We start from the raw sequence: 115,343 nt of genomic DNA, 5'->3' as shown, positions 1-115,343 counted from the left end.
CTTGCCGGGCTGATATTCGGTTACGATATCGGAATCTCAGGGGTGCTGGTGGTTTCGTAGCCAATGACTTTCGCCTGGACAGCCTTCTGAAAGGCGCAGTGGTTCGCGACGTCATCGCTGCCTTCGCCAGGCAACGCAGCAGAGTCGATAGGGCCGGCGAACGCGATACGTGTGCCGTCGTCGCTCCACACCGGGGCGCCGGCACCGAAGGCCTGCGTCGTGACCTGCTCGGCTTCGCCGCCGCCGACCGGCAGAACCCAAATCTGAGGCGGCCTATCCTGGGCGCGCAGGAAGGCCAGACGCGTCCCATCCGGGCTCCACCTCGGTGAGGAGTCACCGGTTCCTCGGGTCAACCGGCGCGGTTCGCCGCCCCCGGCGGCCACGAGCCACAGCGAGCGTTCGTCGCGGTCCTCGGCGCGGTTGGTGCTCTTCAGAACATAAGCGATGCTGCCGCCATCCGGCGACAGTGCAGGCTGCTCTGGAAGCTGCGTGGCAACGAGGTCACCAATGCTTACACGTTGTTGTGCCATCGTGTGGGACTCCTGTTCAAGAGGTACGTTGTGCGGGGCCTGGCTTGGGGCGCCCCCACCAATCGGGTTCGAATGGTAGGGGCGCCCGGTCGTCTGGGAGCCTGGCGCTATGGCAGAACTACACGCGCCGGGCTGCGAATGCGCCGTTGTGGAGCAACGTGGATCGTCCGTCCGGGCCGAGTCCGAAGGCGATGTCCCAGGTGTGGTTGCCGGTGACGGAGTCATCGATTGGCAGGAAGCGGTGCTCGGCGATGGGGGCCAGCGCCGTACGGAGGATCTCGCCACCATGGTTCATTTCCAGGAACAGCCCGGCGCCGTCAGTACCTACGACGTAGCTGGTGTCGCCTTGTTCGTAACTGCCGACGTAGAGCGATGCGTCCACGGCCAGGGATGGATCAGCCACCGGTCGGGCAGGTTTGGCAACGCCGAGCCAGTCACGGAAGATCGTGGAGAAAGCAGCGTCGGCGAACGGGTATCCGCTGGATGGGTTGTTGACTACGGTTGCCACCGACACACCCAGCTCCGGGACCCAGAGCAGGGTGGATGATCCGTGTTCGGTAGTTCCGGAATGCCCGAAGATCTCGGTTCCGTCCCAGATCTTCTTGTAGGGACCGAGGCACCAGGAGTCAGCGAACACCTTGGACGGTACCGATACCTGGGGTGTTTGCATGGTGGCCACGGCCTGTTCCGAAAGCAGGGTGGTGCCGTCGGCGGCCTTGCCACCGCGAAGGAAGATCTGCCCGAACCGGGCCAGATCCCGGGCAGTCGTGGCAAGAGTACCGCCGTCCGGCCCCGAGCCCCGGTACTGGCTCCAAGGGCGGACCACCTCGGGGGTGTGGCCAACGGACGCCGGGTGGTAGGCCAGGTCCTCGAACAAGGACACTGATTCGGTCAAACCGGCGGGCCGGAGCAACCTGTCCCTCAAGGCCTCATCCCAGCATTGCCCGGTCATTCGCTCCACCAGCAGCCCGGACACCGCCGTCGAGGCGTTGCTGTATCCGTATGCGGTGCCGGGCGGGAAGGTCAACGGAATGTCACCGATGAAACTGACGTATTCGGCAACGCTGTCGTCGTTGCGGGACGTGTACACGTAGGGTCCGTTGTCCAGGCCGCTGGTCATGGACATCAGGTGCCGTGGGGTGATGGTCCGCCATTCTTCTCCGGCGGCCAGCCGAACCTCGGGGAGGTACTCGGTCACCGGGGTGTCCAGGTCGATCAGCCCTGCATCGACCAACTGCATCACGAGCACAGCGGTGTACACCTTGGTGGTGGAACCGATCTGGAAGATCGTGTTCTCTGTGACGGGAATGCCCAGCTCGGCGTTGGCAACACCGGAACTGGCCTGCCAGACCTGATCGCCCTGGGCGATGGCGATCTGCGCGCCGGTGACGTCGTATTCCGGGCGAAGGCGGTCGCACAGATCCTGCAGGTCTGAGGCGGTAAATTTGGTCATTAAATTCTCCATATCAGTAGGGAGGTCAGCGGCGGCGAGCTGTGAAAGGGCCTATGTGCAGCAGCGTGGATCGTCCGTCCGGGCCGAGCCCGAAGGCGATGGCAGGGGTCTGGTTCCCTGTGGCGGAGCCGGTTGGCAGGAATCGGTGCTCGCCGATCGGAGCCAGCGCCCGGCGCATGATCGTACCGCGCATGTTCATCTCCAGGACGAGTCCGGTCTCATTGGTACCGACGACGTAGCTGGTGTCGTGCTGTTCGTATTCGCCGATGTAGAGCGATGGGTCCACGGCCAGAGTCGGATCAGCCACGGGACGGGCCGGTTTGGAGAGGCCGAGCCAGTCAGAGAAGATCGTGGTTAAGGCGGCGTCAGCGAACGGGTAGCCGCTGGATGGGTTGTTGGCCACGGCGGCCAACGAAACACCCAGTTCCGGGCACCAGAGCAGCACGGATGCTCCGTGCTCGGTGCCTCCGGGATGCCCGAAGATGTCGATCCCGTCCCAGGTTTTCTGGTGGGGACCGAGGCACCAGGAGTCAGCGAACACCTTCGACGGTACCGAGACGTGTGGTGTTTGCATGGTGGCGACGGCCTGTTCGGAGAGCAGGGTGGTGCCGTCGGCGGCTTTGCCACCGCGCAGGAAGATCTGTCCGAACCGGGCAAGATCCCGGGCTGTGGTGGCGAGGGTTCCACCGTCCGGGCCTGAGCCCCGGTACGGACTCCAAGGGCGGACCACCTCGGGGGTGTGGCCGACGGATACCGGGTGGTAGGCCAGGTCCTCGAACAAGGACATTGACTCGGTCAAACCGGCGGGCCGGAGCAACCTGTCCCGCAGGGCCTCATCCCAGCATTGCCCGGTGATTCGCTCTACCAGCAGCCCGGACACCGTCGTCGAGGCGTTGCTGTATCCGTGCGCGGTGCCGGGTGGGAAGGTCAAGGGAATGTCGCCGATGAAACTGATGTACTCGGCAACGCTGTCGTCATTGCGGGAAGTATGCGCGTACGGTCCGTTGTCCAGGCCACTGGTCATCGACATCAGGTGGCGTGGGGTGATGGTCCGCCATTCTTCTCCGGCTGCCAATCGGACGTCGGGGAGATACTCGGTCACCGGGGTGTCCAGGTCGATCAGCCCGGCATCGACCAGCTGCATCACTAACACGGCGGTGTAGATTTTGGTGGTGGAGCCGATCTGGAAGATCGTGTGCTCGGTGACGGGAATGCCGAGCTCGGCGTTGGCCACACCGGAACTGGCCTGCACTACTTGCTCGCCCTGGGCGATGGCGATCTGCGCGCCGGTGACGTCGTGTTCCGGGCGAAGTCGGTCGCACAGGTCCTGCAGGTCCGCGGCCGTAAAGTCAATCATCAAATTCTCCAGTTCAGTTGAATACCGCAAGCTCTCGGGTATCCGAGAGCTTGCGGGGAGGTCAGCGGCGGCGAGCTGCGAATGCGCCGTTGTGCAGCAACGTGGATCGTCCGTCCGGGCCGAGCCCGAAGGCGATGTCCCAGGTGTGGTTGCCGGTGACGGAGTCATCGATTGGCAGGAAGCGGTGCTCGGCGATCGGTGCCAGGGCAGTCCGCAGGATCTCACCACCCTGGTTCATTTCCAGGAACAGCCCGGCATCGTCGGTACCGACGATGTAGCTGGTGTCGTGCTGTTCGTATTCGCCGACGTAGAGCGATGCGTCCACTGCCAGGGTGGGATCGGCCACAGGGCGGGCCGGTTTGGCAACGCCGAGCCAGTCACGGAAGATCGTGGTGAAAACGGCGTCGGCGAACGGGTAGCCGCGGTGTGGGGTGTTCACTACCGTCGCCACCGACAGATCCAGTTCCGGGACCCAGAGCAGGGTGGATGATCCGTGGGAGGTGGTTCCGGAATGCCCGAAGATCTCGGTCCCGTCCCAAGTTTTCTGGTAGGGACCGACGCACCACGAATCAGCGAACACCTTCGACGGCACCGATACCTGCGGAGTCTGCATGGTGGCCACAGCCTGTTCGGAAAGCAATGTGGTGCCGTCGGCCGCTTTGCCACCGCGAAGGAAGATCTGTCCGAACCGGGCCAGATCACGTGCAGTGGTAGCCAGCGTAGTGCCAGCCGGGCCAAGGCCCCGGTACGGGCACCAGGGGCGCGCCACTTCGGGGGTGTGACCGACGGATACCGGGTGGTAGGCCAGGTCCTCGAACAAGGACACTGATTCGGTCAAACCGGCGGGTCGGAGCAGCTTGTCGCGCAGGGCCTCATCCCAGCATTGCCCGGTCATTCGCTCCACCAGCAGCCCGGACACCGTCGTCGAGGCGTTGCTGTATCCGTACGCGCTGCCAGGTGGGAAGGTCAACGGAATGTCGCCGATGAAACTGATGTACTCGGCAGCACTGTCGTCATTGCGGGACGTGTCCGAGTATGGTCCGTTGTCCAGGCCGCTGGTCATCGACATCAGGTGCCGTGGCGTGATCTTCCGCCATTCTTCTCCGGCGGCCAACCGGACGCCGGGTAGGTACTCGGCCACCGGGGTGTCCAAGTCGATCAGCCCGGCATCGACCAACTGCATCACCAGTACGGCGGTGTACACCTTGGTGGTGGAGCCGATCTGGAAGATCGTGTTCTCTGTGACGGGAATGCCGAGCTCGGCGTTGGCAACACCGGAACTGGCCTGCCAGACCTGATCGCCCTGGGCGATGGCGATCTGCGCACCGGTGACGTCCAGTTCCGGGCGAAGGCGTTCGCACAGATCCTGCAGGTCCGCAGTAGTAAAGTTAGTCATCAAATTCTCCATATCAGCTGGCCGCAGCGGCGAGTTCTTCGGCGGACAGTGCAGCCTCGGGTATGCGATAGTTTGTGGGCGGTTCGACGTTCATCAGATGCCGGACGAAATAGTCCCATCGACGCCGCGTCACGTACTGGCGGCGGCCGTAGAAGGAGTGTTCAACTCCCGGAACGATGAGCAGGTCGAAGTCCCTGTTGGCCTCGATCAGGGCATCAACGAGCCTCATGGTCAGATGAGGAGTGACGTTGTCGTCCATGTCGCCGTGAACCAGCATGAGTTTGCCGGTGAGGTTGGCTGCGAGTTCGGTATTGGATAGCCGGGCACCAGCTTCCGGGTCATAAGGGCCATCATAGATTTCGGCCCAGCCGGCAATGTAGAACCGATTGTCGTGGTTTCCGGCTTCGGCCACTCCGACCCGGTAGAAATCAGGGAATGTCAGCAACGCGCGCGCCGTTGCGAAGCCGCCGCCGGAGAGTCCGAAGATGCCCACCCGATCCAGATCGAGCCAGGGCCGCTCGGTTCCGAGCTGTTTCAGCGCGGCGACGTGATCCTCGAGACCGCCTGCACCCCCCATGTTTCGCCAGGAGTAATCGTGAAAGGCTTTGTCCCGTCCGGGAGTGCCGCGGCCATCGATTGCGAAAACGGCGAAGCCCAGGGCAACCATGGCTTCTGATTCGCTGGCATAGCCGCCTTGGTCGAAACCTGGACGAACCCGATGGATCTGGGGGCCAGGATAGGGGTGGTCGATCACGGGGTAGCTCTTGGTGGGGTCGAATCCGTAGGGTTTGTGGAGGACACCGAAGATCTCGGTGACTCCGTCCGCGGCGAGGGCCCGGATCCGCTCGGGCGCGGTCCAGCCGGCGGCCAACAGCCGGGTGATGTCAGCTCGTTCCAGTTCCATCACAACCGTGCCGTTCCGGTCCCGCAGGGTGATCGTTGGCGGGGTGTTCACGGTTGAGGCGGAGTCTACGAACCATTGGCCGGCGGGGTCCGTCGATACCTCGTGATCCAGGTGATCGTCGGTGAGTCGGGTGAGTTCTCCGCCGTCCAGGCTGACCTTGACCAGCGTCCGGCAGTACGGATCATTCGGGACCAGCCCTGAGACAGTAAGGTACGCAACCCGTTCTGTCTCATCGACATGCAGGATCTGCTGGACCGCGAGTTCGCCTTTGGTGAGCTGCTCTACCGGTTCGCCGGTGGCGAGGTCGTACCGATAGAGGTGTCCCCACCCGTCGCGTTGTGAGTACCACAAGGCCTCCTGCCCGCCGGCCAGAACCTTCACCAACGGAGGACCGACTTGAGCGGGCTCCACCCGGGTGCTGTCTGACTCCGTGATCAGCGTGCGCAACTCGCCTGTGGCTGGGTCCAAGGCAACCAGCCGCAAGGTGAGTTGATCACGTGCGGTGTCAAGGTGGTACACAGTCGCGCCGTCCGCTGCCCACCACGCTACGGCGGTGAGAAGCGGGCTGGCGTACTCCAGATTGAAGGTCCCGGCACCTCGAACAACAGACCGGGCCGCGACGTCCAGCACCACCCACTCAGCCTGTGGCAGGGGTTCGCCGGGGAGTGCGTAGCGGTAGCTGTGCAACCGGGGACGGCTGCCATCGGCGGGCACCGACTCCACCAGATGCATCCACTCAACCGGGCGTTGGTCGATTTGATGAGTCAGAATCCGGGAGGAGTCCGGGGACCACATCAGCCGAGGACGTTCGCGCAAACCCAGTTTTGCCAGTCGGAAGCGCGATCCTATGGAGTCTGCGTCGCAGGCATAGCTCAGATCCGCTGAACCGTCGGTGGTGATGGCGGTCTCTTCGTCGGTGTCGACTGAACGGACCCACACGTTGTGATCGCGCCGGAAGGCAACCCATTTACCGTCGGGTGAGGCCACTCCAGACTCGTCCGACTGGGCGGGCCCCGTTTTCCGCGTGCACGATCCGTCCGCCGGCTGATAGCGCCAGCGGCTGTCGAATGCGCCGAATTCGATGGCGTCGTCTGTGACTTCGACGGATCGGAACGGAAGCGCATATGGCTTCACCATCTGATCGGCTGCCGCGGATAATACGGTGGCCAGGCGTTCGTGATCGAACGCCTGGGATTTGGTCGCGGTGGCAGGATCGATGAGGACGAACTCGCCGCCCCGCTCGGTATCTACCCGGTAGGTGAACCGGCCCGTGTCACCGATCCACTCTGGGGAAACCTTGGACCGCAACACCAACTCCGGACGATGGTGTCCCAACAGTCGCTCTGCCCTGTCGTAGGCCTGGACGGGCAATGAATTCTTCAGCATCATTCTCCTTCGATGAGGGGTGAGTGTACGTAATGCATGCGTAGTGAGCGATGGGATTTCACCCATGCTTCAGGAGCTAGCGGGGGTACGGTAGCCGTCCTGCTCCACTTTCGTGGTTGATCACGGCGGTGGCCGGACACGAGTCAACCTCTCACTGTGGACGTTACGCCCCGCACCTGCCGGGTGTGTTGTAGAAATGTTCAAGACTGGACGGATTTGATTGAAGAGCCGGACAACGGTGCCGTCGCGCTGATGTGGGATTGTGTTCTGAAGCACACAATCTCGGTCATCCGCCGCAGGGTTGTGTAAAGAACTTTTCCGCAGCGCTCATGTTTGCCGCCGCGTGTGGCCGCCGGTAACCCCGATGGGCCTCTCCCACTCACTATTTCCCTCTTAGGAGAGCTCAATGTCGTCATCAAAGGTGAAACACTTCACCGGTTATCGGACCCGTCTGGGTGTCATGCTGGTCAGCGCGCTGTTGCTGGCTGGCTGTAGTGGCGGTTCGTCCGCCAACGATCCAAAGGGAAGCCCGGCGGACACCCTTGTGATTGCATCGCCAGCGCCCCCGCAGGTTCTGGTCATTTCTGGCGGCTGGGATGTCCCCTTGCAAAACGCCGTGATGGACACGGTCCTGGGCCGGGATTCGGACGGCAAATTGATCCCCCGTCTCGCGGAGTCGTGGAGTGAGCCAACACCGAATACCTTGGTGTTCAAATTGCGCCAGGGCGTGGTGTTTTCCGATGGTACGCCGATGACTGCTGAGGATGTGGCGTTCTCCTTGCAGCGGCACACCGATCCGCAGGTGGCCTCGCAGGTGGCAAGTGTTGTGGCAACGGTGGTATCGGTGAAGGCTACGGCTCCGGACGAGGTCACGGTGGTCCTGAGCAAGGGAGCGCAGACCTTCCTGGCCAACGTTCCTGTGATTTGGCAGGTGCTTCCGAAGAAGCTCGCCGAAGCTCATCCGCAGGATCTGGGAACACCTGAGGTTCCCCCGATCGGAACCGGCCCGTACAAGATCACGAACTTCTCCCTGGTGGATGGGGTGAGCCTGGAACGTAACGATAAGTACTGGGGAACAAAGGCGCCGATTGCCAAGGTGAAAACCACTGCGATCACCAGCCCGGATGCACTCCGGTTGGCCGCGACCTCTGGAGACGTGGACATAACGTATGTGGGAGCTACAGATTTCCAGAACTGGGAGTCCGTAACCAACTTCGATCTACAGAAGATCCACGGCAACGGTATCGAATCACTCTGGATGAATGTGAACGATCCGCATCTTTCCGATCTGCATGTGCGGCGGGCGATCGCCCACGCCGTGGACCGTGAGGCCGTGTTGGGGTTGTCCACTGCTGGTCACGGCCAACGAGCCGATACCATCGTCCCGCTACCGCAGCTCAAGAACCTCTTCGGCGAGGACGGCTACCAGCAGGTCGTCGACGGTATACCGCACTACGACTACGATCTCGAGGCTGCAAAGGCAGAGCTGGCGAAGTCGAAATTCCCGAACGGTTTCGAGATGACTCTCAACCATGACGCCGCTGATCCGCAAATCAATTCCCTGCAGGCCATCAAGGCTGATCTGGCCAAGATCGGAATCACCATCACGCTCAATCCACTCCCGTCGGACAAGTTTTGGGCGGGGACGATGCGACACGAGGACCTCACGCTCGGCCTGTCAAGCCTTGGTTATGTCACCGCCGACGTTGGTGAGGTATTGCCTGACCAACTGGGTAGTGTCGCTGCCCAGCCCCAGGGTTTCAACTTCTCCCAGTTCGCCAGTCCGGAGATGGACGCGAAAATCGACGACGTCCTGGGAACCACCGGCGAGGCTCGCAAGGCCGCAACTGCTTCGGTGTTGGAGACCGCAGCCGATCAGGTGCCCTACATTCCGATTGCTTACCCGGACTACGCCTGGGCATTGAGCAAGAAGTTCACGGGAACGCTCACTGTCTGGACTTTGGATCCGTTCACAACGCTCCGACCCGCGGGATCCTGAGTGTTGTCTGCATCTGGCAAAGGAACGGTGGTTTAGGTGATCATCGCCAAACTGGTAGCTCGCCGCCTGGCTGCGGCAGTGGTGGTGCTGTTCGTGCTCTCAGTCATCACGTTTGCCCTGCTCGCTTTGCCCGAGGGAGGGCCGGAAAGAGCGCTGCTCGGTAACCGGCCTTCAACCCCGGAGGTATTGGAAGCGATCCGTGCCAAGTACCTGCTGGATGAGCCATTCCTCGTGCAGTATTGGAACTGGTTCACCCACGCAATCACTGGTGACTTCGGCACCTCCATCACGGCTCGCCAGCCGGTCATGACCATGATTGGTCAGCGATTTCCCATCACAGCCACGTTGGGTATCTACGCACTCGTATTAACGGTGCTCATCGGCATTCCCGCAGGACTTGCCGCCGGGCTGCGCCGCGGGAAGCTGGTGGACAAGTCCATCACCTTGGTATCGCTGGTTTTCATGTCCGCCCCGGCCTTTGCGCTGGCCCTGCTGCTCCTGTACGTGTTTGCAGTCGCCTTGAACTGGTTCCCGGTCTACGGCATTGGCGACCTCAACCACTTCACGCTGCCGGCGATCGCGCTGGCACTTGGCCAAGCCGCGATTCTGGTGCGGCAAACCCGGGCTGCAGCGCTGGACATTGGCGGCCAGGACTACATCACCTTTGCCAGAGCCAGAGGACTTGGCAGGAGCCGGATTTGGGGTCGCTACTCACTGCGAAATTCCGCGCTTCCGATCCTGACGGTGGCCGGGCTTATCGCCGCAGGCAACTTGACGGGTGCGGTGTTTGTGGAGCAGACCTTCAGCCTGCCAGGCCTCGGCTCGTTGCTGGTTCAGGCAGTGGGACAGAAGGACATCCCCTTGGTCCAGGCACTTGTCCTGCTCGGTGGGTTGGTGATGATCCTGGCGAACTTGCTGGTGGATGTGGCCTACATGATTGTTGACCCGCGCGTCAGATATGCCACGGCGGCATGAGCATGTATCAGATGCCACATCCGATCGATGCAATGACCAAAAGAACCAAACCAAGGTCCGGAGGATCCGTATGACTGTCACTGAGACACGGTCGACCGTCAGGGGTGGTCGACGCGCCAAGCTGGCGGGCGGCCGGATGGTCACAACAATAAGTCTGGCAATACTGGTGATCATCGTCCTGGTAGCCCTCACCGGCCAATGGATGGTTCCCTTCGATCCAACCGCCCAAGACGTGAAACTAGGAGCGACCTCACCCAGCAGTGCGCATTGGCTTGGCACGGACGCACTGGGCCGGGATGTGTTGTCCCGGCTGATGGTGGCAACCCGTATTGCCTTGCTTGCTCCGGTCCTCATCGCGCTGGGAACCACCATCATTGGTACCTCGCTTGGGCTTTTGGCAGGGTATCGCCGAGGCTGGCTCGATGCCGTATTGATGCGTTTGACTGACCTGATGTACGCACTGCCTGGCCTGCTTATCTTGATCGTCATCGTGGGCATTGCCGGCAGCAGTTACGCGGTGGCCATCATCGCGCTGATCGTGCTCGGATCACCTGCCGACATACGGGTGATCCGAAGCCTCGCGTTGGGGCAGCGGGAACTCGCCTACGTAGATGCGGCCCGGACATTGGGCCTAACGAACCGCCGGATCATGTTCCGGCATCTCCTGCCTAACTTGGCGCCAACAGTGACGGCCAATCTGCTACTCAGCTTCGTTTTTGCCTTGGGGGCGCTGGCGGGGCTCTCGTTCCTGGGGATCGGGCTACCGGCCGGCACCGCAGACTGGGGGCTGATGATCCAGGAAAACCTCAAACTCCTTAACGTCAACCCGTGGGCGTCAGTCGCCCCAGCGGTGCTCATCACCATCACAGCCACTGCCGCCACCGTCCTCGGTGACGCAGTCTTCGAACGGCTCAGTGCCGGAAAGTCGGTATCACCATGACGGAACTGCTTCGAGTCCAGGGATTGTCAGTGTCCTTGGGTGGTCGGCGGATCGTCGACGACATAGATCTGACGATTGCTGCCGGTGAAACAGTGGGCTTGGTGGGCGAATCCGGCAGTGGAAAGTCGCTCACTGCCCGGGCTGTGGCCGGGTTACTGCCACAACCGCTGGTTGCCGGAGGCAGCGTGCGAGTGAAGGGAACTGAACTGGTTGGTGCGCGGGAATCGGTTCTGCGCAAAGTACGTGGCCGCCAAATTGGGCTGCTGATGCAGGATCCGTTCGCCATGTTGAATCCCGTGCAGACGGCGGGCGCGCATATCGCCGAGTCGTTGCCCCATGGTCTGCGCAAAGATCGCTCGGAGGTAATTCGTCGGCTTGCTGAGGTGGGGATCACCGATCCGCTGGTGGCCAAGAAGTATCCTTTTCAGCTTTCTGGCGGAATGCGGCAGCGGGTGGCCATCGCAGCGGCGTTGGCGGGGGATCCGGAGCTGCTCATTGCGGACGAGCCGACAACAGCTCTGGATGCGACCATCCAACATGAGATTATGCAGCTGCTCAGCCGGATCCAGGCGTCCCGCGGGATGGCAGTACTGCTGATCACCCACGACCTGCGGGTGGCGTTTGCGCTGTGTGACCGTGTACAGGTGATGTACGCAGGCCGGGTCCTTGAATCCGGCAACAGCAAAGATCTCGCGTCCCGGCCCGGCCATCCGTACACCGCCAGGCTCATCGGTGCGCTCCCCGCTGTGGAGCGCACCGCCGCCAAATTGGTGGGCATCCCCGGATCCGTACCGCGGGCAGCCGATGTGGTGGACACGTGTGCGTTCGCCGATCGCTGCCAGCAGCGTAAGGACGATTGCACCACCGGCAGGCCAGGGTTGCGTGAACTGACCGATGGACACCTCACCGCGTGCCGTTACGAGTTGCTGCCACTCACGGTGACCGAGACTCCAGCCATAAGAACAGTCATCGGGCCACTCACCGTGGCCGCTGAAGAGCCACTGCTGCAGGTCACTGGCCTGCGTAAGAACTACGGACCGGTGGCGGCCCTGGACGGCGTTGACCTGGTCATCCGCCCCGGGGAGCGGATTGGTCTGGTGGGCGAGTCTGGCTCCGGGAAGACGACACTGGCCAGGTGTCTGCTGGGTCTTGTTGATCCCAGCGCGGGCCAGATTGTTCTGGACGGCATGGACATCACCAATCTCCGGACAACCACGGCAGCCGACCGTCGTCGGATGCGGACCATGGTGCAGTGCGTTTTCCAGGATCCATCGACGTCGCTGAACCCGGCGATGACTATTGGAGCCACTCTCGGGGAGGCAGCAGGGCAAGCTGCGGCGGCCGATCGTCGGACCGTCGGCGAATTGCTGCAATTAGTAGGTCTGCCAGTCAGCTACGCGAAACTGCTGCCGAACAAGTTGTCCGGCGGTGAGAAACAACGGGTTGCTATCGCCCGGGCATTGGCCGTGCGGCCTGCGCTGTTGATCTGCGACGAACCCACAGCATCCCTCGACGTTTCGGTGCAGGCCAACGTCTTGGAATTGCTGCGAACCATTAGTTCCGAATCTGGCACCGCACTGTTGTTTGTCACCCACGATCTCGCAGTCGTCCGCCAGATCACGGACCGAATTATCGTGCTCTTGCACGGGGAAATCGTGGAGACTGGAGACACGGCAGATATTCTCGATAACCCCCAACACAGCTACAGCCGTCGGTTGGTGGCTTCAGTCCCACCGGCCCCCTCGGCGCAACATGTTACTCATCTAGGAGAGGTATCCACCGAATGCACGATCTGATCATTTTGCAGGGGCAAGTGCATGACGGGTTCGGTTCGCCGCCTGTCATTGCTGATGTTGCCATCGCCGACGGACGAATCGTGGCGGTGGGCAGCGATCTTGGTCCGGGGCGGGCAACCATCGACGCTACGGGTTTGGTGGTCGCTCCCGGGTTTGTGGACGCGCACAGCCACTCCGATGGTGTGCCTTTTCTAGCGGATGCCCAGCCATTCAAGCTGTTCCAGGGAGTTACTACGGAGATCATTGGCAATTGCGGGTTCTCCCTGGGCCCCAGCAATCCGAAGGATGCAGCCGAAAGCACTGAGCCGGATGAGCAGCGGTTTCTGAGCTTTGGTGACTATCTGGATGCAGCTGCTGCGGCTGGACCCACTAACCATCTGGCCGGGCTGGTTGGCCACAACTCTGTGCGGGAGACGGTGGTTGGTGTGGAGCGGGAGCTACCGGAGGGTGCTCTTGACCGGATGTGTGAACTCCTCGAGGAAGCGTTTGAGGCTGGCGCGGTTGGTTTCTCGAGCGGACTGGAATACGTGCCTGGTGCGTACTCCGACAGTGCGGAGCTTACCGCCATAGCGAGGGTGGCCCGGCGATACGGCGGCACGTACGCCACTCACAGTCGCAGTGAGAGTGAGGGTCTGGCCGAAGCGATGGATGAAGCCATAGATGTTGCCCGCTCAGCGGGGATCCGGCTGCAGTACTCACATTGCAAGGCATCAGGCCGGGCCATGCACGGATCGTCGCAGTTGATTTTGGACAAGCTTGCTGCTGGCCGTCGAAGCGGTGTGGATGTCCTCGGCGACCAGTATCCGTACCGGGCTTTCGCTACTGGGCTTGTTGCGATGTTGCCGCCCGAGGCACTTGAAGGCGGCGTCGAGGCGATGCGCGCGAGACTAGCGGACCCAACGATCCGTGCTTCGCTGCAAGCTATCGCCGAGAACCCCGACAACGGTACCGGCGTCGGTTTGTGGCGGGAAGTACATCCGGAGGATGTACAGATATTGACCCACAGCAACCCGGAAATAGCCGGCCGACGGCTCTCTGAAGTCCTGGCTGGCCGGAAACCGTGGGATGCGTTGTGCGAGGTACTGATGGAGGATCCCAATGCCGGGACGGTCTGTCACAGCATGAACGAGGATGATGTGTTGACCATCATGGCCGATCCGTTGGTGTCCTTGGGTTCTGATAATGGTTCGCCGGTTGGGCCGAGCCACCCGCGTGCGTTCGGCACTTTCCCGACTTTTCTCGGCAACTACGTCCGTGATCGTGGTGTGGTGACGTTGCCGGAGGCGATCCGTAAGGTGAGCTCGGCAACTGCTGGCCAGTTCGGCCTCACGGATCGAGGTTGGCTCGGACGCGGGGCGGCAGCGGACGTGGTGGTCTTCGACCCAGAGACAATAGGTCACGCAGGTACCTATGAGGAACCTGATGTGCGCCCGACGGGGATGGTGCATGTGCTCTTGGATGGTGAGCCGGTGATCGTCGATGGTGAATTCACGGGAGCCCGGCGCGGCCAGATACTGAGGTCAGGCCGTCGATGAACTCGTTTGGGCAGGTCAACAATGCATCGTTGGCATCGGCAGGCATCACGGTGGGTGTTTTGCTCGATAGCTTGGGCCCGGACATGGTGCGGCCCTTGGCGTTGCCACACGGCACTTCAGTGCCGATCGGTTCGCCGTCGATTCATGACACAGACCAGACTCACGTGGAGTTGAGCGATGCTGTGTTGCTGGTGCCGGGCCGCCCGGGCGCCGACCTGCTGGAATTGGCTGTGGACGCGCACGTCGCAGCTGTGGTGGTGCGTGCCGGGGCGATTGACCCTGAGCCACTGACGGCGGCGGCCAATCGCGTTGGCATGACGCTGTTGGAGTGCAGCGAGGAACTCTCCTGGGGCCAGCTGTATGTGCTGATCGATGCGCTGCGGGCCATCAGCGATCCGGGGCTCGAACAAGATGATCGGCGGGCGGCCGACTTGTTTTCCCTGGCCAATGACATAGCTTTGCGGGCAGGTGGTGCCGTTGCTATCGAGGACCTGTCCATGCGGGTTCTGGCGTACTCGACCATTCCGGGTCAGGAAGTGGACGATCTGCGGCGGGACGGGATCCTTGGTCGCCGGGTGCCGGATCACCCGGCCAATGCTGAGGACTACGCCACAATATTGCGCGCTGAAACTGCGATTTGGAGCGTGGAACAGCCTGAGTTCCGGCCGCGTCTGGCCATCGCGGTCCGCGACGGCGGCGAAGCACTGGGCAGCATCTGGCTACTTCAGGGCGAGAAGCCGTTGTTCGGCAAAGCCTCAGAGGTGCTGGCCGAGGGCGCTCGTTTGGCTGCCCCGCACCTAACCCGACTGAAAGCCGCTGCGGACACCGACCGCCGGCAGCGGGCGGAGCGGTTGGGGCAGCTGTTCCGCGGGACCGGGTCGAATCGGCGGGTCGCCGAGTCCTTCGGGCTGCGCTTTGACGCCGCTGCGACGGTGGTGGTGATCGGCCGGGATGAGAACCTGCCAGCCCACTCGCGGGGGATGTCGGCGGAATCTGCTGCAGTGAATGTCAGCGATCTGTTGAGGATGGCGCTGTCCTCCTACCGGCTTCGGGCCGCCGCCGGATCACTCGACGGTCAGACGGTTGCTGTGATCGGCGCGGCAGCTGACTCTCCGGTGTTGCAAACGATCGTTACCACGGTGTTGGCCCGATCTGCGGAGAGCGTGGGAGGCGGTTGGCGGGCAGGTATCAGCCGCACACTGGACAGTGTGGCGGACGTCCCGGTCGGATTCACCCAGGCAAAACAGGCCCTCGACGTGGTGTCCGGGCCGTTCGGCCACGGCGAGATCGGCCAGCACCAGGAGTTGGGGGCTTCGTTGTTCCTCCTGGAAGTGTTCGAGGCCCTGCAATTCCGTTCGGCCCTGGACGCCGAACCCCTGTCAGTGGTGGCAGATCACGATAACCGGCAGGGGACCGACTACGTTAAGACGCTCCGCAGCTGGATCGCCGCGCACTACGACATCCCCCGAGGGGCGGAGGCGCTGGTGTTGCACCCCAACACCTTGCGGCACCGGCTACGCCGAATGGCCGAGGTGGTTGACATCGAAGACCCCGATGTGCGGCTGGCCTTGGCTTTGCAGTTGCGGATGCAGGAGATCAACACCAAGATGATCGGCTAACACCAACCGGAGCAACTCGTGTAGCACGAGTTCCTACTCGAGGCTCACTTTGGCTGGTGGGGTACAAAGCCATCGGTTCGTAGCTTGGATCCGGTCCTCAGTTGAAGGCCCTCTCAAGTGCTGCACGCCAGCTCACAACATTTAAAGGACGAATTTTGCACAGCATGAACCTGACACGCGCTGAAGTCCGCGGGCGCGCTGACCTGATCGCCGTCGACTCCTACGATGTCAGCCTGGACCTGACCCGGGGAGGGAAGGTTTTTGGGAGCACCACCACGGTGAAGTTCAGCGCAGAAGCTGGCTCCTCCACATTCGTCGATGCCGTGACGGCCACCGTGCACAGTGTCACCCTGAACGGCTCCAGACTTGATCCCGCCACGGTAGCGGACGGCAGGCGGATCCATCTGGCGGACCTTGCCGAACAGAACGAGCTCACCGTGGTGGCGGATGCCCTTTACATGAACACGGGCGAAGGCCTCCACCGATTCGTGGACCCGGCCGACGGCGAGGTTTATCTCTACAGCCAGTTCGCGGTTGCTGATGCGCGGAGGATGTTCGCCGTGTTCGAGCAGCCGGACCTGAAGGCCACTTTCTCCTTTACTGTCACAGCACCCTCGCATTGGGACGTAATTTCCAACTCGCCCACTCCGGCGCCTGCGGAGACCACACCCGGTGACGACGGCGGTGCACGGTCTGTCTGGTCCTTTGCGGCGACGCCCCGGCTGTCCTCCTACGTCACCGCTCTGATCGCGGGCCCTTACCAGTCCGTACGCAGCGAGCTGAAAAGTTCCGATGGCCGCACGATCCCGCTGGGCGTCTTCGCACGGAAGTCCCTGATGCAGTACTTGGACGCTGAGAACATCATTGAGGTGACCCGGCAGGGCTTCGGGTTCTTCGAGGCGCAGTTCGGCTGCCCATACCCGTTCGAGAAATACGACCAGCTTTTTGTACCGGAATTCAACATGGGTGCCATGGAAAACGCTGGCGCCGTGACCATCCAGGAAGGCTGCCTCTTCCGTAGCAAGGTCACAGAGGCCCACGTTGAGCGCCGTGCCACCATAGTGCTCCATGAGCTGGCGCACATGTGGTTCGGAGACTTGGTGACGATGCGATGGTGGAACGATTTGTGGCTCAACGAATCCTTCGCCACGTATATGTCGAACCTCGCCGCGGTGGAAGCGACCTCATTCACCAGCGCGTGGACCACGTTCGCGTCGTCGGACAAGTCCTGGGCCTACAGGCAGGACCAGTTGCCCACCACCCACCCGGTCTTCGCGGAAATCAAAGACTTCCGGGACGTGGAGTTGAACTTCGATGGCATAACCTACGCCAAGGGCGCTTCCGTCCTGCGCCAACTGGTGGCGTGGGTGGGTTCTGAGCAATTCATGGCCGGTGTGCGGGAGTACTTCGCCAAGCATTCATGGCAGAACACGGAACTGAGCGATCTCATGGCCGAGCTCGAGAAAGCCAGCGGGCGCGACTTGGACGAATGGGGACGTCAATGGCTGGAAACCGCTGGGGTGAATACGTTGACGCCGGAGCTGGAGGTCGACGGCGACGGCAGGATCACCTCGTTCACCATCGTCCAGTCCGCCGTTGAAGCGTGGCCCACCCTCAGGGCCCACCGGCTGGCAGTAGGGTTTTACAACCTCAACGGTGCCGGGAAGCTGGAGCGGGTGAACCGGGAAGAACTGGACGTGAGCGGTGAGCGTACTGACGTTCCAAGGCTCGTTGGCTTGGAGCGCCCGGACCTTATCCTGGTCAACGACGACGACCTCGCCTACGCCAAGATCCGGCTCGATGTGGAGTCGCTGACCACGGCGACGAAACACCTGAAGGACTTCAGCCAAAGCCTGCCCCGGACGCTGGTGTGGAATTCTGCGTGGGACGCTGCCCGCGACGGCGAGACGCCCGCAGGACAGTACGTGGAACTTATCATGGCCAACGTCGGCGCCGAGACGGATTCCTCGGTCATTCAGGTCCAGCTCCGCCAACTGGCGACCACGCTGAACTTCTTCGTCGCGGAAGAACATCGGGAAGCCACCGCGGTGGCGGCGGTGGATCGGCTGTGGACGCTTGCCTCCAATGTGACGGCCAGTGCCGATGCCAGGCTGCAGTTCGTGAAGTCATTCGTGCTGTTGGCCCGCAGCGAAAAACAACTGGACACAGTCGACGGCCTCTTCAAGGGCACACTAACTCTGGACCGACTGACAGTTGACCAGGACCTGCGCTGGGAGCTGCTGACATCGCTGGTGGCAGGCGGCAGAGCAGGCCGGGACTGCATCGATGCCGAGCTGGAGCGGGACAACACGGCGAACGGCCAGAATTCTGCTGCCCTCGCTACCGCGGCCATCCCCACGCCGGAAGCCAAAGCAGCGGCCTGGGACTCAATCGTGGTCAACGGCGAACTGTCCAATGCCCTGCAAGCCTCGGCTGTTACCGGCTTCATGCGCGTCCTTGACCGGTCGCTCCTGGAACCGTACGCGGAGAAGTATTTTGAGGTGATTACGGGCGTCGTTGACAACAGGACCTCAGCGCTCGCTCAGCAGATCGTCGTCGGACTCTACCCAAGCCTGCTGACCACGCAGGCGACAGTCGACCGGACGGATCGCTTCCTCGCAGAGCTTCCGCTCGAAAGTGCAGCTCTCCGGCGCATGATGCTGGAGAACCGCGACGACGTAGCCCGGGCGCTGCGGGCACGGAAACTGGTACACGTGTCAACGCCGGAGTCCCTGGACACTTCCGCTCCCCAGTCCGCCGACGGGCGCGTCAGTAACCGCTCGCAACGGCCCGATTCAGACGCCTTTAAGTCCTTTATGGCCAGCAACTGGCAGCCCACCAACCAGGAACTCCCTGCGCGTGCCGCAGTGGCCACGTACGCCCAATACCGCCGCAAGGCCATCTCCGATCAATTCAGGGGAGAACGCGTGGTTATCCCAGCCGGCACCCTAAAGGTCCGTTCCAACGATTGCGACTACCGCTTCCGGCCACATTCGGCCTTTGCACATCTCACCGGGCTGGGCCTGGACCATGAACCGGACGCCGTGTTGATCCTGGAGCCGATTGAGGACGGAAAGGGCGACGACGGCAGTCACCACACTGCCACGCTCTACTTCCGTCCGCTGGCCGGCCGGGACACAGAGCAGTTCTACTCCGACCCACGCTCCGGCGAGTTCTGGATCGGAGCCCGACCCACTCTGGCTGAGTTGGAAGCACGGCTGGGCTTGGCCACCGCCCACATCGACCAGCTCGAAACGGCCATCACCAAGAATGTGGGAAGCGCCGATCTGGGCGGTACCCCCATCAGGCTGGTTCGCAAGGTGGACGACACCATCGACGCTGTGGTCGGCACCGCTCGACGCAATGCGGCCAAAGACTCTGAGGAACCTGACCTCGCCATCCATGATGCTCTTGATGAAAAGCTCAGCGAAGCCCTCTCCGAGCTGCGCCTGCTCAAGGACACTTGGGAAATCGAGCAGATGAAACTGGCCGTCGCCGCTACCGTTGAAGGCTTCGAAGAGGCTGTTAAGGCACTGCCCCGGGCGCTCACCCATCCCCGTGGCGAACGCGTGGTGGAAGGTGCGTTCTTCGCCCGCGCCCGGGAAGCCGGCAATGAGCTCGGCTACGACACGATCGCGGCCGCGGGCGAAAACGCCACGGTGCTGCACTGGATCCGCAACACCGGCCGGATCGACGCCGGTGACCTCCTGCTGCTGGACGCCGGCGTGGAAGCAGACTCGCTGTATACCGCCGACATCACCCGCACGCTTCCTGCGAGCGGTATTTTCGGTCCGGTGCAACGCAAGGTTTATGAGGCGGTCCTGGACGCGGCCGACGCCGGGTTCGCTGCCGCCCGGCCCGGCACCCGGTTCCGAGATATCCATACGGCTGCCACCACCGTCCTTGCTGAGCGCCTGGCCGAGTGGGGACTGTTGCCCGTGAGCGTGGAGGAAGCGATTAGCCCTGAGGGCCAGCAGCACCGCCGGTGGATGCCGCACGGTACCAGCCATCATCTTGGCCTCGATGTCCATGACTGCTCCCGGGCCCGGCTCGAACTCTATTTGGACGGAATCCTCACCGAGGGCATGGTGTTCACTATCGAACCCGGCCTGTACTTCAAGGAGCAGGACCTCGGCATCCCGGCCGAATACCGCGGAATCGGTGTCCGCATCGAGGATGACATCCTGATGACCGCTGAAGGACCTGTCAATCTCAGCGCCGCCCTGCCCCGAACGGCGGACGGCGTGGAGGACTGGATGGCCCGTATCTCCAAAGGAAATGCCTGAAGAGAGTCGGTCTGCAGCACGAGTTTGACCCCTCCGCTGGGGTTCGCGTCTGAGCAGATGACCTGCGCAGTCGGGAGCAGCGGTTGGGATGTGGTGCGGGACAATGGTGGCGGGTTGAATGTTGCACATTAGGACAATCCGGCGGGTGTGGGGCTCTGGGAGCATCGGGATATGACTCTTAAGACGCAGTTATCCGAATTGTTAGACACTGTTGTTCGACCCGGTGGCCCTGGGGTTGCCGTGGGCGTGTATTCCGATGGCAAGCTCATTGAGCATGCTGAGGCGGGGCTGGCGTGTATTGAATTTGATATGCCCGTCACAGCCACCACCCGTTTTGATATTGCCTCGATGAGTAAGCATTTTGCTTCGACCGCGGTGTTGTTGTTGTGCCGGGATGGTCAGATCTCCCTCGATGACGACATTCGTACGCATTTGCCGGAGCTTAAGCTGTCCTCGAAAGTGACGGTGGGACAGTGCTTGCGTCACACAGGCGGGGTGCCGGATTACCTTTCGTTGAGCCGGGTGGCTGGGCGGACGATGACCCGGATCACTCAGAATCAGGTGCTTGCCTTCATCGCAGAACTCACGGAGCTGAACTTCGAGCCGGAGACCGACATTTCGTACTCCAATTCGGGGTATGTGCTGGTGGCCTCGCTGGTACACCGGATCACGGGGAAGTCATTCCGGGAGTTTGCTGCCGAACGGGTCTTCGAGCCCCTGGGGATGACCGAGACGTTCTTCCGTGATGACAGCCGCGAAGTGATACGGGAATTCGCATACGGCTATGAGGTCACCGATCAGGGTGTGCTCAGGGCAGATTCTGAGGAATCGCTGGTAGGCGATGGTGCCCTGGTGACCAGTATTGCTGACCTGGCGCCGTGGTTCGGTTTCCTGCAGAACGGCCGGGGGCTCGGAGTTGAGATCAGGGACGGGCTGCTGGCACAGGTGGGGCCCACTGGATCGAAACCCCGAGAGTACGCCCATGGCCTGATTCACAGCGTGATCGGCGGCGAAGCGGTGTTTGGCCACGCCGGTAGCGTGCAGGGCTATCGGTCACAGTCGCTCTTTATGCCCAGCAAGAATGTGGGTGTTGCATTGCTGAGCAACAATTCCTCAGTGGACACGGACAAGGTGGGTGCTGAGTTGCTGCTGCTGGCCGCTGGCCTGTCGGAGGAGCCGGAAGAGTTCGTGGACGGATCGGACGCTGCGGCCGGCTTGGCTGGTTACTGGCAGGACGAGGGCGCCGATGCCTTTGCCCGGATTGAGGCCGGGAATGGCCGGATCCAGCTCTCGAACGGGTATTTCGTCAGTGAGTTTGCGTTGGCGACCGATGGCACGTGGTACGGGCAAGGCAAGGCAGCCAGCATGAAGCTGCAGGGGTCGGGGGAGAGCTTGGTGTTGGGGTTGGTGTCGTCGCCGTGGATGGATCGCAGTTACCGCCGCTGCGAACCTCCCGTCCCTGATGCGTCGTTGGCGTCGGCCGTTTACCGGAGCCCGGAACTGGGGACGTTGATCACGGTGGGCGGGAACGCGGTGGCTGAGATCGGGTTGGATCTTGTCGCTTCGGTTGAGCCTGGACCGGATGGTACGTTCTCCGCGGCGGGTGTGGTCCTTCGACCTGATGGTGAGGACCTGTTGGTGAGCAGCCACGGGGTTCGTCGGGTTCGGTTCCAGCGGCAGAGCGAGGATACGGTGCCGGTTGGTGTGCCGGCGGGCTTGAATGTGCGCGACTGACATCGGCCTGCCAGAGAGTTGATCGGTAGTAGAAAGCACCCGGATGGACACGTTGTCCATCCGGGTGCTGTTCTTTGCTGCCCCGGGTCGATACTGCGCCAGGGATCGGCGTCGACCTGGCGCATTTGGTGGTTACGCCTCGCGCGGGCTGGGATACGTTGTAGAAATGTTCAAGGCTGGACAGCTTTGATTGAAGAGCCGGACAACGGTGCCGTCGCGCTGATGTGGGATTGTGTTCTGAAGCACACGATCTCGGTCATCCGCCGCAGGATTGTGCAGAGAACTTTTCCGCAGCGTTGATGTTTGCCGCCGCGTGTGGCCGCCGGTAACCCCGATGGGCCTCTCCCAACCACTTTTCCTCTTAGGAGAGCTCAATGTCGTCATCAAGTGTGAAGCACTTCAGCGGTCATCGGACCCGTCTGGGTGTTGTCCTGGTCAGCGCGCTGTTGCTGGCTGGTTGTAGTGGCGGTTCGTCCACCAGTGATCAAAAGGAAAGTCCGGCGGACACCGTCGTGGTTGCCTTGTACAGTGCCCCGCAGGTTCTGGTCATTTCTGGCGGCTGGGAGCTCTCCCTGCAAAACGCGGTGATGGACACGGTGCTGGGCCGGGATTCGGACGGCAAATTGATCCCCCGTCTCGCGGAGTCGTGGAGTGAGCCAACACCGAATACCTTGGTGTTCAAATTGCGCCAGGGCGTGGTGTTTTCCGATGGTACGCCGATGACCGCTGAGGATGTGGCGTTCTCGTTGCAGCGGCACACCGATCCGCAGGTGGCCTCGCAGGTGGCAAGTGTCGTGGCAACGGTGGAGTCGGTGAAAGCTACTGCCGCGGATGAGGTCACGGTGGTCCTGAGCAAGGGAGCGCAGACCTTCCTGGCCAACGTTCCTGTGATTTGGCAGGTTCTTCCGAAGAAGCTGGCCGAAGCTCATCCGCAGGACTTGGGAACCCCTGAGGTCCCTCCGATCGGAACCGGCCCGTATAAGATCACGAACTTCTCCTTGGTGGACGGGTTGAGCCTGGAACGGAACGATAAGTACTGGGGGACAAAGGCGCCGATCGCCAAGGTGAAAACCGCTGCGATCACCAGCCCGGATGCTCTACGGCTGGCCGCGACCTCTGGGGACGTGGACTTTGTGCCCGTGCTGGCTACGGACTTCAAGAATTGGGAGTCCGTGAGCAACTTCGATCTGCAGAAGATCCACAGCAACGGCATTGAGTTCCTCTGGATGAATGTGAACGATCCGTACCTTTCCGATCTGCATGTCCGGCGGGCGATCGCCCACGCCGTGGACCGTGAGGCCGTGCTGGGGTTGTCCACTGATGGTCACGGCCAACGAGCCGATACCATCGTCCCGCTACCGCAGCTGACGAACCTCTACGGCGAGGACGGATACCAGCAGGTCGTCGACGGTATACCGCACTACGATTACGATCTCGAGGCTGCAAAGGCAGAGCTGGCGAAGTCGAAATTCCCGAACGGTTTCGAGATGACACTGAACCACAACGCCGCTGATCCGCAAATGAATTCCCTGCAGGCCATCAAGGCCGACCTGGCCAAGATCGGAATCAACCTCACCCTCAATCCCGTTCCGGCGGACAAGTTTTGGGCGTCAACGATGCGACACGAGGACCTCACCCTCGGCCTGTCAAGCCTTGGCTACGTCACCGCCGACGTTGGTGAGGTACTGCCTGACCTCCTCGGTAGCGTCGCCGCCCAGCCTCAGGGCTTCAACTTCTCCCAGTTCGCCAACCCGGAGATGGACGCGAAAATCGACGACGTCCTGGGAACCGCCGGCGAGGCACGCAAGGCCGCAACTGCTTCGGTGATGGAGACCGCCGCCGATCAGGTGCCCTACATCCCGATTGCCTACCCGGACTACGCCTATGCAGTGAGTAAGAAGTTCACCGGACAACAGAACGTCTGGACCTTGGATCCGTTCACAACGCTCAGGCCTGCGGGATCCTGAGTGTTCTCTACCGGAGCCCGGAACCGGGGACATGATCACGGTTGCTGGGAGCGCTACGGCTGAGATCGATAGGATCTCGTCGCCTCTGTTGAGCCAGGACCGGCTGGTACGTTCTCCTCGGCGATCATCGGTGGGAAGGACATTAGACCTTCCTACCCCGATGCTGTTGTCAGCAGTGCGGCTATCCCGCTAGAGCGTGTCTTCCAATTGGCGGCGTGGCTGGGTCGCCCCTTGGAGCGCGCCCTGCCGGTAGTGACTACGAGAGATACTCCGTGTCTCAGACCACAGAACCGCAGATGCTGGTCCGGTGGAGCCATGGTTGGGAATTCCCGAATAGGCCACAGGCACAATCAATTCAGAGAATTGCGATAGGAAGCCCGGGTGGCCGGGAGGGCGCTTGGCTCGGCAAATGTTGGTGACATCGTATCCTGCTGATTTTGATCTGGTTCGTTTCAGGGGACGAAAGTGTCCCCACGAATCGGTGGAATTCAGCCAATCAACCGGACCAGTTTTATACAAGGATGGTGGCAGCACTTGTCCTTGATGACTCGACCAGAAGGTGGTTCTTGTGCCGAAGCACGAAAATAGAGGTTTGCAGACAGGCCGTGCCGGTGCATCCCGCAACGGCAGTGCTCCTGAAAGCCATGACCTCGTCATAGTAGGTGGGCGGGTGATCGACCCGGAGACGGGTCTGGATGGTATCCGGAACATTGGCATTACCAACGGATCCATCGTCTCCGTCACACACGATGATCTTCAGGGCGCGGTGACCATTGACGCTGCAGGATTGGTCGTAGCGCCGGGATGGATCGACCTGCACAGTCACGCTCAATCAGTTGCCGGTGGCCGGCTGCAGGCGAGGGATGGCGTCACCACCGCACTGGACCTTGAAGGTGGCTTCCTCGGCGTTGCGGCTCACTATGAGCGTGCCGCTACTGAAGGGCGGGCCATCAACTACGGCTTCTCAACCTCATGGCAGGCAGCGAGGATGGTGGATGTGGGCGGCCTGGCTACGGCCGATTTGGTCGACTCCATGGCCTATTTCGGAGATCCCGCCTGGAAAGTCAGCGCCACCAAACGTCAGATCACTGCCATGGTGGCGCGGCTCGGCCAGGATATCGATGATGGCGCCATTGGACTCGGACTGCTCATGGGGTATGCCCCCCGCGTCGAACCGTCGGAGTACCTCACCATGGCTCAGCTCGCGGCCGACACTGACACCGGCACGTTTACGCATGCTCGTGACCTCGTCGAGGACGTCCCGGACACTGTGATTGATGGTGCCGAAGAAATTGTGAACGCAGCTCAGGAGACAGGCGCCCGGTCCCACTACTGTCACGTAAACAGTACGTCGGCGTGGCATGTCGACCGCGTGCACGACTTGGTACAGCGCGCTCAAACCGAGATAACGACGGAAGCATATCCGTACGGTGCCGCCTCAACGTCGATCAGCGCCGATTTCCTTTCCCCTGACCGTCTGCACGAGCGAGGGCTTACGCCGCAATCGATCGTGTACACGCCAACTGGTCAACGGGTCGCCGACAATGCCATGTTGGCCGAACTCCAGCGGAAGGATCCTGGCGCCGTCGCGATTGTCCACTTTCTCAATGAAGCCGATCCTGTGGAACAGGCGATTCTGGACCGTGCGCTGCTCTTTCCGGGGACCGTAGTAGGTTCGGACGCCATGCCGCTCATCTGGCCGCAGGAGCGATACGACCCGTACGCCTGGCCGCCGGCAGATGTCACCCACCACCCCAGAGGGGCGGGCAGCTTCTCACGGTTCCTTCGACGGTATATGCGGGAGCTGGGCGCCATCTCCCTGTCCGAGGCAGTAAGTCGCTGCGCGCTGGGCCCTGCAAAGGTGCTCGAATCGTTCGTCCCGGCAATGCGTCGCAAGGGACGCGTCCAGCCGGGTTGCGATGCTGACCTGGTGGTATTCAATCCGGAGACTGTCACTGACCGGGCGACCTATGCCACAGGCACTCTTCCCTCCACGGGATACGCCTACGTCTTGGTGGGTGGCCAGGTCCTGGTAGACCACGACCAGTTGCGCCTTGACGTTCTTCCGGGCCGCCCGGTGAAGTCCCACACCGACCAATAGGCCGAAAGGAGCGCGCTAGTCCAGGACGTTGGTCTTCGCGAGCAAGCGGAGTTGCACCATGGCTTCGAATCGATCATCAGGCGACGACAGATCTATCTGGCCCACTTCGGCCACCCGCTTCAGGCGATAACGGAATGTGTTCGTGTGGACGAAGGCAGCTTCTGCAGCTTCTGCGCCGTTGCCGAAGGCATTCAGCCAGCAGTCAAGTGTCTCCAGGAGACGCCCATTGTGTTCCTTGTCGTAGTCGCGGAGCCTGGCCATCGGACCACTGAGCTGGTCCCCACGTGCGAGCACCATATCGCCGAGCTCCAAGATGAGTTCACCGATCTGGACTTCGGAAATTGCCGCGACGGCCCCCGGAACTCCTAGGTCGAGCATCACTCGAGGTGATCTGTCGGCTCCCATACGCGACTGAATGATGTGACTGCTGTCCTTGGCGACAATGCCCACTCCGGCCACGGCCGAGACTTTGGAGCCAAGGCGCCCGAAGAAACTCGCCATCATTCGTTTGGCGCGATGCTCCCCATCGCTGACACTGGATACAAAGGGCAGCAGCCCATAGGCGACGTCCCCGATCAGGGCCACGGCCGACCGCGGTGCGACTGCTCCGAGATGGATCGCCAGAGCATCCGCCAATCGTTGCCGCTCTGCGATGACCCGGGATTCGGAGACAGGATCCTCGGCGTCAAAGTCGTAAGGCAGAAGGCCCAGGGCGACCACCGCAACCGCATGCCCAAAGAGACCCAACCGGCCCAGGGCTTCCGGGGAACCCGGTCCCCCTTCAATGGCAGTTGCAACCAGGTCGGTCCGCAGACGGCGCTCGACGTCGGCGCCGGCACGCAGGCGCAGCATGTGAAGCGCGACGAGTTTTGCAGCATCAAGGAAAGCCTGCGTCCGTCCCTCGTTCAAACGCTCCGGGACGGCCGCCCAAGTCGAGCCCAGGATCTCATCCCCGGCTCGTACGGCGACCGCCACGCGGAGCATGACTTTCTCCTCGAAGTCCAGCGACTCAGGCTGGGAGTAGATTTCACCCTTGCTCCTGTAGAGGGCGGTGATCATTCCGGTACTTTCCAGTACCTTCGTCACGCGTTGGGGGACTCTGCGACCCAATATCGTTTCCACACAAGAGGCATCTGCGACGATTTGTCCTGCCGAAAAGGCTAGGACATTGAAATTTCGATCCTCTATTGTCACAGTCGCATCCACCAGGGCCGCGATGGCATTAGCCAACGTAAGCAGATCCCCCGACGGCGTACCGCCCAGCGTGCTTGCCGCCTCGTCACCGACATCATTCTCACCCAGGACATTGCGGAGCATGGCTGCAAGTTGCGACGCATCTTGCACGGAACCGTAGTGGTTGACCAGGTACACCCTGGGGTGTCCGCCTAGTTTGTTGATGTTGAAAAGGGCATTCCGACGGACAAGGTCCGGCCGCGCACATCGCTTGAGACGCCGGCAATGTGGCTGTGCATCGTCCTGCTGTCCGGGGGTCCCCAAAATCCTACGCAGGCCCCTGGCAACTGGCCTTCGCTGAAGGCCCCGGCGACGTAATTGCCAGAAGTCGTAAGAGCCTGGAGCATCTCGGGGCCAATGAGTGATGCCCCACCTCCGGATTGCCGGATGGCATCAAAGATTGCGGCGCAGTCACGAAATTCCGCGTGCGTGGTGAGCTGCCGGATCTCGACGCCGGAGCGTGCTGAAGCCGCGACGCTCTGGCGCAACGCATCCTGGCTCAGGTCCTCGCGAAAATCACTGTTGGACCGAACCATTTCCTTAAGACCCACTCTTTGTACCAGGCTCGATAAGCCTCGTGACGAGGGCCGTCAGCAACGCCGCTCGAAGGGGGATTTCAGCGACAAGGACATGTTCGTTCTCCGCGTGGGCCCCGCCACCGACAGCTCCCAGTCCGTCAAGGGTGGGGACGCCGATACCGGCAGTGAAGTTGCCATCCGAGCACCCGCCAACCTCAGCACTCGTGAGAGGTTCCAAGCCGAGTGCGGTTGCCGCTTCCTGTGCCAGTGCAAAGAGTTTCGCACTGGCAGCAGCCTCCATCGGTGGGCGATCCGGGCCCCCGTTGACGTGTACCAGGGCTCCGGGCAGCACTGGCGTGAGCGCCCGGAGTTCCCGGTCCACTCTTTCCTGTTCCGCGGCCGACCACGCTCTGACGTCCACAGCTACGTTCGCCGCTGCAGGAACAGTGTTCGTGGTTGTACCGCCACTCCCGGCCGTTGGCACCACGCTGGTTCCCAGCTCAACCGATCCGAGCGCGGCAATGCGGGTTACTTGGTGCGCCAATTCGACGACGGCATTAACGCCCAGGTGCGGTTCCAGCCCGGCGTGCGCGGCACGGCCCGTCACGGAAACTTCGTAGATGGATGCACCCTTGCGCGCACTCTTCAGCGCTCCATTGTCGGCCGAGGCTTCAAGGACCAACGTTGCCAGTGTCCCTCTGGCGGTATCTTCGATCAGCCGCCGGGAACTGCCGGACCCGATTTCTTCGTCTCCGGTGATGAGAATGGCTACAGGGACTTCAGCCCCCAGAGCGGCTGCAGCGTGCAGGGCCATCACAACGCCTACTTTCATGTCAAAGCACCCGGGCCCCCGCAGGGTCCCATCGTTCAGCGAGAACGGAATCGAATCCAAGGTGCCAATCGGCCACACAGTGTCATAGTGGCCGAGCATGAGAACTTTGGGCAGATCATCAGAGAGCATCCACCGGAGGTGCGTGCGACCATCGATCACGATCCGCTCGGCCTCCACGCCCAGGATCCGGTGACCCAGATTTGCCACAGCTTCGGCCGCTGCAGCAGTGGCAGCAAGGTCCTCGGAGGGCGATTCGCACTCAACAAGTGTGCGAATGTCTTCCAGCATTTGCGGAAGTCGTCGGGTGAAATCTGCTACGAGTTCTGCGGTCATGGTGGCTCTCCTCGGTGTGTCGTGGCTAGTGGAACGGCACCAGGGCAGGCCCGCTGTGGTGCTTGCACTGAGAGCGGGATTGGCATGCCGAACGTTCCCGTGTCGCGGGCCGTCTCCTCCTACCGATAAGCATGTTCCTTTTGGAGGCGCCTCCGTTCGTCTTTTTGTGACAACCTGAGGGTTCGCGTTCGTCCCTTGGGACGAGAACGGTGTCGTTTGAATTGACAGAGGTATGCCGTGAGTCGTCCCCGTGCCGGGAGCCAAAAGTGCCACCGTCTACTACGATTCGCTCGTAGAGCCATGCCGCGATGGCCTGGGTCAGTTGCCGGGGTTTGGCATCCTTCAAGGCTGCGGCATCAAAGGGGAGTGGCGGCTGGTTCCCGTTGACCAGGATCCGGCGGAAGCCATGCTCCCGTGTCTGGGCAGTTGCGTCCAGGAATTGCAGTTCGTTCAGGATCTGCAAATCGAAGGTCAACGCGCCCTTGGTGCCGTACACCTCAATTCTGAGCCGGGATGTGGGCTTCATGCAGCGCGGGGCAACTCCAAAGGAAACCCTGAAAGTTTCCGCTCGCTCAAGCAGGCAATTCAAGCCGGAAGCCGCAACTTCCGCAGCGGAGAATCTCGTCCGGTGGAACCGGGTTCTTCGACATGACGGCTACCTTGCCTGCCTGAGTTCTGGACGTGACCGATTGATGGACAGGTAGAGTCTGCCCTCGTGATCTAGCGCCTTTCGGATTACGGATCACCCCTCAAAGTCCACTTCTTATGGACTAGCGGCATCCTTCGCGCCCACGCTGATCGAGCAGTCACGGCTAGGACAGGCATACAGCAGTGGGAGAGAGGCAAGGAAAGACGCCGACGGCGGGTGGATAAGTTCGCCGTCCTGGCCCGGTGCGCTGGCGGAGTTTGCCTCCAAGCTGTCCGCGCGGTGACCGTGGCAGAAGACGTAAAAGGGTGTGTCTCGGGCGAGGTCCGTTCAGACCCCATTGACCTCCGGTGATTCAGAACAATAGCCTCACAGAGAAGTACTCGGGTTCCCGGTTGGTTGAGCGGGCTGCCGCTGTTTTCACTGCGTTGGGTGCTTCGCTGAGACTGCGTGAGTGCACGATGAGATCAGGCATTTCAAGAACGTGCAGCTCAAACCATTGGTCCGCAGCCCATGTCACTGTCGCCGTAAGCAGGACTGCTTTGGGCGGCTTCTTTGGCCCGTCAACTTCACCCTTGGGACCCGGTCTTGCTGACGTCATGAGATGCTCCCCGCAGCCTGCGGAGCGCTGAACCGAGCGTCGGTGACATGGCAGCCCATAGGCCCTCCCTCGCGCTCAGTTTGGGATGCCGACTACTTGACCTAAAGCAGCATATCCAATGTTAGATAGAACACGTCAATGAGACCAGTGGCGTCTTGTCTCCATCTCCCAGTAGCGCTGGATATCGCTGACATCCCGAGTTGAGCAGTCCTGTAGTCTTGGTGGACAATCCCTTCGCTGATGCAGACTGGCGGCTCCTTTGGATGGCCGGAGGCCGCTGCAATCATCGACAACCAAATACCCCTCTTCTTGAGCGAATGCGTCGTCTTCGACGATGATTCCGCCGACGGGCTCAGCCACATGACGGTCTATGGCCTCTACATCAGTTGGTGCCTCACCGGGAACAAGACTCCGTTGCCAGGCCAGGAATTTTGCAACGCGTTGCGGCTCCACGGTCTGCAGTCAGAAGCCCGCTATGGAGTCGAACACTACCGGGGTCTCCGCATGGCCGATTCCATATCCCAAGACGAGACCGTCCAAAGCGCCGCTTCCGTCCGCAAATATTCAGCAGGCGAGATCCACAGCGACGCCACAGATCTCCGTACCTTCGTGACATCCCTCAACTAAGGCGCCACCGGCCCACTCCACACGAAAGAAGAAGCCATGTCCCTCATCCTTGTTACCGGTTCGATGACCTCCGGCTCGGCCACTGAGGCGGCAGCTTCATCGCTCGCTCAGGCGTACTCGGGGCGGCCGCCCACACTGTAGGTGAGGCCAACGATGCCGGTACCGAAAACGCGGGACTCGATCAGGTCGAGTGCGAAGTCGAGACCGCGCTCGGGGAGCAGACGTTCGCCTTCGCCAATGATCACCGGGAACTGGATCAAGTTCAGCTCGTCGACCAGCTCGTTCTCGAGCAACCACCGCGCGAGTGCCGCGCTGCCCACCACGAGGAGTTCACCGCCGGGCTGCGCCTTGAGTTCGCGTACGCGAGCCGTGATATCGCCGGAGATGACAGTGGTCGGCTCCCACGTCGGTTCAGTCACGGTGGTGGAGACGAGGTATTTCGGTTTCGAGCTGATCGCCTCGCCGAAGCCGCCGTCGTCGCTGCGGGCACCCCAATATTTCTCGAACAGACCGTATGTCTTCCGGCCGAGCAGGAAGGCGTCCGGACGTTGCCAGGTGTCGAGGATGTACTGAACGGCCTCACCGTCGTTGAGCGGGAGTGCCCACCCGCCGCGTGTGAAGCCGGGGTCCATCTCCTGGTTGTTGCCGCCGTTCGCCTGAGCGACGCCGTCAAGGGTGACTTGCAGGCTGATGGTGAGTTTCATGATTGGTTCCCTTCTTTCATTAGTGAGGCGAAATGGTCCTTGCCGGTTGCGACAGCGCCCGTAAGCCGGTGAGCCGGCTGGCCGCGCCCCTCGCGGGCGGGCCCACCACCAATCTAAGTCGGTCTATCTCAGGGCCCAGCCGGATTCGATGGCCGTGTCGGTCTCTGGTTCCGGCCAGTGCCCTAACGTCCTGATGAGTGCCAAGCCGTGGGAGTCAACGGTCATCAATTAGCTCTCGACGACCTACCGGCGTTCGGTGAGGTGGATCGTGACGTCATCGCCGTCTGTTTTACCGATCCTGCGGCGGATCGCGTCGGCCACGGGGAGCTTGTGTGTCCCGTCGCCCAATGCCATGAACGCGCTCTGGAATGGTTGGCCATCGATGGTTCCGGCGACTTTCACCAGGCCGCGGGTTCCGAAGATGCTGGCCGAGCCCGGAAGCTGGACGCAGGTCCATGTATCGCCGTCACGGACCTTGCCAAGGGTGGCGGTGAAGGTGATGTCGAGCGGGCCGGGAGTCATGCCTTGTTTCTCCGTTCCGGTGTTATGTAGGAGGGTACACGGGAATCACCATGTGTTCAGGACCCTAGGAGTAGCGCCCGCAAAGGCGTCCTCCAGAACGACGGGTGCCTACTTCCACGGCTTCGTCGCTGCTGCCGACGATGGTGGTGGTGCGCTTGAGCCTTCGCAAGGCGACGGCGCAATCGTTGCGGATGCCCGTGGACGTGGTGATCATCGCGGCCGCGAACCCGGTGACGCCGTTCAGGAACTCTTTGCGGTACGCGGCGTCGGCGATCAGGTTAGGCAGGCGCTTGAAGTCTTCGTGTTTGGTGGGGACTAGTCCGGGTTGGTCGTGATCGAGGCGGTGGACGTACAGTGGTGTCACCCTTTCTGCGGGGTCGTTATCTTGCCAAACCTGGGGCATATGGTGTGAACCCTGCACGTACGGTCACCGCACGAGGCCCCATTACGGCGATGTCCTCCCACAGCACCAGGAACGAGCCCCTGTGTCGCCAGCGCAGCAGCTGTGCCACCGGCCATGGTTGCGTCAGTTCCTGCCGTTCGTAGCCCAGGAACGACGACGCCGTCCTTGGACTTACCACGATTCCCACCAGGCGGGCGTGGCTGAGGAGTTGCGTCGGTGCCGAATCCAGGGCGAAGCGGAAGTCGGAGACTTCGCCCAAGCGCACGCCGTCGTTGTCCAGCACATCACAGCCGAGCACGTCAGTCAGGATCATGGCGACCTCCCGGAATCCGCCCGATCACGTGGTTCCTGAGCCATCGTTCCACCCATGAGGCGTCGAGTGAATCGGAACGGACGCCGAGGGTCACAACCGTATCGACGCCGGCAACGGCAGTCCACGGAATTCGGATCAGCCTGCTCGACGGCGGCCTGCCGCCGAAGATTCGGGTCCCCAGGACGGGGCCGGTCAGCAGGGCGGTAATGTGCGGTGCTTCAGTGCCAGTTGGGATTGGTTCGTCAGGTATGGGGCCGCTCAACTCGACGTCGTCCACGGTAGTGACGGGGACGCCGTCGACGTCCAGCATTTGCCGGTCCAGCAGATGGAGTTGGGCATCGAGCACCAAGCCGGCCACGCGTGGAGCGGGCCGGAGTTCGTGCGCCGGGATCTGCCGTATTTTCGGTTTCTTCATGCCCCTGCTCCTGTCGCAATCATCAGCGGAATGGCGGCGAGTGAGGCGACCAGGATGATCACAAGGTAGATCAACCCGGCCACGTTGACGGCACGGTTGTTGACATGTTTGCCCATGTACTGGGGATCGTTGGCAACGATCAGGATCGGCAAATATGTCAGGGGGAGCGCGATCGCCGAGAAAACCACGGAGTATTCGGTCACCAGGATGGGATCCACGCCTGTGGCCAGGACTGCAACCCCGGCCAGCAGGACCACGATCATGGCCATGTGGAACCGGGCCGCCTGCGCGGGGCGCCGGAACTTGCCCCATGACCAGCCGAAGTATTGTGCCAGCGTGTATCCGCTGGAGAGTGTCGTCTCCAGCGCCGCGCCGAATGTCGCGGCCACGATGCCCAGAATCAGCACGGCCAGGGCTAGCTGTCCTCCGGCTTGGGCTACGGGCAGCGCGACTTGCGACAGTGTGGTGACGCTGATCCCGGCGGGCAGAAGAACGACGGCGGCGCACGCGGCGATCGCGATGGACAGGAACCCGCCCAGCGGGAAGCCCAGGAGGACGTTGATGCGGGACTGGACGAGGTCTTTGGCGCTCCAGCGCTCCTCGACGGCACCGGAGGAGAAAAAGAACACCTCGTAGGGTGTCATCGCTGCGCCGAAGAGAGCAATGGCGAAGTACCAGTAGACTCCGGCGCTCTCCTCCTGGGGGACCGACGGGGTGAACGCCTGGCTGACCAGAACACCCCAGTCCGGCTTCAGGAGAAAGAGGGCCACGGCGAACACCACCAACGACAGCCCAACGAGACCGGTGACGTTCTCCATGATGCTGAACTTCACACGCCAGATCACCAACCAGACGGCCAGCAAAGCGAACGGGACCCATAGCATGTAAGCCACTCCGCTTGCCAGCTGGAGGGCGAGTGCGATGCCGCCGATCTCGGCGGTAACGGTCATGAGGTTGATCAGGAACGACGCGCCAAGGTTGGCAAGACCGGCCCGTGGACCCATACGCTCACGAATGACCTCGAACGTTGCCCGCCCGGAAACCGCCGCCACCCGGCCGGACATGTTCGCAAACAGGCAAATCCCCACCACACCAACCACAACCACCCATGACAAGGACAGCCCAAACCTGGAGCCAACCACGGCGTTGGTCACCAAATCCCCGATGTCGACGAAGCCCCCGATCGCCGTCAGGATGCCGAGTGCAACACCGAGGAGCCGTTTCATTGGATGCCGGCCCGGGTCATGAGGGCGTCCAACTGATCCGTGGCGCCGCGAAGTTCATCGAGAACACCAGGTAGTTGCCCTGTTTGCCCGTTGCCGGATTCCCCGGTCGGGGCCGTGAGGGCATCGCGGGCGTGGAGTATCGTCCGGGAGACAGTGGTGAAAGTTGCCACGGTGCTATCGCGAAGTGATTGCTCATCTTCGGTGGCCACCGTCAAGCCTTCGACGTCGTCGATGGCGGATTGGACTTCGCGAAGCATGTCGTCCGCCACTGTGGTGCCGGCCGCCGCCGTCGTGCGTTCTCTGCTGCGGAGGTCCACCGCGAGGGTGGTGGCGCGCAAGGCTGCGGAAACTGATTTCGCCGGCCCTTCCAAGGACTCAGCTGTTGGGCTTGTCGAGCATCCGGACAGGACGCCGGCCAGGAAGGTCACAGCCAAGACAGCTCCGGTGACACGTCCTGGAGGCCGGTTCACAGCGACCGCACTACCGGGCAACCGGCCAATGCGGCGAGTCCGGCCTAGCGGCCATAGCCGCCCCTCCCGGTAACGGCTTCCGATTCCGGGCCAGAGCGCCGAGGCAAGGCCACGCACTGAACGGATCAGCATCGCTTTCCCATCGATGAAGCAGAGTAGAGACCGCACTAATGGTAAGAATACTGATAAATTGGCTGCCCACAAGGGTCGCTGGATGCCCGGCCCGGTCCAGTGGCCAACAACGGCTAAGCCCGCCTCGTTCGGTTTGCCGTTACGGGGTTCATTACGGTGCGAAAGGGATGCAAATGTCCACGATGACTCGGGTGTTCGACGCGACCGTCGAGCACGTCTGGAACGTCGTTGCTGATGGCTGGCTGTACTCCGGCTGGGTGGTCGGCGCCTCAAGGATCCGCGCTGTTGATGACCAATGGCCGCACGTCGACGCCATGCTCCATCACTCTGTGGGCGCTTGGCCGTTGCTGATCGACGACTCAACCCGTGTCACGGGCATGGAACGTGGGCGAAAACTCGAACTCCTCGCCAGAGGCTGGCCCTTGGGGGAAGCCAAAGTACTCGTAACGTTGGAAGACCTTGGGCCAAATCGCTGCCGCGTCTCCATCCAAGAAGACGCAGTCCGAGGACCCGGAAAACTCATTCCAAAGGTTCTCCGGGACCCCGTGATTGATGCCCGAAACCGGGAGACTCTCAAGCGCTTGGAACTGATGGCCAAAGGTGGGGCAGGGCGGTAGAACGAGCCGCCTTCCCTCCTGCCCAAGACCGGGTTCAACTGTGGACGGCCCGGCCCGCAGCGGCCGCAGAAACCGACCACCACCCCCTGGCTTTGACCGGGCCCTGACCAGCGGCCGGGTCGCCCACGGATAGGTGGCCTCGTTGGCAAGGGGCCAACACTTCCTATACCTTCAACAGTAAGGTCACTTATCTTTTCAAGCGTATGGTGGAAGTACAGGGTGGCTTGGGCGTCGCCTCCGTACAACAGAGAGGGTCGTGAACGCTTGCACAACGGGTCGGACGTAAGGACATGCGTCGTCAGCGCAACTGGATCAGGAGATCTCCCGGACAGCCAGGCCTGCAAGATAACGTGAGGCATTCCGGTGGCGGCATGGACGATGAACCACAGTTGATACTGCTGCAGCTGAGCGGGTTGCTTTCCGCGGCGGCCGCACTGGTTGAGGAGGAGTGGGCCAAAGGCCTGGCCGGCTTGGGTATAAGCGTGGCATCCGTGGCCATCCTTGAAGCCCTCACTGTCTCTGGGCGTACAACCCCAACGGCGCTTGCGCGGCGTATGCGCATTCGAGCCGATTCCCTCAGCTCACTGCTGGGTAAACTCGAAAAGGGCGGCTATGTACGCCGCCACGTGAGGGAATCCGCAGGGGCCAGCGCCACTGTCGTCATTACAGGCTCAGGGCTGACGCTGGTGCAGACGACCCGGCAGCTGGAGAGCGCCATTTTGGCGCGAGTGACCGCAAACGCCTCTGCACTACGTGAGGATCTTCAAGCAATAGTGAGCGCACTTGGCTGAGGCCACACTTTTGAGTGCCAGCTCAGGCCGTATGCGGCATGTCGTCTTGATCGGACTCAGGCAGCCCGAGGGCAGCAACTTCCGTGGAATCGGCCCACAGGGCCGTGTTGGTGACAGCGAAGTCCCGGGCGGCGGGGCCGACCATGACAAGACCGCGGTAGATGTGGACGCCGTTGTGCCTGACGCGCTTGCAGCCAGCGACCTGAAGACCTGTCTCAAATGCGCTGTCAGGGATGGGTATTTTGCGGCCTAAGGCGCACCAGCTGAGGTACAACCCATACAGTGTGTCGAGATCAAGGCCTTCGTCGGTATCATCCTCAAAGGCCACGGTTTCCCTCAGGAAATTGCCGATTTGGGTGCTGTTCATGATTGATGCCTCGTCCGTGCGAAGAACTGAGCGCCGGCTGCATCAGCGAGTGTCCCTGCTACCCACACTACAGCCCGCGGGGTTACTTCATAAGGTGCCGCAGCCGCTCATGGTCGGGGGAGAGTAGCGGCGTCGTTGCGTTCGTGAAATGTAGTGCGGATGTTCCTGAGGGCCGGATCACACTGAAGAAGATCCGGCGTATGGCAGTGGGACTGTTCGGATGAGCGCCCAGGCTCAAGTGATGTTGGGGAAGCATTCAGCTTGCCTATTTGTTGGTCGTGGCGTCGCCTTGTGTGTCGCGTATTTCCTCGCCACGACGGATATCCGCCTCTTCCTTTTCCTGGAGCTTGTCGCTCTTCTTGGTGTCGCGGGGTGGAAGCTGGATGGTTTCTTCGGCTTTAATGCCTCCTTGCAACTGGCGGCCGCGTTCCATTTCGGCGTCAAATTCCGCGCCGAACAGCAGTGACATGTTGAGGATCCAGAGCCACAGCAGCATGATGATGACGCCCGCCAAAGCACCGTAGGTCTTGTTGTAGTTGCTGAAGTTTGCAACGTAGAAGCCGAAGCCCAGTGATGCGAGGGCGAAAATCACCAAGGCGATAAGGGAACCCACGCTCATCCAGCGGAATTTGGGCTGTTTGACGTTGGGAGTGAAGTAGTACAGGACCGCAATAATGGCGATTACGACGACCATGAGGACCGGCCATTTGGCAATGTTCCAGACAGTCAGGAACGTCTCGGACAACCCGATGGCACCTCCGATGGCCTCTGCCACGGGACCGCTCAGGACCAGCATCGCCGCGACCAGGGCAGCACCCGCAACCGCCACAACGGTGACCGCAAGCATGGTGCCACGCAGTTTGATGAACCCGCGTCCCTCGTCCACTTCGTAGACGCGGTTCATGGCTCGGCTGAACGCGGTGACGTAGCCGGAAGCCGACCAGAGGGCAACGACAATGCCAAGGACCAAAGCGAATCCGGCCGCGTTGGACTTTGTCAGCTCCTCGATGGGCTGCCGCAGGGTGTCAACGCCTGGTCCTGGAGCGAACTCTTGGACGATATCCAGCAGTGCAGACGTTGTCTTCCCTGCATCCCCAAAGACTCCCAGTAGGGAAACCAGTGCTAGGAGTGCCGGGAAGAGGGCCAGTACACCGTAGTAGGTGAGGCCGGCTGCCGCATCGGGACATTGGTCTTTGGTGAATTCCCGCAGAGTCCGTTTCGCAATGTACATCCAGGTGGGTTTGGCAAGGTCGTTCGGGCTGTCTGGCTTACGGGGGTCCTCCGGGGAGGGTGCGGTCTTGGCCTTGGCTGCGCTGGTTTGGGCTGAATCGTGAATAGTCATAGGGCACTCGTTCGTGGGTGGTCGGGGGAATACCCCGACCTCGGTGGCATGCTTGCATTTGCCATTCGGAAGGTGATTCTCTGCCTACGGGTTGCTGACGTTGTCCTTGGCCGTCTCAGCCCGTTCTTGGACGTCAGAGGCTGCCGTCTGGCTCTCCTCCTTGATGTTTGTCGCTGCCTCGGTTGCAGTGTCCTTCACGTTCTGTATCGCATCCTGTGCAGGCGCTTTCAGGTGATCGGCCATTTCCTGGGCAGCGTGGCTCAGTTCCTCCGTGAGTGGTTGGGCTGCTTCCTTGACGGCTCGTGCAGCTTCGCGCTCCTTTTCCGAGGCGGGAAACAGGGATGAGACCAAAAGGCCTGCGCCGAAAGCGATCAGTCCTGCTGCGATCGGGCTGCCCTGAGTCTTTCGGGTGATGACCTGGGGCGTGTCACCGATCTCCGAAACGACGCCGGACACAGTGTCCTGCGCGTGTTGGGCGGCGTCGCCGGCACGCTCCTGGACATCATCGCTGGCGCCAAACACGGCGGTCTTGATTTTGTCTACCCGGCGGTTCACGATGTGTGACGGCGTGACCTTGTCCGCGACCGCATCAACGTTGGTGCTCAGCCGTCGGCGGGTTTCTTCGATATCGGCGCGAAGGGCGTCGGGGTTCTGCGTCATCGTGTCTCCTCAGTGTTCGGTTTCAAAGCCGGGGGTATTTCCTTGACCGTCTCAGCTGTCCGGGGCAGGCCCTTGATGGTGTTCAGTTCCTTGCGGCCGAGCGTGGCCAGGACGGCAGCGGCGATTCCCCAGATGACCGCGACAATAACCGCGGACCATCCGAGTCCAATAAGCTGGCCCACCGCCCACCAGAGGGCAATGGACAGGAACAGCACGGTGATGTGGCCGGCGTATGCGGCTCCGCCCAGCATTCCCGCGCCCTTGCCTGCCTTGGTGGCGGACTCCTTGAGTTCCGCTTTGGCCAACTCCACTTCCTGGCGCATCAACGTGGAAACGTCCCGCGTCAGGTCGCCCAACAGCTCGCCAAGGGGCAGCGTCTCTGCCTTCACATGGGCATCTGTGGGCGGCAGGTCGGTGGAACTGCTCATTGGTGTCCTCCGTAATGGGGGTCTTTCTGTTCAAGGGATCCTGCCAAGGGGTCGCCTTGGGTATTTATTCCACCGGCCTCGGTTTCCGGATACGGCAGCGTCGACCCGTCGATTCCGCCAGTAGTTCCTGCGTCGTAGCCGTTGCTGGCCGCGCCGCCGGGTGCAGTGATGTACGAAGCCGTTGTGGCGTCCGGTCCAGGCAGCTCAACTGCAGGCGGGGGAACGGTTGAACCCGCGGCGGGCTTGTAGGTTGAGCCTGTCGCAGCGGCCCCGTCGGGGGATCCGTTTCCTGTCATGCCCCGCCCCAGACGGCCCGCAAGTACGCCGGCCCCGGCAGCCAACAGCAGGAAGGTTCCCGGCTTGCGGCGTGCGAAGCCCTTAAGTTCATCCAGAAGCGATCCTGGATCCCGTCCGTCGAGCCACTGGGCAACCGAGGAAGAACGCTGGGCGGCCTGTTGGACCAAGTCGGTGGCGACTCCACCGTTCTCCGTGGAGTTGGCCATGGTGGACAACTCGTCGGAAATTGACCGTAAACCCTCGGCAACCCGCTGCTGCTGGGCCCGAGCTTGATCGGACAGCTCGCCCTTGGTCTGCGTGAGCAGCTGGCGGGCGTTCACCTTGACCTCGTGGGCCACATTGTCGGCCTCGGACTTGGCTGCGTCGACGACTCCGCTCGCGGCGTCGCCTACGGCACCGGCTACTCCGGCGGCTTCCTGCTTGGCAGTCTCGACCGTTCCGGCATCAGCAGTTCCAGTTCCTGAATTGGTAGTTGTGGGTCGGACCGTTTCAAATTCACCGGGCGGCGCGTCCAGGTAGCTGCCGGTGAACGGTTGAGTCCCTGCGTGGGCCCCAACCCTTGGTGTCGCGAAGCTTCCGTCCTGCGGAGATTGGCTCTCAGTCATTGTCGCTCTCTTTTCCACGGTTGGCAGGCTGCGGACAGCAGCCGGAACAGGAAGTACTGCCACTTATCAATGCGCGTTGACCCCACAGAACATGCCGGGGGTTCAAAGTTGGTGCTGGTTCTGGAGCCCGGCCGAATTAGCCTCCCTGCGTGGGACGCGGCTAAACGGGAGGGATGAAAGGATGGGCGGCCTGTCACGGGCATAAGCCCTCTGGCCTTCAGAAGGGGTGAGCGCGTGGCCTGACTCTCTGAAAGCTAAGCATACTTATCATCTGCGATCAAGAGGCACACGTGGCTTACCCGATGTCTCAGCGAAATTCTTGTGGTGCCCGAACTGGGAATGCCGGGACGTGCTGACCAAGTCCGGCCCGGGGCAAACAGATTCAGCCTCTCGCCAAAGTAAGGCCTCAGTTTCCGGCAGGGGGTATTGACCTGCGGAAACTCCCCGTTGGGTCATGATCGGCGAGTCCTGGCAGCTCAGGGCGGTAAGGGGTTAACTCGCGGTCGATGGCGCCGAGTGTTCTCTCTCGGTGGTTGCAGCGGCCCCTGACAGGATGTCGGCCAGTTCCACGGGTTTGCTCAGCATGGGGAAATGGCCCGTTTCGATCTCGATGACCGGTATGCCGGCCGTTCGGGCTTTTTCGGCAGCGCTGGTCATGGGGTCTGCGCCGCCGTGGGATGTGCACGCGATGAAAATTCGGGGGATTCTCTGAGCAGCCGCGTTGGAAACTTTGGCATGTTCCCGGTAGGTTCCGATGGGGTGCGCTCCGCGCTTGGCGAGGACTTCACGGATGGCGTCAGGGTCAATCCCGTCACCGAAGGGGCCAAGATCGCCAAGCTTGGGCAGTGGGACTGGCGGCATGCGCCATCCATCGCCGGTGGTTGCCGCCGCGTCCTGCAAAGCTGTTTTCACTTCGGCTGGTAAGTAATCGAACATCGAGCGCCCGTTCTCGGGCATGAGGGCATCGAGGTAGACCAGGGCAGCGATCCGGTGCGGCACGCATTCGGCTGCCCCGCCAACCACGAGTCCGCCGTAACTGAAGCCAACCAGCAGAACTCTGTCATGGAGGGTTTGGACCAGATGCCGGACCTCAGCGATGTGCGTCGAGAGCGAGATGCCGGGTCCGCCGTCGTTCGTCCTCTCGCCGGTTCCAGAGAGCGTCGGCGAATAAACGCGGTGGCCCCGACGCCGCAGTTCTGCGGCCTCGGCATCCCATAGCCATCCGCCGGTTCCCGCTCCGTGGACAAGTATGAAGGTGGCCATGACGTGTGCTCCCTTGCCTGCTAAGGATGAGACTACTCAGCCGACGGCGCACCGACAACGAAAAACTTTCCTTGGCTGCCGGCTTCCAGGAGCGTGCAGGATTGGGGTCGCGACCAGCACAACGATCGCGCTCCTTAACTGCTTCCAGGTGCCAACGTGCCCCACTGTCTGGAAGGAGTTCGGTGGCGTAAATGCTGGCCGGTGCTTGCCTGCGGTGAAGACAGGGCGCGCTAGTGGCGGCGCGGTCTTCAGTTAGTCCAGGGTTGAGGGCTTCGGTGGACTATGGCTTGAGCAGGACTTTGGTGTAACCGTCGATCCGCTTGTCGAACTTTTCGTAGGCACCGACGGCGTCCTGGAGAGGTACTTCGTGGGAAACGATCCACGACGGGCTGGATTTGCCGCGGATGATCAGGTCACGGAGTTCCCGGTTGTACTTTTTGACCGGGCATTGGCCGCCGGCGAGACTGATGCCTTTGGTGAACATTTCTCCGTAGTTGAAGGCGTATCTGCCTTCCTTGGCCAGTTCAGTGGTGGCACCAGGATCCTCCGGGACGTAGACCCCAACTACTCCGATGTGTCCGGTGGCGCGCACGACTTTGACCAGGTTGTCCAGGACCATTTCGGGATGTTCCTGGCCGGTGTGGTCGTGGGCTTGGTATCCGACTGCTTCGATGCCGCAGTCGGCACCGAACCCGTCCGTTGCTTCTGTGATGGCTTCGGTGGGGTCAGTGTCGGCAAAGTTGATCGCTGTGGCGCCGATCTCCGTTGCCAGGGCGAGGCGGTCCTTTTCCTTGTCGACGACGAATACCTGGGAGGCGCCTTTGAGGAAGGCACTGTGGGCCGCCATCAAGCCGACCGGCCCGGCGCCGAACACAGCGACGGACTTGCCCGGGCCCACCATTGCCATTTCGGCGCCGTGGTAGCCGGTCGGAAAAACGTCAGAGAGCATAGTGAAGTCGTTCTCGTGGTCCGTTCCTCCAGGCAGTTCGAGTAGGTTGAAGTCGGCCCAGGGGACCCGTAGCAGTTCTGCCTGCCCACCCCAGTAAGGCCCCATTTTCGGGTATCCGTACCCGGCGCCGGGCTGGCCGGAGGGGTTGGCGCGCAAGCACGCAGACGTGAAGCCGTTGTTGCAGTTCCTGCAGGTTCCGCAGGCCAGGTTGAACGGTACTGATACGCGGTCGCCTACCTTGATGCGGTTGACTCCAGGCCCGATTTCCTCAACGATTCCCATGTTTTCGTGACCGAGCACCATGCCGGCGGCGAGGTCCGCCCGACCTTCGTAGGGGTGCAAGTCCGAGCCACAGATGTTGGCCGTGGTGATGCGGATGATCGCATCAAGCGGCTCCTCGATTCTCGGATCGGTGACGTCTTCCACGGACAGTTCATAGGGGGCTTCAAAAACTACTGCTTTCATGACTCTTCCTGCTCCTTACCTTGGGCTTTGGTGTTCGTGCAGGTGTGCGGCCGATGCCGCTGGCCGGCATTCATGGCGTGGGGTTGCCGCCATTGACATTCAGGGTCTCGCCCACCACATAGCTGGATTCGGGTGAGGCGAGGAAGACGTAGGCGGGAGCGAGTTCGGCTGGTTGCCCGGCGCGGCCCAGGGGAGTGGAATGCCCGAATTCCGGCAGCGCCTCTTTGGGCTGGCCGCTGCTGACCTGCAGCGGGGTCCAGATCGGACCTGGCGCCACGGCGTTGACACGGATTCCTTGCGGTGCCAGTTGTTGGGCCAGACCTTTGGTGAAGTTGTTGATGCTGGCCTTGGTGGTGGCATAGTCCACCAGGGTCGGTGACGGGCTATAGGCCTGGATGGATGTGGTGTTGATGATGGCGGAACCGGCGGGCAGATGGGGGAGTGCGGCTTTGGTCAGCCAGAACATTGCGTACACGTTGGTTTTCAGGGTGTGGTCGAATTGCTCATCGGTGATGTCGGCAAGGTTCTCCTGTGCCACCTGCTTGCCCGCGTTGTTGACGAGGATGTCGATTCCGCCCAGAACTTCGACGGCGGTGTCCACCACCTCCCTGCACACGGCCGGGTCCTTGAGATCACCCGGCACTTTCACCGCCTTGCGGCCGGCGGCCTCGATGATGCCGGCAATTCGGGCGGCGTCCACTTCTTCCTCGGGAAGGTAGGAAAGCACGACGTCGGCCCCCTCTCGGGCGAAGGCGATGGCCGTTGCTGCACCGATTCCCGAATCCGCTCCGGTGACGATCGCCTTTCGACCTTCCAGCCGGCCGGACCCCCGGTAGCTGTCTTCGCCGAGGTCCGCTCTGGGTTTCAGTTCTGCGTCGAGGCCGGGCTCGGGCTGGTGCTGTTTGGGTGGGGAAATCTGTTCGTAGGCGGTGACCGGGTTTCGGAAGGTGTATTGGTCCGTCATGGTGGTCCTCCTGTGGGAAGGGTGGTTTCTTGCCGAGATATTGAATCTGTGCCGCGTTCCATGCGTCGACATGGCTGATGTTGCGTGGATCAGGACGACGGAACGGCTGTTGCCTCCGGTGCCTAAGCGGCCAGCCTACCTAAATAATAAGCATCCTGTCTTTCTTGGCTCGAAGCCACGTCCCACTCCGGCCTTATCGATGGCTACCAGGGCGGTTGGATGCCGGGTTCATCCTTGCCAGAAATAATAAGCATGCTTATGGTTGTGATTCCGGGATGGCCAGCAGTGGATTTCCATCCCCAAGGACGCAGTTCGAACAACGTGAGGAATCGCAATGTACCTGCACACCCAACTTCTCATCAACGAAATTGCTGCTGACGAGCCCGATCCCGCAGCCGCCAACGCACTCCAGGAAGGCCTGGGCGGGCAGTTCGGAGAGATGCGCACCATGATGCAGTACCTCTTCCAAAGCATGAATTTCCGCGGCGACCCTGCGTCCAAGCCGTACAAGGACCTCCTTCAAGGCATCGGTACGGAAGAGATCAGCCACGTAGAGCTCATCGGAACCACCATTTCCCAGCTCCTCGATGGGTCGCCGCGCTACCAGGGCAAGAAGTCCGATCCTGTGGACCAGCCGGGCGCAGGAGGAGCAACTCCCCTGAAGATCGCACTGGACACCAGCAACATCCACCACTATCTGGTGGGCGCCCAAGGTGCCTTGCCGGTGGACGCCGCGGGTAACCCGTGGAGCGGATCCTACGTGTACAACAGCGGAAACCTGGTGTTGGACCTGCTCTACAACCTGATGCTGGAATCCACCGGCCGGCTCCAGAAGTGTCGTATCTACGAGATGACGGACAACAAGACGGCGCGCTCCACTATCGCCTACTTGATCGTCCGCGACCAGGCCCACGAAAATGCCTACGCCAAGGCTCTGGAGAGCCTCGGTGTGAACTGGGGGAAAGTCCTTCCCATCCCGAAGACCAACGCGGAGCACTTTCCGGAAGTGAAGAAGCTCCTGGACCTGGGACTTCAGAGCATCCAGTACACCTTCAGTGCTGACAACCTCAGCGAAGCGGGCAAGCTCTACCGTGGGGCTTCACCATCCAACGACGGCACCGAGCTCAGCACCCAGCAGCAGCCTGACGGATTCCCCATGACCATCTCACCGGAACGCAAGGAAGAATTCGCGCCCGGCCTGGACTCGGCACTCATGGCCCTGATCCAGGCCACGGCCGAGCAGGAGCTCAAGGACGCCGACAGCCCCGGCGAAGCGAAGGCGTCTCCAACCAAGCGGTCCACTTCCAAGGCTGCAAGTGCGAAGGCCAAGAAGTAGTGCAGGCGGGATCATCATCACCAGGTTTCATGGGTGGCGTTTGATGAGATAGTGCGCTGGTCCTCTGACAAACGTCGCGCAGTTGCGTCCTCCACCGAGGAGTCAGCTGCCCTGGTCGGGTGGCCTGATGGGTCGTTGCATTTCCACGTTGAGTCGGTCCGCGAGTTTGTCTGTCCAGTTGGCAGGGACATTGATGAGCGCTGATAAGAAGCAATTCAGACACCTTGTAGTAGGGCTATCGTTCCCTGTTCGCGGTAAGGTCGCGGGGTCTTGCGCGTCTGGTCCGAATGCCAAAAACCAGGCCGTGCACAAGTGCAGACGCGCTGTCCTTTGCTGAATGTTTTCAGCGTGGCTTGGTTGATCTCTTTAGACCCAGGGGAACATAATCGCCCACCAGGCTGCGCTGCTGTAGCCGTCCTTGGGTTCTGCTTTCGGCGCGCGCGTGGTCTCATTCTTTGTTTCGGCCGTCTTCGGCTGAGGCGTCCTCCGGAGGTTCAGCTTTTTGGTGGCGACGTAGAGCCCTGTCACCATGGCGGCAAAACCGGAGAGCCCGACGAGGATATTGGCCGCGGGGTCTTGCAGGCCGACGCCCAGGAAGAGGATTACGAAACCAGCAAGCGTGATGAGGACGCCGCCGACGATAGTGCGGACCGATGTGGTGGGGGCGGGTTCTGGTTCCATTGCTTTGGCGAACCCGGGATCGTCCTGCTTGAATTGCTGCTCGAGTTGTTCGAGCATCTTCTGTTCGTGGTCGGTGAGCGCCATCAGTGGCTCCGGCCTGATCCAAATGTCGGGGCAGTTGACGTGCGCCCGCGGGGGCCGACATGTTCTGCGGGAAGCGTGCGTTTGGCGTTTCTGTCTGAATGGCTGATTGCCATTGGGTCTTCTCTCTTGTTCATCCAGAGGGCGGTTGAGGGCAGCTGTCGCTAGCGCGATTGATGTTTTGGGGCTCCGCCCCGGTCGGGGAAGGATTATTTACTCCAGGTAGGTGGAGGTCCTGTCCCCGACCGGGGTAGGGAGCCGTGGGGAGACTGTGTGCTATTGGGTTTCTCGCCCGTAGCTCTCCAGGAGGCGGAGCCATATTTCGCTCACCGTGGGATATGCGGGGACAGCGTGCCAGAGTCTGTCCAAGGGAACCTCGGCGACGATTGCGATGGTTGCAGCGTGCAGCAGTTCGCTGACGTCGGGGCCTACGAAGGTGACTCCCAGGACGACTTTCCGTGCTTCATCGACCACCATCCGGGCGGTGCCTTTGTAGCCTTCGGCATGCAGGCCGGCGCCGGCCACGTTCCCTATTTCGTAGTCGACAACACGGATGTCGTAACCGGCCTTTGCGGCGGCATGGGCGGTCAGTCCAACGGAGGCAATCTCGGGATCTGTGAAAGTGACCTGTGGTACTGCTGCGTGGTCGGCTGTTGCAACGTGCCGGCCCCACGGGGCGACATCCACTGCCGCTCCCGTTGCCCTGGCAACGATGACGTCGCCGACGGCCCGTGCCTGGTACTTGCCCTGGTGGGTGAGCAGTGCCCGGTTCGTTACATCGCCTGCGGCGTAGAGCCAGCTATAGCCCGGAACCCGCAAGGTGTCGTCCGTCTCGATCCATTCGCCGGGGGTGAGCCCTACGCTGCCAAGCCCGGCGTCGCCGGTGTTGGGTGTGCGGCCGGTTGCGATGAGCACTTCTTGTGCCGTGATGGTTTGACCGTCGCTGGTTTCGACCGTGACGGCGTTCCCGTCGCGGTGGACGCTGGTGGTTTTAGTGTCCAGGAGCAGGTTGACGCCTTGTTCGCGGAGGGCGGCGCCGACTTGCTCACCGGCGAACGGTTCCATGGTGGTCAGGAGACCGCTGCGGGAAATCAAGGTCACTGCCGTCCCGAATCCGGCAAACGCTGCCGCCATCTCGGTGGCGACGACGCCTCCGCCGATGATAGCGAGGCTTTCAGGGATTGTCTTGATGCTGGTGGCTTCCCTGCTTGTCCAAGGTTGCGCATCAGCCAGCCCTTCGATGTCGGGCACATGGGCGCCTGAGCCGGTTGCTACTGCCACGGCATGCCGGGCGGTGATTTCCCGGGTTGACCCGTCTGCGGCGGTGACAGTGACCCGCTTTGTTCCGGTGATTCGGCCGTGGCCCCGGATCAGGCCGATCCCGGCGCTGTCGAGCCATTGGACTTGCCCGGCGTCGGACCAATTACTGGTGTAGTAGTCGCGTCGTGCGAGAACCGCTTCAATGTTGAGCTGCCCGGTGACTGCCTCGGCGGCACCCGGGAGTTGGCGGGCTGCGCGAAGGGCCTGGGTGGAGCGGAGCAGGACTTTGGAGGGCATGCATGCCCAGTAAGAGCATTCTCCGCCGACGAGTTCGTTTTCCACGATGACGGCTGTGAGGCCGCCTTGGACGGCTCGGTCGGCGATGTTTTCTCCGACGGCGCCGCCGCCGAGGATGATCAGGTCATACTCTGCGGATGCGTGGTCGCTCATCGTCCGGGTGCCCTGGTGAGGACTTCCTGAAGGAACCAGCCGTTGCCGTCCGGGTCGCTGAAGGATGCAAAGGAGCCGTAGTCGGCCCTGTCCGGGGACGGGCCACTGATGCGGTTCCGTCCGCCGGGTTGGTGGAAGAGCCCGTCGGCGTCATGCCAGACTTCGCTGATGTCGATCCCGCGACGGTGCAGCTCCGACTGTGCGGCGACGATGTCCTTGACGATGAGGTGGAGGTTCTGGACCGATCCGGGTGCAGATTCCGTGACGCCCTTGCCGAAGATGATGGACATTTCCGAACCGGGCGGGGTGAGCTGGATGATTCTGAAGTTCTCGCTGATGTTGAAGTCCGCGTCCACGCGGAAACCAGCTTTCTCGTAGAATTCCTTGGCCCGGTCGACGTCCGTGACGGGAAGGACGAGGACTTCAAGTTTCAGTTCCAGGGTGCTGGTTTCCTTGGGCTTCTCTTCTGCCGCTAGGGCCAGGTTGTAGCCGTCATTGGCCAGTGCTTGGCTCATGTGGTCGGCGTACCAGGTGGGCCACTCGACGTCGTGGACACCGCCGAGGACGGTGGCCTCGTAGACGCCGTGATCGGTCGCGGCTTGGTCGAGGGCGTTTTTCAGGATTTCGGTGGTGGGGACAGACATTGTGTTGCTCCTTGTTGGGGTTTGGATGGTGGGGCTGGCGGTCAGTTGGCGGGGCGGAGATCCTGGAGATCCAGGAGGATTGCGGCGAAGTTGTGCAGGCCGTTGTTGTCCTTATCGCGCAGGAGTACACGGCGGCGGGTGGGGGCGGTCAGTCCCCGGAAGCCTTTGTGCTCGGAGGTGTAATGGGCTACTTCGGCCCAGCCGTTGACTTCGACGTCGTAGTCCATCCGACGCTGTTCGCCCGTCTCAGAGTCGAAATAGTACGTCTGGACCTTGCTGTGGCTGTGGATGGAGTCCGGGAAGGTCACTTCGAGCCGGCGCCATGTCTCTCCGTCTTCGGACCAGGGATCGATTTCGCGTGTCGTCACTCCGGGGAGGGTGAAGAGCGCGGGTTCGGCCAGGTACGTCCATGTTGCGTAGGAGATGAAGTAGCCCATTTGGGTCGGTGACCACTGTGTGTCTCCGAGGTAGCCGGCCATGCTGCGGCGGGGTGCCGAAAGGCTGTCCACCACTTCGCCCGTTTCGTCGGTGATGGTCACAAGGTCTTGGGCAGCGTCGAAGTGCAGGGTTCGGCCCGGCCCGAAGGGGGTGATGCTGATGCGCTGCCGGGTGAGGTCCGCTGTGACGGTCACGTCTCCGAGCAGGCCCGGCTGGCCCTTGAAAGGCCAGAAAACGCCGTGGACGCGGACCTTCGCTGAGACGCTGCGGACGCCGTCCCAGGAAGGAGCGGTGTTCCGCTTGGTGTGGATGAATTCGATGAGGTCGTTCATGATCTTCTTCTTTCGAGTTTGTTCGGGGATTGAAAGCGGAACGGGGTGGGTTAGTTGTGGTCGAGCTCCGAGAAGAGGCCGGTGAATGTTCCGCCAGCTTCGGTGAGCTTTTGGAAGAACGCCACTGCTTGGGCGGTGGTAACGGCGTGGGAAGCTGCCGCGTAGTCGGTGAAGTAGAGGTCAAAGGTCCGGTAGGCCGGTGTTGGCGTGGTGTCCTCCTTGGGCCAGACTTTTGCCGATTCGGTTCGTACCAGGCCGGGGAGCTCGTTCGCCAGGCCCAGCAGCGCAGGCACGTGGTGTTCGAATGCCTCGGGTGCTTCCGGGTTGTCGATGATGAGTGTGATTTTCGTCTGCACTGCTTCGTCCTTCTGTTGGGATTGGTCGGTGCTAGTTCTTCTGGAGGAAGGTGAGAACCTCAGCAGCAAACTCTTGGGGGTACTGGAAGAGGAATCCGTGGTTGGCGTTCGCGTAGATGGTGAGTTCAGAATTCGGGATTGCGTCGGCCAGCAGATAGGAGTTGGGGGTGGGCACCATGATGTCGTTGTCCCCGTTGGCTACCAGGGTGGGTGCCTGGATCGAGGCCAGCCGGTCCAGCTTGGCCGGATTCGGGATGCCCCATTCGATGATGGCGGCGGATTGGATGTCCCGGGCTGCCAGGGAGACATCCGCGTCCCTGTCCTCAGCGCGGGTGAAGATGCGGCCGACGAATTCTTCGCCTTTCTTCCTGCTTTCGGGAGAGGGATTGAAGAAGAGATAGTGGATGTCTTCGGCGTCCTGAACGTCTTTCATTGCGTGGGCGTGTGGTTCATCTGCCCAACCGTGCATGTTTTCTCCGCCTTCAGGGCCGGTTCCGGCGAGAACGATTCGGCGGACCAGGTCCGGGCGTTGCAGGGCGACCTCCTGGGCCACGAACCCGCCGATGGAGAAGCCAAAGAGGTCCACTTCGTCCAGGCCGAGAGCGTCAATGAAGGTCAGGGCATCGTGGCCGAAGTCCTTGAAAGTTGCCGGGGTCGTGCCGGTTGAGAGGGCTATTCCGCTGGCGTCGAACAGGATGACCTCCCGTTCGGCGGCGATCGCGTCAACGAGCGCAGGGTCCCAGTTATCGAGATTCCCTCGAAAGTGCTGGAAAAAGACGATGGGCGTGGTGCCAGCTTGGCCGAATCGGCGGTAGGCGTACGTGGTGCCGTTGGCTCCTGCGATAAAGAGATTCGGGGCAGTGTATTGGGACATTGAACAGCCTTTCAAATGCATAGTAGACCGGTCGTCTACCTTTGGTGATAGAAAGGGCGATGCCTTGGAGGGGCCGGCGATCAGGCCAAGACGTCGGAATAGACGGTTTCCAAGAACCCGTCGAGAGGCGCCCGTGAACGTGTGAGCTTGGAACGGGCGACGGCGCCTTCGAAACCAGCAATGATGAAGCCGGCGAGCCGCCGCGGGTCGCTGTGGTTGGAGATCTCATCTTCGGTTTGCGCCTGGGCAATGGCCTTCGCAAGCTTGTCGGTCCAGAGCTCGAGCGAGCGTTCGACCGCTGCGGCGACAGTTGCACTTTGGGAGGGCATCTCGGTTGAGAAGTTGCCCAGCAGGCAGCCCCGCTGGAAGTCGTCCAGCTCTGCCATCGAGGTGATGAAGGCCAAATGAGACTTGATGCGAGACATCGGGGAGGGTGAACCCTTATCGAGCAGTTCGTAGTTGATCGATGTTTCGTAGAGCTTCACCGTTTCGGCGGCGAGGGCTTCCTTGCTTTCAAAGAAATGATAAAAGGAGCCCTTGGGGACACCGGCCGCCCGGGTGATGTCCGATACCCCGGTCGCCGAGTAACCATTCGCGTGAAAGAGATCAAGTGCCGTGCTGGCGATTCGATCCTTGGTGCCCGTGCTCATCTTTGATCCTTTGGTCGGGGTGATATCTAAAGAATAGACCGGTCGTCTAGTTAAAGCAAGAGCTCAGTTGAGATTCAATTGGACGTGCTCCAGTGACTCGGTGAGTTGACCAAGTGTGAGTTCACTCGACTTCGCTGCGTTCGCCCAGGGGGCGTAGGGCTCTCACTGTCGCCCCGAACCCGTCGCTGGGTTGCCGAGCATCGTCTGCACGGTCCGCCTATGCCGGACAGCAAAACGGGGCGGTTCCAAGCTCCAGCGGACCTGTTGACAGGATCGAAGTAACGCGGGTAACCTAAGTCACATGCCCGGCAAGTAACGCGCGTTACCAACGTAGTGTTCAACCCTGGCGGACCAGACAAGAAGGTTTGGCACGGACCCAGATCAGCGACGATTACCGGAGCATTCGATGGCGAAAAGCACCACCCCTGAGAACCCAGTTGCTGTAAAGCAGCGGGGCGTCACCATGAGAGACGTCGCCAAGCACGCCGGCGTTTCCCGGACTGCTGTTTCGTTCGTGCTGAGCAACCGGGAAAATGCGAGTATTTCCGAGGAAACCCGCACCCGGATCAACGACGCCGTGCAGGAATTGGGCTACCGCCCCAATGCCGGCGCCCGTGCGTTGGCATCCCGACGCAGTGACTGGTACGGGATCGTGACGGAGATCGTCACGGCACCGTTCGCCGTCGACATCATCAAAGGCGCCCAGGACCAAGCCTGGCTGGACCGCCGGTTCCTGCTCATCGCGCCCTCCGACCAGGCCGATGCCGTAGGACCCAACCAGGGCCTGGAAGATGCTGCAACTGAAAAACTCCTGGAACAACGAGTGGAAGGACTTCTCTACGCAGCCACCTTTCACCGGGGCGTCCACGTTCCAGAGAGTGCCAATGAGGTACCCACCGTTCTGATCAACTGCTTCGACGCGGATGGGAAGCTGCCCTCGATCGTCCCTGACGAGAGAGGGGGTGGCCGGGTGGCGGTGGAACATCTGCTCAACGCCGGCCACACTCGGATTGGCGTCATTAACCTTGACCCTAATATCCCTGCAGCAGTGGGGCGTTTGAAGGGTGCCCGCGAAGCACTTGCCGACGCCGGACTGGAGCTTGATCCGGAACTGGTGGTGTCCGGATATGCAACGGCAGACGGCGGCTACGAAGCCGCGTGCCAGATCCTGGATCGCTACCCGGAAAAGGACAGGCCAACAGCGCTGTTCTGCCTCAATGACCGTATGGCAATGGGCGCTTATGACGCCATTAAGGAACGGGGCCTGACCATCCCCGGAGACATCGCCGTGATCGGCTTCGACAACCAGGAACTCATTGCGGCCTATTTGCGGCCGAAATTGACCACGGTTGCGTTGCCATTCGAGAAAATGGGCGCCCTGGGCGTCCAGACACTCGCAGCTCTTACAGCAGGACAGCCGATCCTTGCCGACCAGCAATTGGTCGACTGTCCGCTGCTAGAACGCTCTTCGGTCTGACCGCGAAATCAACCTCGAAGAGCAAACCCTTACCCACCCCTTCACCTAGCGGATGAAGATAGGAAAGAGATAACCATCATGACACAACCCCGATACTTCCGTGCTGCCCGGATAACTGCGGCAAGCCTCGCAGTGGGCGCGATGCTGCTCACCGGTTGCACAGCCAACGTCGCCAAGACAAGCGACTCCGACGCCGGAGCGAACGCCAGCGCGTTCCTCACCATTCCGCGTGAGGACATGGGCACGTTCGTGCAGAACTTCAACCCGTTCGCTCCCACGGTGAACCCGATGGTTCAGCAGTCCATTTACGAATCCCTCCTGATCTTCAATCCGGCCAAGGGAGACACGGTGCCGTGGCTCGCCACCGAATGGAAGGCAGCCGAGGACGGCAAGTCGGTCACTTTCACCCTCCGTGATGGTGTGAAGTGGTCCGACGGGCAGCCTTTCGTGGCTGACGATGTTGCCTACACGTTCGAACTTCAGAAGAAGATCAAGGGCGGCTTCGAGTACCTGGACACCGTCACCGCCGCGGGCAATCAGGTCACGTTCAACTTCAACAGGCCGTGGTCACCGGCCCTTTACGACGTCGGCCAACTCAGCATCCTGCCCAAACACATCTGGTCGGCTTTGCCGGACCCGGAAAAGGATGCGAATGCCAAGCCGGTGGGTACCGGACCGTACACCGAGGTTGATACTTTCCAGGCCCAGTCCTTCGTGCTGAAGAAGAACCCGAATTACTGGCAGCCTGAGAAGCAGAAGATCGCCGGCATCAAGATGCTCGCTTTCGCAGGAAACGACGGCGCCAACCTCGCCGCGGCGAACGGCGACGTGGACTGGGCCCCGCAGTACATCCCGAACATCGAAAAGACCTTCGTTTCCAAAGACAAGGAACACCGTCAGTATTGGTTCCCTGCCACGGGTGCCATGATCAACTGGCAGCTCAACACCACCAAAGCGCCGTTCAACGAGGTTGATGTCCGCAAAGCACTGAGCATGGCCGTGGACCGCGATCAAGTCACCAAGATCGGCATGAGCGGCTACGCCAAGCCTGCCGACTGCACCGGACTCTCCGGCAACTACGAGACCTGGAAGAACACCCAGGTCAAGGACAACTGCACGTGGACCAACCACGATGTCCAGAAGGCCAACGAGCTGCTGGACAAGGCGGGCTACCCCAAGGGAGCTGACGGGAAGCGCACGCTCAAGGACGGCAAGCCTTTCGAATTCAAGATCTCCGTGGGCGCCACGTCCTCCGACTGGCTGTCCGTGGCCAACGTCATCTCGCAGAACCTGGCCGAGGTGGGCGTTACTGCCAAGGTGGAGTCTCCTGACTGGGCCGCAGTGGTGGCCGGCTACGAGACCGGCGACTTTGACTCCGGGATCGTCTGGAGCGCCAACGACCCCAGCCCGTACAAGTACTTCAACACCTCCATGGGTACAGGCACTGTAAAACCCGTTGGCACCAAGACGTTCGATAACTACCACCGGTTCGGCGACACCACGGCTGATGCCCTGCTGGCCGACTTTGCCGCGGAGTCAGACGAGTCCAAACAAAAGGACCTCGCAAACAAACTGCAGGAAGAGTACAACGACGTCGCACCCCTGGTGCCGCTGTTCTCCGGCCCTGAATGGGGCGCCTTCAACGACACCCGCTTCACAGGTTGGCCCACCGAGGCCAACCCTTACGCCACCCTCTCGGTCCGGTCACCAACCACGGTGCTGGTTCTGACCACGCTGGAACCGCGCAAGTAGTCCCCACCGCCGCCCTAACCTCGCTGCGCTTCGGCCAGGGAACCCGGGCGGCGTGGGCCCACCCACCGCCGCCCTAACCTCGCTGCGCTTCGGCCAGGGAACCCGGGCGGCGTGGGCCCACCCACCGATATGGGCCCTGCCAGCCCTCACCGCACGCCCGGCAGAACTCCGGCTCACCGGTCGACGCTGCCGGGCGTGCAACCACACTTTCCGCAATTCCCGAATGGAGGGAAACCGTGCGCTTCATCCTGCGCCGCCTGGGTTTCTACCTGATCGCCTTCTGGGCATCCATCACCCTGAATTTCCTGCTCCCGCGATTCATGCCGGGAGACCCTGTGTCCCGCATGTTTGCCCGCTCCCAGGACCGAATGCAGCCCGAACAGATCGAGGCCCTGCGCAAGCTGCTGGGTGTTGATGATCGGCCGATTTGGGAGCAGTACATCGACTACATGCACAACATCTTCACGGGGCAGATGGGTGTTTCCATCTCCCGTTTCCCCACCCCGGTCACCGAGGTCATATCGTCCCAAATCGGCTGGACACTCCTGCTGGGCGGAACCGCGCTGGTGATCGCCGCCGTCGTGGGTAACCTGCTGGGCATCCTGGCCGCTTGGCGGAGAGGCGGCGCGATCGACTCCGCGCTTCCGCCCGTGCTGGTGTTCATTGGTTCGTTCCCGTACTTCTGGCTTGCGATGGGTGCGCTGTACCTGTTCGGGGTGGTGCTGGGTTGGTTCCCGATCCGCCATGCCTTCACCGACGGTTTGGAGCCGGCGTTCACCTGGGAGTTCATCGGCGACGTCGGTGCCCACCTGGTGCTGCCTGCGCTGACGATCGTGCTGGTTTCCATCGGCGGCTGGATGCTCGGTATGCGGAACACCATGATCGCGACGAATTCCGAGGACTACATCACCATGGCCGAAGCCAAGGGACTCCGCCCGGGCCGCATCATGCTCCGCTACGCAGCACGCAACGCCATGCTCCCGTCGGTGACGAGTTTTGGCATGGGACTGGGATTCGTGGTGGGTGGCGCGCTGCTTACGGAGGTGGTGTTTGCGTACCCCGGCGTCGGCTACCAGCTCCTCAACGCCGTCCAGGGCCTGGACTACCCGCTGATGCAGGGCCTGTTCCTGACCATCACCGCTGCTGTTCTGCTGGCCAACTTCCTGGTGGACATCCTGTACGTCCGCCTCGACCCGCGCGTGCGCAGCAACTAGAGGACTGACCATGACAACCGCACTTCTGAAGCAGCCAACTCCAACACCGGCTGTCCGCAAGCCCAACCGCAGCTTCATCCACGGCCTGATCAGCAACAAGAAGGCGCTGACAGGCATGGCCGTAATGGTCATCTTCATTGCACTGGCCTTGCTGGCGCCGGTGTTGTTTCCGGGCGATCCCTCAAGGATCACCGCCATGGCTTCCCTTGAACCATCGGCCGAGCACTGGCTGGGCACCACCGCCAAAGGACAGGACGTGCTCGCGCTGACCGTCCACGGCTCACGGAGCTCCTTGTTCGTGGGACTGACCGTGGGCCTGGCGTCCACCTTCATCGGCATCCTGGTGGGCCTGGCCTCCGCGTACTTCGGAAAATTCATTGACGAAGCACTCTCCCTGGTCACCAACGTTTTCCTTCTCCTGCCAGGCCTCCCATTGCTGGTCATCCTGGCCGCCTTCCTTCCGCCGGGCCTGGGGACAGTGATCCTGGTTCTTGTGGTTACCGGCTGGGCCGGGTCAGCCCGCGTCCTGCGCTCACAAGCACTATCCATCCGCTCCAAGGACTTTGTAGCTGCGGCCGTCGTGTCCGGCGAACGTGCAGGCCGGATCATGTTCCGCGAGATCCTGCCCAACATGGCCTCGATCGTCATGGGCACCCTGCTGGCCTGCGTGATCTACGGCATCGGTGCCCAAGCGGGCCTGGAGTTCCTTGGCCTGGGCGATGTCAGCACGGTCTCCTGGGGCAACAACCTCTTCTGGGCCGGCAACGAAGGCGCGCTGCTCACGGGCAGTTGGTGGGTCTTCGTACCCTCAGGCGTGTGTATCGCGCTGGTCGCGTTCGCCCTTGCCCTGATCAACTACGCCGTGGACGAAGTCACTAATCCGCGGCTGCGAAAGATCAAGACTCCGAAAGACACCGAAATGAGCGCCGCCAAATGACCATCTCCCAAGTTTCCTTCGGCTCCCACGAACCTGTCCTCGACGTCAAGGACCTCACGGTCAAGTACATCGGCGACACCCGCTCTACCACCGCCGTGGACCGCGTGTCCTTCAGCATCGGCACCGGTGAGGTGTTCGGTCTCGCGGGGGAGTCCGGCTGTGGCAAGTCCACCATCGCCAACTCGATCATGAGGCTCCTGAAGGATCCCGCAAAGATCGCCGGTGCCAGCATTTCCTTCGGTGGCAAGGACGTCCTTGCCATGAGCCCTGAAGAACTACGGCGCTTCCGCTGGCAGGACGTGGCCATGGTGTTCCAGTCGGCCATGAACTCCCTCAATCCGGTGCTGACCATCGGCGAACAGATCGCGGACATCTTCACCACCCACGCCGGTTACTCCCGCAAGGAATCGCTGCGCCGTGCCGGTGAACTGCTGGAGCTCGTGAGGATCGACCCCGCTCGACTCAAGTCCTATCCGCACCAGCTCTCCGGCGGAATGCGTCAACGTGCCGTCATTGCCATGGCCGTGGCGCTCAAGCCGTCACTGTTGATCCTGGACGAACCCACCACCGCACTGGACGTGGTGGTGCAGCAGGAAATCATGGCGCAGATCAAAGAACTGCAACGCGAACTCGGCTTCTCCGTCCTTTTCATCACGCACGATATGTCCCTCATGGTGGAGCTTTCACACCGCATGGCCGTGATGTACGGCGGCCGGATCGTAGAGACCGCAAAAGCACAGGACGTCTACGCCAACCCCCGCCACCCCTACACCCAGGCGCTCATGGGAGCCTTCCCGCCACTCACCGGGCCTCGGGTTCCCCTCACAGGACTGCCCGACGGCGTCAAGTTCCGGAACATCCCGGACCTCACCGAGGTGGTACCCGGCCATTTTGTGGCTCCGTTTGGTCCCAACGCTTCGGTGATTGATTCAGCAAACCTGGAAGGAGCTGCGCGATGAGCCACTCCCTGATGACCCCCTCGGCTGTGTCCAAAAGCCGCATCCCTGCCCTGGAGATTCGCGGCCTGGGAAAGACTTTCCCGATTGGCGGTTTGTTCTCCCGCGATTCTGTCCGCGCCCTGCACGGGATCGATCTGACGATCGGCAGGGGTGAGATTGTGGCGCTCGTGGGGGAGTCCGGTTCCGGCAAGAGCACTCTGGCCCGCTGTGTGGCGCGGCTCGAGAAGCCGAGCTCGGGCGAGGTCCTCATGGACGGCGTCGACGTCCTCAAGCGGGACCGGTTCCAAGCGTCGCGGGCGTTCCGGTCGCAACTGCAGATGGTGTTCCAAGACCCCTTCGGCTCCTTGAACCCGGCCCACAGGATCGAGCATTTCCTGCGGCGTTCCCGGGCGATCCACGGCAAAGGCGGCGGTTCCGAGGAGCAGACCCAGCGGCGACTCGAAGAACTCATGACCACTGTTGGCCTGGAAGCTGACATGTTGAACTCATACCCGCACGAGCTCTCGGGCGGCCAGCGCCAACGCGTAGCGATAGCCCGGGCCCTGGCCGTTGAACCACAGGTCATCCTGGCCGACGAGCCTACGTCCATGCTGGACGTCTCTGTTCGGATCGGCGTGCTGAACCTGATGCGCATGCTCCGCGACGAGCAAGGCATCTCCATGCTCTACATCACCCATGACCTGGCGTCCGCCCGTTACCTGGCGGACCGGACGGCGGTCATGTTCGCCGGTGAGCTCGTTGAAGAGGGCGAATCCTTGGACCTGTTGGCCAACCCTGCGCACCCCTACACGCAACTCCTGGTCTCGGCCGTCCCGGATCCGGCCCGGGCAGGCTCCTACGATCCCGTTCGCCGGGCCGAATTGCGGCAGGCGGTCATGGCCTCGACACACTGTGTGTTCGACGGCGACCCGAACCAGGCCTGCTCGGCCGAAGAACCCGTCCGCCATCAGGTGGGGGACCCCGCAAACCGTCACTGGGTGCGCTGCCACCTCTACCGCCCGTGGGCCGCTGCCGGTGGCCATGCCCTGGCGAGTGAACCTACCCCAACCGGCCACCCGGCGTCGAACGCTCAAGAAGAGGCTTCCGCATGACTGAACTGACCCACCCACTCGCCACCATTCCACGGGACGAGTTGCTGTCCCGCGCCGAGGCAGACCCCCTGCGCCCACGATTCCACTTCGTGTCACCGGCTGGATGGCTCAACGACCCCAATGGCGTCAGTCAATGGAACGGGACGTACCACCTCTTCTACCAGTACAACCCGGAGGGTGCTTTCCACCATCGCATCCAGTGGGGCCATGCCACCAGCACCGACCTCGTCACCTGGACAGACCAGCCCGTTGCCTTGGAACCTTCCGTAGGACCGGACGCCGAGGGCTGCTGGTCGGGGGTGTTGGTGAACGACGGAGGTACTCCCACCTTGGTGTATTCGGGACGGTTTGAAGGCCAGGAACTGCCCTGCGTCGCGGTCGGATCCCCGGATCTGCTGAACTGGACCAAAGACCCCGGGAACCCGGTGATTGCCGCACCGCCGGTTGGAGTCAAGACCACTGCGTACCGCGACCACTGTGTATGGCGTGAAGGAGCCAAGTGGCGACAGCTGGTGGGCTCAGGCATTCGCCACCGCGGTGGGACGGCGTTTTTGTATGAGTCTTCGGACCTGCGTTCCTGGGACTACATCGGACCCTTGTTCATCGGCGATGCCTCGCAGGGTGATCCTGCGGACACCGATTGGACCGGGACCATGTGGGAATGCGTGGACCTGTTCCGGGTGGGTCAGGGATCGCTGGGGTCTGCAGCCCCTGATGGCTCGCCGGATGTGCTGGTCTTCTCCGCCTGGGACGACGGCGACACCCGTCACCCGCTGTATTGGACCGGCCACTACGCCGGCGACACCTTCAAGCCCGAAGCGCTGCACCGACTGGACTACGGAGGTCGCTTCTTCTACGCACCTCAGTCCTTCCAAGATGAGTCCGGCCGACGCGTCATGTTCGGTTGGATGCAGGAAGGGCGAAGTGATGCAGCCATGCTGGCAGCCGGCTGGTCCGGGGTCATGAGCCTGCCGCGGGTCACCACGTTGGCGTATGACGGAACCCTGGAGTTCGCCCCGGTTCCCGAGATCGAGAAGCTGCGCAGGAATCACGTCAGCGTCGCAGGCCAGGTACTCGTGGGTGACGGAATGCCCGTGGATACCGGCGTCTCAGGCAACCAGTTGGACCTCGAGCTGGACGTGCAGCTCGCTCCCGGTGCGGAGCTCCGCCTTGGAGTGCTTAGCTCCCCGGATGGGGCCGAGAAGACGGTGATCATTCTGAGCCGGGCCGTTGACGGAACCCCCACCGGCACTCTCCGCCTTGACCGCACCCGCAGCAGCCTCAACCCTTCCGTTGATGTGGACGACAAGTCCGGCCCCCTTCCCATGACGGACGGTCGTGTTCGCCTGCGCGTGTTGGTGGACCGGTCCGCCGTCGAAATTTTCGCTAACGGAAAGCCGCTCACGGCCCGTATCTACCCGACTCTGGGCGGCGAGTGCGTGACTCTGGCTGCTACTGCGGGTTCGGTGCGGCTCCTCTCATTCGATGCATGGACTATGGCTGGGGTCTTTGACGAGACCCGTAGCCTCTTGCCGGAACGGAAGTAAGACCCATGGAAAAATCACTATCAGTCTCCCGCCGCGGACTTCTGACCGGCGCCGGTGCGGCCGCGCTGGGCGGCTCCCTGGCGCTGTCCACCCCTGCTGGGCCTGCCTCGGCGGCAGGTAGCCCCTCGAAAGGATCGTCCCGGATGCGTCCTGTCTATCACTTCAGCGTGCCTGACAATTGGAAGAACGATCCCCAGCGGCCCATCTACCTGGATGGGGAGTACCACTATTACTACTTGTACAACGCCGACTACCTCACTGGCGGTGGCGGCACGTCCTGGCGCCGGGCCACCACTACTGATCACGTCGCGTTCCGGGACCGGGGTGTCGCGATACCGAAGTTCAGCAACGGCAATGGTGATTGCTGGTCCGGATGCCTGGTGGTTGATGAGGGAAATACTGCGGGATATGGGGCGGGAGCAGTCATTGCCCTTGTTACCCAGGCGCCGGAAGGCCGGCAAGCGCAGTACCTCTGGTACTCCACGGACAGAGGCCGTTCTTTTAGGCCGGGAGGCCAGGCGCCGGTACTGCCCAACCCGGGGGTGCCTGATTTCCGTGATCCCAAGGTGATATGGGATGGGGACCGTGGCCGGTGGTTCATGGCCAATGCCGAGGGACAAAAGCTGGGGTTCTACGCCTCCCCGGACCTGCGCTCCTGGAAACGTGTTGGCGAGTTTCTTCGCAGCGACTTGGGGCTTCTGGAGTGCCCTGACCTCTTTCGAATGACTGCCGACGACGGCACTTCGCATTGGGTCCTGGGCACCAGCGCCAACGGCAAGGGCCGCGGACTGCCAGCGACGTACGCCTACTGGATTGGAGCCTTTGACGGCAGTTCCTTCAAGCCCGACCGTTCCGAGCCGGAATGGCTCGATTATGGCTTCGATTTCTATGGCGCAGTGACCTACCCGCATCACGATGCATCGGGAGCGGAGGACCCAACCCTCCGCCGGGCAATTGGTTGGGCCAACTTCTGGGACTATCCCCACAACACCCCAACCCTTGCCACTGACGGCTACAACGGCGATGACATGATCGTGCGCGATGTCCGGCTCAAGCGTGGAAACGGGGCCTATTACCTCGCATCCACCCCCACATCTGCACTGGGAGACCACGTGAAGCGCACACATCGACTGGGTGATGTGGCGGTTGCCGGTACTCATGACCTGAAGATCCGCTCGAACGCCTACGATCTGAGCTGCGAGCTGGTCTGGGACCCGGCGGCACCCCCGGCCAATCTCGGACTGGAGGTATGCCGTGCGCCAGGTGGAGGCAGGCACGTGGCCGCAGGCGCCTTCCTGCGTGGCCCGTTTACCTACGTCAACCGCCGCCCCACCATCAACCCCACTGCCGGCGAAACGCAAACCCCGTTAGACCCTTCCGTCGGGAGACTCACGCTACGCATCCTGGTGGACCGCACCAGCGTGGAGGTGTTCGTCGGCGACGGGCGTGTGGTGCACTCGCACCGGGTCTTTCCCCTTGAAGGCGATGACGGCATCCGCCTCTACGCCCACGAAGGATCGGCCACATTCCGGGATCTGACCATCCGCGAACTCAAGGTCACGCCGTAGCCCGCACCTAAGGGCGCTGAATGTCGTGGGCGTGGGTGAAGCCGCCAACCCTTGAGGTGCTGAACGCCGTGGTGCAGGTCGGCGCCGTGGTCCGAGCCGGCTAGTCCTGATGCATGGAGGCGTCCGGTGTGTTCAGTTCAGCGGTGCACGGGGCCGGACTGTAAAAACCTCAGGCAGGGCCTCCGGTGTGGAGGCCCTGCCTGGGGTGCGTGAGGTTTTGCGCTTTGCGCCCGTCTTTCGGGTTATGAGGCCTACATGATGCCCGTGGGAACCAGCAGTGCCCAGGCCAGTGCAGGTGCCACCAGTACGACTCCACCTGCGTACATCATCAGCTGCTTGTAGACGCGTTGCCGGTCGTGTTCGCGGGCGTTTGCAACCACCAGCGCGCCGTCGGTGGAGAAGGGGGACACGTCTACGACGGTTGCGGCGATGGCGAGGGCGGCCACGGTGCCTGAGGCGCTGAGTGAGCTCGTGGCCAGCAGAGGACCAGCGAGTGGGATGAAGGCCGTCAGCAATGCTGTGGAGGAGGCGAAGGCTGAGCCGACGCCGATCACGTAGCAGAGAACGAGTGCGATGAGCAGTGGTGCGCCCAACGCGAGGGCTTGCTCGGCGAGGGTGTCGATGACGCCGACGTGCTGGAGCAGGGACACGTAGGTGATCATGCCGGCGACCAGCAGGACAGTGGACCAGGAGACTCCGCCGATGAAGGTCCGGTGTTCCTTGATGTTGACCAGCGCCAGGAGGAGTCCTGCGGAGAGCGCGACGAAGCCGATGGGCATGTGGAAACCGAGGGCGCAGACGAGCATGGCGGCGATCAGTGCCAGGGTGAGGATCTGCTGGCCGCGGGGGCGGGTGGTGCGGGTGGTGTCGAGTTCGGCGTGCTGGCCGGTGGCGCCGTCGCGGAGTTTTCCGAGGAGGGCGAACACGACCACGGTCAGGACGGAGAGGATGAGGTTCAGGGCGAAGCTTGCTCCGAAGAGCGCGCCTTGGGAGATGGGGAAGCCGTTCTTTACTGCGATGTCGTGTACCAGGACGCCTGCCACGGAGAGCGGGGAGAAGCCGCCGGCGTGGGCGCCGTTGATGATGAAGGCGCCCATGAGAACGGGGTGGATGCGTGATTCGTAGGCCAGCCCGATGGCCGCGGGGGCCAACAGGGCGACGGCGGCGGGGGAGAAAGTGCCGAGTGCGGTCAGTGATGCTGCGAGGAGGAAGAACACCCACGGCAAGAGCAGGGTCTTGCCGCGCACAAGCCGGACGCAGGTTTGGACGATGATGTCGACGGTGCCGTTGCGTTGGGCCATGCTGAAGAAGTATGTGACGCCGATGATGGTGATGACGATGTTGGCGGGGAAGTCGGCAAGGATTTCCTTGTCGGTCATGCCGAGCATGAAGTAGCCAACGCCGAAGGAGGCGACCAGTGCCATGACGCCGATGTTCAATGGCCACTTGGTGGCCACAACGAACATCACGACGAGGATGACCAGCGGGATGATCTGGGTGGCGGTCATGGTCGGCTCCGATTCCGGGGTAGCCGCCGGGTTGAAAATGGCACCCCCGAACAGGATGGCGGCCAAACCCATGATGACGGAAGCGGCAACAGTTATCAGCAGGATACGGCGGCGATTGCGGGGCCGCGGGGAACGTTCTTCCCGGAGGTCGCTCTCTGCCTCGGGAGCTGGTTGGTAAATAGTCTTAGCCATGGTGGTGTCTCCTCATCGAGTGGCTGTGGCTAGTGAGGCTTCGACTGCGTTGCCGAAAGTCTCCGGGAGGTGAATGATGCTGGTTGCGATAGTGCGGGCCGTGCGGTCGACGCCGACCAGAAGGGTCCCTTCGTGCTCCTCGCTCCAGGTTTCTATGACGCCGGCCGGTGTCCTGAGTCTTAGGACCGCTTCTGGTGTGCTGCCGGTGATGGCGTTGAGCACAGTGCCGTGTGTCCGGGCAGCGAGAGTCAGGGCGATGCTTCCGGTGATGGCTAAGGCCGGATGCGGCTTTCCCATCGAAAGCATCATCACGTTGACGTCGCAATCCGGTCCGGTGGGCGGGCCTACGATCGCGAGCTTCGGAACCGCTCGCGCGGCTTGTCCGAGCGCTGCTGCCATGCCCATCCGGACCGCTGCCTGGCGACGGATGAGATCCAAAGTGTCCAACTGCTGTTCGACGCCGGCTTTCCACGTGTCGTAGCGGGCGGTGTCCAGCCCCAACTCTTCGGCGCGAACAATCACCACTGGCGCTCCGGCGTCGATCATTGAAACATTCCAGCGCGTACCGCCCGCTACGATCACGTCGGCAGCGGCGCCGGTGGGCAACAAGTGTCCAGTGGTCTTGCCCGCCGGATCCTGGAACCCCAGGCCGACTTTGTAACCGGGAAACACGACGCCAGGCATCTGTGCGTCCGGGATGATCGGCAGGGCGCCGGATGGAGTTGAAACCCGTTGAATGATGATCTGTCCCGTATTTGTATTGCGGGTCACGATGCGCGTGGAATCGCCGGTGGGCACAACCCACCCTTTTTCGATGGCGTAGAGGCCGACAACCGCCGAGCAGTTCCCGCAGTTGCTGCCCCAATCGACAGCGGCTTCTTCGATTCCTACCTGTGCGAAAGTGAACTCGACGTCGATGTCGTCTTTGGCCGGTCGGCTGAGGATCATTGCCTTGCTGGTGGTGGACGTTGCCCCGCCCACGCCGTCAATTTGGCGCGAATCCGGGCTTCCGAAGAGGCGTGGCAGGAGATCGTCCAGCTTGGTGTGGGCCTTATCCAGATGGTCAGTTTCAAAGACCCAGCACTTGCTGGTGCCTCCGCGCATCCATTCGGCTTCTATCTTCATGGTGTTCCCTGCTTCCCGTGGCGCTTTGTAAACTTTGTGGCCTATTACGAGGATGATGCGGATCACACATGAAGACAATGTTGGATAATTGTGGGGGAATGTAGTGTTGCTTCATTCATTGATGTGACGGGCCTAAAACTCTGCTCAAGTGAGCCAGTTTGATTCGACGCGTGTGCAAACAGGCCTCAGGCCACAGCTAGTTGCATAGAATGAACCAAAGGAGAGGAAGGGTAAAGCATTGATTAACGATGAGAGCGTGGATTTATTCGATATCCGGCGGCTTGCCCTTTTGGTGGAGGTGGTCGAACAGGGATCCATCACGGCAGCGGCTGACATCATGTTGTATTCGCCCTCAGCCGTCTCGCAGCAATTGCGGAAGCTGGAGCAAGAAGTGGGCCAGCCCCTCCTCAACCGACGATCCCGCGGGGTAGTTCCCACTGAGGCCGGTCAGGTGTTGGCGGGGCACGCGCGGAAGATCGTCGGGCAGATGCGTGCAGCCCGGTCCGACCTGGGCCAGATCGCCGGCTTGGGTCGCGGTTCGTTGACCGTCGGCACCTTCCCCACACTGGCTGGTTCATTTTTGCCACTGGTGATCCGCGCCTTCAAGAAGCGTTACCCGGCCATTGGCCTCTCCGTGCGCAGCGCCCGATTCGACGAGCTCGTCTCAGACCTTGAGTCCGGCGTGACCGGACTGTGCTTGCTCTGGGACTATCCCTGGAACAGGTTCAACGACGAGTCCATCCGGATCACGGAAGTTTTCCAGGAGAGCACGGTGATCCTGGTGGCCAAAGGCCACCCCCTCGCTGAGCGTGACGAAGTGTCGATGAAAGACCTCCGGAAGGAATCGTGGATAGTCCGCGCGGAGGCACATCCGGTGGTGGAGGTACTCCAAAGATCCGCCCATGACGCCGGCTTCGAGCCGAACATCGGCTTCCTGGCCAACGACTACCAGGAGGCCCAAGCCATGGTTAGCGTCGGAATGGGGGTGGCGATGGTCCCAAAGACTGCAGTAGCCCTGCAGCACCCGGATGTCAGGATTCTCAGCCTTGGCTCCAACGCCCCCCTGCGGCGAGTACTTCTGGCCCAGCGCCAGGACAAGGTGTATGCGCCCGCAGAGGTAGCTTTCCACTCAACCCTTCTGGAGATTGCACGCGAACGGGGCGGCGATTATCTCTGAGGCGATGCATTGGGTCAGACCAGCAGTGCAAAGAGGGTTGGCCTGCGGAATCGTTGTATGTCGCGGGACGGGAGTTCTCGCAGCTACGTCTTTCCAGTACTTTGACGCCGATATTTGATGCTTTGCCGTCCGGTTTTCGGTTGTTCTACTGACCGGCGGGAGTCATGCCTTGGAGGTCGCGGCTTCCTCTGGTCCGGAGTGCTCACGAGGACTGAGGGGTGCCGTCCAGCAGGTAATCTGCAGAGGCGGCAGCGCCGACTCCCCGGCGCAGACTATGAGTCGCATGTATCCAAGGATCCCGGTCCCCAAGGCTCGAAATCACGTTCGAGTCCCACCTCGGGCACGGCATGCCCCTCGCCACGGCATCAAGAATGCGCAAGGGAGCGGTCCCGGGGAAGACTACTGGTATCTAGCCGAGACGCTGGACCTTAGGCAGGTCATACGCGGCCGTCTGCGGAGCCTGTCCCCCGGCAAGTCTGTCGATAAGGGCCCACCCGTCAGCCTGTCCTGCTGACGCTCGTCAGTGAGCGGCCCGCGCAGCCGTCGATCCGTCGAGGTCGCTTCCGCTTGTCTCGAGGTAGATCCTGACTGCGTCGATCAAGTGGCCGATATGTTGATGCATCAGGTGGCCCGCCAGATCTGCGTCCCTTCTCAACAAGGCTGCTGCCAGTTCTGCATGGTCGTCCGCCTGTTCGGATACGACCTGAGAGTTTAAGGACACCTCTTCGAGGACGCTGGTTAGGTTGGGGTTCGCAGGTTCAATCAACAGGTGCGCCATCGACTCAAGGATTCTGTTGTGTGTCGCGGCAGCAACAGTGCGGTGAAACAACGTCGACGAGTCTCTGTTGGGGGTCGCGCCTGCATCTACTGCATCCCGGTGGCCCGCAGCCTGGCGTGCGATTTCTCCAAGTTCTTCGTCCGAGGCATTCTCCGCAGCCAGCCGCGCGCCTTCGGATTCGACGGCGCGGCGGACTACCAGAATGTCCAGGAGCTCACTGAGGTCGTTCGTGCTGGCTGCCCGGACGAGATTTGCCCCATTTTCCTGCGCGCGCAGCGTTGCTCTGAGTTCCTCAAGCCGTTGCTCGCCAAGTTCCGTCACCACGCGCCCCTGCTTGGGGCGAGGAATGAGAGTGAGGCCCTGCTTGTCCAGGGAACGCAGGAAGCGACCGGCCGTCGCCTCTGCCACATGGATGCCCGATTCATTGAAGGCCTCCGCCAAGCGGGATGAGCCTACGGGTCGCTCCGACTCACGGATCAACGTGAGAGCCAGAATCTCCATCTCAAGATTTGGCGATGTCATCAATAGCCCCCCTGTCCCGCGAGATGTGGACGTGGCCGCCCGCACGTAAGTTATCTTCCCACAACCCCGACTCAAGGCTTCTTTCCTGTGACTGTTGACGCCCTCCGCAATCTACTTCATCATTGGTGATGAAGAGATATTCCAGTAAGTAATACCTCAATGCGAAGTGTGGGTGGCGGCAATGGAAAGTTCAGGAAGTGATGTGGGTCCGGCGCGGGACTTCATCGGCTACGGCCGACGGAAACCCCGGGTGCGATGGCCGGAGAACGCTGCAGTAGCGGTCAACTTTTGCATCGCCTATGAAGAGGGCGCCGAACGAAGCGTTATCTATGGTGACCCGCATGGCGAAACCCTGGGGCCGGGACGCGAGGCCAAACCCGGGCATCGTGACCTTGCCGTCGAGTCGATCTATGAGTATGGCAGCAGGGCGGGGATCTGGAGGATCGCCGAGTTGTTGGACGAGTACAGTCTTCCTGCCACGCTCTTCGCTCCTGCGGTTGCCTTGGAAAAGAATCCGGAGGTCTGCCAGTGGGTGGCAGAACGGGGGCATGACATTTGTGCGCATGGCTGGCGCTGGACTGATCCCGGGGAATTGACGCAGAGCCAGGAGCAGGAACGGATCAAGCTGGCGGTTGAATCGATAGAACGCACGTGCGGACGACGACCGGTAGGTTGGCGTTCGCGGACGGGGCCGAGCTTGAACACCCGTCGCCTGCTGGTCGAAGAAGGCGGGTTCATCTACGACTCCGATGCCTACAACGATGACCTTCCCTATTTCACGGAGGTCGGAGCCCGCGAGCATTTGGTGGTTCCGTACACCCTGACCTACACCGAGGGCCGCCTTGTTCAGCCCATGGGTTTCACCAGTCCCTTCGATTTTTGGGAGACATGCCGCCGTGGCCTCGACGAGCTCAGGCGTGAAGGACAACGGGGTTTCCCGAAGATGATGTCGATCGGCATCCATCCCCGTCACACCGGACAGGCCGGTCGAATGGCCGGAATGCGCGACTTTGTCGAATATGCGCTGGGTGCCGGGGATGTGCTGTTCAGCACCCGCGAGGCGATCGCCAGGCATTGGATCCGGGAACGGCCCACTGCGGAACTACCACTACAGGCAACAAACTTTGGAGGAGAACGATGACGCATCAGGTACTGGGCGCACAGCGCAGGATGGCCCACATCAACGGGAAAGCGGTGGACACACAGGAATCGTTCGCGGTCCTGGACCCCGCAACAGGGTTTGAACTGGCTACGGTGGCGGCCTGCGGGGCCGATGAAGTTGATCAGGCCGTGAGGGCGGCACGCTCGGCTTACGACGGCGGGTGGAAACGGACGACGGCGGCCGAACGCGCCCTGGTTCTGCGGAGTATTTCATCGGCCATCGTGGCGAACGGCGACGAACTGGCCAGAATCGAAAGCCAGGACACCGGCAAACCACTGCGACAAGCCGTTGTGGACGTCTCTTTTGCAGCTCGGTTTTTTGAGTACTACTCCAATATGGTGGAGGCTGTCTTCGGCAGCATTATTCCCGCAGCGACGGACCGCATGACCTTCTCGGTCCGGGAACCGTACGGGGTCACCGGGCACATCACCCCTTGGAACTACCCCCTTGGACTGGCGACCCGGACTCTCGCACCGTCTCTCGCGGCGGGAAACTGCTGCGTTCTCAAGCCCGCGGAGGAAGCTCCTCTGTCCGCGTTGCGTCTTGCCGAGATCATGTCCGAAGCTGGTTTGCCGGACGGCGTCCTCAACGTAGTCCCAGGTATCGGGGCCGAAGCGGGGGCAGCGTTGGCGGCGCACCCCGGCTTGGGCAAGCTCTCCTTTACCGGTTCTGTGCCGGTGGGCGTGAAGATCGGGCAGGCAACGGCGGCCAACCTCGTCCCGGCAGATCTGGAACTGGGCGGAAAGTCACCCAACATCGTCTTCGGGGACGCAGATATGGACGCCGCTGCTGCAGCAGTTGCGGCTTCGATCCTGCAGAACGCCGGCCAGACGTGTTCGGCCGGCTCCCGCCTGCTGGTACACGACAGCGTCCACGATGACTTCGTCGACCGGCTCGTGCGTATCTTCCAGCGAACCACCCTCGGTCCGGGACTGGAGAACCCTGGACTGGGTCCGGTGATCTCCCGTAAACAGCAAGCGCGGGTCCTCGATTACATTGCCCTTGGTCGGGGAGAGGGTGAACTCCTGGTGGGTGGGGGAGTGCCCGAGCAAGAGTCACTGTCCAGAGGAAACTTCGTGCTTCCCACGATTTTTGATCGCGTGGCTCCGACCGCCTCGATCGCGCAACAGGAAATCTTTGGACCCGTGCTGACGGTGACAAGCTTCGACAGCACTGAAGAAGCAGTGGACCTGGCCAATGGAACTGACTACGGCCTGGTGGCAGGCGTGTGGACCGCTGACGTTGGTCGCGCCCACCGAATGATCCGGGACCTGCAGTGCGGCCAAGTCATGGTCAACACGTTCTCCAACGGGGTGGAACTGCCGTTCAGCGGTCGGAAACAATCGGGCTACGGGACGTCGAAGAGCTACGAGGCCCTGCTTGGCTTCACCCAGTCCAAGGGTGCCGTGATCATGATGGCCGACCACTGATGGGGGCGTCACGAAACGCGCTGGTCGTTGCCGGGGGGCGTGTCGTGCTTCCCGACCGGATCATCGACGCGGACCTGCTGGTCCAGGACGGCAAGATCGCCGGCATCCGCGAACACGCCGCGAGGGGCACAACTGAGCCAGCCTTGCCTGCGACGCCCAACTCTCAGACAGTTGACGCACACGGCCTCATGGTCATGGCGGGAATGATCGACACCCACGTGCACCTCAGGGACCCAGGGCATCCACATCGGGAAACTTTCGGCACGGGCACCAGCGCCGCGGCCGTTGGCGGGATCACCACCGTCCTGGAGATGCCCTCAGGAATTCCCGCGGTCGCCGATGCCAAAAGCTGGCACTACAAGAACGACGTCGTTGGCCCCAAAGCCTATGTCGATTTCGGGCTGTATGGAGGCGCCGGCCACACCAATACAGCACAAATCGCCGAACAAGCTGCGGCCGGAGCGATTGCTTTTAAGTCCTTCATGAACGCTCCCGGACCCGGAGCGGATCCCGGATTCGATACCCGCGCCTTGCCAGACGATACATCCTTCCTGGCTGCCATGAAGGCCATCGCGGCAACCGGGCGAGTAGCTGTCGTTCACGCTGAAAGCGACTCCATCTGCGGATGCTTGGCGGCACTAATGAAAACACGCGGCCGCAACGACCTTAGGGCACACGCCGAATCGCGGCCACCCGTGGCTGAGGAAGAGGCAGTTGCCCGCGCCATCCGTTTGGCAGGCGCCGCAGGTAGCCGGCTTTCCATTGCCCACATCAGCACCGGTGCCGCCGTAGAACAAGTACGCCGGGCCAAGGCCCGGGGACAGGACGTGACCGCAGAGGCATGCCCCCATCACCTGTTCCACACTTTGTCCAACAGCGAGCATCTGGGTCCCTATGCCAAGGTCAACCCGCCGCTGCGCGATCATGACGACGTGACGGCTTTATGGGCAGGCCTTGCCGACGGCACGATCGACTACATCGGCACCGACCATGCGCCATACACCATCGAGGATAAGGACAAGGGCTGGTCTGACATTTGGAGCGCACCCTCCGGCGTCCACGGGCTCGAATCTGTCCTGCCCGCGTTACTGACCGCAGTCAACGATGGACAATTGAGCCTGCCTCAGCTCACCAGGGTCATTTCGCAGAGGGCATCGCAGGTTTTCGGGCTTCATTCCAAAGGTCACCTGCGCGAGGGATCCGACGCGGACTTCATCCTTGTGGACATGGATCGACTCGGAGTCATCGATCCGAGCGGCCAGCACTCGGTGAGCCGGTCCGCTGCGAAACTCTGGGCCGGGCGGGCTACCCGGGGGTCTGTGGTCGCCACGTATGTCCGCGGAACCCTGGTGGCCGAAGACGGCGAACTGCGCGGCCAGCCAGGCCATGGTCAGCTGGTCCGCCCGGAGGGCCGCCCATGACCACGGTGGGGATCGTCGGCTGCGGCAGCGCCGGACTGGCGCTTGCCGCGCACTTGATGCAACAAGGTACGACCGTCCGGGACATGGTCGATCAGAATCACCAATTGTTGGACAGGCTTCACCGCTCCGGAAAACTCACGATGAGCGGTCACCTGGGAAGCGGCACGTTTGCCCTGCCGGAGTTGTCGAACGACTACAGCAGCCTGGCCGAATGCGACGTGATCTTCATTGCGACCACCGCCGACCGGCACATCGCCGTCGCGCGCAGTCTGGCCCAAACCCTGAAAAGGGGTCAACTCTGTGTACTCGTGACGGGCTACGTCAACGGGGCGGCCGTGTTTGCCGGGGCGCTTTCTGACGCCGGGTTCGCCGGCGGCGATGAATCCGCCATAGCCATGAACACCTCGCCACATCTTTCATATGCATCCGGTGACGGTTCGGTGCATGTCGCCGCGGTCAAAAGCTGGTTCGAAGTCTCCGGCATCACCGAGGAGGCCGCCACCAGAGGTGCCTCCGTGCTGAAACCCTGGTTTCCGGCCGCTGCCGCAGCACGGCACCAGCTCGCCTCATCCCTGAACAACCCGAATCCCATTGCTCACGTCCCGGCGGCCGTGTTGAACGCCGTCGCAGCTTCCCGGGAGGCGCACGGGTTGATCCCGCCCCAGGGAGCCTTTCATCTGGGGGACTTCGGAGCGCCGGCGCTGGAATCGCTGCGCAATGGGTTGGACGCTGAACGGCTCGCTGTCATGAAGGCACTTGGCATGGGCCGGTACTGCCTGGGCAGGAGTTCGTTCGCTGCCCGCGCCTACGGGCCGGACGCCCGGGAAACGACTCCACCCAGAATCGGACCAACCTTCCAGCGGCGTCTCGTAACCGAAGACGTCCCCTGTGGGCTCGTTCCCCTTGAACACCTCGGCCTGCAAGCCGGAATTCCGACACCGGACATGACCGCGCTGATATCCCTGCTTTGTTCCCTGGAGGGCCAGGACTTCCGGGAGCATCCAGCTGCACGCGCCCGGGCAGTCGCTCTCCAGTCCGCTGCAATAACCGGACAACAATATCGAGAAGGGGCGGCCCTGACATGAACACACATTCGCCGCACAACGGCAAACGGATCGTGGTAACCGGGGCAGCCCGCGGGATCGGCCGCGGGATCGCCGAGCGCTTCGCGGCGGCAGGTGCCTTCGTCACCCTTCTCGACAGAGACGGAGACGAAGCACGACGCGTCGCTGAAGGCATCCGCGATGCAACGGCCGTTGAACTCGATGTCACCGACAGCGACGCCATGAAGTGCTTCTTTGCCGATGCCGAGTATCCGTTTGACGTCGTCATCGCCAATGCGGGGGTGTCCCTCCCTGGGCAGTCCGCCCTTGAGACCTCGGACGAGACTTGGGGGTGGCTGATGGACAACAACCTCAAAGGCGCCTTCAATACGATGCGACACGGCGCGGCCCGCATGTTGGCCGACGGCGTCTCCGGACGGGTCATCGCAACGTCCTCAGTGGCGGGCATTGCGGCCGAACCCGGTTACGCCGTCTATGCCGCCGCCAAGTGGGGGCTCATGGGGTTGGTGAAGTCCATGGCCATGGAACTTGCGCCCTCGGGGATCCTCGTCAATGGAGTGTGCCCGGGGGACGTTCAGACCCGGTTTCTGAGCGAAACCGCGGCCACTGACGTCTACAGCGGGGCGCTCGGACGTCCTGCCCGGATAGACGAAATCACTGGCATTTACCTGTGGCTTGCAGGCCCCGAGGCAAGCTACGCAGTCGGCGAAACCGTGGTCCTGGACGGTGGCCTGTCCCTGTCCGCAATGGCCCGCTAGTTCCCAGCACCGCCATAGGTCGACAACCGGGTAACGCCGTTGAAACACAGGAGATACAGGACGAAAATCATTGCATCATCACTGATGATGAAGTAAATTTGGTAATACGGATCACGTAGAAGCCCAGTCGGGTTCAGGTTCCGGGCTCCAGTAAAAACGCAGGTCAGCAAAGGCGCTGCTTGCGGATCCTGAAGCATTTAGCCCATTCTCAGGAGGCAGAAAATGAGTTCACTAGACATTAAGGGCGGCGGGCCCAGACTTAATTCCATGCTGCTGAAGCTTTCCGAATCGGTCGACAAGATTCCGCTCACCCGGACCCACTGGGCGACGATCCTGTTGGTCGTGGCAGGCATGTTCTTCGACATTCTGGAATCCAATTCTTTGGGCCTCGCAGGCCCGCAAATCATCGCAACGTTTGGCATCTCGAAAGCCGAATTTGCGTTGATCAGCTCCATGACCTTCATCGGCCTGACCATCGGGGCCTACCTTGGCGGAATGCTCTCCGACATCAAAGGACGCAAGTTCGCGCTCGTGGCAAACCTCGTCGTGTACTCGGTGGGTGGCGTCCTGTGCGCCCTGGCCCCTAACTATGAAGTCCTCATGGGGTCGCGGTTGATCGTTGGCATTGGCCTCGGCGGCGAGCTCGCCGTCGGAATTGCGCTGATCTGCGAGATCATGCCCACCAAGTATCGTGCCCAAGCGGTAGCAGCCCTCAACGTGGGCTCTGGCGGGCTCGGCAACGTCGTGGCTCCCGCCTACGCCGCGTTGGTCCTGGTCGCCCTCGGGGATTTCTTTGGCGGACCGCAGGTCGCGTGGCGCTGGCTCTTTGGATTGCTGATCCTGCCCGTCCTTCTGGTGCTGGTGATCCGCCGGAACATGCCCGAATCTCCGCGTTTCCTTCTCACCCGTGGCGATATCGCCGGCGCCAACCGAAGCCTCACAGCGCTGGCAGCCGGCAGGATTCCGGACGAAGAGATCCACATCAAGGAAGAAGACCTCCACGCTGAAGACGGCGCCGTCGCCGTCCGCCCCCAGAAGATCCGCCTCGGAGAGATCTTTACCAGCGGACTGCGGCGCCGCACAGCAACGGCAAGCGGCGCGTACTTCATGGTCGTAGCCGCGCAGATGTCACTGCTTACGCTCATGCCAACGTTCCTTGTTGCGCGCGGCTCAACCATCGGCCAGAGTCTGTTGTACACACTCATCATGCAGATCGGCAGTCTCCTCGGCGCCCTGTGTGCAGCGACGATCACCTACCGGTTCCGACGCCGCACCGTGATGGTCGCCGGGGCCGTACTTGGCTGCCTCGTTGGTCTGGGATTCGGCCTGATGGCCAACACGGACCCCCTGATTCTGGTCTTTGGCTCCCTGTTCCAGTTCTTTACCCTTTTGCTGACCACCACCCTGTGGTCCTGGGCTCCTGAACTCTTCCCCACGAGGGTCCGCGGATTCGGTGTCTCCTTCGTCAAAGGCACTGGCGGTCTGGGCATCATCGTCATGCCGCCCCTGATCGCTCTGATCTTCGATAAAGCCGGCCTCCCCGGGGTCTTCACCACCATGGCGGTCATGTTCGCCATCACAGCCGTCCTGGCGCTGGCCGGTGTGGAAACCAAGGACCAGACGCTCGAAGAGGCCAACGAAGCCAGGCCTGTGTTCCATGCCTGAACAGCATTCGCCAAGTCCGGGGGGCAGCATCCGGATCGCTGCCGCCCGGAACCTGGCCTACCTGCCACACTATGTGGGGATCTCCCGCGGATACTTTGCCGCTGAAGGGATCACCGTTGATGTGCTGGAGCAGCCGCCAGGGCACGGAACAATCACCGATGCAGTGGTTCGAGGTGAAGCCGACCTTGTTCTGGGAAGCGTCGTCTTCGCCGACCGGCTCAGCAGAACGACGCCCAGCACTGTGGTCGCCGTGAGCAACACCCAGACCCGGCATTTTCTCTTCCAAAAAACCGGCGATATGGCGGTGGATGGAAGCCCGGAGAACTTTGACTGGAATGCGCTTCGGGGCCGGGTCATACTCGTTGCGCCGACCTTCGTCCCAACATCGTGGGTGGCTTTCCTTGACATCCTGCACCAACGCAGCATCCCGCTGGGGGACATCAGGCTCCTGGTCGGGTACCAACCGGAAGCGGTGGTGGAGGAATTCCTCACCGGACCAGGGGACTTCCTCCTCGCCGGTGGACAAGAAGCCCAGGACCCCCGACTCCGGGAAGTAGTTCCGCTCGCCAACGGGCTGGGCCCCGTCCCGTGGTCCGTCTACTGCGCCACCCGGTCCTGGGCGCAGGAGCACCTCTTCGAACTCAATGCCTTCCGCTCTGCCTTGGGGAAAGCCCAAGCCTGGCTGGCGGAGCAAAACCCGGCCGATGTGGCCATCGCGGCGCAGGAATGGTTTCCAGCTATCACGCCACGGGAGTTGCACGACACGGTTGCCCAGTTCCAGAGGATCGGATTCTGGGCGAAGACACCACAAGCCGTTCCGGCGGAATTCAGAGCCTGGCAAGCCGCGCTCATCCGGGCAGGACTCCTCGCAGTTGACACGAACCTTCTCGCAATGATCGAGGACCCTACCGGCAAAGACCAACTGGGAGACGACGATGACACAAACTCAGCTTGAACACCCCTACCTTTCCCGGGAGCTGAACCGGGACGAAGAACATCACGCCCAAGAACTCCACGCTCGAGCCACCGTGGTGGACACCTGCGGCGCGATTCCGCCTGGGGGGGATGGATCCCTGGACGAATCCATCGCCCTCCTTCGTCGCGGAGGCGTGGACTGCGTGGGGATGACCCTCTCGGCGGAGGAACATGACCAGCGGGCTGCCATGGACCAGATCACCTTCTGGAACCGAAACATCCGCAAACACTCCGCAGACCTCATGAAGGTCACCTGCGCTGATGACATCCGACAGGCCAAGGCCGACGGACGCATCGGCGTGTACTACCTTTTCCAAAACGCCAAGCCCTTCGGGGATGATCCGGGAAACGTCGAGCTTTTCCGGGATATGGGCATCGTCTCCTCGGCCATCACTTACAACAAACGCAACTTCCTTGGCGACGGCTGCGCCGAACCGGAAAACTCAGGGATCAGCAGTATTGGCCACGAAATGATCGCCGAGATGAACCGGGTCGGCATGCTCGTCGATCTCTCCCACGGAGGAAAGCGGACCCAACTGACGGCCGCCCAAGCATCCACCGCACCGCCATACTTCTCCCACAACAACTGCTATTCCGTGTTCGGCAACCGCAGGAACGCCACGGACGAAACCATGCAAGTCGTTGCCGACAAGGGCGGCATGATGAGCACCATGCCCCTGGAAATCAACGACGACTACCAGCCCACGGTGGCGAAGATGGTTGATCACCTCCTGCATACGCTGGGCGTTTTCGGCCCGACTGGGGTGGGAGTCTGCACGGACTTTCCCAAGGGCCGGCGCAGCGTCTACGAAACCGCCTACGTCGACGACAACGGCTATCTCAACATCCAGTACGACGGCACACTCTATGTGAAACGCATGAAGTGGGAAGGCCCGGGCTGTCTGCAAAGTCCGCCGTGGTACCCCTACGCCGAAGGCATCAAAACCTACCAGGGCTTCCCCAACATCACCCGGGAACTGATCATCCGCGATTTGGACGACACCACCATTGAGGCCGCCTTGGGCGGCAACTTCATCGACCTCATGACGCGGGTCGTCGGCTAACAGTGCGATCCTGCACAACAACCTGACACGGAGCACACCCATGACCACGCTACTAACCCGCCGCCACCTGTTCGGGCCCGGTCCCAGCAACTGCTACCCCCAAGCCACCGAAGCCTTGGGCCGACCAGTTTTGGGCCACCTCGACCCCGATTTCATCACAATCCTCGACAGCGCGTGTGACTCACTGAGGACCGTATGGGGAACAAACAACGCCCGCACGCTGCCTCTGAGTGCCACCGGCTCGGCCGGAATGGAGGCAGCATTCGTGAACACGGTGTCCCCGGGGAATATTGCCGTCATCGCAGTCAACGGGCTCTTCGGCGAACGCATGTGCGAGGTAGCACGACGCTGCGGCGCAGAAGTAATCCGTGTAGACCATGACTGGGGGACACCCATTGACACCGAACGCGTTCTTCAGGCTCACCCGAGTCCAAAAGTGATTGCAGCCGTACACGCCGAAACATCTACCGGAGTCCTGTCCGACATTTCCGAGCTTGGCACGGGCAAGGGTGATGCGTTGCTCATCATCGACGCAGTGACCTCCCTGGGCGGCATCGAGGTAATGGCCGATGAGTGGGGCATCGACATCGGATACTCCGGAACCCAAAAATGTCTTGGCGTTCCCCCGGGACTATCACCTTTCACTGTGTCGGAGCGGGCCTTCGATGAACGAGTTAAAGACCCACGCTCCTGGTACCTGGACATTGGATTACTTGGTGGCTACGTCGGCGCGGCCCAAGGGACCAGCCGAACCTACCACCACACCGCACCGGTCGCCATGATCGCTTCCCTCGAAGCCGGGCTACGCCGGATCCTAGACGAAGGCCTCAATAACGTATGGGCGCGGCATGAGGCCGCGGGCCGGGCGTTGCGCGAAGGACTGGAGAATATGGGCTTGCAACTCTTCGCCCAAGAAGGCTCCCGTCTGCCAAGCCTCACGACTGTCAGGGTTCCCGATAGCGTGGATTCCGCAAGAGTGCGACGCCACTTGATGGAGAAGTTCAGCATCGAAATCGGCGCCGGTGTCGGGCGTTACGCAGACTCACTATGGAGAATCGGCACCATGGGGCCCAACGCCCGACCGGACTCCGTCGAGCTAGTGCTCGGGGCCCTGGAGGATGGCTTACGCAGGTCCGCTGAGAATCCATGATTCATGGGTTCACGTCTTCTGAAGCATCCCCATATCCGAAGCCAGAAAAGCAGGGATGAATGCGCTTGCCTAATTGAGTAGATCCGCATTGAACGCCGACAGTGGACGTTTGTCGTCGGGCTGGCCAGAAGGGCTTGGTCATGTTCCTCCGTGCCGTCCCGGCCAAGTACTTGATGAAGGGGGGTGATCCCGCTGCGTCCAGTCATTCGGCGTTCTGGCGCGGGGAGTTCGGTCGGGCTTCCATGCCGATAGGCACTCATGTGTCTTGTTTGGGGTTTGTCGAAAGGGCTCCGGCAGTTCTAGGGCTCAATCTCGTCACCGCGACGATGTGAACGTCGGAGCCGTTCATGACCTCACGCAGGAGCGCGAGCGGTTCGCTTCGGTGTACGCGGAGACATGACGGAACTCATCGATCGTCGGCATGGGGCCGTCAAAGCGCTTTCGGCGGGAGCTTCTCGGGGGCGAACCGAACCGACGCAAGCGTGCAGGCCAAGGGTTGCATCCGAGCCATTCAGGAAGTCGATGGACGCTCCGATGTTAACGAGGACGACGGCGGGAGGTATGCTCCCGCCGTCGTACGCCGTTCGGTTTGCTGCCTCGCATTGTTGGCGCGGCGCTTAGCCTTCAAGCCTGGAATGCTCGCCCAGGCGGTGCCACGAACGGTTGTGGTAGACCAGAGCGTCGCCGGGTTCGCCCGATTGGACGTCACGCATTACACGGGACTCCAGGGCATGAACGGCGATGATAGTGGATGTCCCCACCTCCATGCGATTGATGATGGCGCAGCGCACCCAGGCGCGGACATCGTCATAGACCGCTTCGCCGGTTGCAAGGGCCGACCAGCGGTGCGTCTGGTCAAAGCGGTTGGCGCCGGGGGTCGCTCCAAACTTCGCCAAGTCGACGTCGTGCGCGTCCAGCAGGTGCACGACGACGGTTTCGGCGCGTGAAAGCACCTCAGATGCAGACGACAGCGCCGAGACCGAGAAAATCAGCAACGGAGGTTCCGCGCTCACTGACACGACCGACGATACCGTCAGCGCCACCGGTCCTTCGCCTGCATCCGCCGTGATGACGGCGACACCTCCCGGGTGGCCGCGAAACAGTGCCTTGAATTCGTCGGCCGAGAGGGAGGACGGGAAGCCTTGCCTGGGAGCCTCGAGCCAAGTGTCTGTGGGGTAGGCGTGAAACATCGTTATGACACCTTGGGGGCGGAGCCGGAGAGTTCCTCGCGAATGATGTTCGTCCCTGCGCTGAGAGCGCTCAGCTTGGCCAGCGCGACGTCCCGGGGGAACGGTGCCATGCCGCAGTTAGTGCTGGGGATGAGCTTGTCCGCATCGACGAACTGCAGGGCTTTGCGGAGGGTGTCGGCGACGTCCTCCGGGGTCTCGATGGTCTCGCTTGCGACGTCGATTGCCCCGAGCATGACTTTCTTGCCGCGGAGGAGCTCGATGAGGTCCATGGGCACGTGGGAGTTCTGGGATTCCAACGAGATGATGTCGATGCTGGAGCTCTTAAGCAGCGGGAACGTTTCCTCGTACTGCCGCCACTGTGAGCCGAGCGTCGCCTTCCAGTCAGTATTCGCCTTGATCCCGTAGCCGTAACAGATATGGACTGCGGTCTCCGCACGCAGCCCTTCCGTCGCTCTCTCAAGCGCAGCCACGCCCCAGTCCTTGACCTCGTCGAGGAAGACATTGAACGCGGGCTCGTCGAATTGGATGATGTCCACGCCGGCCGCCTCTAGTTCTTTCGCCTCCTGGTTCAGGATTGTGGCGAATTCCCAGGCCAGCTTCTCGCGGCTCTTGTAGTGGTCATCGTAGAGCGTGTCCACCATCGTCATCGGACCGGGAAGAGTCCATTTGATCGGCCGGTCGGTGGTTGCGCGGAGGAACTTTGCGTCTTCGACGAATACCGGCCGCTCTCGGCGCACAGCTCCGACGACGGTCGGCACGCTCGCGTCGTAGCGATCGCGGATGCGCACGGTTTTGCGTTGTTCAAAGTCGACCCCGCTGAGGTTCTCGATGAAGGTGGTGACGAAGTGCTGACGGGTTTGCTCGCCGTCGCTGACGATGTCGATGCCGCGTCGGCTCTGCTCGTGGATGGCGATGCGCAGTGCATCCTGCTTGCCCTCGAGCAGGGCATCACCCTCCAGCTTCCACGGGGACCAAAGAGTCTCCGGCTGTGCGAGCCATGACGGTTTCGGCAGGCTTCCTACAAGGGTGGTGGGCAATAGTGTGTTCATGATTGACGATTCTCCGGGGGTCAGTTGACGAGAGCGGGGGTTTTGGCGGTCCACTGGTCCAACAGGTCCTTGTGGGGCGTGATGAAGTGCTCCTCCGTGTACTTCGCCTGCGTTATCGCGAGCTGACTGCGCTCGACGCGGTCGTAAGCGATCTGGGTCCGCGAGTAATCCTGCTCTCCCAGGCTCGGCTGGTAGATCGCAGCGGCGGCGGAGTTCGCGTTGTAGACCTCCGGTCGGTAGATCTTCTGGAACGTCTCCATGGTGCTGATCGTGCCGATGAGCTGCAGGTTGGAGTAGTCGTTGAGCAGGTCGCCGCGGAAATAGAACGCGAGCGGCGCTACGCTGCCGCGTGGCATGAAGTAGCGAACCTGGAGACCCATCTTCGCGAAGTACGCGTCCGTCAGCGAGAACTCGTCCTGCTGGTACTCGACGCCCAGGACCGGGTGACGGTTCTCCGTTCGCCGGTACGTTTTGCTCGTGGAAACGCTGATGCACACCACTGGCGGCTGCGGGAAGCGTTCCTGGCATGCCGGGGAATCGAGGAAGTGCTGGAACAGTTTGCCGTGAAGATCGCCGAAGTCCTCGGGAACAGTGGGCTTGCCTGAGACCCCTGCTGCCGCTGGCAGTACGACGCTGAAGTCGAAGTCACGGACGTAGGAGGAGAAGTTGTTTCCGACGATACCTTGGTGGCGGACCCCGTTCAGTTGGTCGACAATCTGGATGTCGAGAACCTCGAACAGCGGGAACTGCTGATCCGTGCCTTCGGCAGTGAACTCTATCTGCACGGAGACTATCTCAAGCTCGAGCGTGTAGCGGTCCCGGTCCGGGTTGTCCCAGCTTGCGAGATCGTTGAAGCGGCGCCGAATCATGGTCAAGGCGTTGCGGAGGTTCTCCTGGCGGTGCTCGCCCCGTGCCAGGTTGGCGAAATTAGTCGTGATCCGGGAGCCCTCCGACGGGGAGTAGTCCTCGTCGAAGCGGGTCGTGCTAATGCTGAAGGTGAAGTCGTCTGCCATGTGCTGCCAATCCGTTGATGGGCCGGAGACGGCCTTTCAGAAGGTGATGTATCCATGGTGCAACCTTCCCGAAGGTATCGGGTAACTAGGCGTTACTATGCATTCATATAGACTTTTCCTATGCCCCAACTTTCGAGCGGACTCACCCTGCAGCAACTCCGCTACTTCATTGATGTCGCAGCGGAGGGGTCGATCTCCGCGGCTGCAGATCTTCTCTACGTAGCGCAGCCCACCATGTCCGCAGCGATGAAGGACCTTGAGGCCCGGGTGGGCCGTGCGCTCCTGGTTCGCTCCGCCCGCGGGGTCACCCTCACTGCAGACGGGGTAGAGTTCCTCGGCTATGCGAGGCAAGTCGTCGAGCAGTTCGCTCTCCTCGAGCAGCGCTACCTTGGTAGGCCCCCGACACGACGTCTGCTCGGGGTGTCAACGCAGCACTACTCTTTCGCAGTGGACGCCTTCGTTCGGATGGTGAAGGCCACCGATGTGGCCGAATACGAGTTTTCGCTGCGTGAGTCCCGCACCTGGGACATCATCGAGGATGTGCGGACGCTCCGCAGCGAGATAGGCATCCTCTACCGGAACGAATTCAACAGGAAGATCATCGACAAGCTGCTCCGGGAATCCGGGCTCGCATTCACTCCGCTCTTCCTCGCCGATCCGCACATTTTCATCTCACGGAAAAACCCGCTCGCCTCAAAAAAGCGTGCGACTCTCGCCGATCTCGCCGGCTTGCCGCGGCTAACTTTCGATCAAGGTGCGAATAACTCCTTTTACTTCGCCGAGGAGATTCTCTCCACCTTGTCCAGTAAGCAGGAGATCCGGGTCTCTGACCGTGCGACGATCTTCAACCTCATGATCGGGCTCCATGGCTACACGATCTCGACGGGCATCATCAGCGGGGAACTCGACCCGGAGATCGTCGCTATCCCGCTCGACGTTGACGAACGCATCGAGATCGGCTGGATCGGCCACGCCGCGATTCCTCTCACCGACCAAGCGCAGCGCTACCTCAAGGAATTGCGGGCCGTCGTCGCTGAATTCGGCGTAGCGCTACTCGACTGACAGCAGTTGAGTGGGCTGGTCTTTACCCCTTCGGTGACTGGACGTAGTTGTTGCAGCCGAGCGGGTTGCTGGTGTCGGACATGCCTGTCGCCGTTGCCGCATCCACAACACCAGATCCCCACGTCTTCCCTCATCACAGCGTCCCAAAGGGTGTCGATGACAACCAGGAACCGACACCAGCGCAGCAGGTCAAACGCGCAGGAACGTACAGTTTGGGTCATGCCCCTCCGCTCCGATGGGAGTAGTAACGCAACGGCACCAGCGTTCACCCAGATGCGGGCGAACCTCTGCGGGTGATTACCTCCATGCAAGCAGCGTGCCTGCTCGCCCCGAAGTCGGTTGTTAGATCTGACCATTCATTCCCAATTTCCGGTGCGATGCGCCCGGGACATGATCCGCGTCACACTGACAAGATCGTGTCCATGAACAAAGTGAAAACAGCGGCGTCTCCAACGGACGCGGAGCAGCCCTAGGTCTTGGTCCCGGGCGTGGACGGAGCTGCGCGGCCACCGAAGAAGTCTGGCGGAACCAGCCCCTGAATTGCATACGTCGCCCCCCGAACCCCCAGCATGCTTGTACGCGGTCGCTGATCGAGGCCGCAGGAGCCGGAAGTGCCTTCGAATCACAGATATCCGTGTGACCCTCGACCAGTTGTTATAGATATTTTCTCGAATCTACAACTTGAAAGATGCATTCATGAACAAGAAAATTATTCCTTGTGCTGCGATTTTTGCGGCAGGAGCCCTTGCCCTGAGTTCCTGCGGATCAAGCCCAAGTGGATCGTCATCGTCAGGGAAAATTGTGACCGACGGGACACTGAAAATCGCAGGTGCTGTTGATCCCGGCAACATATTTCCATTGATGAATCCATCTTCAGATGGTAAGCAGGTTATCGCCTTTGGCTATGATAATTTGATTTCTTTGGATGATGATGGAAAGCCAAGGCCTTGGTTGGCTGAATCATGGACGGCGACGACCACAGAAGCCACCTTCACTCTGAAGCCCGGAATTACCTGCAACGACGGATCCGAACTGACGGCCCAGACGGTAGCAGATAATTTCACATGGATTACGGATGCAAAGAACAACTCGTCCGAGTTGGGTGTGACCGTTCCGGAGGATTTGAAGGCTACGGCCGACAACGCGACCCGAACCGTTACTTTGACCTCGGCGACACCGTCGCCCTTCCTCGTTGAGAACATTGGCCGTGTTTTCATTGCATGTAGCGCTGCACTTAAGGACCCCTCCAAGTTTGCTGGAGCATTTGGTGGAACCGGCCTCTACACCCTCACTGACGTGAAGCCAGGAGAGAGCTACACGATGACCCGTCGCTCGGGGTATAGCTGGGGCCCTGAGGGAACAACTTCTGAAACTCCAGGATTGCCGAAGTCAGTAGTGATCACTGTTGTGGGCGACAACACAACTCGGGCCAACCTGCTTGTTTCCGGAAACACGAATATTGCCTCTGTCACTGGAGCGGATGCTGTGCGGCTTGACGCACTTAAGATGAAAGGCCTTTCCATCCAGCTTCCTCCGAGTGAGTTGTTTTTCAACCAGCGAAGTTCACGGGTAAGTTCAGATCCTGCGGTCAAGAAGGCTCTTGTGCAAAGCACGAATACCTCGGAAATCATCGACATTCTTGCCGGCGGTAAGGGAAGTCCTGCCCAGTCCCTCCTTGGCGGTGTGCCGCGGACCTGTGCCGTTGACGACGTCTACAAGTCCATTCCGGCATTTGATGTGAATGCCGCGGCCAAGACACTTGATGATGCCGGGTGGAACATGTCAGATGGCGGTGTGCGCAGCAAAGATGGCCAAAAGCTAGCCATCACCTTCGTTTACCGCTCTGGAGCTGAGAAGAATGCGGCATTTGAGCACCAGGCCGACGTTTGGAAAAAGCTGGGAGTTGATGTGACCCTGAAATCTGCAGATAGCCCGACCATCATCGACATGCTCTTCAAGCCAGGTTCATCAGACTGGGACATCGCGGACATGAACGTCAATAACTCGTTCCCCACCGTTCTGGTTCCTTACTTCAGCGGCGATACGTCGAACAATTTCTCGAATATTCAGAATCCTACATACAACAAGAACGTTGCCGCGGCAATGAAGACCGTCGGAACTGCGGGATGTCCTGAGTGGCAGGCGGCAGAACGTGCCCTCGTCTCGGATGCAGATATCCTTCCATTGGGATGGCACCATAACACGATCTACATGCGGGGATTTACGGCTAGCCTGTCTGCTGTTATTGACCCTTGGTCATTCCGCCAGTCAGAGTAACTGCCAGGGAACGAACGTCAGTTCCGTAGCTTGGGAGCGGTTGACGTCCAATAAGATCGCCTTAGGTCGATCCTTCCAGGAGTTGGCACGTCGGCAGACGGCCGTTGCCAACGCCAAAAGGCCGCGCCTGACAACTTAACTGAGGCTCGTCCGGAATCCGTTAACTGACAGGTTGAATGCAAAGACTGACATTTGCAATGAAACCGGACAGCACGAATCCCTCATTTACTGAGCACCCAAACGGAAACGCCGACGATGGACGTTCTGTCGCCGGGCCGTTTGGAAGGCCTCGACATGTTCTTCGGAGATTTGAGTAGGCAGGGAGGCAATCGGGCCTGGCGGTTCCTCGGCGGATCGAGCGAAAAGGAAGTGTGGATAATGTCCACACTTCCTCCTCGTACTGCCACCGAATTGGCCCGACTTCCGCACGTTTCCGCGAGTTCCCCGCAATGACAAGGCTGGGAATCCCGTTCGAGTCCCACCTCGGGCACGGCATACCCCCTCGTCAGAGGGGGTTTTGCTTTCGCCAAGCGAAGGCCAAGTTCCCTTCCAGCGGGCACGGATGCCCGTCTCTTGCGCAAGGCGGGGTCAGCCTTCAACACGCGATCCGGCACCTGACCGGTCCCGCCTATGATGCGGGGACCGGTTTCTTTGGTTTAGTTCAGGGCCGGGGTGTCCTTGGGGATGACGCCGGAACCGTACAGATCGGCGGCTAGATCCTGGAGGGCGCGCAAGGCGACCCGCTGGGTAAAGGGACCGTAGGAAACACGCGCGACGCCGAGTTCCTGGAGATCAGCTGCGGGAAGCGCTCCGGGGGCGCCGATCACAGACAATTTGCCGTGTCCGAGGCCTGCGACGAGCGGTTCGATAACGTCGCGTGTCAGGGCGCCAGGGACGAATACCAACGCTGCTCCTGCATCGAGGAAGGCGCGACCACGGGCAATGGCGTCCTCAATGCTGTCCTTGATCGGGCGGTCGCCACCTTTCGCAATGGCGTCGGTGCGTGCGTTCAGCTGGAACGCGATGCCTTCGCCGTTGGCGGCGTCGACTATCGCCTTCACTCGGGCGACGGCTTCATCGAAAGGACGCAAGCGGTCCTCGACATTGGCGCCTACGACGCCGATGCCAATCGCCCGGCGGATGGTTTCGGCTGGGTCTTCATAACCGTCGTCGAGGTCTGCGGTGACCGGAAGTTCAACCGCGTTGACGATCCTCTTGACGCCATCCAGCGCGATATCCAGGGGCATGGTTCCATCGGCGTAGCCATACGCGGCCGCAATCGAGTGCCCGGCCGTGGCAATGGCCTTCGTCTCAGGAAGGGCTGCAACGGCCGAGGCGCTGACGGCGTCCCACACGTTGACCACACTCAGGATTTCCGGTGCCTCATGCAGAGCCTTCAATTTCTCTGCCCGGGCCTGGATATTTGATTCGGTCATGGTCGTCCTCCGTCGTCATGGTTGGGATCACTCGCCAAAGTCAGCCTAGACGTAAGGTGCCCTGCCATGACAAGGCGGGTGGGAAAACGTAACGGGGCGGCTTAGTTGTAATCCGGGATGTCGGGCATGAGCTGGTCGCGGTTGTAGAGGGCCCCGCCCCCTTGTTGGGCGAGGCCCTAGAGTCGCGCTGGCCTTTATCGGCTCCTGACCCTTCCAAATTCGCCGTGTCGTGTTCCAGTACGGTGTGAGACTACTGGACCAGCGACCCGCTTTTGAATACAAGGTCGATGTCGTTGAATGCGGACATATCACCCAGATCTTGCAGGCCTTTGATAGCGACCAGGTCCGCGAAGCGTCCTGTCTCGATGACGCCGACGTCGGGGGTGCCGATTGCATCCGCTGCGTTGATTGTTGCCGTGCGCAGGGTTTCCATGGGAGACATGCCAGCGTCGATGAAGTCTTGGAATTGGCGAGCATTTTCGCCATGCGGGAAGATGATTGCGTCGGTCCCGTAAGCGAGTTTTACGCCGGCTTCAATAGCTGTTTGAAGGGCACGCATTGACGGTCCGCGGGCTTCACTGATTTTTCGCTTTACTTCCTCCGGAAACGCGGCGGAGGCGCGCTGGTCGTCTACCCAGTGGATAAGATATGTGGTGGGCACATAGTATGTTCCACGCTCCAGCATTGCGTCGAAGATCTCGGGGCCTTCGATCAGCGAGCCATGGTCGAGTGTCCGCACTCCAGCCCGTACGGCCCGAAGGGCCCCTTCCGTTCCATGGGCGTGGGCTGCCACATATTTTCCGTAAGCTGCTGCTTCTTCGACTGCAGCTCGAATCTCTGCCTCGGTGTATTCCGGGGCACCCGGTACGGTTCCAGCCGCGTATCCCGCACCAGTGGCGATGACCTTGATGAGATCGGAGCCGCCGTGCAGAAGGGTCCGGACTGCCTTACGTACTTCATCTACAGAGTCAGCAACACCGATGCGGAACTCCCGCGGCAATTCGATGTCCACTGCCAGGTCCGTGATCTCACCACCGCCTGATGAACAGGTGACGTAACCACCCGCAGCAAAGATACGTGGCCCGATAACAATGCCACTGTTGATGGCATTGCGCAGATCGCAGTCGACCCAGGCCCTGAACGTCCCGAGCTCCCTGACGGTGGTGAATCCTGCCCGGAGAGTCGTCGCGGCGTTCTTTACTCCCTCAAGCACGGACCAAGCGGCGGACTTGGTCAGAAAGGGCATGTAGCTTCCTTCTTGCAAGTTCCCAATCATGTGAGTGTGGAGGTCGATCAGTCCTGGCGCGACGAGGTGATCACTAAGGTCGACGAGTTTGGCATCTGATTCTTCGTGTTTCGCGGGGGAGTAGGGTTCCACCGCGGTGACTCTTTCATTTTCGACAATGATGGCGTAGTCGCGGAGGAGCTCTCCTTTCCTCACGTCGGCCAGGGTTCCGGCGCGGAATATTACTCGTTCGTTCAGGTCCATGTGTTTCTCCTTCAATGTGGTGAGTTGTGTCTTTGAATGGCGGGTAGGCCGGTCCGGTGTTCGGGTATTTCGTGTCATTTGAGGGCCGTCGTGGCTACTCTCGCGGAGGCCGACCAAAGTGAGGGCTTGCGAACTTTTCCATGAGGAGGTTGGCTGCAGCTTTGGAGGTCAGTGCCAATGCGCTTCTCAGGGCCTGTCACGACTCATAACCTTCCCCATGTGCTGGACGGGCAAGACCCAAGTGGTCACGGAGGGTGGTGCCGGAGTATTCGTTGCGAAACAGTCCTCGGCGCTTCAGCTCCGGCATAACCAAGCGGTTGAAATCATGGAGCCCGACTGGCAGGAACGTTGGGACGATAAGGAAGCCGTCCACAGCGCCGTTTTCGAACCACTCTTGAAAGGTATCGGCGATTGTTGTGGCGGTGCCCACAAATACGGGGTGACCATAGGAACCAACCACCTTCGGATACAACTCTCGCAACGTCAAATTCTCTCGGCGCGCCATTTGAACAATGAGCTGCTGTCGGCTCTGGTAGGCCTGGGTTGCCGGTATCTCCTCAGGAAGTGGAGCGTCAAGAGGCAGTCGGGTGACGTCGAAGCCAAGCAGCTGGGACAGGCGGGCGAGTCCGATTTCAGGGTGGATAAGGCTTTGGAGTTCAGCCCATTTCTTTCGAGCCGCTTGTTCCGTCTCAGCAACAACTGGGATAGCCCCGGCGAGTACTTTTACGGAGTCCGCGCTTCTACCGGCTCGAACTGTCCGTGATCGAAGATCGGCAGAGAATGCTTTGGCGTCCTCAATTGTGCGCTGGGCGGTGAATGCGACTTCGGCGTATTTGGCAGCTAAGTTCAATCCACCTTCGGAAGAACCGGCCTGTATTTGAACAGGGCGTCCCTGGACGGGGCGCACTACGTTGAGGGGGCCTCGGACCTGAAAGTTGTCTCCCTCGTGGTTAAGAAGGTGGAGGTCCGAGGGTTCGAAGTATCTCCCGGATGCTTTGTCGAGCACGAACGCGTCGTCGCCCCAACTATCCCAGAGGCCACGGACTACCTTGTAGAACTCTTCAGCGCGGGCGTAGCGATCTACATTCGAAAGGTGGTTCTTACGACTGAAGTTGGATGCCTCAGCCGTGACGTAGGAAGTTACAAGGTTCCATCCGGCGCGCCCGTCGCTGAGATTGTCGATGGAGGCGAGCTTTCGAGCAATATGGTAGGGCTCGTTGTAAGTTGTCGTTTGCGTAACTACGATGCCGATTTCCCGGGTCGCGCCCGCCAACGCCGCGGCCAACGTCAAGGGTTCAAATCGATAAACTACAGGATCTCGGCTGAGGATTTCACGGTCCGCTTCGGGTGCACTCAGCTCGTCAGCCAGGAACACGAAGTCGAATTTTGCGTTTTCTGCCTGGTTTGCGTAGTCCAGCATCTGGTTAAAGGTGACGGACGCGTTAGATACCGCCTCCGGGTGTCGCCATCCGGCAACATGGGAACTCGTAGGCGACAGAAGGGTTCCGAGGATCATCTGGCGCGGTGACGCGGGTGTCATGCATGTGCTCGATTCTGATTCGTGGAGTTGGCAGGTTTTAGGATCCGTTCGAAGCGGCCGTAACCACCTTTGTGAAAGAGAAGGGGGCTCTGATCTTCTTCAATGCCAATTCGGTGCATGGAATTGCCCGTCCCTAAGTTCAGAACCCTTCCCACTGCGATGTCGTGATCGCCAGCCTCATGGACGTCCGCCAGGCTGCAGTCAACCCACGCGACGCAGCCCTCTATTAGCGGGGACCCGCCCTCCGAAAGCGTCCAAGGGATGTCGGCAAATTTGTCTTTGTTGTGCCGACGCGAGAACTCGGTACAGATCCAGGCCTGCTGGTCCGACAGGACATTGACCGCGAATCTGCCGGCAGCGCGGATCTTGGGCCACGATGTCGACGCATGCCCCGGGAGGAATCCAACCAATGGCGGTGTCAGCGAAACCGATGTAAACGTCCCTACGATCATTCCCACTGGCAAGCCGTCTTCACTCATGGCGGCGACGAGAGCTACTCCGGTGGCGTGGTGGCCGAGTACTTCTCGAAACGATGGTTGCTCAGTCAGGTCGTTCGGCGTGACGTTCATCTTGTATTCCTTAATCTCCCCATAGTTATCGGATCACTTGCGCCAATAACTGGGGGGAGGTGAGTAGGGACTAAGCGGGGATTGCTGCGTCGAGGCTTGTTCCGTCCCGGACTATCCTTCGGACCAGCATCAGGACGCCAGCGGTGGCTGCACTGACGATGGCTGCCATGAGGAAGTAGGCGCTTGCGTCTCCGGTCGGGTTGTAAAACTGTGCGAAGATGCCCGACAGGGCTGCACCGACGGCGTAAGACATGGAGTGCAAGGCGACCATCTGTGAGCGGAATGCCTTCGGTGCCGTGGCCGTGGCGTATGACAGTCCTGCAGGGGAAGCGATCAAGTCCGCCAAGTAGAAGACTCCAATAACTCCCAATAGCAATGAGATTGGTATCAATGAACCTGGTACTAGTGAGCTGACGCTCAGAGTTATGAAACAAAGGCCAAGCGTCAGTAGCGAAATCGCATACTTGACGGCAATAGAGGGCTGACGGGTGCCAAGCTTGGTCCACAACGCGTTGACTATCGGGGTGAGAATAATCGCGAAGAGCCCGCCACTGGCGATGGCGGTGGATGGCGGCAAGTCGAAACCGAAGAAACTGCGGTCCGTGCGAGCTTCAGCATGAACAGCAACCACTGTGTAGAGCTGCATCCAGAGCATGACCTGCATTACGGAGGCCACGAAGATCGGCGTATAACGAACGACCGATTGGAACTCCGTTGCGGTCACAACTTTAGACCGCCCCATAAGCGTGAAGTAGATACCTGCCGAGACCAGTGCGACGACTGCCACGATTGTGGATGCGTCGCCCAGGTGAAGAATCCCAAGGGAGAAACCAGACCAAAGCGCGATGGTCAGCACTGCAACTATCCCGCCACAGCGCAACAATGCGGAAGGTGTCGCGGGATTTGGCACTATCCGCGACGCTGCGGGGAGCTTCGATCGTGCCGGAATGTAGATCAAGAGCCCGATCAACATCCCCACCGCGGCCGCCCCGAAACCGGCATGGAAGCCGAAGGACTGCTGTAGGAATCCGGTAGCTATGCCCCCGGTTAGTGCACCTAGGTTCAAACTAAGGTAGAAGATGGTAAAGCCAACAATCCGTTGCGCATCCCCGGGCGCATAAAAGGAACCGACGAGACTCGCGGTAGTGGCCTTGGTGCATCCGCTTCCTACTGCTATGAGCAGCATGCCTACGAGCAGCCCGCTAAACCCCGGGACGAAGGCCAGGGTGATATGACCGGCGAGCACGATCCCGGCGCCAATTGCCAGAGTGTTGGCGGTTCCAAAGATGCGATCGGCAACCCAGCCACCCAAAACCATCGCAAGGTAGATGGCGCCACTATATGCGCCGACGAGAGCGGCGGCGTCGGCTTGCTCTAGACCGAGGCCGCCCTTATCGGCTGGGAAATACATGTAATAGATGAGTATCGCCAGCATTCCGAAGTAGGAAAAACGTTCGGCGAGCTCAAAGGTGCTCACGAGATAAAGTGCCGCAGGCTGACGGAAAGAACCCCGTCGTTTTTCGCTGCCAGAGGCCAGCTGTTGGGCAGCAGGAGCTTGACTCATTCGGATCTCTCTTCTTGGGATTGAGCAGCAGACAGATCTGCTCGGCGCCGCCGTGTCTCGGCGGCTCAGTGACTCGTTTGCCGAGTTATTGTGACACTCGTTACATAAAAAGCGTGACACGATGTTGTTGCAGCGTCAAGTGCCAATTTGGGATGCGGCGCGGTTGGCTTCTCTTGAAGAACGCAGGGGTTTCCACGGAACCCGGCGTAGAGTTATACCGATCTTCGGGCGGACTGCCGCAGACAGAAACTAGAACGCGAGGAGGCCTAAGTGGGGCGCCCACCGGACCCAGCCCGCCGTGAGGAAGTGCTCGTAAAGGCTGTAGCCTATTTAGCCGAGCGAGGCCTGTCGAACCTTTCCCTCCGCAAGCTGGCGAGTGCCATGGGGACCAGCACGCAAACGATCTCTTATCAGTTCGGGTCCAAGGAAGGGCTTATCGAGGCCGCATTGGCTCGCGCTCGAGCCACGACGCTGGGGGTTTTGGAAGAAATTCGTGCCGAGCAGATACGACCGTCTGTAGCTGATGGAATCGTCCGACTCTGGGATTGGTGGCTGGAAGACCAGGAGAACCTCGTCTCGACACGGCTAAGTATGGAAGCAATGATGACGTCCGATGAGGACTTGTCCAGCGAGCGGCGACCGGAGCTTCTGTCATTCTGGATCGACTACTTCGCCGACTGGATTCTGGTTGAGCGCGATGGAAGTCGCCAGGACGCCATTGTTCAATCCACGCTCCTCATGGCGGTCTTGAGCGGCCTCGTTATCGATCTGCAGAGCACGGGGGACCGCCAGCGCACCCAGTCCTCTCTGCACGCTTACCTTGCCGCAATACAGGCATACGCCTCCTCCGGAGAAGGACAGGCGAGCCCCCCCTGTGAAGTGGCCACCTCGCAGGAGTAGTTCCGCAGCTAATTCCACTTTGACGCCGATGTGAAAGAGGCGGCGCCATTTCATGACAGCTCTTTGTTGGCACCAACAACACAAGCAGAGCGTACGACGACGGGTCCCGCCCGCCGTCGTACGCTCTGCTTTGCGTGAAGTCGCCGCCGGCGACATCCCAGTCGTACTCGATGAAATAGTCCCCAATGGTCCCCGTGGTCCGCGCGAGCGCTGGCTCAACGAGATCCACGTGCCATCGCTTTACATGGAGCGGACCAAAACGCCCCCATGCCTGCAACTACGAGTAACCCGGAAGGTCATGTCCGCGCTACAATCAACGACCACTGGGCGGGACACGTATCGGAACGAGTGGAAACCAGCGTCCACCGCGTTAGCCCAGGTTCGGCTCCTCAGGCTCGCCAAGTGAGAGCATGAGCCGGTTTGCCCAGTTGAAGAAAGCCGCTCCATGAATGACATCCGAGATCTCCAAAGCGTCGAGTCCTACGTCCCCAAGCGCCCGGAGGTGTGCGGCGTTAAGCTGCGGGGGAGTCTGGGCCAGCGCCTGGGCGGCTGACGCTATAGCGTTCCAACGCGGACCGAGGTCAGCCGAGAGGCCCTCATCGAGGAGTCGCTGGACGTCGTCATGTCGCTCGGAATAGTGGGAAGCGAACCGCGCGTGTACGGAGGCGCAGAAGACGCAACCGTTCGCCCTGGATGTGGCAACGGCCGCCAGTTCGCGCTCTGCCCGTGGCAGCCCATCTTTGGTGTTGTAGAAAATATCCTTGTCTGTCCTGGTCCTGGCACCAAGGATGTCAGGATCCCGGGCCAGCAGGCGGAAGTAGTCGCTGGCAGCCCGGGACCGGTCCATGAGCCCGTCGTATTGGCGATCCGTCAGCTCTTCCACGGCAGGTGCATGCAGCCAAGGCACCCATCCAAGTTGCTCCTGCGTGAAGGCTTCAGGGCGGTTCAGTGTGGCGTAGGTGACCACTTCGTCGGTCATGCGTTGATCCTTACTGTTTGTGATTCGTCTGCCGTATCCAGCGCAGGGCTTTCCTTCGCTGGATCGGCAAGGAGTTCCAACCCGGCGATTACCCGCAGTTGATAGGACAAGAAAGCGACGAGTTGCGAGAGCGTCACGATCCCGTTGGTCGACCAGCCGGCCTTTACCAGTGCCCCCAACGCACGTGGCGACGCCTCTCGGGGCCGAAGAACCAGCAGATGGGTATGTTCCAAGGCTGCCGCCAACTTTGTTCCCAACGCCTCGGCCAGCTCAGGCGCCACGGCCCATCGGAGGCCAGGGCGGTCTTCACCACGAAGACCGGGCTCCCGGTATTCGCCGTAGGGGCCTTGGGCCGCACCGGCAGCGGCGGCCTCTCTCAGCAAAGCCGTGAGGCCCGGGTCCGTCTCGGCCGCTCCCAAACCTTGGCTGTAGAAGCTCGCAGCTGCTTGGTTGCCGTGCAACAGCGCTACAAAAATCGCGACGGCGAAGCGTTCCGTCAGACCCGCGTCCTCCAGTTGGTCGGGGTGGAACAGTGCGAGATAGCTCGACTGAGTGTTGTCCCGGGTGATGGGGCGGCGGTGCCGCAACCTATCCAGGGGGGACCCTGGGACGAGTCCCAGGATGGTGTCGACGGCGTCGGGTATGGTGTTGCTCATTTCTCTCCTTGCAGTGCGGGGATGTGGCTTGTGGACGGCTTCCAGCCGAGTCGCGGTACCACTTCTGCGGCGGCGAGCTCGATGGAACGAAGGATGTGTTCGTGGGGTGGGTCTATGGAGTGGACCTGGAACGATACGTCTGTGGCCCGTTCAAGCGAGCTATCACGGCTGAGTGATTCAACGACATCCTCCACGGTTCCTACGTGGGCGTCGGTGGCGGCGATGAGCGACTCTGCGTCATGGCTTTCAAAGACATACCCTTGGCGCTCGAAAAGCGGGACAATCCGGCGCAGTCCAGCTTGGGCGAATCGGAGAGCAGCGGCCCGGTCGTCGGCTACGAATAACGTGCGGGAGGCCAGGATCCTTGGGCTTGTCCCGGCAGGGAGTGAGCCGAGGTACGCATCAATGATGGGGTTCTGCAGTTGGTCCAGTGAGGCTCCTGCCAAGGATTGTTCGCGCGGCTGGGTGCGCGACAACATCAGGCCATCGCCGGCCCTGCCGGCACGCTCGCCTCCGTCGGTGGAGAAAGTTGCTTGCCACAACCTGTCGAGCAGTTGGGGTGCTGCCGGGTAGAGGGCATTGGCAGAGGCGCGGATGTCCTTGCCGCCCCAGGCTTCGGTAAGGAGCTGCAGTTTATCGGCGAAGATTCGACGGCGGTGGTCACTTTCCAGGCCGAAGGCAGCGAAGGATGATGCAGTACCTCCCGTCCCCACACCAACTTCAAGCCGACCGCCGGAGATCAGGTCCAGCACTGCGGTGTCCTCAGCTACCCGCAACGGATCCTCCAGTGCAAGGGTGATGATTCCCGTACCAAGCCGGATGCTGGTTGTCCGCGCCGCTGCGTATGCCAGGAAGACCAAGGGCGACGGCAGGCCGCCTTCGGATTCGTTGAAGTGGTGCTGTGCAACCCACGCCGTATCGAACCCTGTTTCTTCCGCCGCTTGGATTTGCTCCAAGGCGAGTCTGTAGCGTTCAGCCGGCCCGACGTCGTCGAGCAAGCGTGTGAAGAAGCCTATCCTTTTGGTGGCTTCTGATCGTTGGGTCATTACTTTGCCTTTCGGTTTCCGGGGATCGCCTCGATGAGTTCCCGCGTGTAGTGGTGTTGGGGGGTGTCAAAGACATCGGACACAGTGCCTGCCTCTACTTGCCGGCCGCCGCTCATGACGGAGACCGTGTCCGCGATTTGCCTCACCACGGCGAGGTCGTGGGTGATGAAGACGTAGGTCAGGTCCAGTTCGCGTTGCAGTCCTTCCAACAATGTGAGGATCTGGGCCTGGACGGTGACGTCCAGCGCTGAAACAGCCTCGTCCAGAATCAGGACCTCCGGATTGAGGACTAAGGCCCTGGCAATGGCAACGCGCTGACGTTGGCCGCCTGAGAGCTCGCGGGGATGCTTGGCGAGCAGGCTCTCCGGCAGTTGGACGCGATGGACCAGGTCCCGCACCGCCTTGAGCCTCTCCTGGCGGGAGACCGGACCGAAATTCAGCAGGGGTTCTTCGATGATCCGGGCGATCGTCTGCCGCGGATCAAGGGAGGTGAACGGGTTCTGGTAGACGAGTTGAACGTGCTTCCGGAACTGCCGGAGGCTTTTGGCGTCCAACCCGGAGAGCTCGTGGCCGCTGATGGAGATGCTGCCCGAGGTGGGCCGTTGGAAACCCGCCAGGGCACGTGCGGTGGTGGTCTTCCCTGAGCCGGATTCACCGACTATTGCGTGTGTGCTGCCCTGTGGAACCTGAAAACTTACGTCGTCCACAGCTCGGAACCGTGGCTGGTTGCGCCCGGTATCAAACTCCTGAACCAGGTTGGCAACCTCAACCGTGATGACCCGGCCGGGCTTAGGTGCCGAGCGGGAAAAGATGGGCGAATTCGACGGCGCGTCGGCCAGGAGCTGACGGGTGTAGTCCGTGGATGGATTCGTGAGCACGCGGTCGGTGGGGCCTTGCTCTTGGATCCGTCCACCATTGAGCACCACCACGCGGTCGGCCCGGTCAGCTGCCACGCCCAGGTCGTGCGTGACAAAGAGGACCGCTGTGCCCGTGTCTGCCCGAAGGTCATCGATGAGGTCAAGAATGCGCCGTTGAACAGTGACGTCCAGGGCGCTGGTCGCTTCATCGGCGATAATCAGCTGGGGCTCCAGGGCAATGGCCGCGGCTATCAGGACACGCTGCTTCATGCCACCTGAGAGCTCGTGGGCGTATTGCCTGGCTCTGCGTTCAGGTTCCGGGATTCCTACTCGCGACAACAGGTCCAGGACCCGTTGCCGTCGCGCCGGCTTCGGAAGCTTGGTGTGCAGGCGCAGCACTTCCTCCACTTGGGCACCGACAGTAAGAACCGGATTCAACGAGCTCGTCGGATCCTGTGGGATCAGCGCGATTTTTGCTCCGCGGATCGATTCGAGGCGTTTCTGGGACCAACCCGCGATGTCAGTGCCGTTCAAGCGGATGCTTCCGCCTTCCACTCGACCATTGCCGGCGAGAAGGCCGATGACGGCCTGGGCCGTAGTGGATTTCCCGGAACCCGATTCACCAACCAAGGCAAGGACTTCGCCGGGCGCGATCTGCAGCGAGACATCGTGGACTACGCGGCGGTGTTTCCTGTGTAGGTCCGCATAGGAAACGGACAGATTGACCAGCTCAAGGACGGGGACGGTGCCTGTTTGCGCGGGTACGTCCGTATCCAGGTCTGTGAGGACGTCGCTCACGGTTGTACCTTTCGGATTGAGTGGCTGATGCGATTCGCGGACAAGACCACGGCAACCACAACCAAGCCGGGGTAGGTAGTCAGCCACCAGGACGTGGCCACGTAGTTCCTGCCTTCAGCGATCAGCAACCCCCACTCCGGTGTGGGCGGGGGAGCCCCATAGCCTAGGAACCCCAGAGTGGAGATGGCCAGGATGGCACTGCCGAACTGGAGAGCAATGAGTGCGAGCACCGGTCCGGCCGAATTGGGCAGGATATGCCGCCATAGGACGGCGAAAAAGGTTCCTCCACTCCCAAAAGCAGCCTCGACGAAGTCGCTGCGACGTACGCGCAGCACTTCGGACCGGGAGAGCCTGGCGAAACTGGCTACGGAACCCACCCCCACGGCTATTGCGGCGTTCACGGTCCCAAACCCCAGAATGATGATGATGCTCAGCGATAGCAACAGGCTGGGGATCGACAACAGGACATCCACCATCCGCATGACAACGGCATCGACAATGCCGCCCAAGGACCCCGCCAGCAGGCCCAAGAGTGTTCCCACCACGAGCCCAACGCCGACCGCTACCAAGGCGCCGGTCACGGAATTGATGGATCCGTGGATCATTCGCGAAAGAAGGTCCCGGCCCAGTTCATCGGTGCCCAGCAAGTATTCACCGTCTGGCGGGAGGAGTTTGTCCCTGGCCTTACCGGAGATCGGGTTATGCCTGGCGAGCAGTCCGGGAGCGACAGTCCACAAAGCCACGATTGCGAGGACCAGCCATGCAAGAAGCAGGCTTGGATTGAGCAGGGCGATGGTGAAACGCTTCCGCGGCGTGGCGGGCTCGGGAATGCGATCTCTCGAAAGGGTACGGGAATCCGCCAAAGTTGCCTGGCTCATGTGAGCGCTCCTGCCTTTTGCTTAAGCCGGGGGTCCAACACGGGGTACAGCAGGTCCACGGCGAGGTTGACCATGACGAAGGCAGCCGCGGCGAGTACCACCACGGCCTGCAGCACGGCTGCGTCCTGGTTGTTGACCGCTTGTTCTGCCAGTTGGCCCACCCCGTTGCGCCCGAACACGGTCTCGGTGACCACTGCCCCGCCGATCAGTTCTCCCAACAGGACACCGGCAATGGTCAGTGCCGGAAGCACGGCGTTGCGGGCCACGTGGTGGTTCAGTACCCAGGCACTGCTTCCGCCACGCGAACGCGCGACGGCGACAAAGGGCTGGGTGCCTATGTCGTCGATGCTTCGGATCAGTACCTGCGCCAGCGGCGCCGACAAGGGGACGGCCAGTGTTGCCACGGGAAGGATCAGACCGAGCGCCTCCGGGGGATTGATGACGGGTATCAGCTTCAACCGGAAGGAGAAGACCTGAATCAGGACAATGCCCAGCCAGAAAACGGGCACGGAGACCAGTAGGGACGGCAGGGACTGGATCGCGTCCCTCAGCCAGGAAAACGGTGCAAGGCTGGACGCGAACGCGATCGCGACAGCCAGACCTACCGCAGCGAGAAAGCCCAGGCCCGCCAGTGCCAGGGTCGAGGGCACGGAGGCGGCCAATTGATCCACCACCGGCACCCCAGCCTGGACCGAGTAGCCCAGGTTGCCGGTGAGGAAACCGCCTAGCGAATCGAAGTACTGGAAGAATAACGGCGTATCTGCCCCGTAGGAGCGGCGGATATCCGCGATTTCCTGTGGGCTCAGGCCCATGTCCGGATTTTGGTACTTGATCAGCAGGGCATCACCGGGCAGCGCTTGCAGCAACACAAACGCTATGGTGAAGGCGGCCCAGAGGACCAGGACGGCCTGGCCGAAACGGTTCAGGAGGTAGCGCCGCATGTCAGCCCTTCTTGAGCCAGACGTTGTACAGGCTCGGACGGCCCACGGCTTCGAAGGTAAGCCCGTGCAGATATGGTGCGGATGCGAACACTTGCGGCTCCTCGAAGATCGGAATGACCAAGGCCTGGTCGATGAGATGGTTCTGGATGTCGGCAACATCCTTGAGGCGCTGCTCTGGATCGGTGCGTGCCGTCTCGGCTTCCAGCAGGGAGTTGAGCTTCTCATCGACGAAGCTCTTGACCTTTTGGCTACTACCGCCGAGCTGCAACAACGCGTCACGGTTCTTGGGGTGGAACAGGCTCTTGACGACATCCGGGTCGGCGCGGCCCACCATGGCCACAAATACCGGAGTCTTCTCGGGATCCAGGCTGTCCACGTTCTTGCTGCCAGAGTCGCCCGCCAAGACGTTGAGCTTGACGCCAACCTTCAGCCACTGCTGGGCAACAAGCTGCAGCACAGCCTTGTTCTGAGGCTGCGGGATGGATTCGTAAACGGCAAGGGAGAGTTGGGCGCCGCCCTTGGTCCGGATGCCATCGGCTCCAACCTTCCATCCGGCCTCTTCCAGGAGTTCCTTGGCTCTCTCCGGATCGTGGCTCAGCTTGCCGGACAGATCCACATAGCCGGCGGCGTCCTCGGCGAGAACCGAGGTCGCCAGTGGGTAGTTGTCCGAGAAGATTGTCTCCACGATTTCCAGCGTGTCCGTGGCTTTCAGCAGTGCCTGGCGGACCCGGACGTCAGCGACCAGCGCGTTGTCGGGACGGAAGACGAGGCTGTCGTTGACCCCGCGCGTGCCCGGTGCATGGATCTTGAAGTTCTGTCCCGCCACCTGTTTTTCGTCGTAGGCCTGAACCTGGCGGATCAAGTCGCCTTGACCGGCAAGCAGTGAGCCGGTGCGGACGCTGTCCTCCGGTGTAACCACGATCTTTACGGTGTCCAGGTACGCTCGGCCTTGGTGGTCCGCTGTGGCGGGACTCCAGTTGTAGTCCTTGCGGGCGTCCAGCACCAGTTCCTTGCCCAGCACCTCGCTGGCCACCGTGAAGGGACCACTGCCGATGATATTTCGGGCGTCACCGAGTTCATCGTACTTCCGGTCCAGGGTGCTGATGGACACGATGCCGGAGCCTATGGCTGACGTACCTTGAAGGAAGCCGGGCGAGGACTTCTTGAAGTGGAACTTGACCGTGAGGGGGTCCACCACTTCGCTGTGATCGTAGTTGTTGATGACTTCAGACACGGGCTGGTTCAGGGCTTTGTTGCCTAGACCGTAGGTGTCAAAGTTGCGCGCCACCGCTGCAGCATCCACAGGTGTGCCGTCAGAGAATGTGATGCTGCTGCGGAGCTTGAACGTGTACTCCGTCAGTTCGGAGTTGCTGGTCCACGACTCGGCAAGCCACGGCTCAATCTTGAGCGTTTCAGGGTCTTGGAATGTCAGTTTGTCCGTGATCTGGTTCAGGACGCCGCCGTTGGGGTAGAACCCTCCGGACGGCGGATACAGGTTGGTGTGGGCTAGCTGCTCAAGGTAGACCAGCGTGCCCCCGCCGACTGGTGTGCCGTCGTCGTCGGAAGGGCTTGTGGCGTCCGGGCTGGAGCCGCAGGCGGCTAGCAGGGTTGCCAATGAAAGCGCTGCTATTCCGGCCGAGACGGCACGGACTGGTATGCGGAAAACCATGGGAGTTCCTCTTTTCAGATGGAGTGAATGACGTGTTTGGCCGCGAATGGGCATGATGTCAGGACGTCGTGACATCACTGTAGGAGGAGCAAAAGAGCTGCCGAAGTCGAAAGACATCAGCGTTCACCGCAGTTCGTATTGCGCAAGATCTAGTCATGTGCCGCAACAAAAAGCAAAGTACGTGCCACGTGAGGAGACTGATCGGCTGCAATCGCCGCGGACCACGTCGGCCAGGACCCGTAGAGTCCCTCGTGAGGCCACTCGTCGAGTGAAAATCATTGACATTTGATCAAATATCAGAGTAAGCTCCAGGGACTTGAATCCTCTAGGTCCGCCAACTGCTAAGCCCGCACTGAACTAACAGAACGATATTGAAACGAACGCATGGGCTAGCCGGACTCGAGAAGCCCTTTGAGGAATGGGCTCCCGCAAGCCGCTCGACTAGGAGCTTTGGCGCGCATGGGAGTCCAATACTGAAATGCATTCAACAATATGTTGACCGCCACAACAAAGTGTTGTAACTTTTAGCTGGTCCTGCCCACGTTCACGTGCACGGCAGTTCTTAGTAGCCAGGAAAAATTGGAGAAAAAGATGAAGTACATTGCCGAGCCCTTCAAAATCAAGATGGTGGAGCCGATCCGCGTTACCACCAAGGAGGAGCGCATTCGCGCTGTGGAGGCTGCCGACTACAACAACTTCGGGCTGCGATCAGAGGACATCTACATTGATCTCCTGACCGACTCGGGCACCGGCGCGCTCAGCGATCAGCAGTGGGCGGGCATGATGCTGGGGGATGAAACCTACTCCGGCAGCCGCAGCTACTTCCGGATGCTGGATATCGCGAAATCAATCTTCGGCTACGACTACATCCAGCCCGTTCACCAGGGCCGCGCCGCAGAGAAAGTTCTGTTCCCGGTCATCGTTGAACCCGGACAGATCGCCGTCTCAAACACGTTCTTCGACACCACTCGCGGACACGCGACTCTGACAGGTGCAATCCCGGTGGATCTGCTCTGCGAGGAGGGAAAGAATCCTTCCGAATACGCGGACTTCAAGGGCAACATGGACATCGCTGCGCTGGAGTCGTTGGTCGCCCAGCAGGGCCCGGAGAAGATCGCCTGCATCGTCATGACGATTACCAACAACTCGGTGGGTGGCCAGCCCGTCTCCATGGCGAACATGCGAGAAGTCTCTCGCGTCGCACGCGAACACGGAATCCTGTTGGTCATCGATGCGGCTCGCTACGCTGAGAATGCCTACTTCATTAAGCAGCGTGAGCCGGAATTCGCCAACGCGTCGATCCGCGACATTGCCAAGGAGTTCTTCTCACTCGGTGATGTCTTCACCATGAGTGCCAAGAAGGATGCGATCGTCAGCATGGGCGGACTGATCGCGGTCCGTGATGAGAAGGCTAACGCGAATCTCATCACGGGGATTAAGTCCTATGTGGTCCCTAGCGAGGGTTTCATTACCTATGGCGGCCTGTCCGGTCGCGATTTGGAGACGCTTGCGACAGGCCTCGAAGAGGGCCTGGACGAGGACTACCTGCGGTACCGCATCGGGCAGGCCGAGTATCTGGCCGCCCGCCTGGACGAGCACGGCATCGCCTACCAGAATCCTGTCGGAGGCCACGGTGTCTTTGTCGACGCCGGTGCTCTCCTGCCACACATCCCTTGGCACCAATTCCCCGGCCACGCCCTTGCGGTGGAACTGTACCTTGAGGCTGGAATCCGTACCTGCGAGATCGGCTCATTCATGCTTGACGCGGACCCTGTGACCGGTGAACCGCAGCGGGCGACGTCGGAGTTCACGCGGCTCGCTCTTCCTCGACGCGTCTACACCCAGGGGCACCTGAATGTCGTCGCAGAGGCCTTGGCGGCAATCAAGGAGCGCGCGCACACTGTGCCGGGCTACGAGATCATCAAGCAGGGCAAGGTCCTCCGGCACTTCACCGCCTCTCTGCGTCCCATCGGCAATGAATAGGGTCCGCGTAGTACAACCAATGAGGGTTAGGAATAGCGATGAATCAAAATGCACAAGTGGAGGACAACGCTCCACAGTCCACTGTTGAGTCCAGCAGTTCAGGGTTTAAGCGGGTACTCACGAGCCGCCAAGTTCAGATGATCGCACTTGGCGGCGCTATTGGGACGGGTCTTTTCTACGGCTCTTCCGATGCGATCAGCCTTGCTGGCCCGGCGGTCCTGTTGGTTTACCTGGTAGCTGGGGCCGTCATCTTCCTCGTGGTGAGGGCGCTGGGGGAGATGGCAGTGGACAAGCCGGCATCGGGGGCCTTCAGCTATTACGCCTATCAGAACTGGAGCCCACGGGCAGGTTTCGTCTCCGGATGGAATTACTGGTTCAACTATGTAGTTGTGTCCATGCTTGAACTTGCGGTTGTGGGCATTTATGTCAACTACTGGTTCCCGGATATCCCGCACTGGTTGATAGCCGCATTCTTTCTCGTGACGATCACCGCCGTTAATCTTTTCGGAGTTAAGGCGTTTGGCGAATTCGAGTTCTGGTTCGGATTGATTAAGGTGATCGCGGTGATTGCCATGATCGCGCTGGGGCTGGTGGTGATCTTCTTGCGGATCAACAGCAACCCGGCTCTTCCCGATCCTTCCTTCAGCCACTTAGTGGATGACGGCGGGTTCGCTCCGATGGGCATCGTGGGGCTCCTATTAGCGCTCCCGGTCGTAATGATGTCGTTCGGCGGCGTTGAACTTATTGGTGTGACCGCGGGCGAGGTTCGCGATCCGGGTAAGACGCTTCCAAAAGCCATCAACCAAGTCGTGTACCGAATCTTGATCTTCTACGTGGGGGCACTAGCCGTTGTGATGGCTGTCATCCCTTGGCGGCACCTTACGGGCAAGATGAGTCCCTTCGTTCAGATCTTTGACAATGTTGGTGTCGCGGCCGCGGCAGATGTGCTCAACCTAGTTGTCATCACGGCGGTGCTGTCGGTCTACAACTCGGGCCTGTACTCGAACGGTCGAATGCTTCATTCTCTTGCGCATCAGGGCAACGCTCCGGCGTTCCTCAAGTTTTCCAGGAACGGGGTTCCCATCGCCGGTGTGCTCTTCAGCTCAGCGATGACCGTAATTGCTGTCGTCGTGATCATCCTCTGGCCAGACTTCGCGTTCAGCTACATTCTGTCGATCGCGGTGATCGCTGGCATCATCAACTGGTCGATGATCATGATTACGCAGTACAAGTTCCGTCGCAGGATCGGACCTGAAGCGGCTGCGAAGCTGGCATTTAGACTGCCCGGTGGCACCGTAGCCACCTGGATAGTTCTCGCGTTCTTCGCACTCGTTGTCGTAGTAGCGGCACTCTCCCCTGCATACCGGATAGCAGTTATCGTCGGTCCAATCTGGCTCGGCATCCTCTTGATCTCGTATGAGGTCAAGAAGAGGCGCCAGCAACGACTCGCGGTTCCTGCATCACCAAACACTGAAACGCTCACGATAAAGAGGGACCAATGACCATCGGGACAGGCGCCGATCAGGCAGTCCGCAAAGTGTCCACCAGTTCGGCACCCAGCGCGATCGGCCCATATTCGCAGGCAGTTATTGCCTCACCCTATCTCTTCATTTCTGGCCAGTTGCCAATAGATCCCGCAACAGGAGAACTCGATAACTCGACAATCACCGGCCAGACCAAGCGCATCTTCGCCAACCTCAAGGGCATCCTTGGGGCTGCGGGCCTAGACATTGAGGACGTCGTGAAGACAACAGTGTTCCTCACCGACTTGGCCGATTTTGCCGAGGTAAATGATGCCTACGCAGAACAATTCACGGGGGATGTGCTACCCGCACGGTCCACGGTCCAGGTAGCAGCTCTCCCCAGGGGAGCCAACGTCGAAGTTGAGGCTATCGCCTTCCGCTCCTCCTGAATTCCGGGCCTCATCTAAGCTCGGTAGAACTCGAGCAAAACTCCTGTGGTGGGACTGTAATTTCCCCATCCCGTTCCACCACAGGGGAACTTCAATTCGGGGGTCCAGCCAATCACGGACGACTGCCTGGCCAAGAAGCCGACGCTGCCGTCGCATGGGAGCGGCTCGCGTGGCGAAAGGCGGTAGTAGCTTTCCTCGTCTTCAGCCATTGGTGACCCACGGCCGGGCGGCCTCGACATCACTGGGCCCCTGTGCACTCACAGATATCAATTTACAACTCGCGTTCGTGTGGCCAGGCCCTCAGGTGGCGGTCCCAGCCACACTGCCCGCCACCCATGGAGAGACAAAGATGAATACAACGAACAGCGTCACGGGCAGCAGCCGCGTTAAGCGGGGCATGGCTGAGATGCTCAAGGGCGGCGTCATCATGGACGTCGTTAACGTCGAGCAGGCCCGCATCGCCGAGGACGCCGGTGCCGTAGCCGTTATGGCGCTCGAGCGTGTCCCGGCCGATATCCGCGCCCAGGGCGGCGTGTCCCGCATGTCAGATCCGGACATGATCGATGCGATCATCGCCGCCGTGTCCATCCCGGTCATGGCCAAGGCCCGCATCGGCCACTTCGTCGAAGCCCAGGTCCTGCAGTCCCTCGGTGTGGACTACATCGACGAGTCCGAGGTCCTGACCCCGGCCGACTACATCAACCACATCGACAAGTGGAACTTCACCGTCCCGTTCGTCTGTGGTGCCACCAACCTCGGTGAGGCTTTGCGCCGCATCAACGAGGGCGCGGCGATGATCCGGTCCAAGGGCGAAGCCGGTACCGGGGATGTTTCCAACGCCACCGGGCACATGCGCCAGATCCGTGCCGAGATCGCCAAGCTCGCCGCCCTCCCGGAGGACGAGCTCTACGTTGCGGCCAAGGAACTGCAGGCCCCGTATGAGCTGGTCAAGGAAATCGCTGCCACGGGCAAGCTCCCGGTGGTGTTGTTCACCGCCGGTGGCATCGCGACCCCGGCTGATGCTGCGATGATGATGCAGCTCGGCGCCGACGGCGTGTTCGTCGGTTCCGGTATCTTCAAGTCCGGCAACCCGGCAGAGCGTGCCGCCGCCGTCGTCAACGCCACCACGTTCTACGACGATCCCGATGTCATCGCCAAGGTCTCCCGCGGCCTCGGCGAAGCAATGGTCGGCATCAACGTCGACGACATCCCCCAGCCCCACCGCCTCGCAGAACGCGGCTGGTAAGAGCAAAAGCAGTACGACGGCACGATTCCGTCCTGGTGCGGGTTGAGACACCGGCAATACCCCAAAAAACAGGGAGTCGCACCAACCATGGAATCGACGTCGACGATACGTTCCTCCACAAGAACAAAAGATGTCCTCGGCGGCGGAGCCGGGCTCGAGGGCGGCACAGCCGGCCATTGCAGTTGGGGCCGCCCCGCGCGAATCAGGTGACGACGCAAGTGAGTCGGGACACTGGAATGTCGTGCACGGGCCCTGGAGAATTCGCGAAGACTGCGCATTTCCGCTAAAGCAAGTACAGGAGTCCTGATGAATCAACCAACCGAACACATGTCCATTGAGTCCGAGAATCTGATCGCCGTGTCAGTGCTCGATTCCAGCACGACCGACTATCGCATTCACCACCACGCACCTGTGATGGGAGCCGACGATCATGCCAACAGCGGGCTCTCACTGGATAAATCCGCTAAGACGCTCGCGTTTCTTGTCGCCGGAGAACGATTGGCGCTCGTGGCGCTGCCCGCCACGTCAAAGCTCGGTTATGGTCAGCTTGCCAGAATTCTCAGTGCCTCGCGGTCACAGATCAAGCCCGCTCCTCCAGAGGCACTGGAGCGGCTTGGCATGAAGCCCGGCGGCGTGTGCCCGTTCACCGACGACGCTGGTGTGCAGGTGGTCATCGATGAACAAGTGTTTACTTTTCCGGTCATTTACTGCGGGAGCGGAGACCCGGGCTTCACGGTAGAAATTACCGCGGAACAGCTCCGCCGGGCTTGCCCTGCAGCGGTTATTGCCGATGTGAAGGCAGTGCAAGCCAACGCCTAGCGGCTGCGGGTAACATGTGCGGTTCGGGACCATCGATTCAGATCGCAGGCTTCCTCTAAGCCTGCTTCTGCTCAAGTTCATTCAGATAGTTGTAGATGGTGAACCGCGTCACTCCAAGTTCTTGAGCCGCCTTTTCCACACTCTCTTTAAGCGTGAAGAAACCTCGCTCCTTGAGCGCCTGGATTACTGCAAGTTTGTGGGACTTTTGAAAGAGATTGATTGGCACACCCACTGAATTGATGGCGTTCTTCAGAACATGCTGGGCAACCTCTTCGACATCCCCCAGGAACTCCTCCGGTTCCCCGGCCCCGACTGCTTCCGGCGAACCGGTCCGTTCGGCCGGCATCATAGAGCGCGCCAGCTCTGCGAGGATACGCCAGTCATGGGTGTCGCTATTGATACAAAGGGCGGCGATTGCATTGCCTGCAATATCACGGAAAATAATGGTAGAACTGCGCAGTTCCCGCCCGTCAGAATGCTTTCCGATGTAACCCAGGGTGGTGCTGTAGTTCCCCGTGGCACTCGCCCGAAGCAACAAATCAGTTGCCGAACCACCCACGGCACGCCCTGTGAGATTTCCAGCCACTGCCACGATCGAATTGGGCAGTAGGCGCAAGTCGTGTAGGACGACCTCGCACTCCCCAGGGATCAGAGTCGCCAGCGGCTCAACGAGCGTTCGCGCCGTGTGCAAAATTATCTCCGCATGTCCGGCCGTCTCTTGCTCAATAGACGCCAGCTTATGGCTCTGCATGGCCACAAGAGAACCCCTTTCTACGACCGTTCTTTACCAAGGCTACCCGATCCGAACGCGAGCCTCAGTTGGCTGATTTCCCTTGTGTAGGTGGGGGTCCGGCCCGCGGTTATCGCAGGGTGGCGGGGTGAAAAGACGGCATGGTCGAACAAATCGAGCGTGATGCCTGAGATCCGGGTCTCAGCATGCGGTACTGGGTGAACTCTCCCGCAGCCGCTGCCATTGAGAATCTTGGTTTTATTCGGATGGACACCTCGGATTCTATGGCTTTTCGGCGGGCGCAAAATGAAGCTCGAAAATCTGAAAATTCAAATTTTCCTGATAGGCTTCAACAGTGAGTTTAACTACGACTCGAGAAGCCTTTAATGCGGCCCGGGCGTCGCAGGCAGTGATCCCGGTATGTCGAGAGATCTTCGCAGACGCCGACACGCCCGTAAGTATCTACCGTAAAGTTGCTGCGTCCCGACCAGGCACGTTCCTCTTGGAGTCTGCCGAGCAGGGTGGGCTATGGAACCGATACAGCTTTGTCGGTGCCGGCAGCTACGGGATGCTCAGCGAACACGGCGGATACGCCTGCTGGATCCAGGCTCAAGCGGGGCTTGACGAAGAACGATTGTTGCCGGGCGGTGTTGCCGGGCGGGCCCCGGTTGAGGCGCTGCGCGCTGTCTACGAACGCTGGAGCTACGCTCCTACAGTGGACTTGCCGCCCTTGGCGAGCGGCCTGGTTGGTTACCTCGGCTGGGAGACGGTCCGCCAATTTGAACGTCTGGAGAACGGCCCCGTTGAAGGACCTGGAATTCCAACACTGGCATTGAATTTCGTTTCCGAGCTCGTCATGATTGACCACCGCGAAGGCAGCGTCGTGGTCATCGCAAACGTGCTGCTCGACGAAGCCTCGGATGAAGCACAGGCTCAGGCCCTCTGGGCGGATGCCCAGCGCCGTCTGGACACATTGCAGTCCGCCCTCGCTGCCCCGATGGCGTCGCCGCTCGGTGAGATCGACCGCACAGTTGTAGCAAGTCCACGGCCGTTGACCTCCAAGAAGGACTTCCTCGCCGCAGTTGATCGGGCGAAGCAGTACATCGTAGACGGCGATATCTTCCAGGTGGTCCCCTCGCAGCGCTTCGATCACGAGTGCGTAGCCGATCCACTCGACGTTTACCGGGTTCTTCGCCATCTCAACCCCAGCCCTTACTTGTTTCTCCTTAGCCTTGAAGACACGCAGGGAAACCCGTTTGCGGTTGTGGGGTCCAGTCCTGAGGCTCTAGTGACTGTGCAGGACAACGGTCGTGTGATGACACATCCAATCGCTGGTTCGCGACCTCGGGGGGCCACGACCGAGGAGGACCAGGAGAACGAGCGCGAATTGTTGTCCGATGAGAAGGAGCGCGCAGAGCATCTCATGCTGGTAGACCTAGCGAGAAACGACCTGCTGCGAGTGTGTGTGCCCGGCTCCGTCGAGGTGACGGAGTTTATGCAAGTTGAGCGCTACAGCCACATCATGCACATCGTTTCCAGCGTGGAGGGGCAACTCAGCGAGGGTAAGAACCCCATAGATGTTTTGCGGGCAACATTCCCTGCTGGAACCCTTTCCGGAGCGCCGAAGCCGCGCGCGCTTCAGATCATCGACGAGCTCGAGACCATGCAGCGCGGCGTCTATGGTGGTGTCGTCGGCTATTTTGGTCTCGCGGGAGCAGCGGACCTTGCGATTACGATCCGTACTGCCACCATCAAAGACGGAGTGGCCATGGTGCAGGCGGGTGCCGGCATCGTCGCTGACTCCGTACCTGAGGCAGAGCATGCCGAGTGCGAAAGCAAGGCTGCGGCCTCATTGCGCGCCATTTCGATCGCAAACACCTTGACGCGACTGGACAGCACCAGCGAATGACGATTCGCGAGGGCAGCCACTTGACGCCAGGCACCTGACCCGCCGAAAGACAGTGGCTGGTTAGGTGCCTGGCGTCGCGGCCAGCGGCAGCAGGACGAAGAGCCCTCCTGCTGCCGCATTCGGATGGATCCACAGCGGACGTCCGGTGTATCCGCGTCGGCAGCGTGTTTCCACTGCGATGGTTACGGGGTGCCGAATCCTGCGTCGGAGAGAACCATCTTGCCCGCGGAGCCAGTGACCGCTGCGATGAAGGCCTTGGCAAGATCCTTGTTCTTGGAGACCCCCACCGTTGCAATGGGGTAAGTGTTCACAGCCTTGTCCGATTCCGGGAAAGGGATGCCCTTGACTTTGTCGCCAGCAATCTTGACGTCCGTGACGTAGACCAAGCCGGCGTCGGCCGCCTGCGAGGTTACCTTGCCTAGAACATCGGTGACAGAGGATTCCTCGCTGACTGGGGAAAGGGTGGTTCCGGTGGCTTTTTCTATGGCCACTTTTGCGGAACCACATGGTACCTGCGGTGCGCAGACGACAACCTTCACGCCGGGCTTGGCAAGGTCCGCGAAGGACGCGATCGACGCCGGGTTGCTCGGTGGAACTGCGATCGCCAGGACGTTGGTGGCGAAGTTCGTCGCGGTCCCGTCGATGAGTTTGGCGTCGGCGAGCTTGTTCATGTTCTTGGTGTCGGCGGAGGCGAACACGTCCGCGGGTGCGCCCTGAGTGATCTGTGTGACCAGGTCCGATGAACCTGCAAAGTTCAACGTGACTTTGATTCCGGGGTTCGCTGCTTCGAAGTCCGAGGCGATCTTGGTGAATGTGGACTTCAGCGAGGCCGCCGCGAACACAGTCACGGTTCCCGAGGGGGAGGGGCCAGGACTGGTGCTAGCAGGGCCTGTTGCTGACGCGGTGCTGCTGCCTGAGCAACCGGCCAAGCTAGCGGCAAGGGCTCCGGCTGCCACCAAGGCAGCGGTGTTCTTGCGGGTGATACCCATATGAAGTTCTTTCCTTAGGGTCGATAGCCGCACCCATAGTTGGCCGCTCCACGCGGAGCCGATTCGTCGTCCGGGCACCAGGATCGTCTTTGGGCGGTGTAAGGATCACGGTTTCGGTCTAACGGCCAGGGTCGGGGCAGGGTGCGGCAATGATTGCTAGAAATCAGGGTGAGTGGCTGTTGCGTGGTACTTGCCGCTGTGGAAGATCAGGGGAGCGCCGCCGTCGTTGTTGTATTTCTCCACTTCGCCTACATAGATGACGTGGTCGCCGGCGTCATGCCGCGAAACGGTGCGGCACTGGAACGTGGCTACGGCGCCGTCCAGCAGGGGGACGCCGGCGATGCCCTCAGTGGTTTCCGCGCCGGCAAACTTATCTGTGGAGGGAGTGGCGAACTGGCGGGACAGGACGTGTTGGTCGCTGGCCAGGATGTTGATGGCGAAGTGCGTGGCGTCCTCGAAATCTCCCAGGCTGGGCGCGCGTTTGCTGGGGCACCAGAGGACCAGCGGCGGTTCCATGGATACTGAGGTGAACGAATTCGCGGTCATGCCAACCTTCCGGCCGTCGGCGGCAACGGTGGTCACCACGGTGACGCCGGTGGCGAATTGGCCCAAGGCGCCCCTGAAGTCCCGGAGGTCGAAGGCGGCGCTGTCCTCTTCCTTGCGGGCCTGCATGAAATCGGCAGCGGCGGTGGCATCGAACCACCAGGGGTACGAGGTCCGGGGATCATCGAAACCGCCCACGATGCTCGCAGCCAGCGCGGGATGTTCCCCGGCTTCGCTCAGCAGTGTCTTCTGGTGGTCCCGGCGGGGCTTGAGGAGATCGTTGGTCCACGCCACGGCCCATTGGCCCCAGCTGCGCCAGAACTCATCAAACGTACGGTCCATCCATTCGCGGTCGAACGGTTGCTGTCCGCGGCGCACGATCGCATCAAGGTAGTACTTGGCCGCCAGCGTGGCGTTGTTGGAACCCTGCCCGCTGATGGGATCGTTGAGGACCACGGCGTCACCCAGGCCGAAGACCAGCTTCCCGTTGCCGAGCTCCCCGACGGCGGACCTCACCGTGGGCGTGATGCGTCCCAGCAGCGTTGCGCCGCTGTCGGTCAGTTGCGCGTCGGCGAAGTTTTCGGCCTCGTGCGGGAAGTGTTCGCGCAGGATCTCCAGAGAGCGCTGGAGCTGCTCTTCGGGGGTTACGACGTCGGTCCAGCGGTCCATCGGGCCGCCCACGACGCCTTCGAACACCATCATGCGGCAGGGACCCGAGACAGTCAGACCGGGTATGGTGAAGAACTCGCCGACGCCGGGTGCCATGGACATGCGGATGGCGTCACTGCCGGTGCCGGTGGCGGTGTCCCCGTCAGCACTGGCGGCAGCACCGGCGTCGGGCGTTACGTAGTTGAGCGCCAGCACCCGCTGGGGGCGGTCGAAAGGTGACTTCGCTTTGTCCCGCGGGAAGATCTGGCCGATCTCGCCCTTGCCGGTGCTCACGATGACCAGTTCGTAGTCGCGGGCGAGTTCTTCCAGCATCCGTGCGGTGACCTTTTCGATGCGGAAGTCCCCGCCAGCGGCCACGAACGTCTCGATCCAGAGGGCGCTCTTGATGCGTTGGTCGATGGAACGGGCGGCTCCGTCCAAGGGCGCTTCCCAATTGATGGTTTCGTCCGGGCCTTCAACGCGCATCCGGATGGAGGTGATGTCCGGGACGGATCCGGACTCGTAGAGTCCGGTCAGGGCGGTGCCCAGTTGCGCTTCGGCGTCGAGGGCGGTGGAGAACATGCATTGGCTGGACATGACCTTGCCGGTGCGGATCTGGGCAGCTGAACGGTCCGAGAAGAGCGTTACCGCGTAGCCGTCCCGTTGCAGGCCCAAAGCCAGTTGGGCGCCGGATTCGCCGGCCCCGATGATTGCTATCTTTCGCATTCTTGAGTCCTTATCGGGGCGTGCTAGGAAACTTTGGCGGCTGAAAGGCTAGCCAGGTAGTCCGCTGCTTTGTCCGGGTACATGAACCAGTCCTGGAATTCCGGGGGGTGGTTGAAGCCGTTGGCGAACCGGTGAGCGATGTCCGGTTCCTGGTTGGCCGCGCCCAGGAGTTCAAGGACGTGCGGCGGGGGAGGGGCCAGGAGGGCATTGGTCCAGTGTGCAACGTGCTGTGCGTAATCCCAATAGCGCTCGAAGGTTGCCTGCATGAATGGGGCATCGAATGCGCCGTCGTGTCCGATGATGCTGTCCAGGTACGACGCCGCGCACTTGCTCGCGTTGTTGGAGCCCTGCCCGGTGATGGGATCGTTCAACACCACGACGTCGGCCAGGCCAAGTACTTGCCGACCGCTCGGCAGCGTGGCAATGGGGTGGCGGACGGTCGGGGCGAACCGGCCCTGAAGGACGCCGTTGGGATCGGTGAGTTCCACGTCCATAGCGCGTTCTGCTTCCCAGGGCAGGAACGTCTTCAGGATGTTCTTTGAATTCTCCAGGTGCTCCTCGGGAGTGAGGCCCTTCCAGTTGTCCATGGGGCCGCCAGGGATGCCTTCAAAGATCATGATTTCGCAAGGGCCCGTGGTGGTGAGCGCGGGGACTACGAAGTACTCGCCAATGCCGGGGATGAGGTTGAACGAGACGGCTGGGTATTCCTCTCGCGGTGTCAGGCCCTTCACGTAGGTCAGCGCCAGGGCGCGCTGCGGGGCGTCGTAGGTGCTGCGTTCGGCGTCCCTCGTGAATAGCTGGGCGATTTCGCCCTTGCCGGCGGCTACGATCACCAGGTCCGAGTTCTGCGTGTATTTCTCCAGCTCGGCTACCCCGGCGTCTTCGAAGACCAGCTCGCCGCCGCGTGCCGTGAACTCTTCCATGAAGCGCGGAAACTTCACGCGTTGGTCGATGGACTGGGCGTGGTTATCCAAGCGGGAGGCCCAGCTGATGGCCTTCTCGCCAGGCAGTTCGGGGTGCGGAATGGTGAACGAGATCCCCTCCACGGTGGGCGCGTCCGGCCAGAAATCCAGCCCGAGTGCCCTCTCGTGCTGCAAGGCGTTGTGGAAGATGCATTGGCTGGAGGCAACTTTGCCTTCACGGATCTCGTCGGGCGTTCGGTTGGAAATGGTGGTCACCTGGAACCCGGCATCCAGCAGGCCGATGCCCAGCTGCAGCCCGGACTGGCCGGCACCGACGATGGTGATGTGGCGTTGCGTCATATTGTTTGTCCTCTTCTTTGATGGAAGTTGTGTTGAGGCTAGCTTTCGAAGTTTGTTGTCAGTTGGCGGCGAGCAGCGGAATGGTTTCTTCGGCGCGTTCGGGACCCAAGGCGGAGTATCCGCCGTCGACTGCCCAATCGGCTCCGGTCACGAAACTTGCCTGGTCGCCTGCGAGGAACGCGACGACGTCCCCCACCTCATGCGGGCGGCCGACGCGCTTGAGCGCGTGGAACGGGGCGGCCACAGCATCCGTCTTTTCCAGATTTCCGTTGCTGAGGGAGTCCATGATGTTGCTCCACACCCAGCCCGGGCTGACCGAGTTCACCCGGATGCCGTCCGAAGCGAAATCCACGGCCATGCTCCGGGTTACCTGCACCAACGCGGCCTTGCTGGCCGGGTACACCCAGCGACCGGTCTGGGCGACCGAGGTGGAGATCGACGTGAAGTTGATGATGGCGCCGTGCCCGGAAGCCTTGAGGTAGGGCCGGGCTGCGTTGCTGGCCACCACGGCGCTGACCAGGTTGACGTTGAGCGCTTCGAGCCAGTCGGCGCGGCCGGACGCAGCGCCCTCATCCTTGTACGTACAGGCGAGGTTTACCAGGATGTCCAGCCCACCGTGCGTGGCTACCGTCTGGCTAACGAGCGCGTTCACAGCGGCATCGTCGGTGATGTCGGTGTGGGAGTAGTGGATACCTTCGCCCAGCCCGGCGGTGACAGAACCGCCGTCGGGCGCTATGTCCGCAACCACCACCGTGGCGCCCGCATCGCGCAGCGCGGTGACAACGCCTTGGCCCACCTTGGTTGCTCCGCCGGTGACGATTGCTGTCCTGCCTTCAAGTCCTGACATCCTCCATGCCTTCCCGTAATTGCCATGTTGTAGAAATATGACGTGCGTCATAATTGTTCTGAGTGCGACTTAAGACAACCGCTGGATTCCAGATCGTCTACTTAGCGCAGAACTCATCCGAAATGCGCAAAGTCGTCCACCTCTTCGAGCCAGCCAACCCAAGGCTCCGAAGTGAGTCGGACGTCCTTGGCCTGCAGTTCCGCTATCCAGAGTGCGAAGTCGGCCCTATTCGGCTCCAAAAATTGAGCCAGGTACCTCAATGGTGAAATCATGGATGCATCCTCTCCGGGCGGGTGGTCTATTTGCTCGGCCGGGGCGCTGGCTTCGGATGGTTCCGATCCCATTCTTCCCGCCGGTCGTGTATGAGCTTGATGTTCTTCACTGGTCCTCACCTCGCTTTCGACGCTGTTATGGTGTTGTGAGCTGCGTCATACTTGTCCTAAGAGAGACTTTATGCGGCCGCTGTGATTGGGGATATCCAAGTCGCGCGAGCATTATCCGAATTGCGCAAATCTGTGGAGTGGGTGCCCAAATGGTGAAAATTCTTGCCCGTGATGTTCTGCGGGGACGGCCAACAATGACCACAACTGACCTGGATGAGGCGCATGCCAAGATCACCGAGTTGTTCGTCAGCCATGAGCTCGCGCCCCGAACCAGGAAATCGTCGGTGGACATGAAGCTACGATCCCTCCACCGGGGCGACGTCGGAATCGAGTTCTTGGACTATGGCGCGGACGTCCGTATAGATCCCGAGGACCTGCAGGATTTTCGGGTGGTGCAGATACCGCTGGCCGGGCATCCGTCGATGCAGGTTGGCTCTACTACCGTGGAATCCAGCCAGCGTATGGCGACCGTCCCGCCGATCGACCGGCCATTTTCCATGACTTGGGATGGCGGCAGTCCACACCTCATCGTCTATGTAAGGCGTACAGCACTGGAGCGGGTTGCCGAGCAGTTGTATGGCAAAAGCGCTGTGGACCTGGGCTACGGTATGGACCTCTCAGGTGGCGCCGGTCGCGCGTTCCTGAGGTCCGTCGTCGAACTTCATGACGACATGATCGGCCAGCCGTCGTCTACCGCCCCCGCCTTTTTGCAGGGGTTGTTGGCGGACAGCATGGTGTCCCGACTCTTGATGGCGATGCAACCGTCCATGGCGGAGGCCCGGAACGTGGAAGTGGAACGGCGGCTTGTCCGTGAGTTTCGGGAGCTGTTGGAGTGCCACTTAACCGAGGAACTCACCGTGCCGGACATTGCCGAGTGCTTGGGCGTCTCAGTCCGGACCCTCCAGACCGCCCTGCGGGCGGAAACCGGCGCGACGCCGTCGGGATTGTTGCGGAGCATCCGGCTGGACCGTGCCCGGGAGATGCTGCTGGAAGCCAACCCGCGCGAGCAGAGCGTCACTGCGATCTCGGAGCTCTGCGGCTTCACGCATCAGGGGCGCTTCTCTGCGCTGTATTTGAAGTCGTTCGGCGAGCTGCCATCGGAGAGCCTCCGCCGCTGAGTACTCGCGCAGGATGTTGGTCGGGACATCATTCCCGACCAAACCAATGAGGCGAACACAAAACGCTCTTTGGGTCAGGGTCTGCTTTCAAGAGGCCGGTGCCCGATACCTACAGCAATTCTTCGACCGCAGGCAGTTCAGCCCAGATGTCCTTACCGGCAAGCTGGTTGGCCACGGAGTTGGCGGCCGAAGCCAAATGGCCGTAGAGGATGCGCACGGACTGCTCGGCATCATGATTGCTCATAGCGTCCAAAAGCGCCTGGTGCTCGGAATCATGCCGTTCCCGCACGTTCGTCAGGCGCATGGAGGAGCTCCGGTATCTCTCAGAGTTGCGCCAACCGGGGGTGATGGCGTTGACCAGCCATTCGTTGTCCGCGGCCCTGTATATCGCAAAATGGAATCGTTCGTGTGCTGCGCGGGCAGTGACGGCATCGCCCTGGGCGTAAGCGATCGCCCTTTGGTCCAGGGCATCACGTGCTGCACGGGCGTCCTTCTCCCCAAATTTCGGAACAGCGACTCTGAGGACACGAGTTTCCAAGTAAAGACGGGCACGATATGTATCGACGAGGTCTTTGAGGTCCAAGGGGCGTACTTGCGCCCCTCGGTGCGGAATCATCTCGACGAGTCCAAGACTGGCCAGTTCTCTGATTGCTTCGCGCACCGGCATCATCGACATGCTTAACTGATCGGAGAGATCCTGGAGCCGGAGAAATGAACCCGGTTCGATAACGCCGTCTACGATGGCGTTATACAGCGCCTTGGTGGCAACTTCGGCACTCGTTGAACGCTCCTGCTTACCTAGAAGTCCCAACTCGCTTCCCCCTCTATGTTGTAGTGGTGCTACGTCTTTGTTGTCGTGTGGCGCGCCGGGGGGGGGGGGCGGGGGGCCCAGGGGCGGCCCACCCGAGAAAAACAAAACGGTTTTTGAGAAGGGCCCCCGCGGGGGGCATAATAAAAAAAAAAAAACCCCCCAAAC

At 61.2% G+C, this 115,343-nt stretch carries 97 protein-coding genes and 1 pseudogene; 43 read left to right on the top strand and 55 right to left on the bottom strand.

All coding sequences use genetic code 11. The annotated features are described in order from the left end of the window. Positions 1–20: 20 nt before the first annotated feature. The 5 genes from ACFRJ9_RS14620 to ACFRJ9_RS14600 all read right to left on the bottom strand — a co-directional run bounded on the left by ACFRJ9_RS14620 (position 21) and on the right by ACFRJ9_RS14600 (position 7,026). A complete protein-coding gene (locus tag ACFRJ9_RS14620) occupies positions 21–530 on the bottom strand; it encodes a TolB family protein (RefSeq protein WP_377669219.1) in 510 nt (169 codons plus the stop codon). Between the two features lie 118 nt (positions 531–648). Further along, positions 649–1,983 (bottom strand): serine hydrolase domain-containing protein, encoded by a 1,335-nt coding sequence (locus tag ACFRJ9_RS14615; protein ID WP_377669217.1) that lies wholly within the window; start codon positions 1,981–1,983, stop codon positions 649–651. Positions 1,984–2,008: 25 nt separating this feature from the next. Continuing rightward, positions 2,009–3,340 (bottom strand): serine hydrolase domain-containing protein, encoded by a 1,332-nt coding sequence (locus ACFRJ9_RS14610; RefSeq protein WP_377669215.1) that lies wholly within the window; start codon positions 3,338–3,340, stop codon positions 2,009–2,011. Between the two features lie 61 nt (positions 3,341–3,401). Further along, positions 3,402–4,736 carry a serine hydrolase domain-containing protein gene (locus tag ACFRJ9_RS14605; RefSeq protein WP_377669213.1) on the bottom strand — a complete coding sequence of 445 codons (1,335 nt, stop codon included), beginning with the start codon at positions 4,734–4,736 and terminating at the stop codon, positions 3,402–3,404. Positions 4,737–4,749: 13 nt separating this feature from the next. Then, on the bottom strand, positions 4,750–7,026 hold the full coding sequence (locus ACFRJ9_RS14600) for a DPP IV N-terminal domain-containing protein (protein WP_377669211.1): 2,277 nt from the start codon (positions 7,024–7,026) through the stop codon (positions 4,750–4,752). Between the two features lie 406 nt (positions 7,027–7,432). Between ACFRJ9_RS14600 and ACFRJ9_RS14595 the strand changes: the two genes are divergently transcribed. From ACFRJ9_RS14595 to ACFRJ9_RS14545, 11 genes and pseudogenes are all read left to right on the top strand, one after another. Beyond that, positions 7,433–9,025 (top strand): ABC transporter substrate-binding protein, encoded by a 1,593-nt coding sequence (locus tag ACFRJ9_RS14595; protein ID WP_377669208.1) that lies wholly within the window; start codon positions 7,433–7,435, stop codon positions 9,023–9,025. A gap of 36 nt (positions 9,026–9,061) precedes the next feature. Next, complete coding sequence (locus tag ACFRJ9_RS14590; RefSeq protein WP_377669205.1) at positions 9,062–10,000, top strand: ABC transporter permease; 939 nt, start codon at positions 9,062–9,064, stop codon at positions 9,998–10,000. Positions 10,001–10,070: 70 nt separating this feature from the next. Next, entirely contained in the window at positions 10,071–10,940 is an 870-nt protein-coding gene (locus ACFRJ9_RS14585; RefSeq protein WP_377669203.1) for an ABC transporter permease, read from the top strand. Continuing rightward, the gene (locus tag ACFRJ9_RS14580; RefSeq protein ID WP_377669201.1) at positions 10,937–12,736 is read left to right on the top strand and encodes a dipeptide ABC transporter ATP-binding protein; all 1,800 of its coding nucleotides are present in this window, start codon (positions 10,937–10,939) and stop codon (positions 12,734–12,736) included. Before ACFRJ9_RS14585 ends, ACFRJ9_RS14580 begins: the two co-directional genes overlap by 4 nt. Then, complete coding sequence (locus ACFRJ9_RS14575) at positions 12,724–14,271, top strand: amidohydrolase family protein (protein ID WP_377669199.1); 1,548 nt, start codon at positions 12,724–12,726, stop codon at positions 14,269–14,271. Before ACFRJ9_RS14580 ends, ACFRJ9_RS14575 begins: the two co-directional genes overlap by 13 nt. Positions 14,272–14,300: 29 nt before the next feature. Beyond that, entirely contained in the window at positions 14,301–15,890 is a 1,590-nt protein-coding gene (locus ACFRJ9_RS14570) for a PucR family transcriptional regulator (RefSeq protein WP_377669197.1), read from the top strand. Positions 15,891–16,054: 164 nt separating this feature from the next. Further along, positions 16,055–18,592: pseudogene (pepN, locus tag ACFRJ9_RS14565) on the top strand (aminopeptidase N); the annotation flags it as partial. A 114-nt stretch (positions 18,593–18,706) separates the two neighbouring features. Further along, positions 18,707–20,176 (top strand): aminopeptidase P family protein, encoded by a 1,470-nt coding sequence (locus tag ACFRJ9_RS14560; protein WP_377669268.1) that lies wholly within the window; start codon positions 18,707–18,709, stop codon positions 20,174–20,176. Between the two features lie 147 nt (positions 20,177–20,323). Then, complete coding sequence (locus tag ACFRJ9_RS14555) at positions 20,324–21,910, top strand: serine hydrolase domain-containing protein (RefSeq protein ID WP_377669195.1); 1,587 nt, start codon at positions 20,324–20,326, stop codon at positions 21,908–21,910. A gap of 374 nt (positions 21,911–22,284) precedes the next feature. After that, positions 22,285–23,877, top strand: a complete 1,593-nt coding sequence (locus ACFRJ9_RS14550) for an ABC transporter substrate-binding protein (RefSeq protein ID WP_377669193.1) — start codon at positions 22,285–22,287, stop codon at positions 23,875–23,877. A gap of 592 nt (positions 23,878–24,469) precedes the next feature. Beyond that, positions 24,470–25,978 carry an amidohydrolase family protein gene (locus ACFRJ9_RS14545; RefSeq protein ID WP_377669191.1) on the top strand — a complete coding sequence of 503 codons (1,509 nt, stop codon included), beginning with the start codon at positions 24,470–24,472 and terminating at the stop codon, positions 25,976–25,978. Positions 25,979–25,993: 15 nt separating this feature from the next. On the opposite strand, the gene ACFRJ9_RS14540 is transcribed toward ACFRJ9_RS14545, so the two are convergent. From ACFRJ9_RS14540 to ACFRJ9_RS14525, 4 genes are all read right to left on the bottom strand, one after another. Further along, positions 25,994–27,064, bottom strand: coding sequence for a PucR family transcriptional regulator (locus tag ACFRJ9_RS14540; RefSeq protein WP_377669189.1), 1,071 nt, complete (start codon positions 27,062–27,064; stop codon positions 25,994–25,996). Between the two features lie 687 nt (positions 27,065–27,751). After that, complete coding sequence (locus ACFRJ9_RS14535; protein WP_377669187.1) at positions 27,752–28,894, bottom strand: M20 family metallopeptidase; 1,143 nt, start codon at positions 28,892–28,894, stop codon at positions 27,752–27,754. A 25-nt stretch (positions 28,895–28,919) separates the two neighbouring features. Next, positions 28,920–29,420, bottom strand: a complete 501-nt coding sequence (locus ACFRJ9_RS14530; RefSeq protein WP_377669184.1) for a hypothetical protein — start codon at positions 29,418–29,420, stop codon at positions 28,920–28,922. 475 nt (positions 29,421–29,895) lie between these two features. Beyond that, on the bottom strand, positions 29,896–30,141 hold the full coding sequence (locus ACFRJ9_RS14525) for a hypothetical protein (RefSeq protein WP_377669181.1): 246 nt from the start codon (positions 30,139–30,141) through the stop codon (positions 29,896–29,898). Positions 30,142–30,381: 240 nt separating this feature from the next. Between ACFRJ9_RS14525 and ACFRJ9_RS14520 the strand changes: the two genes are divergently transcribed. After that, entirely contained in the window at positions 30,382–30,768 is a 387-nt protein-coding gene (locus ACFRJ9_RS14520; protein WP_377669179.1) for a primase-like DNA-binding domain-containing protein, read from the top strand. A gap of 107 nt (positions 30,769–30,875) precedes the next feature. Here ACFRJ9_RS14520 and ACFRJ9_RS14515 read toward each other — a convergent pair whose 3' ends face one another. The 7 genes from ACFRJ9_RS14515 to ACFRJ9_RS14485 form a co-directional block, all read right to left on the bottom strand. Next, complete coding sequence (locus tag ACFRJ9_RS14515; protein WP_377669177.1) at positions 30,876–31,472, bottom strand: dihydrofolate reductase family protein; 597 nt, start codon at positions 31,470–31,472, stop codon at positions 30,876–30,878. A 243-nt stretch (positions 31,473–31,715) separates the two neighbouring features. Further along, positions 31,716–31,994, bottom strand: coding sequence for a DUF1905 domain-containing protein (locus tag ACFRJ9_RS14510; protein WP_377669175.1), 279 nt, complete (start codon positions 31,992–31,994; stop codon positions 31,716–31,718). A 64-nt stretch (positions 31,995–32,058) separates the two neighbouring features. Then, complete coding sequence (locus ACFRJ9_RS14505; protein ID WP_377669174.1) at positions 32,059–32,358, bottom strand: hypothetical protein; 300 nt, start codon at positions 32,356–32,358, stop codon at positions 32,059–32,061. Positions 32,359–32,374: 16 nt separating this feature from the next. Continuing rightward, the gene (locus ACFRJ9_RS14500; RefSeq protein WP_377669172.1) at positions 32,375–32,710 is read right to left on the bottom strand and encodes a PRC-barrel domain-containing protein; all 336 of its coding nucleotides are present in this window, start codon (positions 32,708–32,710) and stop codon (positions 32,375–32,377) included. Next, entirely contained in the window at positions 32,697–33,125 is a 429-nt protein-coding gene (locus ACFRJ9_RS14495) for a hypothetical protein (RefSeq protein ID WP_377669170.1), read from the bottom strand. The genes ACFRJ9_RS14500 and ACFRJ9_RS14495 overlap by 14 nt, the downstream gene beginning before the upstream one ends. Further along, a complete protein-coding gene (locus tag ACFRJ9_RS14490; RefSeq protein WP_377669167.1) occupies positions 33,122–34,351 on the bottom strand; it encodes an Nramp family divalent metal transporter in 1,230 nt (409 codons plus the stop codon). Before ACFRJ9_RS14490 ends, ACFRJ9_RS14495 begins: the two co-directional genes overlap by 4 nt. Then, a complete protein-coding gene (locus tag ACFRJ9_RS14485; protein WP_377669165.1) occupies positions 34,348–34,821 on the bottom strand; it encodes a hypothetical protein in 474 nt (157 codons plus the stop codon). The genes ACFRJ9_RS14490 and ACFRJ9_RS14485 overlap by 4 nt, the downstream gene beginning before the upstream one ends. Before the next feature lie 305 nt (positions 34,822–35,126). Between ACFRJ9_RS14485 and ACFRJ9_RS14480 the strand changes: the two genes are divergently transcribed. Together ACFRJ9_RS14480 and ACFRJ9_RS14475 are read left to right on the top strand one after the other, a co-directional pair. Continuing rightward, positions 35,127–35,570 carry an SRPBCC family protein gene (locus ACFRJ9_RS14480; RefSeq protein WP_377669164.1) on the top strand — a complete coding sequence of 148 codons (444 nt, stop codon included), beginning with the start codon at positions 35,127–35,129 and terminating at the stop codon, positions 35,568–35,570. Positions 35,571–35,941: 371 nt separating this feature from the next. Beyond that, on the top strand, positions 35,942–36,361 hold the full coding sequence (locus tag ACFRJ9_RS14475; protein ID WP_377669162.1) for a MarR family winged helix-turn-helix transcriptional regulator: 420 nt from the start codon (positions 35,942–35,944) through the stop codon (positions 36,359–36,361). Between the two features lie 22 nt (positions 36,362–36,383). Here ACFRJ9_RS14475 and ACFRJ9_RS14470 read toward each other — a convergent pair whose 3' ends face one another. The 8 genes from ACFRJ9_RS14470 to ACFRJ9_RS14435 form a co-directional block, all read right to left on the bottom strand. Next, positions 36,384–36,728, bottom strand: coding sequence for a hypothetical protein (locus tag ACFRJ9_RS14470; RefSeq protein WP_377669160.1), 345 nt, complete (start codon positions 36,726–36,728; stop codon positions 36,384–36,386). A 265-nt stretch (positions 36,729–36,993) separates the two neighbouring features. Beyond that, the gene (locus ACFRJ9_RS14465; RefSeq protein ID WP_377669157.1) at positions 36,994–38,070 is read right to left on the bottom strand and encodes a YihY/virulence factor BrkB family protein; all 1,077 of its coding nucleotides are present in this window, start codon (positions 38,068–38,070) and stop codon (positions 36,994–36,996) included. 84 nt (positions 38,071–38,154) lie between these two features. Continuing rightward, on the bottom strand, positions 38,155–38,730 hold the full coding sequence (locus ACFRJ9_RS14460; protein ID WP_377669155.1) for a DUF3618 domain-containing protein: 576 nt from the start codon (positions 38,728–38,730) through the stop codon (positions 38,155–38,157). Beyond that, entirely contained in the window at positions 38,727–39,158 is a 432-nt protein-coding gene (locus ACFRJ9_RS14455) for a phage holin family protein (RefSeq protein ID WP_377669153.1), read from the bottom strand. The genes ACFRJ9_RS14460 and ACFRJ9_RS14455 overlap by 4 nt, the downstream gene beginning before the upstream one ends. After that, positions 39,155–40,060 (bottom strand): hypothetical protein, encoded by a 906-nt coding sequence (locus ACFRJ9_RS14450; protein ID WP_377669150.1) that lies wholly within the window; start codon positions 40,058–40,060, stop codon positions 39,155–39,157. Before ACFRJ9_RS14450 ends, ACFRJ9_RS14455 begins: the two co-directional genes overlap by 4 nt. A 492-nt stretch (positions 40,061–40,552) precedes the next feature. Next, positions 40,553–41,323: an alpha/beta fold hydrolase gene (locus ACFRJ9_RS14445; RefSeq protein ID WP_377669148.1), complete on the bottom strand. Its 771-nt coding sequence runs from the start codon at positions 41,321–41,323 to the stop codon at positions 40,553–40,555. Between the two features lie 280 nt (positions 41,324–41,603). Next, entirely contained in the window at positions 41,604–42,737 is a 1,134-nt protein-coding gene (locus ACFRJ9_RS14440) for a glutathione-independent formaldehyde dehydrogenase (protein ID WP_377669145.1), read from the bottom strand. 70 nt (positions 42,738–42,807) lie between these two features. Further along, positions 42,808–43,701, bottom strand: a complete 894-nt coding sequence (locus tag ACFRJ9_RS14435; protein WP_377669143.1) for a glucose 1-dehydrogenase — start codon at positions 43,699–43,701, stop codon at positions 42,808–42,810. Between the two features lie 334 nt (positions 43,702–44,035). Here ACFRJ9_RS14435 and ACFRJ9_RS14430 point away from each other — a divergent pair, with 334 nt between their 5' ends. After that, positions 44,036–45,037 (top strand): manganese catalase family protein, encoded by a 1,002-nt coding sequence (locus tag ACFRJ9_RS14430; protein WP_377669141.1) that lies wholly within the window; start codon positions 44,036–44,038, stop codon positions 45,035–45,037. 366 nt (positions 45,038–45,403) lie between these two features. Here ACFRJ9_RS14430 and ACFRJ9_RS14425 read toward each other — a convergent pair whose 3' ends face one another. The 7 genes from ACFRJ9_RS14425 to ACFRJ9_RS14395 form a co-directional block, all read right to left on the bottom strand. Continuing rightward, a complete protein-coding gene (locus ACFRJ9_RS14425; protein WP_377669138.1) occupies positions 45,404–45,802 on the bottom strand; it encodes a DUF3040 domain-containing protein in 399 nt (132 codons plus the stop codon). Positions 45,803–46,075: 273 nt separating this feature from the next. Beyond that, positions 46,076–47,509 (bottom strand): dihydrolipoyl dehydrogenase family protein, encoded by a 1,434-nt coding sequence (locus ACFRJ9_RS14420; protein ID WP_377669135.1) that lies wholly within the window; start codon positions 47,507–47,509, stop codon positions 46,076–46,078. Next, positions 47,506–48,153: a VOC family protein gene (locus ACFRJ9_RS14415; RefSeq protein WP_377669133.1), complete on the bottom strand. Its 648-nt coding sequence runs from the start codon at positions 48,151–48,153 to the stop codon at positions 47,506–47,508. Before ACFRJ9_RS14415 ends, ACFRJ9_RS14420 begins: the two co-directional genes overlap by 4 nt. 41 nt (positions 48,154–48,194) lie before the next feature. Further along, a complete protein-coding gene (locus ACFRJ9_RS14410) occupies positions 48,195–48,923 on the bottom strand; it encodes a hypothetical protein (RefSeq protein ID WP_377669130.1) in 729 nt (242 codons plus the stop codon). 50 nt (positions 48,924–48,973) lie between these two features. Beyond that, positions 48,974–49,279, bottom strand: a complete 306-nt coding sequence (locus ACFRJ9_RS14405) for an EthD family reductase (RefSeq protein WP_377669128.1) — start codon at positions 49,277–49,279, stop codon at positions 48,974–48,976. Positions 49,280–49,310: 31 nt separating this feature from the next. After that, entirely contained in the window at positions 49,311–50,153 is an 843-nt protein-coding gene (locus tag ACFRJ9_RS14400; protein ID WP_377669126.1) for an alpha/beta fold hydrolase, read from the bottom strand. An 80-nt stretch (positions 50,154–50,233) separates the two neighbouring features. Then, positions 50,234–50,803 (bottom strand): TetR family transcriptional regulator C-terminal domain-containing protein, encoded by a 570-nt coding sequence (locus ACFRJ9_RS14395; RefSeq protein ID WP_377669124.1) that lies wholly within the window; start codon positions 50,801–50,803, stop codon positions 50,234–50,236. A 406-nt stretch (positions 50,804–51,209) separates the two neighbouring features. On the opposite strand from ACFRJ9_RS14395, the gene ACFRJ9_RS14390 reads away from it, so the two are divergent. The 8 genes from ACFRJ9_RS14390 (at position 51,210) to ACFRJ9_RS14355 (ending at position 61,348) form a co-directional block, all read left to right on the top strand. Further along, on the top strand, positions 51,210–52,280 hold the full coding sequence (locus ACFRJ9_RS14390; RefSeq protein ID WP_377669121.1) for a LacI family DNA-binding transcriptional regulator: 1,071 nt from the start codon (positions 51,210–51,212) through the stop codon (positions 52,278–52,280). Between the two features lie 78 nt (positions 52,281–52,358). Further along, positions 52,359–54,032, top strand: coding sequence for an ABC transporter substrate-binding protein (locus ACFRJ9_RS14385; protein ID WP_377669118.1), 1,674 nt, complete (start codon positions 52,359–52,361; stop codon positions 54,030–54,032). 236 nt (positions 54,033–54,268) lie between these two features. Then, complete coding sequence (locus ACFRJ9_RS14380; protein ID WP_144650234.1) at positions 54,269–55,246, top strand: ABC transporter permease; 978 nt, start codon at positions 54,269–54,271, stop codon at positions 55,244–55,246. 10 nt (positions 55,247–55,256) lie between these two features. Beyond that, complete coding sequence (locus ACFRJ9_RS14375; RefSeq protein ID WP_377669116.1) at positions 55,257–56,183, top strand: ABC transporter permease; 927 nt, start codon at positions 55,257–55,259, stop codon at positions 56,181–56,183. Continuing rightward, positions 56,180–57,142, top strand: coding sequence for an ABC transporter ATP-binding protein (locus tag ACFRJ9_RS14370; protein WP_377669113.1), 963 nt, complete (start codon positions 56,180–56,182; stop codon positions 57,140–57,142). Before ACFRJ9_RS14375 ends, ACFRJ9_RS14370 begins: the two co-directional genes overlap by 4 nt. Then, positions 57,139–58,233, top strand: a complete 1,095-nt coding sequence (locus ACFRJ9_RS14365; protein ID WP_377669111.1) for an ATP-binding cassette domain-containing protein — start codon at positions 57,139–57,141, stop codon at positions 58,231–58,233. Before ACFRJ9_RS14370 ends, ACFRJ9_RS14365 begins: the two co-directional genes overlap by 4 nt. Next, positions 58,230–59,780: a glycoside hydrolase family 32 protein gene (locus tag ACFRJ9_RS14360; protein ID WP_377669109.1), complete on the top strand. Its 1,551-nt coding sequence runs from the start codon at positions 58,230–58,232 to the stop codon at positions 59,778–59,780. The genes ACFRJ9_RS14365 and ACFRJ9_RS14360 overlap by 4 nt, the downstream gene beginning before the upstream one ends. 143 nt (positions 59,781–59,923) lie before the next feature. Further along, a complete protein-coding gene (locus ACFRJ9_RS14355) occupies positions 59,924–61,348 on the top strand; it encodes a glycoside hydrolase family 32 protein (RefSeq protein ID WP_377669266.1) in 1,425 nt (474 codons plus the stop codon). Positions 61,349–61,599: 251 nt separating this feature from the next. Here ACFRJ9_RS14355 and ACFRJ9_RS14350 read toward each other — a convergent pair whose 3' ends face one another. Both ACFRJ9_RS14350 and ACFRJ9_RS14345 read right to left on the bottom strand, forming a co-directional pair. Continuing rightward, positions 61,600–63,048 carry an SLC13 family permease gene (locus ACFRJ9_RS14350; protein ID WP_377669107.1) on the bottom strand — a complete coding sequence of 483 codons (1,449 nt, stop codon included), beginning with the start codon at positions 63,046–63,048 and terminating at the stop codon, positions 61,600–61,602. 12 nt (positions 63,049–63,060) lie between these two features. Next, the gene (locus ACFRJ9_RS14345) at positions 63,061–64,173 is read right to left on the bottom strand and encodes a PrpF domain-containing protein (RefSeq protein WP_377669104.1); all 1,113 of its coding nucleotides are present in this window, start codon (positions 64,171–64,173) and stop codon (positions 63,061–63,063) included. Between the two features lie 238 nt (positions 64,174–64,411). On the opposite strand from ACFRJ9_RS14345, the gene ACFRJ9_RS14340 reads away from it, so the two are divergent. Then, complete coding sequence (locus ACFRJ9_RS14340; RefSeq protein ID WP_377669101.1) at positions 64,412–65,350, top strand: LysR substrate-binding domain-containing protein; 939 nt, start codon at positions 64,412–64,414, stop codon at positions 65,348–65,350. 520 nt (positions 65,351–65,870) lie between these two features. On the opposite strand, the gene ACFRJ9_RS14335 is transcribed toward ACFRJ9_RS14340, so the two are convergent. Beyond that, a complete protein-coding gene (locus ACFRJ9_RS14335; RefSeq protein ID WP_377669098.1) occupies positions 65,871–66,650 on the bottom strand; it encodes an FCD domain-containing protein in 780 nt (259 codons plus the stop codon). Between the two features lie 181 nt (positions 66,651–66,831). Here ACFRJ9_RS14335 and ACFRJ9_RS14330 point away from each other — a divergent pair, with 181 nt between their 5' ends. The 9 genes from ACFRJ9_RS14330 to ACFRJ9_RS14290 all read left to right on the top strand — a co-directional run bounded on the left by ACFRJ9_RS14330 (position 66,832) and on the right by ACFRJ9_RS14290 (position 77,339). After that, positions 66,832–67,791, top strand: a complete 960-nt coding sequence (locus ACFRJ9_RS14330; RefSeq protein ID WP_377669095.1) for a polysaccharide deacetylase family protein — start codon at positions 66,832–66,834, stop codon at positions 67,789–67,791. Beyond that, the gene (locus tag ACFRJ9_RS14325) at positions 67,788–69,242 is read left to right on the top strand and encodes an aldehyde dehydrogenase family protein (protein WP_377669092.1); all 1,455 of its coding nucleotides are present in this window, start codon (positions 67,788–67,790) and stop codon (positions 69,240–69,242) included. Before ACFRJ9_RS14330 ends, ACFRJ9_RS14325 begins: the two co-directional genes overlap by 4 nt. After that, on the top strand, positions 69,242–70,663 hold the full coding sequence (gene allB / locus ACFRJ9_RS14320; protein ID WP_377669089.1) for an allantoinase AllB: 1,422 nt from the start codon (positions 69,242–69,244) through the stop codon (positions 70,661–70,663). The genes ACFRJ9_RS14325 and allB overlap by 1 nt, the downstream gene beginning before the upstream one ends. Beyond that, on the top strand, positions 70,660–71,748 hold the full coding sequence (locus ACFRJ9_RS14315) for an NAD/NADP octopine/nopaline dehydrogenase family protein (RefSeq protein WP_377669086.1): 1,089 nt from the start codon (positions 70,660–70,662) through the stop codon (positions 71,746–71,748). Before allB ends, ACFRJ9_RS14315 begins: the two co-directional genes overlap by 4 nt. After that, on the top strand, positions 71,745–72,485 hold the full coding sequence (locus ACFRJ9_RS14310; RefSeq protein WP_377669083.1) for an SDR family NAD(P)-dependent oxidoreductase: 741 nt from the start codon (positions 71,745–71,747) through the stop codon (positions 72,483–72,485). Before ACFRJ9_RS14315 ends, ACFRJ9_RS14310 begins: the two co-directional genes overlap by 4 nt. 222 nt (positions 72,486–72,707) lie before the next feature. After that, the gene (locus tag ACFRJ9_RS14305; protein WP_377669080.1) at positions 72,708–74,150 is read left to right on the top strand and encodes an MFS transporter; all 1,443 of its coding nucleotides are present in this window, start codon (positions 72,708–72,710) and stop codon (positions 74,148–74,150) included. Next, positions 74,143–75,105, top strand: a complete 963-nt coding sequence (locus ACFRJ9_RS14300) for an ABC transporter substrate-binding protein (protein WP_377669077.1) — start codon at positions 74,143–74,145, stop codon at positions 75,103–75,105. Before ACFRJ9_RS14305 ends, ACFRJ9_RS14300 begins: the two co-directional genes overlap by 8 nt. Continuing rightward, the gene (locus ACFRJ9_RS14295) at positions 75,086–76,189 is read left to right on the top strand and encodes a membrane dipeptidase (protein WP_377669074.1); all 1,104 of its coding nucleotides are present in this window, start codon (positions 75,086–75,088) and stop codon (positions 76,187–76,189) included. Before ACFRJ9_RS14300 ends, ACFRJ9_RS14295 begins: the two co-directional genes overlap by 20 nt. A gap of 40 nt (positions 76,190–76,229) precedes the next feature. Further along, on the top strand, positions 76,230–77,339 hold the full coding sequence (locus ACFRJ9_RS14290) for a pyridoxal-phosphate-dependent aminotransferase family protein (RefSeq protein WP_377669071.1): 1,110 nt from the start codon (positions 76,230–76,232) through the stop codon (positions 77,337–77,339). 617 nt (positions 77,340–77,956) lie between these two features. Here the strand turns inward: ACFRJ9_RS14290 and ACFRJ9_RS14285 are convergent. The 3 genes from ACFRJ9_RS14285 to ACFRJ9_RS14275 are packed head-to-tail and all read right to left on the bottom strand — an operon-like array spanning position 77,957 to position 80,591. Further along, the gene (locus tag ACFRJ9_RS14285) at positions 77,957–78,529 is read right to left on the bottom strand and encodes a flavin reductase family protein (RefSeq protein WP_377669068.1); all 573 of its coding nucleotides are present in this window, start codon (positions 78,527–78,529) and stop codon (positions 77,957–77,959) included. A gap of 2 nt (positions 78,530–78,531) precedes the next feature. Next, positions 78,532–79,578 (bottom strand): methionine synthase, encoded by a 1,047-nt coding sequence (locus tag ACFRJ9_RS14280; RefSeq protein ID WP_377669065.1) that lies wholly within the window; start codon positions 79,576–79,578, stop codon positions 78,532–78,534. Between the two features lie 20 nt (positions 79,579–79,598). Continuing rightward, a complete protein-coding gene (locus ACFRJ9_RS14275; RefSeq protein WP_377669062.1) occupies positions 79,599–80,591 on the bottom strand; it encodes a DUF1852 domain-containing protein in 993 nt (330 codons plus the stop codon). 120 nt (positions 80,592–80,711) lie between these two features. Between ACFRJ9_RS14275 and ACFRJ9_RS14270 the strand changes: the two genes are divergently transcribed. Together ACFRJ9_RS14270 and ACFRJ9_RS14265 are read left to right on the top strand one after the other, a co-directional pair. Beyond that, on the top strand, positions 80,712–81,653 hold the full coding sequence (locus tag ACFRJ9_RS14270; RefSeq protein WP_377669059.1) for a LysR family transcriptional regulator: 942 nt from the start codon (positions 80,712–80,714) through the stop codon (positions 81,651–81,653). 696 nt (positions 81,654–82,349) lie between these two features. After that, positions 82,350–83,930 carry an ABC transporter substrate-binding protein gene (locus tag ACFRJ9_RS14265; RefSeq protein WP_377669056.1) on the top strand — a complete coding sequence of 527 codons (1,581 nt, stop codon included), beginning with the start codon at positions 82,350–82,352 and terminating at the stop codon, positions 83,928–83,930. Between the two features lie 656 nt (positions 83,931–84,586). Here the strand turns inward: ACFRJ9_RS14265 and ACFRJ9_RS14260 are convergent. The 5 genes from ACFRJ9_RS14260 to ACFRJ9_RS14240 all read right to left on the bottom strand — a co-directional run bounded on the left by ACFRJ9_RS14260 (position 84,587) and on the right by ACFRJ9_RS14240 (position 90,528). Then, positions 84,587–85,366: an isocitrate lyase/phosphoenolpyruvate mutase family protein gene (locus ACFRJ9_RS14260; protein WP_377669053.1), complete on the bottom strand. Its 780-nt coding sequence runs from the start codon at positions 85,364–85,366 to the stop codon at positions 84,587–84,589. 250 nt (positions 85,367–85,616) lie between these two features. Then, positions 85,617–86,855, bottom strand: a complete 1,239-nt coding sequence (locus ACFRJ9_RS14255; RefSeq protein ID WP_377669050.1) for an amidohydrolase family protein — start codon at positions 86,853–86,855, stop codon at positions 85,617–85,619. A gap of 196 nt (positions 86,856–87,051) precedes the next feature. Then, positions 87,052–88,371 carry an LLM class flavin-dependent oxidoreductase gene (locus tag ACFRJ9_RS14250; RefSeq protein WP_377669263.1) on the bottom strand — a complete coding sequence of 440 codons (1,320 nt, stop codon included), beginning with the start codon at positions 88,369–88,371 and terminating at the stop codon, positions 87,052–87,054. 20 nt (positions 88,372–88,391) lie between these two features. Continuing rightward, the gene (locus ACFRJ9_RS14245) at positions 88,392–88,964 is read right to left on the bottom strand and encodes a flavin reductase family protein (RefSeq protein WP_377669047.1); all 573 of its coding nucleotides are present in this window, start codon (positions 88,962–88,964) and stop codon (positions 88,392–88,394) included. Between the two features lie 70 nt (positions 88,965–89,034). Then, positions 89,035–90,528: a peptide MFS transporter gene (locus tag ACFRJ9_RS14240; RefSeq protein WP_377669044.1), complete on the bottom strand. Its 1,494-nt coding sequence runs from the start codon at positions 90,526–90,528 to the stop codon at positions 89,035–89,037. Between the two features lie 270 nt (positions 90,529–90,798). Here ACFRJ9_RS14240 and ACFRJ9_RS14235 point away from each other — a divergent pair, with 270 nt between their 5' ends. Then, complete coding sequence (locus ACFRJ9_RS14235; RefSeq protein ID WP_377669042.1) at positions 90,799–91,428, top strand: TetR/AcrR family transcriptional regulator; 630 nt, start codon at positions 90,799–90,801, stop codon at positions 91,426–91,428. 370 nt (positions 91,429–91,798) lie between these two features. Here ACFRJ9_RS14235 and ACFRJ9_RS14230 read toward each other — a convergent pair whose 3' ends face one another. The 7 genes from ACFRJ9_RS14230 to ACFRJ9_RS14200 are packed head-to-tail and all read right to left on the bottom strand — an operon-like array spanning position 91,799 to position 99,252. Next, on the bottom strand, positions 91,799–92,407 hold the full coding sequence (locus ACFRJ9_RS14230) for an alkylhydroperoxidase domain protein (protein WP_377669039.1): 609 nt from the start codon (positions 92,405–92,407) through the stop codon (positions 91,799–91,801). Next, on the bottom strand, positions 92,404–93,063 hold the full coding sequence (locus ACFRJ9_RS14225) for a CMD domain protein (RefSeq protein WP_377669035.1): 660 nt from the start codon (positions 93,061–93,063) through the stop codon (positions 92,404–92,406). The genes ACFRJ9_RS14230 and ACFRJ9_RS14225 overlap by 4 nt, the downstream gene beginning before the upstream one ends. Further along, a complete protein-coding gene (locus ACFRJ9_RS14220) occupies positions 93,060–94,109 on the bottom strand; it encodes a putative FMN-dependent luciferase-like monooxygenase (RefSeq protein WP_377669032.1) in 1,050 nt (349 codons plus the stop codon). The genes ACFRJ9_RS14225 and ACFRJ9_RS14220 overlap by 4 nt, the downstream gene beginning before the upstream one ends. Next, the gene (locus tag ACFRJ9_RS14215; protein ID WP_377669029.1) at positions 94,109–95,764 is read right to left on the bottom strand and encodes a dipeptide ABC transporter ATP-binding protein; all 1,656 of its coding nucleotides are present in this window, start codon (positions 95,762–95,764) and stop codon (positions 94,109–94,111) included. The genes ACFRJ9_RS14220 and ACFRJ9_RS14215 overlap by 1 nt, the downstream gene beginning before the upstream one ends. Further along, on the bottom strand, positions 95,761–96,642 hold the full coding sequence (locus ACFRJ9_RS14210; protein ID WP_377669026.1) for an ABC transporter permease: 882 nt from the start codon (positions 96,640–96,642) through the stop codon (positions 95,761–95,763). Before ACFRJ9_RS14210 ends, ACFRJ9_RS14215 begins: the two co-directional genes overlap by 4 nt. Continuing rightward, positions 96,639–97,583, bottom strand: coding sequence for an ABC transporter permease (locus ACFRJ9_RS14205; RefSeq protein WP_377669023.1), 945 nt, complete (start codon positions 97,581–97,583; stop codon positions 96,639–96,641). Before ACFRJ9_RS14205 ends, ACFRJ9_RS14210 begins: the two co-directional genes overlap by 4 nt. A 1-nt stretch (position 97,584) precedes the next feature. After that, on the bottom strand, positions 97,585–99,252 hold the full coding sequence (locus ACFRJ9_RS14200) for a TIGR04028 family ABC transporter substrate-binding protein (protein WP_377669020.1): 1,668 nt from the start codon (positions 99,250–99,252) through the stop codon (positions 97,585–97,587). A gap of 591 nt (positions 99,253–99,843) precedes the next feature. On the opposite strand from ACFRJ9_RS14200, the gene ACFRJ9_RS14195 reads away from it, so the two are divergent. The 5 genes from ACFRJ9_RS14195 (at position 99,844) to ACFRJ9_RS14175 (ending at position 105,212) form a co-directional block, all read left to right on the top strand. Next, complete coding sequence (locus tag ACFRJ9_RS14195) at positions 99,844–101,235, top strand: tryptophanase (protein WP_377669017.1); 1,392 nt, start codon at positions 99,844–99,846, stop codon at positions 101,233–101,235. Positions 101,236–101,291: 56 nt separating this feature from the next. Next, complete coding sequence (locus tag ACFRJ9_RS14190) at positions 101,292–102,737, top strand: amino acid permease (RefSeq protein WP_377669014.1); 1,446 nt, start codon at positions 101,292–101,294, stop codon at positions 102,735–102,737. Further along, on the top strand, positions 102,734–103,147 hold the full coding sequence (locus ACFRJ9_RS14185; protein ID WP_377669010.1) for a Rid family detoxifying hydrolase: 414 nt from the start codon (positions 102,734–102,736) through the stop codon (positions 103,145–103,147). The genes ACFRJ9_RS14190 and ACFRJ9_RS14185 overlap by 4 nt, the downstream gene beginning before the upstream one ends. 349 nt (positions 103,148–103,496) lie before the next feature. After that, positions 103,497–104,393 carry a pyridoxal 5'-phosphate synthase lyase subunit PdxS gene (gene pdxS, locus ACFRJ9_RS14180; protein ID WP_377669007.1) on the top strand — a complete coding sequence of 299 codons (897 nt, stop codon included), beginning with the start codon at positions 103,497–103,499 and terminating at the stop codon, positions 104,391–104,393. A gap of 306 nt (positions 104,394–104,699) precedes the next feature. Further along, the gene (locus ACFRJ9_RS14175; RefSeq protein ID WP_377669004.1) at positions 104,700–105,212 is read left to right on the top strand and encodes an aminoacyl-tRNA deacylase; all 513 of its coding nucleotides are present in this window, start codon (positions 104,700–104,702) and stop codon (positions 105,210–105,212) included. Between the two features lie 55 nt (positions 105,213–105,267). On the opposite strand, the gene ACFRJ9_RS14170 is transcribed toward ACFRJ9_RS14175, so the two are convergent. Next, positions 105,268–105,963 carry a transcriptional regulator gene (locus ACFRJ9_RS14170; RefSeq protein WP_377669261.1) on the bottom strand — a complete coding sequence of 232 codons (696 nt, stop codon included), beginning with the start codon at positions 105,961–105,963 and terminating at the stop codon, positions 105,268–105,270. A gap of 334 nt (positions 105,964–106,297) precedes the next feature. Here ACFRJ9_RS14170 and ACFRJ9_RS14165 point away from each other — a divergent pair, with 334 nt between their 5' ends. Beyond that, positions 106,298–107,851 carry an anthranilate synthase component I gene (locus ACFRJ9_RS14165; protein WP_377669001.1) on the top strand — a complete coding sequence of 518 codons (1,554 nt, stop codon included), beginning with the start codon at positions 106,298–106,300 and terminating at the stop codon, positions 107,849–107,851. A 182-nt stretch (positions 107,852–108,033) separates the two neighbouring features. On the opposite strand, the gene modA is transcribed toward ACFRJ9_RS14165, so the two are convergent. From modA to ACFRJ9_RS14145, 4 genes are all read right to left on the bottom strand, one after another. Further along, complete coding sequence (gene modA / locus ACFRJ9_RS14160; protein WP_377668998.1) at positions 108,034–108,840, bottom strand: molybdate ABC transporter substrate-binding protein; 807 nt, start codon at positions 108,838–108,840, stop codon at positions 108,034–108,036. A 156-nt stretch (positions 108,841–108,996) separates the two neighbouring features. Beyond that, positions 108,997–110,757 (bottom strand): flavin reductase, encoded by a 1,761-nt coding sequence (locus ACFRJ9_RS14155; protein WP_377668995.1) that lies wholly within the window; start codon positions 110,755–110,757, stop codon positions 108,997–108,999. A 23-nt stretch (positions 110,758–110,780) separates the two neighbouring features. After that, positions 110,781–112,019, bottom strand: a complete 1,239-nt coding sequence (locus ACFRJ9_RS14150; RefSeq protein ID WP_377668993.1) for a styrene monooxygenase/indole monooxygenase family protein — start codon at positions 112,017–112,019, stop codon at positions 110,781–110,783. Between the two features lie 58 nt (positions 112,020–112,077). Beyond that, positions 112,078–112,866: an SDR family oxidoreductase gene (locus tag ACFRJ9_RS14145; protein ID WP_377668991.1), complete on the bottom strand. Its 789-nt coding sequence runs from the start codon at positions 112,864–112,866 to the stop codon at positions 112,078–112,080. A gap of 577 nt (positions 112,867–113,443) precedes the next feature. Here ACFRJ9_RS14145 and ACFRJ9_RS14140 point away from each other — a divergent pair. Beyond that, on the top strand, positions 113,444–114,367 hold the full coding sequence (locus tag ACFRJ9_RS14140; protein WP_377668989.1) for an AraC family transcriptional regulator: 924 nt from the start codon (positions 113,444–113,446) through the stop codon (positions 114,365–114,367). A 109-nt stretch (positions 114,368–114,476) separates the two neighbouring features. On the opposite strand, the gene ACFRJ9_RS14135 is transcribed toward ACFRJ9_RS14140, so the two are convergent. Next, positions 114,477–115,178 (bottom strand): GntR family transcriptional regulator, encoded by a 702-nt coding sequence (locus tag ACFRJ9_RS14135; protein WP_377668987.1) that lies wholly within the window; start codon positions 115,176–115,178, stop codon positions 114,477–114,479. Between the last annotated feature and the right edge of the window lie 165 nt (positions 115,179–115,343).

The sequence above is a fragment of the Paenarthrobacter sp. NPDC056912 genome, from assembly GCF_042786555.1.
Taxonomy (GTDB): Bacteria; Actinomycetota; Actinomycetes; order Actinomycetales; family Micrococcaceae; genus Arthrobacter.
The sequence above is the reverse complement of the archived record's forward strand: the minus strand, read 5'-3'. Positions and strand labels throughout refer to the sequence as shown.

Excerpts from the sequence above, each read along its gene's own strand:
- ACFRJ9_RS14620 (WP_377669219.1), bottom strand. The coding sequence starts at position 530 with ATGGCACAACAACGTGTAAGCATTGGTGACCTCGTTGCCACGCAGCTT.
- ACFRJ9_RS14615 (WP_377669217.1), bottom strand. The coding sequence starts at position 1,983 with ATGACCAAATTTACCGCCTCAGACCTGCAGGATCTGTGCGACCGCCTT.
- ACFRJ9_RS14610 (WP_377669215.1), bottom strand. The coding sequence starts at position 3,340 with ATGATTGACTTTACGGCCGCGGACCTGCAGGACCTGTGCGACCGACTT.
- ACFRJ9_RS14605 (WP_377669213.1), bottom strand. The coding sequence starts at position 4,736 with ATGACTAACTTTACTACTGCGGACCTGCAGGATCTGTGCGAACGCCTT.
- ACFRJ9_RS14600 (WP_377669211.1), bottom strand. The coding sequence starts at position 7,026 with ATGCTGAAGAATTCATTGCCCGTCCAGGCCTACGACAGGGCAGAGCGA.
- ACFRJ9_RS14595 (WP_377669208.1), top strand. The coding sequence starts at position 7,433 with ATGTCGTCATCAAAGGTGAAACACTTCACCGGTTATCGGACCCGTCTG.
- ACFRJ9_RS14585 (WP_377669203.1), top strand. The coding sequence starts at position 10,071 with ATGACTGTCACTGAGACACGGTCGACCGTCAGGGGTGGTCGACGCGCC.
- ACFRJ9_RS14580 (WP_377669201.1), top strand. The coding sequence starts at position 10,937 with ATGACGGAACTGCTTCGAGTCCAGGGATTGTCAGTGTCCTTGGGTGGT.
- ACFRJ9_RS14575 (WP_377669199.1), top strand. The coding sequence starts at position 12,724 with ATGCACGATCTGATCATTTTGCAGGGGCAAGTGCATGACGGGTTCGGT.
- ACFRJ9_RS14560 (WP_377669268.1), top strand. The coding sequence starts at position 18,707 with ATGGCCAGCAACTGGCAGCCCACCAACCAGGAACTCCCTGCGCGTGCC.
- ACFRJ9_RS14550 (WP_377669193.1), top strand. The coding sequence starts at position 22,285 with ATGTCGTCATCAAGTGTGAAGCACTTCAGCGGTCATCGGACCCGTCTG.
- ACFRJ9_RS14535 (WP_377669187.1), bottom strand. The coding sequence starts at position 28,894 with ATGACCGCAGAACTCGTAGCAGATTTCACCCGACGACTTCCGCAAATG.
- ACFRJ9_RS14530 (WP_377669184.1), bottom strand. The coding sequence starts at position 29,420 with ATGAAGCCCACATCCCGGCTCAGAATTGAGGTGTACGGCACCAAGGGC.
- ACFRJ9_RS14525 (WP_377669181.1), bottom strand. The coding sequence starts at position 30,141 with ATGACGTCAGCAAGACCGGGTCCCAAGGGTGAAGTTGACGGGCCAAAG.
- ACFRJ9_RS14520 (WP_377669179.1), top strand. The coding sequence starts at position 30,382 with ATGCAGACTGGCGGCTCCTTTGGATGGCCGGAGGCCGCTGCAATCATC.
- ACFRJ9_RS14515 (WP_377669177.1), bottom strand. The coding sequence starts at position 31,472 with ATGAAACTCACCATCAGCCTGCAAGTCACCCTTGACGGCGTCGCTCAG.
- ACFRJ9_RS14510 (WP_377669175.1), bottom strand. The coding sequence starts at position 31,994 with ATGACTCCCGGCCCGCTCGACATCACCTTCACCGCCACCCTTGGCAAG.
- ACFRJ9_RS14500 (WP_377669172.1), bottom strand. The coding sequence starts at position 32,710 with ATGATCCTGACTGACGTGCTCGGCTGTGATGTGCTGGACAACGACGGC.
- ACFRJ9_RS14495 (WP_377669170.1), bottom strand. The coding sequence starts at position 33,125 with ATGAAGAAACCGAAAATACGGCAGATCCCGGCGCACGAACTCCGGCCC.
- ACFRJ9_RS14490 (WP_377669167.1), bottom strand. The coding sequence starts at position 34,351 with ATGAAACGGCTCCTCGGTGTTGCACTCGGCATCCTGACGGCGATCGGG.
- ACFRJ9_RS14480 (WP_377669164.1), top strand. The coding sequence starts at position 35,127 with ATGTCCACGATGACTCGGGTGTTCGACGCGACCGTCGAGCACGTCTGG.
- ACFRJ9_RS14475 (WP_377669162.1), top strand. The coding sequence starts at position 35,942 with ATGGACGATGAACCACAGTTGATACTGCTGCAGCTGAGCGGGTTGCTT.
- ACFRJ9_RS14470 (WP_377669160.1), bottom strand. The coding sequence starts at position 36,728 with ATGAACAGCACCCAAATCGGCAATTTCCTGAGGGAAACCGTGGCCTTT.
- ACFRJ9_RS14465 (WP_377669157.1), bottom strand. The coding sequence starts at position 38,070 with ATGACTATTCACGATTCAGCCCAAACCAGCGCAGCCAAGGCCAAGACC.
- ACFRJ9_RS14460 (WP_377669155.1), bottom strand. The coding sequence starts at position 38,730 with ATGACGCAGAACCCCGACGCCCTTCGCGCCGATATCGAAGAAACCCGC.
- ACFRJ9_RS14455 (WP_377669153.1), bottom strand. The coding sequence starts at position 39,158 with ATGAGCAGTTCCACCGACCTGCCGCCCACAGATGCCCATGTGAAGGCA.
- ACFRJ9_RS14450 (WP_377669150.1), bottom strand. The coding sequence starts at position 40,060 with ATGACTGAGAGCCAATCTCCGCAGGACGGAAGCTTCGCGACACCAAGG.
- ACFRJ9_RS14445 (WP_377669148.1), bottom strand. The coding sequence starts at position 41,323 with ATGGCCACCTTCATACTTGTCCACGGAGCGGGAACCGGCGGATGGCTA.
- ACFRJ9_RS14440 (WP_377669145.1), bottom strand. The coding sequence starts at position 42,737 with ATGAAAGCAGTAGTTTTTGAAGCCCCCTATGAACTGTCCGTGGAAGAC.
- ACFRJ9_RS14435 (WP_377669143.1), bottom strand. The coding sequence starts at position 43,701 with ATGACGGACCAATACACCTTCCGAAACCCGGTCACCGCCTACGAACAG.
- ACFRJ9_RS14430 (WP_377669141.1), top strand. The coding sequence starts at position 44,036 with ATGTACCTGCACACCCAACTTCTCATCAACGAAATTGCTGCTGACGAG.
- ACFRJ9_RS14425 (WP_377669138.1), bottom strand. The coding sequence starts at position 45,802 with ATGGCGCTCACCGACCACGAACAGAAGATGCTCGAACAACTCGAGCAG.
- ACFRJ9_RS14420 (WP_377669135.1), bottom strand. The coding sequence starts at position 47,509 with ATGAGCGACCACGCATCCGCAGAGTATGACCTGATCATCCTCGGCGGC.
- ACFRJ9_RS14415 (WP_377669133.1), bottom strand. The coding sequence starts at position 48,153 with ATGTCTGTCCCCACCACCGAAATCCTGAAAAACGCCCTCGACCAAGCC.
- ACFRJ9_RS14410 (WP_377669130.1), bottom strand. The coding sequence starts at position 48,923 with ATGAACGACCTCATCGAATTCATCCACACCAAGCGGAACACCGCTCCT.
- ACFRJ9_RS14400 (WP_377669126.1), bottom strand. The coding sequence starts at position 50,153 with ATGTCCCAATACACTGCCCCGAATCTCTTTATCGCAGGAGCCAACGGC.
- ACFRJ9_RS14395 (WP_377669124.1), bottom strand. The coding sequence starts at position 50,803 with ATGAGCACGGGCACCAAGGATCGAATCGCCAGCACGGCACTTGATCTC.
- ACFRJ9_RS14390 (WP_377669121.1), top strand. The coding sequence starts at position 51,210 with ATGGCGAAAAGCACCACCCCTGAGAACCCAGTTGCTGTAAAGCAGCGG.
- ACFRJ9_RS14385 (WP_377669118.1), top strand. The coding sequence starts at position 52,359 with ATGACACAACCCCGATACTTCCGTGCTGCCCGGATAACTGCGGCAAGC.
- ACFRJ9_RS14375 (WP_377669116.1), top strand. The coding sequence starts at position 55,257 with ATGACAACCGCACTTCTGAAGCAGCCAACTCCAACACCGGCTGTCCGC.
- ACFRJ9_RS14370 (WP_377669113.1), top strand. The coding sequence starts at position 56,180 with ATGACCATCTCCCAAGTTTCCTTCGGCTCCCACGAACCTGTCCTCGAC.
- ACFRJ9_RS14365 (WP_377669111.1), top strand. The coding sequence starts at position 57,139 with ATGAGCCACTCCCTGATGACCCCCTCGGCTGTGTCCAAAAGCCGCATC.
- ACFRJ9_RS14360 (WP_377669109.1), top strand. The coding sequence starts at position 58,230 with ATGACTGAACTGACCCACCCACTCGCCACCATTCCACGGGACGAGTTG.
- ACFRJ9_RS14355 (WP_377669266.1), top strand. The coding sequence starts at position 59,924 with ATGCGTCCTGTCTATCACTTCAGCGTGCCTGACAATTGGAAGAACGAT.
- ACFRJ9_RS14350 (WP_377669107.1), bottom strand. The coding sequence starts at position 63,048 with ATGGCTAAGACTATTTACCAACCAGCTCCCGAGGCAGAGAGCGACCTC.
- ACFRJ9_RS14345 (WP_377669104.1), bottom strand. The coding sequence starts at position 64,173 with ATGAAGATAGAAGCCGAATGGATGCGCGGAGGCACCAGCAAGTGCTGG.
- ACFRJ9_RS14335 (WP_377669098.1), bottom strand. The coding sequence starts at position 66,650 with ATGACATCGCCAAATCTTGAGATGGAGATTCTGGCTCTCACGTTGATC.
- ACFRJ9_RS14330 (WP_377669095.1), top strand. The coding sequence starts at position 66,832 with ATGGAAAGTTCAGGAAGTGATGTGGGTCCGGCGCGGGACTTCATCGGC.
- ACFRJ9_RS14325 (WP_377669092.1), top strand. The coding sequence starts at position 67,788 with ATGACGCATCAGGTACTGGGCGCACAGCGCAGGATGGCCCACATCAAC.
- allB (WP_377669089.1), top strand. The coding sequence starts at position 69,242 with ATGGGGGCGTCACGAAACGCGCTGGTCGTTGCCGGGGGGCGTGTCGTG.
- ACFRJ9_RS14315 (WP_377669086.1), top strand. The coding sequence starts at position 70,660 with ATGACCACGGTGGGGATCGTCGGCTGCGGCAGCGCCGGACTGGCGCTT.
- ACFRJ9_RS14310 (WP_377669083.1), top strand. The coding sequence starts at position 71,745 with ATGAACACACATTCGCCGCACAACGGCAAACGGATCGTGGTAACCGGG.
- ACFRJ9_RS14305 (WP_377669080.1), top strand. The coding sequence starts at position 72,708 with ATGAGTTCACTAGACATTAAGGGCGGCGGGCCCAGACTTAATTCCATG.
- ACFRJ9_RS14300 (WP_377669077.1), top strand. The coding sequence starts at position 74,143 with ATGCCTGAACAGCATTCGCCAAGTCCGGGGGGCAGCATCCGGATCGCT.
- ACFRJ9_RS14295 (WP_377669074.1), top strand. The coding sequence starts at position 75,086 with ATGACACAAACTCAGCTTGAACACCCCTACCTTTCCCGGGAGCTGAAC.
- ACFRJ9_RS14290 (WP_377669071.1), top strand. The coding sequence starts at position 76,230 with ATGACCACGCTACTAACCCGCCGCCACCTGTTCGGGCCCGGTCCCAGC.
- ACFRJ9_RS14285 (WP_377669068.1), bottom strand. The coding sequence starts at position 78,529 with ATGTTTCACGCCTACCCCACAGACACTTGGCTCGAGGCTCCCAGGCAA.
- ACFRJ9_RS14280 (WP_377669065.1), bottom strand. The coding sequence starts at position 79,578 with ATGAACACACTATTGCCCACCACCCTTGTAGGAAGCCTGCCGAAACCG.
- ACFRJ9_RS14275 (WP_377669062.1), bottom strand. The coding sequence starts at position 80,591 with ATGGCAGACGACTTCACCTTCAGCATTAGCACGACCCGCTTCGACGAG.
- ACFRJ9_RS14270 (WP_377669059.1), top strand. The coding sequence starts at position 80,712 with ATGCCCCAACTTTCGAGCGGACTCACCCTGCAGCAACTCCGCTACTTC.
- ACFRJ9_RS14265 (WP_377669056.1), top strand. The coding sequence starts at position 82,350 with ATGAACAAGAAAATTATTCCTTGTGCTGCGATTTTTGCGGCAGGAGCC.
- ACFRJ9_RS14260 (WP_377669053.1), bottom strand. The coding sequence starts at position 85,366 with ATGACCGAATCAAATATCCAGGCCCGGGCAGAGAAATTGAAGGCTCTG.
- ACFRJ9_RS14255 (WP_377669050.1), bottom strand. The coding sequence starts at position 86,855 with ATGGACCTGAACGAACGAGTAATATTCCGCGCCGGAACCCTGGCCGAC.
- ACFRJ9_RS14250 (WP_377669263.1), bottom strand. The coding sequence starts at position 88,371 with ATGATCCTCGGAACCCTTCTGTCGCCTACGAGTTCCCATGTTGCCGGA.
- ACFRJ9_RS14245 (WP_377669047.1), bottom strand. The coding sequence starts at position 88,964 with ATGAACGTCACGCCGAACGACCTGACTGAGCAACCATCGTTTCGAGAA.
- ACFRJ9_RS14240 (WP_377669044.1), bottom strand. The coding sequence starts at position 90,528 with ATGAGTCAAGCTCCTGCTGCCCAACAGCTGGCCTCTGGCAGCGAAAAA.
- ACFRJ9_RS14230 (WP_377669039.1), bottom strand. The coding sequence starts at position 92,407 with ATGACCGACGAAGTGGTCACCTACGCCACACTGAACCGCCCTGAAGCC.
- ACFRJ9_RS14225 (WP_377669035.1), bottom strand. The coding sequence starts at position 93,063 with ATGAGCAACACCATACCCGACGCCGTCGACACCATCCTGGGACTCGTC.
- ACFRJ9_RS14220 (WP_377669032.1), bottom strand. The coding sequence starts at position 94,109 with ATGACCCAACGATCAGAAGCCACCAAAAGGATAGGCTTCTTCACACGC.
- ACFRJ9_RS14210 (WP_377669026.1), bottom strand. The coding sequence starts at position 96,642 with ATGAGCCAGGCAACTTTGGCGGATTCCCGTACCCTTTCGAGAGATCGC.
- ACFRJ9_RS14205 (WP_377669023.1), bottom strand. The coding sequence starts at position 97,583 with ATGCGGCGCTACCTCCTGAACCGTTTCGGCCAGGCCGTCCTGGTCCTC.
- ACFRJ9_RS14200 (WP_377669020.1), bottom strand. The coding sequence starts at position 99,252 with ATGGTTTTCCGCATACCAGTCCGTGCCGTCTCGGCCGGAATAGCAGCG.
- ACFRJ9_RS14195 (WP_377669017.1), top strand. The coding sequence starts at position 99,844 with ATGAAGTACATTGCCGAGCCCTTCAAAATCAAGATGGTGGAGCCGATC.
- ACFRJ9_RS14185 (WP_377669010.1), top strand. The coding sequence starts at position 102,734 with ATGACCATCGGGACAGGCGCCGATCAGGCAGTCCGCAAAGTGTCCACC.
- pdxS (WP_377669007.1), top strand. The coding sequence starts at position 103,497 with ATGAATACAACGAACAGCGTCACGGGCAGCAGCCGCGTTAAGCGGGGC.
- ACFRJ9_RS14175 (WP_377669004.1), top strand. The coding sequence starts at position 104,700 with ATGAATCAACCAACCGAACACATGTCCATTGAGTCCGAGAATCTGATC.
- ACFRJ9_RS14170 (WP_377669261.1), bottom strand. The coding sequence starts at position 105,963 with ATGCAGAGCCATAAGCTGGCGTCTATTGAGCAAGAGACGGCCGGACAT.
- modA (WP_377668998.1), bottom strand. The coding sequence starts at position 108,840 with ATGGGTATCACCCGCAAGAACACCGCTGCCTTGGTGGCAGCCGGAGCC.
- ACFRJ9_RS14155 (WP_377668995.1), bottom strand. The coding sequence starts at position 110,757 with ATGCGAAAGATAGCAATCATCGGGGCCGGCGAATCCGGCGCCCAACTG.
- ACFRJ9_RS14150 (WP_377668993.1), bottom strand. The coding sequence starts at position 112,019 with ATGACGCAACGCCACATCACCATCGTCGGTGCCGGCCAGTCCGGGCTG.
- ACFRJ9_RS14145 (WP_377668991.1), bottom strand. The coding sequence starts at position 112,866 with ATGTCAGGACTTGAAGGCAGGACAGCAATCGTCACCGGCGGAGCAACC.
- ACFRJ9_RS14140 (WP_377668989.1), top strand. The coding sequence starts at position 113,444 with ATGACCACAACTGACCTGGATGAGGCGCATGCCAAGATCACCGAGTTG.